We start from the raw sequence: 115,343 nt of genomic DNA on the forward strand, positions 1-115,343 counted from the left end.
GGCGATGCAATCGCCGACGGTCTCTGCCTTGCGCACGCAGTATGCGACACTGAAGTCGCAGGCGGACGCCCAGTCGATGATTTACGGCCCCCGGCATCCGCGCGCGTCGTCGCAGCAGATCGAGTTGCGCGCCCTGCAGCAGGAAATCGACGCCGAGACGAAACGCATCGTGCTTGCCGCCAAGAACGACCTCGATCAGGCGCAATCCAATGCCTCGTCGCTCGAAGCCGAGGCTGCCCGGGCAGGCTCCGGCGTGTTTTCTGACAACGACGCTCAGGTGCGGCTGCGCGAGCTTACGCGGGAAGCGGCGGCTAAAACCGCCATCTACGAGGCCTTCCTTGTCCGCGCGCGCGAAGTCACCGAGCGCCAGCAGCTGGACACGACCAACATCCGCATCATCTCGCCGCCGGTGGAACCCAGGTCCCGCAGCTGGCCGCCTCCAACCATGCAACTGGGTGCCTTCGGCGCGCTGGTCGGGATGGTGCTTGGCATCCTCGGCGTTCTCGGCAGGGGCATCGCCATCGATATGAAGGGGCCGCGCCGGCCGCCATCCATGCCTGTGGATTCCACGCGCCGTTCTCCGGCCCAGGCCCGCTTGCACGAACTGCTGCGGACCTCGCCGTCGCATGCTGCCGTTCGCGCGCCGGCTCACGCCCGTTCGCTGCTCGATCCATGGTATGCAAGTGCGCAGGAGCCTGCTGCATCCCAACGACATGATCCTCGGACGTATCGCGCCGCGCCCGCCTATCGTCGATAGGAAGATTTCCGTGGCGGCATCCCAGCCGCCTCGCTTTCGCCCTGCACGAATCATCGGCCGAGGCAGCGACATGGCGTAACTTGCCGACCGATGGCGGCCTGGAACCGGTCAAGGATTTTTGCACGGCTAAATGGACGTCGATGGGATCGCGGACGACTTCGTCGCCTTGCTCAAGGCGACGACATGAACTTGTGCCGGTTCGCGCGCCAGCGCTGCCCTGATCTGCAATAGCCGCTATTGATGGAAACTGGTACGCTCAAGGGGAATCCAACCCCTGTTACCGCCGTGGAAAGGGGCAAAGAAAAGGCCGATCGGATGGCACTACCAGCCTTCGGTACCTACACTTGGCTATGGCTGGCTGTTTGATTCCCGCAATTTTGATGACCTTCGGTGCCGCCATCGGTGCGATTGTCGGCAGTGACGGTGGGAGCGTCTACGGCGCGTTCATCGGCCTTGCGGTCGGCATGCTCGCTATGGTGGTCATGGTCTTCCTGATGTCTATGGCGAAGCGATAGCCGTAGCATGAGCAATCTCAGCACCCTGGTCGCCAAGGTAACGGTTCGGCAGGAGATCAAAAAGAGCCGTTTTCTCGCGGTCGCCGGGCCAGTTCCCGATGAAGCTGCGGCAAAGGCTTTCATAGAGGCGAATTCGGATCAGACAGCGAACCATAACTGCTGGGCCTGGCGGATCGGACAAGCCTACCGGTTCAACGATGACGGCGAGCCAGGCGGAACGGCCGGCAAGCCGATCTTGCAGGCTATCGATGGGCAGTCGTTGGATCGTGTCGCCGTTGTCGTCACGCGTTGGTTTGGCGGTGTCTTGCTCGGGAGCGGCGGCCTGATCCGGGCATACGGTGGCTCGGCCGCCATGTGTTTGTGGGAGGCTGAAAAGGTGCTGCTTGTCGATACTGTCGCGGCGACGGTGAAATGCGCCTTCGGTGATCTGGCGCTTGTGCAGGCTCGGCTTGAGGCACTTCCCGGAGCGCAGGTCCGCGTTCAGTCATTCACAGGTACCGGGGCGGAACTGATCGTCTCGGTGCCGGAGGACCTGGCAGACGGCATGGCGCGTATGGTCGCTGATCTGACGAGCGGCCGGGCGGTAATCAAATTCAGCGAATAGCCGTCCCAACCGCGAGCATACATAGATCTTACAGAGCAGCGGGGACGAATTGCCCGGCCTGAAGGATTCGCGTCTCGTTTCCAGGCGAATTTCAGAGATTCGTTTGCCACCGTTGACAGCCGTGCAAGAGCGTGAACGGTTCAGCTTTACGTTCGTGGAGCATATTTCGATTGCTCATTTCTCTACGGATTCGTATTTTAAAATAAAAATAAATCTTTATATATTATAATCACTAAAATTATTAAATATTATTCTATGTGCCATGATATGATGAATAGATAGTTTTTCTTACTATAATATATTAAATTCTATATTGTTGTCAACAAATCATTGGAAATTCATCTTATTTCTTTCCTCGTCCGTCAAATTGCGAAGAAAAGCGAAAAAAATTAACGTAAGGGTAGGTTACTCCCATGGCGCCGCGAGTTTTAGCATGATATAAAGTGACATTCCGTATCTTGCCAGGGGGGTTGAGATGCTGCGTCCATTCGCTGTGGGTTCGTCATCATTGCGGGAGGCGGCGCAAGAGCCGGGAACTGCTGGAAGGAGCGTGTGGGCGCGGTTGCTCGGCTGGGGCAGGAAGCGCAAGGCGAGCCGGAAACCGCACTCCGCCACCAGTCATCTGCCCGGTCTCAGGCTCGAGCCGCTGGAGCCGCGGTTTCTGCTCTCGGCGGACATCATTCCCTTCCGGATCGACATGACGGGCGACGCCAGCGGCGCTCATTATTCCCTGAAGTACGACAATCTTATTCAGACGGTTCAGGTTTTCGACGACCGGACCGGTACGCTGATCGACAGCCGCAGCGCGCAGGACATCAATTTCATCCAGGTGGTCGGCACGGCCGCGAACGATCGGCTGACGGTGGACTTCGCCAAGGAGTTCCTGCAAGGGATCGAAATCGACTTCGAAGGCGGCGACGGCGACGATGTACTGGCGCTGTCGGGCGGCGACGTCACGGACGTCACCGTGACGATGACCGGCGACGGTGCCGGGGCCGTCACGGTCAACGGCGCGGCCGGGGCGCAGACGATCGGCTTCACCGGCGTCGGCACGGTCTCGGACACGAATGCGGCCGGCAACCGCATCTTCCGGGATGCGACAGGGCAGGGCCAGACGCTCAGGATCGGCGACAACGGCACGGTGGGAGACGGCGTCTCGAGCATCGACGCGATCGGCGCCGGCGGCGCGCTCACCTACAATTTCCTGCATCCGGACGTCACGCTGACCGTCGATGCCGGCGCGGGTGACGACACCTTCGTCCATGGCGGCTTCGAGACGGCGCTCGCCGGCAAGATACTGCTGAGCGGCGGCGCAGGCGGCGATGCGGTGACCGGTCCGCCCGCAAACACCACCTGGAGCATAACCGGACAGGATTCGGGCAGTGTTTCAGGGGTGTCCTTCGTTGAGGTCGAGAACCTTCGGGGTTCGGCCGACAACGAGGACACCTTTGTCGTTTCCGCGGGCGGCGCCATAAGCGGCGTCATCGACGGTGGCGCTGGCGGCTTCGACAGCCTGGCGCTGGAAGGTAATTCCGACACGGTTGTCTACAAGGCCTTTGACGCAAATTCCGGCACCATCACGCGCGATGGCAAGGTGCTGACATATGCCGGCCTGGAGCCGGTCGATCTCGGTAACGCGGCGAATGTGACCGTGGATCTCAGCGGCAATTCCGACGATGCCCTGGTAACGATGAACGGCTCGACCGTGACGGTTGCATCGCAAAGCGTCGTCTCGACCTTCGAGCAGGCCACCTTCGCAATTCCGACCACTTCCGTCACGATCAGGCTTGGCAACGATCAGGGCCTGTTTCCACTTCTCAACGAATATGTCGGCCAGACGGATGTGGCGCTTGGCCTCATCAATTTCATCCAGGGTGATGCGATCACCTTCCAGGGCACCATCGATCTCGGCGGCGCAAGTCTGACGGTCGACGGCGAGGACGGGCTCGACAACATCATCGTGGCCGGCTCCCTGACCGCGGGAGCGATCCATTTCAAGGCCGAGGAAATCAACGTAGACGCTGGCGCGTCTGTTTCCGGCACCTCCGTCAACTTCGAGGCCGCCGGCGATGGCAACGGCCTGATTCCGACGGAACTCACCGAAGGCGTCTATCTGGCCGCGCCGCACGCCACCATAAACGTCAAGGGCGATGTGTCCGCAACGGCGGGCGACGTGGTGATGAGCGCGACCGCGACCTCCTCGCTCACGCCCAGCCAGGGCCAGATCGGAAGCATCGGCGGCGCTATCGTGCTTGGGCTGCCCAAGGCGACGATCACCTTCGGCGTTGCCGGTGATGGCGCATCCGGTGCCCATGTCTCGGCCACCGGCAAGATCGATCTCGGCACGGCGGTCAACGTCACCGTCGCGGCGGCCGATGCCGCGGATTCGAGCGACACCGAGGCCAAGGTGGACGCTGCGATCGCGGTGACGACGCTGATTTCCAAGTCCGAAATCGGCATCTACGGGATCAGCACGATCAATGCAGCCGGCGCGGTCAGCGCCGATGCCGCTTCGACTTTCGAGATTGAGAACGTCGCCGACGGAACGCAGGGCGGAGCTGGCGCGACGGTTGCCGCGACGGTGGTCGTCGCGGCCACTGGCGTGAAGCTCGGCGATGCCGCCTCGATCGGCGCCACCACCACACCGACTTCCGTCGCGCTCACCGCGACCACCACCAGCACCATCACGACCTCGGCGATCTCGACCAAGGGTGGCGGCGACGAGAGCGCCGACGGCACCAACGAATCCGAGCAGCAACTCGCCAGCAACGATGCGAAGACGGCCGAGGGCTCCGTCAAATTTGCGGGCGCGGTCGCTGTGACGGTCTATAAGCCAGTCACGGAAATCTCCAGCAACACGTCGGGCTCGATCGCGAGTTCCGGCGACGTCACGCTGACGGCGACGACCTCCGACACGATCACGTCCAGCGCCGACGGGTCCAACACCGGCGAAGCCCAGGACCCGCCGCCCGCGGGCGGCACCGGCGTCGGTGTCGCCGTGGCGATCAGCTATATCACGCCCGAAACGCGGGTTTCGCTCGGCGGCACCGGCAGTTTCACCACCCCGAACGTGATCCTGACCGCGACCCTCGATGCCGGCAGCGTCTATAAGACCGAAGCCACGTCCGGCGTCGGCGACGGCGGCAAGACCGGCTTTGCCGGCTCGCTCGCCATCGGCATCGTCACCGCCACCACCGAGGCGCTGATCGAGAGCGGCGCGAACATCACCCTGAACGGCGCCAACCTGACGGTTTCGGCGCAGGCCTCCACCGCCATCGAGACCTCCGCCAAGGCCTCCGTCGACGGTGCGGGCAACTCGACCGGCATCGGCGCCTCCGTGGCGATCGGTGTCGGCGACAACGATACGCTCGCCCGCATTTCAGGCGCGGTCACCGGTGCGGTCGACGTCACCGTTTCGGCGAAGGGGGAGCATGCGGTTATTTCCACGGCCGAAGGCGGCACGACGGGCGGCACGGCCGTCACTCCGGTCGTTGCGACCACGGTCGCGCTCAACGACACGAGCGCCGACATTCTGGCCGGGCCGGCACTTACGGTTACCGGTGACCTGACCGTCACCGCCGAACACGACAATGAGGCGGCCTCCATCGCCACCGGTGCGGCCAAGGGTAGCAAAGCGGCGGTCGGCGCAAGCCTTGCGCTGACGATCGTGCAGGGCAGTTTGCTCGCCGATCTGGCGCGCAGCGTCACGGCGGGCGGGGCGGTCCTCGTCTCGGCGACCAGCCGGGCGGCCAGCCGCGCCGATTCCAAGGCCAGCGCCACCGGCGCCAAGCAGGAGGGCGACAACGGCAGCAGCACCACCCAGAGCCAGACCGACACCCAGGTCGCGGGCGCCAACAACGCCAGCGGCTCGAACGCAACGGCGCCGGGCACCAGCACGTCGTCCGGTCCGCTCAGCGTGGCGGCGGCCATCGGCATCAATATCGCGCAGGATACGTCCTCGCGTGCGGTCATCGGCGGCACCGTTGGCACGCCGATCACCGTTGCCGCACAAGGTGGCGTCACCGTCAAGAGTCTCGCTAATCACGATGCCGCGGCGACCGCCGACGGCAAGTCGGTGACCACTTCGAACGCCACCGCCATCGGTGCGGCCGTTGCGGTCAACGCCTCGGACAGCCAGAACCATGCCCTGATCGAACATGCCGCCGTGACCGGCGACGGCGTCACCGTCGAGGCAGGGATGGCCGAACGCGAGATCGAGGCGCTTTCGACCATCGATCTCGACGCCGACACCATCTTCGTCGGCGAGCAGCCCGGTCTCGAGACTGGCGAGAAAGTCACCTATTCCAACGGTGGCGGCGGCAGCATCGGCGGACTGACCAGCGGTACTGAATATTACGTCATCAAGGGCGAGAAAGGTCTGATCCAACTCGCCGAAACCGCGCAGAAGGCCGACGACGGCGAGGCAATCGACCTGACCAGCCTCGGCTCCGGCAATTCACACAAGCTCCAGCGCACCGAGACCGCCGAAGACGATGACATCACCTTCGACCCCGATGCGGCGCGGTTTGCGTCTCCCGGCGTGGTGACCGGCGACGAGGTCGTCTATTCCAACGGTGGCGGCGGCAATACCGACATTGGCGGCCTGACCAACGGCACCACCTATTTCGCCATCGTCGACGGCGACGGAAACATCAAGCTCGCCGAAGATCGCGCCAAGGCCCTGAAGGGCGAGGCGATCGACATCACCTCGTCCGGCACCGGGGACGGCCATAAGCTGACCGAAACCAGCCATTCGGCCGACGCGACCGCGAAATCGGGCGCCAGCAAGGGCAAGATCGGCGTGGCGGGTTCGGTGGCGATCAACGTCGCCGAGGGCGAAACCAGCGCTATTTTCGGCGACGGCGCGGCCATCACCGCTCGGGACGGCGACGATGCCGATACGGATATCGGCGCATCGGCCGTCAAGGCCGCGACAACGGCCTATACGCTCACGCGGGCGTTTCCGGCGACCGCGGCGACCGGCGCGACCACCGGCGTCGGCCTCTCTTTCGCCGTCGGCTATGCCGGCTACGACACGCTAGCCGAAATCAACGGCTCGGCCACGGTAACGGCGAACGACCTTGCGGTCAGCGCCAGCGCCGGCCACGGTTTGATCACGCTGGCGACCGCCGGCGCGGGCGCTGGCCAGGGCGGCACCTCGGCCGGCGGCGCCATCGCGCTCGGAGTTTCCGACAACCACACCGATGCGCGGGTGCTGGCGGGTCTTGGGGCGCTCGAAATCGAGGGCGACCTGACGATCACGGCGGACAATGTGGTCAGCCAGACGACCGAAGCCAATGCCGAAGTGACCGGTTCTGGCGGTACGGGCGTCGGCGCGGCCATCGCGCTCGGCTGGACCGAGGACGATGTCGGCGCGCGGCTCGAGCGCAGCGTCTCGACAGGCACGGCGGTTGCCGACGACGTGAAGGTCGAAGCCAAGGGCACGATCACCTCGACGGTGCTCGCGACGGGCAGCGCCGAGGGCGAAAAGAACGCCAACAGCGGTGGCCAGACCGCGCAGAACCAGACGGGCTCGCAGACCAGCTTCCTGAACGCCAGGACGAATTCCAGCCTGACCGAGCCGACCCCGCAGACCCAGGTGGCGAGCGCCAACCAGACATCGCAGAACCAGACGACGAATCCCGGCGGGCAGGGCAACGCCAACGCCAATCAGGCGGGCACGCAGACATCCGGCGGCGTGCTGCGGATTGCGGCGTCGATCGGCGGCACGGTGATCGTGTCCAAGGTCGCGGCGGAGATCGCGGACGATGTGACGATCGATGCCAGCGGCGACCTGTCGGTCAAGGCGATCAGCGACGCCGACGCGCAGGCGGAGGCGGTGAGCGTCGCCTTCACCAAGGGCTCGTCCGCATCCAACAATGTGAGCGCCGCGGTGGCGTTCAACGTCGCGCTGATGGACACCACGGCCCGGCTCGGCGACGGCACCACGACGGCAGGATCGGTGGCCGTCGAGGCCGGCACCAGCGCCGGCGAGACGAACACGTTCAAGGCGCTGGCTCTTTCGGGAGCCGGCTCGCAGCAGAGCAGCGGCGGCGGTTCCACCCAGGGTGGCCTCGGCGGCGGCCAGGGAAGCGGCGGCGACAAATCGAGCCTCGGCATCGCCGGCGCGGTCGCCTTCAGCGTGCTCGGTTCACCGGCAACTAGCGACCCGAACACGGTGAGCGCCAGCATCGCGGACGGTGCGACCGTCACCGCGCTGACGGGCGACGTCACGGTTACCGCGCGCCAAGATATCGGTATGCAGAACATCGCCGGCGGCGGCGCGCTGAGGATCGCCGGCGGCAATGGCGGCGGCGGTTCCGACACGACGGTTGGCGCAGCGGTCACCATCGGCGTTCTCGATGTCGAGACGCTGGCCACGATCGGCAGCGACGCCACGGTTACGGCGGATGGCGGCAATATCGGCGTAAGCGCCGCGACCACGTTCAAGCCGCTCGAGATCGTCTCGCCCTTCGTCAAGGCGGTGGACACGGGCGTCGACGTCACCAATCTGGCGATCGGCGCGGCCATCGGCACGGGCGGCGATACAGGCGCGGGCTCGGCGGTCATCAACGTCTTCGACGTGACCACCCGGTCGAGCATAGGTTCCGGCGCGACGGTCACAGCCACGGCAGGCGACGTCTCGGTGACGGCGTCGAGCGACGTGAGCGTCATCGATTTCGCGGGCAGCATCGCGGTAACCATCGGCACTGGGCAAAAGAGCGGCAGCGGCGTCGGCATCGGCCTCGACGTCACCGTGCTGACCGAAACGACCGAGGCGCTGGTCGAGACGCGGAACGGTGCGGCGACCACGGTCGCCGCCGGCGGCAATGTCGTCGTCGACGCCACCTCGTCGGAGGACTTTTTCCAGCTCACCGTCAATGCCGGGGCAGGCAACAGCACTTCGGGCGCCGGCGGGCTCAATGTGCTCGTCAACGATACCACGACACGGGCGCTGGTCGGACGCGACCCGGAGGATGCTGCGTCCACCACCGGCACAACCGCGATCGATGCCGACGGTTCGGTCGTCGTCGCGGCAGACAGCAAGACGGTGATCGAAAGCTATGCGGGTACGCTCGGCCTCTCGCTGAGCGGATCGGCGGTCGGCGTTTCCATCGGCATCCTGGTCGATCTCGACCAGACCACCGCGACGGTGGGCGCAGGGTCCACGATTACCGCGCTCGGAGGCAAGACCGCCTCGGTGAACGACGGTCTCTTCGACGCCGACGGCAATCAGGGCACGGAATCCGTCCGCGGCCTTGCCGTTACCGCGACCAGCTACGGAGACGTGTTCCTGCTGGCCATCGCGGCGTCCGGTTCGCTGGGCAGCGACAATAGCGGCCAGGGCGGCGGCTCCGGCGGCAGCAGCAGTTCCGGCGGCGGCACCAAGGTGGGGATCGCGGCCTCGGTCGGCGTCGCGGTCCTGAAGGGCGAGACCAAGGCCACCATCGGCAATGGCGTCGCGGTCAATCCGGCCAACACCGGGGCCAACGCGGCACAGGGAATCCTGCTGCGTGGCGCCGGCGAAACCAACCTGACCAACGTCACGGGCGGCCTGGCGATTACCCTCGGTGGCGGCGACGCCGGCATCACCGGCTCGGTCACCGTCAACGAGGTCGACAATTTCGTGTGGGCGAGCGCGCTCGGCGGCAACACGCTGAACGCGGCCGGGGGCGGAGTCGGTCTGGATTCCCACTCCAATGTCGACATCGACGCGGTGACGATCGCGGTCGCCGGGGTGATCGGCACCAGTTCGTCCAGCTCCGGCAAGAAGAGTTCCGTCAACTTCTCCGGCGCCGGCGCGGTGACCGTGAACATGGTGGAGACGGAAGCGCGGGCCGATATCGGCGCGGGCAGCAGCGTCTCGACCACCGGCGACCTGACGCTTGACGCAAGCGACGATTCGGCGATCACCGCGGATTCCGGCGGGGTCGCCATTACGATCTCGACCAACAACGGCACGACGGCGGGCTCAGTGGGTGCGTCGGTCGCGGTCAACGACATCACGCAGACGATTTCGGCGACGGCGACGGACACCTCCATCTCGGCCGCCAACGTGTCAGCCACGGCCGACAACAGTGCCGTCATCGATGCACTGACCATCGCGGGCTCGGCCGCGGCGTCGACGAGCGGCGGCAGCGCGTTCGGCGGCGCCGGTTCCGGCTCAGGCAACTATGTGAAGGCTGACACCGTCGCCGAAATTATCGGCGGCAGCGTGACAGCGACCGGCGACGTGACGCTCACGGCGACAAATTCCGCAAGCGTGACGGCCGATGCCGGCTCGGGCGCGCTGGCCGTGTCCCTGAAGGGCGGCAATCTTGGCGCCATCGCCGTTGGCGCGGCCGCTGCGGTCAACGAAATCACGGCGGTCACCAGCGCAGCCTTGCGTGGCGCCAGCATCACCCAGTCCGATAATGTTTCGCTGACCTCCGAGTTCACCGGAACGATCACCACCACGACCTTCGCCGTTTCCGGCTCCGTGTCTTCCAACAGCGGTCCGCTGGCGCTTGCAGGCGCCGGGTCCGGTTCGGGGAACTTCATCGCCGGCAAGACGGAAGCCGTCATCGGTACGCGTCTCGTCGACGGATCGACGGTTGCCGGCACGGTCACGACCGGCGGCAGCGTCACGCTGATCGCGAAAGACACAAGCACGATCACCTCGACCGCCGGTTCCGGATCGGCGTCGATCACGGTCGGCGGCAGCGGTTCCAATGTCGGTGTCGGCCTCGGCCTTTCGATCACCGAAAACGACATCGCCATGCGCACGGCAGCGCAGATCCTGTCCACGGAGGTGACCGCCGGCGGCGGCCTGACGATCTCGGCCGAAAGCTCGGCAACGATCAAGGCCCTTGCCGTCGGAGCCTCGCTGACGGTTTCGTCCTCCTCCAGCGGCAGTTCGGTCAGCGCACAGGCGACGGGCGCGGTCGCGATCAACGACATCGATAACGACGCCATCGCGGAGGTCGCCGATCCCGACGGGCTGACCCCGACCGTCAGCCTGGGCGGGCCGGTCAGCATCACGGCCCAGAACGGGTCGCTCACCAATGACGCCACCATCGAAGCGACGGCCATCGCCGCCAAGCTGAGCGTCTCGAACGCGTCCAGCGGGACATCGATCAACGGCTCGCTCGGCGCGGCCGTTGCGGTCAACAAGATCGGCCTCGGCGCCGAAACCATCATCCTTGGAGAGGACGACGCCTCCAATCCGGGCGCGGACGATCCCGAGGATATCGTGGTCGGCGATGCCGACGCGTCGAGCATCACCCGCGCCGCGATCTCGGGGGTCGATGTATCCTCCAGCGCCGGTGCGGCAACGCTCTCGGCTACGTCGCGGGCCGATATCGATGCCGTCACGGTGATGGCCGGCGTCTCCGTTTCGAATTCGTCGAGCGGCACGTCTGTCAACGTCTCGGTCGACGCCTCGGTGGCCGTGAACCTGACCGCCAGCACCGTCGAGGCCGTCATCGAAAATGGCGCCCTTACGGTTCCGGGCGCGGTGACGCTCACCGCGCGCGACGAATCCACGATCAAGGCGGACATCGTCTCCGCAACCATCAGCGCGACGATTTCGTCGGGCAACAGCCCGTCCGTCGGCGTCAATGTGACGGCGTCCGTCGCGGTGAACGAAATCAACAACACCACCCGCGCCGTGGTCGACAACGCCACCGTTTCCGGCGCCAGCTTCACGGCGGGCGCAAGCTCCACCGCCGAGATCGACGTGGTGGCGGTCGCAGCCTCGGTCTCCGTTTCCGTGGGCGGCAGCTTCACGCTCGGCGGGCAGGGCACCGGTGCGCTTGCCTTCAACACCATTGGCAACGTCATCGAGGCCGGCGCGATCAACGGTTCCGTCGTCACCACCACCGGTTCCGCCAATATTGCGGCCACCAACGCCGCGACGGTCGATGCGAAGGTGATCGCGGCCTCGGCCAACATCGCCGCCTCCACGGGGTCCGGCGCCGCCGTCACCCTGGACGTGGTCCTGTCCATCGCGGACAATACCGTGACGACCGAAACATCGGCCCTCATCGAGAACAGCAAGCTGGCGGCGGGTGGCGATCTGTCGCTGATGGCCACGGCATCGGGCTCGGTGAACGTGGTCGCCGTCGCGGCAAGCATTTCCGTCGCCGCATCGGGCAGCGGTGTGTCGGCCGGCCTGTCGGTCCTGGTCGCCCAGGCCACGAGCACGGTCGCCGGCTCCGTCGAAGCCGTGATCCGCGACAGTCTCGACAATGCTCTTCCGTCGCTCGACAAGGGCGTCTCGGCGAACAACGTGACCGTCAAGGCCTCGAACCTGACCGTGGTCGATGCCCTGAATATTTCCGCCTCCATCAGCATCTCCGCGAGCGGCGGCAGCTTCACCATGACCGCGAGCGCGGCGACCGCCATTGCGCGCAACGACGTGAGCACCGACGTCACGGGCGGCATCGTTCGCGGCGATCTGACGGCTGGCGGTTTCGTCGATATCGACGCGGTTTCCGGCACCAGCATCATCGTCAAGACCATCGCCGCAAGCGTGGCCGTGGCGGCCGGCAGCGGCACCTCCTTCTCCTTCACCGGAGCGGGCGCCAACGCCAAGAACATCTACAGCGGCGTGGTCCAGGCCCTGGCCGAGGATTCGTCGATCGATGCCGCGGGCATCGTCAGCATCGACGCCGTCGAACAGGACGGCACCGGCAGCTACCTGGCGACACGCGTGACCGAGGAGATCGTCGACGTCGACGCGAACACGATCTTCGTGGGCGACGCCTCGGGCTTCGAGGTGGGCGACAGGGTGGTCTATTCCAACGGCAACGCCGACCCGCGCAAGGGCACGAATATCGGCGGGCTGGTCGACACCGTTACGGTCACGGACGATAACGGCACGCCGTCGCTGCTTGAGGACGACGACATCGAGGATACGGCCGACATTTACTGGGTCGTCTCCAAGGTCGACGGGAAGATCCAGCTTTCCGCGACCAATGGCGGCCCGGTGATCGACCTGACGACGAACAGCCACGGCGGCGCGCAGACGCTGTCGGCCTATGAATCCGGCGAGGCCAAGACCGGCACCGCCGTGCGGATCGGCGACCCGGGCGGCGAAGGCCGCCAGTTCGCCATCGTCGACACCGGCGACGACAGCATCTATGTGGGCGACGCCGCAGGGCTGACGACCGGCGACCAGGTCGTCTACTCAAGCAATGACCGGCCGGCCATCGGCGGCCTGCAGGACGGCGAAACCTATTTCGTCATCGCTGCCGAGGACGGGCGCATCCGTCTTGCGGCGACGCTTTCCGACGCCAGTAACGGCGATGCCATCGATCTCACGAGCGCCGGCCTCGACGGCGGTCATACGCTGACGAAAGGCGCGCAGCTCATCGATCTGTTTGCGCCGCTCGAGGTTTCCGGGACCAAGATGCAGGCGACCGTGGTCGCGGCCTCGGTGGGCGTCGCGGCAGGCAGCGGCGGCGCCTCGGCGGCCGTGACCGTCTCGGTGACCGAAGCCATGAACGAGAGCACCGGCGTGACGGAAGCGCTGGTCGCCGGTTCGCATGTGAGCGGCTCCAACGTTTCGGTGTCGGCGGACGCTTCGGGCGAGATTTCGGTCGTGGGCGTCGCGGCGAGCATCTCGGCGGGCGTCTCGTCGAGCGTCGCGGTGAGCGTCACCGTGAGCGCGGTGGTCATCGACAACGCCATGAACAACACCGTCTCGGCCCATGTGCTTGGCGGCGACATCACCAGCGGCACGGGCGTCTCGGTGACCGCCGAAGACAGTTCCAGTATCGACGCGGTGGGCGTTGCCGCTTCGGTCGCGATTTCGGTCGGGTCTTCGGCTTCGATCGCCGCGGGTGCGGCGATCTCGATCGTGGACAACGAAGTCAACACCGATCTGAAGGCGATTCTGGACTCGGATTCCGTAGCTGCCGGCGGTCCCGTCCTCGTGACGGCGACCAACGAGGCCGAGATCAACTCGGTCGCGGTCGCTGCGGCGGTAAGCGTTGCGGGCGGCGGCAGCGTGGCGGTGGGCGCCGCCGGTTCGGGCGTCGAAGTCACGACCACGATGGGCAATTCCGTCTCGGCGATCCTCGGCGCCGGCACGGTCACCGACCTCGGCACCGTGACGGTGACCGCGAGCGACCGGGCCGACATCGACACGGTGGGCGTCGCAGCCTCCATCAGCGCGGCTGTCGGGTCGAGCGCGGGCGTCGCGCTCGGCATCTCGGTGGTCAAATCCACCCTCGATATGACGACGGCTGTGCTTGCATCGATCCTGGCGGCGAACCTGGCGTCGCCGGGCACGGTCGCGGTGACGGCGCGCAGCGATACCGAGATCGATACCGTGGTGGTCGCGGCCTCGATCAGCATCGGCGGCGGCTCGACGGTGGGCGTGGCGGCGGCGGGCTCGGTGGTCCTGGCCGACGCGACCGTGGGCGGCACCACCGCGGCGAACATCACCGGCTCGACGATCACGGATGGCGGCATCGTGCGGGTCAACGCCTATGGCACGATGGATGTCTCGACGGTCGCGGTGGCGGCGGCGATCGCCGGTTCCTTCGGCGGCACCGGAGGCGTGTCGGTCGCGGTCTCCGTCGTCACGGCGGATGTCTCGGTCGAGAACGCGGTCAGCGCGAGCATCGCAAATTCGACGATAACCACAGGCGACCTCGTTGAAGTGAAGGCGCAGAGCGTCGAGGGCGCCGACCGGCTGAACGTCGACACGATCGGCGTCGCAGCCTCGATTTCGGTTGCCGTGGGCGGCACCTTCGCGGTGGGCGGCGCGGGCGCGGGCGTGAATGCCACGGCCTCGCTCACCAACCAGACCACGGCGGAGATCGACGGTGGCACGATCACTGCCGACCGGGTGACGGTGACGGCTCTCGACCGGGCGGACCTGGAGACGGTCACGGTTGCGGTTGCAGCCTCGATCGCGGCCTCTGGCACGGCTTCCGTGGGCCTTTCCGGCGCGGCGGCGCTGGCGGATATCGATTACGATTCGGCGACGCGGGCGAAGATCAGCGGCGCGACGGTCACCCAGACCGGCAATCTCGACACGCTCGTGACCGCGACGTCGGACGGCGACGTCGTGACCACGTCGGTCGCGGCGGCTGTATCGATCGCGCTTTCCGGAACGGCGGCGGTGACCGCCTCGGTGGGCGTGGCGACGGCGAGCACCTATGTCGGGACCACCACCGAAGCGCTGATCCTGGGCGGCAGCACGGTGAAAACGCCCGGCAACCTGATCGTCGCGGCGAACGATACGTCCGTCACCGACACCTTCGTTCTGAGCGCCGCACTTGCCGTTTCCGGATCGGCATATGCCTCGCTGAGCCTCTCGGTGGCGCTTACCTTCGCCGACAACACCTATGACGGCACCGTGCGTGCTAAGATCGACGACAGCACGATCGATGTCGAGGGCGACCTGTCTGTCCTGGCCACGTCGAGCGCCAATATCGAAGTCGACGGGATTGGTGTGTCCGTTTCGATCTCGGCTTCGGCTGGAGGCTCGATCGCCGGCGCGGCCGGCGCGGCGGTCACCTCCAACACGGTGACGAGCGTCGTCGAAGCGGCGATCACCAATGCCGACACGGCCTCGGGCCAATCGGTCACGGCCGACAACGTTACGGTGGACGCGACCGAATCGCTTACCGTCGATGCCGACGCGCTTGCCGCGTCGGTTGCGGTTGCTGCCGGCATCGGCGGCGGCTCGCTCTCCATTTCGGCCGCCCTTGCGGAGAACACCAGTAAGAGCACCGTGCGCGCCGTGATCTCGAACAGCAAGGTGACGGCCGAGACCGGGTCCGTCCTGGTCGACGCGGACACGAAGACGACGCTGACCACCAAGCCAACGGCCGTATCGGTCGCGGTCACGGCGGCGATCGGCATCGCCGCCGCCGGCGCCGGCGCGGTGGCGCGCAACACCTCCGCCTCGACCGTCACCGCCAAGATCGACGAGGACTCGACCGTCACGGCCGACGGGGCGCTGACCGTCAGGGCGACCGACACGTCGGACGCCCATGCCGAACTGCTGTCGCTCGCCATTTCCGGCGGCCTCCTCGGCCTCTCGATCGGCGTCGGCATCGCCCAGAACGACATTCACAATGCGGTGCTTGCGTCGGTGCTGGACAGCAGCGCGATCGCGGGCGGGGCGAACGACCTCTCGATCATCGCCAGCGCGACCCAGGACGTCGAGGCAAAGGCCGACGTCGTCTCCATTTCGATCTCGCTCGGCGGCGCCGGGGCCGGCGCGGTCACCCGCACCAACCTCGACAGCAATATCGAGGCCTATGCCCGCAACGCCAACCTGACGGCCAGCGGCAACAAGGTCGTGATCGATGCCCACAGCACGCATACAGCGCGCGCGAACTCCCTCGGCACGGCGGCCGCCGGCGGCGTCGGCGCCTCGGTGGTCATCGCCGAGGCCAGCATCGGCGGCGCGACCCGCGCCTATGCCGATGGCGCGACCTCCATCAACGCCACCGCCATGGACGTGCTTGCCAAGTCGACCACCAATGCGCTGCCCGACGGCGTCTCGGTCGCGCTGGCCTTCGGCGGCGCAGGCAATGCCGTGATCATGAGCGGTTCCGTCGACCGGGTGACGGAGGCCTATGTCGGCGACCGCGCGCAGCAGCAGCGCGACAGGGTCGAGCCGGTGTCGAACTCGATCTATATCGGAAACACGGGCTTCCAGACCGGCGACCTCGTCACCTACAATTCGGGCGGCGGCGACGACATCGGTGGCCTCGAGAGCGGCAAGACCTATCTTGTCATCAACGACGGCGACGGCACGATCCGCCTCGCCGAATATGTGGAGGATGAGGACACAGGCGACGCCATCTACCAGCATGATGTCTTCCTGCAGTCGCAGGGCACCGGCGCAAACCACAGCCTGACGCGGGTGAGCGGCGCGCCGCTGGTCTTCAACTTCAATCCAAAGGGCAATGTCGATCTCGCCAACGCCAATCCGGCGACGGATGCGACGACGATCACGCTGACCGGCGGCGAACTGACGATCAAGGCGCAGTCCGATCATACAGCCACTGCGACGCCGACGAGTTTCGGCTTCGCGGCCGGCCTGTCGGTCAACGTCGCGCTGACCGATGCGACCATCGCGGCCCAGACGCTGGCTTATGTGGGCGAGCGCGCCACGGTGAACGCCGGCGATCTCGACATCGACGCGATCTCGGACGAGACGGTGAACTCCGTCAACACCACAGTTGCGCTCGGCGGCGGCGTTTCGGTCAATGTCTCGATGGCCACGGCCACGATAGACAGCCAGACCGAGGCCTTTGTCGGCGCCCGCGCCGGGCACGCGCCGTCGCCGGGCGGCGCCGTCAACATCACGCTCCACGATACCGACACATCCGCCGGCATCGCCGATATTTTCGCCCAGGGCGACAGCAGCGCGACGGCGAAGGCCGACGGCGGCACAGGCTCCTTCGGCATCGCCGCCACGGTCTTCATGCCGACGGCGGAAAACAGCGCGACGATCTTCGCCTATGTCGGCGAAGGCACGACGCTGACCGCGGACGATCTGACGGTGAAGGCCGCGACCGGGCCGTCCGGGCCGATGAAGGCCTACGCCGACAGCGTCGCCGGGACGATTTCCGGCATCGCCTCGATCAATGCGCTGATCGCAACGTCGCGCGTCACCGGCCAGGTCGAAGCCTTCGTCGGCGCACAGGAGGCGAATGTCTCCTCGAGCACCGCGAGCCCGGTTCTGATCATCGCCGGCACCGACGCCGGCGACGGCGATGTCGATGTGATCGCGGACGCCTCGATGCAGGCGGACGCTGAAATCCACGGGGTTTCCGGCTCCTTCGGTCTCGACATCTCCTATGTCCGGCCGACGGCGGAAATCGCCGGCGCGACGCGGGCCTATGTCCGCGACGGCGTCGACATAAGCGCCGAGCGGTTGAAAGTGCAGGCGGGCTCTTCGAATTCCGACCGCATCGACTACACCGCCAACGCAACGACCTTCACTGCCGGCTTCTCCGGCGTCGCGGGCATCAGCCTCGGCGATGCGGAGGCGATTGCCGGCGGCACCGTCGAGGCCTTTGTCGGCGCACCGGTCGGCCGTGCGGTGGGTGGCTCGGACGACGGCGTGATCGACATCGGCGAGCCGGTCACGATCAACGCCTGGTCGGACCTCAACGCCAACGCTCTCCTTTCCAAGCTCAATGCGTCCTTGTCCGTCACCGTGAACGACCTGACGACCAACGCCAGGGTCACGGGCATGACCCGGGCGTTCTTCGGGCAGGGCGGCGACCTTCTGGCGCCGGGTCTCACCATTATGGCCGACGGCGACTACGACGCGGTCGGCGAGACCAATGTGGTCAGCATCGCCGGCATCGTCGGCGTGTCGGACCTGACCGCGAACGCCACCGTCTCGGGCACCGTCGACGCCCATGCGGGCGCTGGCGCAAGGACCACGCCGTCGGACGATATCGGCAAGATCGACCTGGGCGGCGGCACGCTTTCGATCACCGCCAACGGTAACATGCTGGCGAAGCCAGATCTGCTCGACGTCGGCATCTCCGGCCTCGCCGATGTCGGCATCGTCGGGATGAACGCGACCGTCAATGGCGCCGTGCGCGGCTATATCGGCGAGGGCATGGATGTCGATGCCGGCAACGTCAACGTCACCGCGACCGCGCCGCAGATGGAGGCGAAGTCCGACCTGTTCTCGTTCAGCCTGGCGGGTGCGGCGTCGGTCAGCAGCGTCACGTCGTCCGCCACGTCGAGCGGCGTGGTCGAAGCCTATATCGGCGCCAACGCGGCCGATGCCGCGCATAATGTGACGACGGATGTCGACGTCGGCACGACGGGCACGATCAACGTCTTCACCGACGCTTTCATGAAAGCCGACGCGAATGTCGACGGCGGCGGGTTCGGAGGGCTCCTCGAACTCTCGCTCTACGAAGTCACGGCGACCGTTTCGGGCCGCGTGTCGTCCTATGTGCGCGACGGCGTCGATCTCGACGCGGGGACCCTCAACGTGAAGGCGGGCGTCGACGGAAGCGACCGCGTGACGATGCTCGCGACCGCGCACTCGACCGCCGGCAATGTGAGCCTGGGCGCGGCGGTGCAGGACATCGCCCCGACGGCAAATGTGACGGGAATCGTCGAGGCCTTCATCGGCGCTCCGGCGGAAATCGACGCCGGCGGCTCGGCTGACGCCGATATCACCGTCTCCAATTCGCCGCTCAACGTGCTGGCCTATTCCGACATCGACGCCACCGCGAGCGTCGAGGGCGGCAGCGGCTCGCTCGCCGTCTCGGTCAACGCCTACAGGCCGACCGCGAATGCGGGCGGCACGACGCGCGCCTTTGCCGGTGACGGCACGAAAGTGTCCGCCGGCACGCTCAAGCTCTTCGCCGACGGCGACGCGCGGGCCGATGCCGACCTGTTCTCGCTCACGCTTTCGGGCTTGGCCGCAGTGAGTGTGCTGAGGCCGGAGGCGAACGTCACCAACAATGTCGAAGCCTATATCGGACGAAACCTCGACGAGGCGACGGGCGACGGGGCCGAGATCACGCTCTCGGGCGCGGCGGATGTCGACGCAATCGGGCGCAGCATCGCCGAGGCGACGGGAACCGGCGTCGCGGTGGCCCTTGCCGTGGGCGTAAGCGACGTGAACGCGCTGGCGACGCTGGCCGGCAAGACGCGGGCCTATATCGGCAAGAACACCACGCTTGGCGCGACCACGGTGGACCTGCGGGCCGAGGAAGCCTCGGCCAAGGCCAGGGCTTACATCGAATCCGGCTCGGGCGGGCTGATCGCGGCCGTGACCTCCCTCGAACCCGTCGCGATCGGAAGCCGTGAAACCGGCGCGCTGGTCGGCGATGGGGCCCATGTGACCCTGAGCGGCAGCTTCACGGCCACCGCGCGCACCGAAACCGGCCAGCCGCTGGCCGACGCTTCGGTTTCCGGCGGCTCGGGCTCGGGCGGTGTGGCGGTCAACGTGCTGAAGGCGACCGCTGTCGTGGGCGACGGAGACGTGAACGGCGACGGCATCAACGACGATCCCGATATCGTCGGCTTCACCCTGTCGCCTTCCTCGACCCGCGCGGCGATCGGCAATGACGCCAGCATCTCGGCCACGTCCATTACGCTCGACGCGAAGGCCAACACCGACGCCGCCGCCAACGTGACCGCGGGCAGCGGAGCGGGGATCGCGGCCGGCAACGTAACCACCATCAACGCCAATTCGGGCCACGACACCGTGGCCAGCATCGGCGACCGGTCCACCGTGACGGCGACGAACGGCGCTGTGACGCTGCTGGCCAACGGCACCACGACGGCCAGCCCGTCGTCCGACACGGGCGGCGGTGCGCTCGGCATCAACTTCAACGTCGCGACGCTGAAGACCGTGGTGTCCTCCAACACCACGGCGGCCATCGGTGGCGGCGGCACGTTGACCGCGCAGAGCCTCCGGCTCGACGCCCAGGCCAGCCATACCGCGACCGGCGTCGCCACTTCGGGCGGCGGCGCGGGCATCGCCGATATCGCCAGCCTCGACAGCCGGGCCGAGGACCATGGCTCGGCCAACGTCGCCATCGGCAAGGCGGGCGATGCGACGGGCGCGACCATCACCACCTCCGGAGCGGCGGGCATCGACGCCGACGCCAGGCTGACGTCGAACGTGCGCTCGGCGGCCAGCGGCGTGGGCTTCGCCCTGATCGCGGGCGTCCAGTCCGTCAAGACGACGGCGCTGAACGAGAGCGCGGCGACCGGCTATATCGGTGACAATGTCCACATCACCGTCAATGGCGGCGGCGACTTCGACCTCAAGGCCGACCTCGACGGCTATGCCGTCGGCAAGGCTTCCTCGGTGGGCGGCGCCGCGGTGGAGGTCAAGGACTCCACCACCGATGTCGACTTCAAGGCGAAGACCGCAATAAGCAATGGCAGCGGCGGCAGCATCTTCGCCGACGGCAACGTCAATATCACGGGCGAACTCAACTTCGACGAAACCGCCGGGCCTGGCGGCAAGTTCCGCACCACGGCTCAGGGCTATGGCGCCATCGGCGATGCCGACAATGCCGGCGGCGGCTTGGCGTCGGTGCAAGGCGGCACCGTGGACGTCGACGCCAACTCGACGCTGAACGTGTCGATCGGCAACGGCCTGTCGCTCACTTCGGATGGCGGCGACATCAACATTTCGGGCAGGCATTCCAATCAGGCCTATGGCACGCTCCAGAACGCGGGCGGCGGCCTGGTGGCGGTTTCCACCGGAACGGTGACGGCCGATGCCACGGGTTCGACCACGGTCGGGTTCACCGGCGATGTCGATCGCGGCGTGGCCAACAGCGCGAACAATCTGAACGTGCTCGCCGAAACTGCCTCGATCTCGAATACGAACATGAGCGCCTCCAGCGGCGGCGCGATCAACGTGCAGGCGGATTCCGGATCGATCACCGCGACGACGAACACCACCCAGACGGTGAATTTCGCCGGCGACGGCAGCGTGATGCGCCTGGGCGGAAACATCCACGTCACCGCCAACCTCACCACCGACGCGGATTCTTCGACCCAGTCGGCAGGCGGCGGAATTGTCGCGGTCCAGACCCTCAATCCGACGGCGCATTCGACCGGCACCGTGACTTTCAACGTCGGCAGCTCCGAGAACGTGACCGCCGGCAAGGAACTGAAGCTCAGCGCCAGCCATGGTGGGGACGCGCAGCCGGTGTCCGACGGCACCATCCAGAGCGCGAACGGCAGCACGGAAACCATCGACTTCGGCCTGCCGCACCTTCTGGCGACGGGCGCGCAGGTTTCCTTCAACGGCGCAAATGGCAATGGACTGACGAGCGGCCGCGAATACAACGTCATCGTTCGCGGCCCCAACGCCATCAGCCTCGGCGAGGTGTTTGGTTCCGGCGCGGTCAACACGGAATTCGACACGATCACCGTTGAAGGGCACAAGTTCAACAGCGGCTGGGACGAGGCCGGATGGAACCAGGCCAACGCCGACGTGGTCGTCTACCAGTCGGGCGGCGCCGACACGATCAACGGGCTTACCAACGGAACGGCCTATCGCGTCCTGGTGATCGATGAGAACACGATCAAGTTGCAGGCGATCGGCCAGAACCTCGTCACCGATACGGTCTCGCGCTCTGCGATAAGCAGCGCCAACGACACGATTACCTACGCGAACCACAACTTCGCCGATGGCACGGCGATCACCTACCGCGTCAACCCCGCCAAGGCGTTTGCGGGCAACTTCATCGACGCCACGGTCACCATTCCCAATTCGGGCGGCGCCCCCTCCGTCGCCTTCGACGCGCTCAATCGGATATTCATCAAGAGCCACGGCTTCATCGCGGGCCAGGAACTGGTCTATCACGGGCCGGGCATCTCCTATGGCGGAGGTGTTTACTTCAACGGCACCACCCAGGTGGCCCTGCCGGCCGGCACCATTGTCGAAGGCCAGCATGTCTTCGTCGCCAGCAGCGGTCTGTCGACCGACTATTTCCGTCTGGCGCTCACCTCTCAGGATGCCCTCGGCTATACCGACACGAAGGGCACGGCGGATCCGGATGACGACGTGGCTCGTGGCCCGAACCCGCTTAATCTTTTCCAGGGCAGCGCGACATCGGAGCACTCAATACGAGCTGCGGCGGATGAGCCGCTTGAACTGTCCGGCGGCGGCAAGCTGGTCGACGGGCGCACCTACTACGTCCGCGACGCGACGACGAACACCTTCAAGCTCGCCGAGACATCGGGCGGCACGGCCCTCAATTTCGCACTCGGCGCGACCAGCGGCGGCACCCATAAGTTTGCCATCGAGGGCCTCGATCTTGGCGACGGCGGCCCGTCTTCGGGCCAGGAACTGCTCTTTGACATTTCGAGCGGCCTTTCCGGCAGTTTCGACGGCATCGGCGGCGCGCTCGGCTTCGCGACTCCCTCCGGTGGGGACGGCACGGCCAGCGCGTCCTCGACCGGCGGCTCGGGCGGCGGCGTCAATGTGCAGGACTCGACCGCTATCGCGACGTCCACCGTCTCCACCAACCTCACGGTCGCCGACGGTGCGCACCTCAAGGGCGAGACCGTTGTCATCGAGACCAACAGCCGCATGGGCGTGAGCGCCACGGCCGACGGCGCCGGCGGCGGCGGCATCCAGGTCGGTGTCGCCGGGGCCGAGGCCAGCGGCAGCAACACCTCGACGATCACCATCGGCAACGCCACCATCGAAGCGATCGCCGACCTGACCATACAGACGAAGCTGGACAGCGACGTCACCAGCCAGGCCTCGTCGGACGGCGGCGGCGGCATTGCCGTGCTTCTTGCCGACGCCAGCTCCGATCTCGATTTCGGAACGCTGATCAGCGTCAACGGCAAGCTGACGGCAGGCGGTGCCGTCAATGTCCAGACCAATGTCGACAATTTCGCCGACAGCCAGGTCACCGCCTATGGCGGCGGCTTCGGCGCGGGGACGGATATCAACGCCGACTCGTTCATTGACAACGAAACGGGCTTCAAGGGCAGCGAGATCCACCTTCTCGGCAATGCCGACGTGACCGGCAACACCGTGGCCATCAAGTCGGAGATCACCCGCCAGAAGAACCGGGCCTATACCGACACCGTCGCCGGCGGCGTCGGCGGCGCGGCGCTGGCGTCTTCGGACGCGCGCGTTTCCAGCGACAACACCGTCATCCTCGACCACGGCTCGTTCATCGTCGGCAATTCGCAGGTCCTCATCCAGGCGAAGTATGACGGAACGGACAACAACGCCCGGTCCAAGGCACGCTTCTATGCCTTCGCCGGCTACTCGCGCGCTCGCGGCACGGCGGACCTGACGGAAAACGGCAAGATCGAGGGTCATTGGGAAGCGATCATCAAGACCGCGGATCTCGATGTGAACGTGCTCAACAGCTTCGTGGCGGCCAATCATCGCGCGAGCGGCGACGCGGGCGGCGTCTATATCGGCCCGGCGGACGACGAGCCCAACCGGAACGACCCCGTGCTCAAGCGGGAAATCTTCTGGGAGGCTCACGTCATCCTTCTGGGCGAGCCCAATCCCTATCTGCACATCGACAAGGACGGCTACATCCGCTCGCTGTCGAACATCAAGTTCCTCGGCATCAACGAGGGCAAGAAGATCAACGACCAGCTCGAAGCCTTCGATCCGGGCAACAAGCAGGTCGTGCTGGACGATATCGTCTTCGACCGTGCCGGCGACGCGACCTTCTTCGCCAGCGCCATTTCCGGTGAGGAAGACGGCGTCATCTGGGGCAATGAGGGGCTTATCGAGAGCCAGCGGAGCTGGGATTCCGTCACCATCATCAACGAATCCGAATGGGATCTGGTCATCAACCATATCGACACCATCGACGGTGGCGCGGTGGTCAAGGTGCAGGTGGACGACATCCCGTATGACGGCGGCGATTCCAGCAACAACACTTCGAACACGGCCGGCACGGTCGGCAATACGTTCGAGTTCCGCCTGAACCTGCTCTACCCGCAAACCGCGGTGCGCATCCTCAACATGGATCACGCGCTGGAGCACCCCATCGATCCGCTTTCGGCGCCGGTCTTCGGCACCACGGCCCTGAACGAGCCCCACAGCGACATTATCCTGCTGGGCGGGATCGAGAACACCTTCGGCCACACCCAGATCGTCAACGAACGCGGCAATATACGGGCCGACGAGCGCGACCAGGTGGTGAACGACACCACGGCCGGTAAGCCTTCGGTCTTCAAGACGCCGATCTTCGACGAGGCGCTGATCCGCACCAACACGATCGAACTCGAGGCAAGCGGCGACATCGGCGACCAGACCGCGGCGTCCTTCGGTTCGGGTGACAGCACCCGCGCCCGCAAGGCGCTGGAAGTCGAGCTGATGCGCATCAACCATGCCGTCGGAAGCGCGGACGATGTCGAGCTCAAGGAAATCTCGCTGACGGCCGAAGCCGGCGGCGACGCCGTGCTCGACATCACGCTGCATGACCGCACGACCAATAGCGGGCCGCTGACCGTCGAGATCGAGAAGATCACGGCGGGCGACGATGTCGATGTGGTGGTCAACGACAGCAAGGCCGGCAATGCGCCCTCGACGCTGACGGGCGTGACTGTGCAGACCTACGACCCGCCAGATCTGACGACGACGAAAGACCGGACCGGCCCCTACTTCCGCTATTGGAGCCCGGACGAGGACGGCGGCGCGGCCTATTACGATTTCATCGCCCGCACGCTCAACACCACGGCGACCGAGGTGGATTCGACCTATATCTTTGCCGAAGTCCGCGCCGGCGACGACATCGACATCGGCCATGTCTCGACCAGCGACGTCTATCCGAACAACCTGCCCGGCGAGGAAAACCGGAGCTATCGGACCACGGACATCTCCTACGGCACCATGGATCCGGTCCTGAAGACCACGCCAATCACGGTGACGCCGGCGACGTCGTCCACGACGGTGAACTTCATCGTCTTCGGCGACGTGGACTGGACTGCCGGCGCTCCGGTCGACGAGGAAGGCGGCGGCGAACAGATATTCCTGACCACCGACGGCTTCATCAAGGCGCAGGAACTGGCCGGCGACATGCTGGTCGGTCACATCCATTCGACCGAGGACGATGTGACGCTTTGGTCCGGCGCCAAGATCCTCGATGCTGACGGAACCGCGACGGTGGACGTCACGGGCGTCAACATCACGATGTATTCAGGCGTTGCGACCGGCGCTTCCAATGATGCCGTCCTCGACGAGATCTTCGGCGTGCACGGCCTGAACAAGACGCCGGGCGGCCTGTCCGTCCCGACCGGCGTTCAGAACCCGTCCACCGGCGGCATCGGACTGGCGGGCGACTTCCTGGAAATCAATGTCGACCGCAACAACGGGTCCGGCGTCCTCAACGCCTTCGACAACAACGCGTCGATCACGTCCCATGGCGGCATCTTCCTCGACGAGCTGACCGGCCCGATGGAGGTCGATACCGTCTGGTCGATCGACAATGTCAGCCTGCGCACCGTCGACGGCTCGATCCGCGACGCACGCAACAACGGCCTCGGCGACAACCTTGCCAACGTGCTCGGCCAGACCGTCGATCTCGACGCCAACGGCGCCGGAGCAAGCATCGGCTCGTCGGGCAACGATCTCGAGATCGACAGTTCGCGTGGTTCGCCCGCGCTCACCCTCGACGCGGCTGGCGACGATGTCGCCATGGAGGCGACGGACAACATCTACGTGACGGAGACGGACGGGCTGCTCAGGCTCGTGCTCGCCCACACCTATACCGGCGACATCCGCATCACCGTGCATGAAACGGCCGAGACGGACGAACATCTGCACCTGGTCGACAGCGGTTCGGCGCGCTTTGCCGAAAGCACGTTCCGCAACGCCCAGCCCGACGCGCCGCGTCTCATCCCGCACGGCCAGATTTTCGCCGAGAACGGCAAGGTCACGCTGCTGGTCGGCGACAATGTCTCGCTCGACTCCAACAGCGAGATCCTGGCTCGCGAAAGCATCGACATCTTCGGTGACGTGTCCGCGACCAACGGCACTATTGCCGCTCTCGCCAATCTCGACCTGGGATTCGGCACGATCATGCTGCTGCGCGGCCGCATCATCGCGAATGCCGTGGTGGTGGCGGGCAGCCAGTCCGGCGGCACGCCGGTCGGCACGGCCACCCGTCGCACGACGGCGCCCGCCTTCCTCACCCAGATCTACGGCAACACGGATGTCGACACGATCCAGTTCGGCGACGGCAGCGGTGCCGCCGGCGGCACCAGCCAGGGCGATGACGGCTACATCTTCCTCGGTTCCAAGACGCGCGCCTATGGTTCGCAGAACATCCCCGTCTACGACGCGGCGACCGGCAAATTCGTGTCCGCCGGCGATGACGGCGAGGACAGATTCATCGTCTACTACCTGCAGGACACCGCCAGCCAGACCGGCCCGAATATGGTCACCAGCGCCGAGCACACGCTGACGCTCGACGGCCAGGCGGACACCGACACCTATCTGGTCTACACGCTGGGCTCGCAGGGCAACGCGCGCAACTACGTCATCAACGTGCTCGACACGGGCAGGGAAGACGACGGCGTGGACGAACTCTCGATCTTCGGTTTCGACAGCGCCAAGAACGGCGCCAGCTTCCAGACCGACGACATCTTCCTGCTGCGCGCGGCGGCCTACCTGCCGAACGAGACGGCCGACCGGCCGGGCTATGTGGCCCTGCTGCACGGCACGCTCGGCCCGTACCAGGACGTCGTGCAGGGCAACGAGGATTCGAACGAGGTCCAGCGGATCAACTACGACAGCGGCCTGAACGGACGGCTTACCGTCGAAGGCCGCGGCGGAAACGACGCCTTCTTTACCGACGATACCACCGTCATCACCACGCTCGACGGCGGCGCGGGCGATGATACGTTCCAGATCGGCCAGATATTCGGCGCGCAGCGCGACACGGCCGATGGCGGCCTGCTGCCGCAGGACGTCTTTCCGAACCTCGTGGCCACAACCCGTGGCTGGCTGTCGGCCGGCTCCTCGTCGCCCACGGTCGCTCAGGGCGGCACGGGCAACGACACCTTCCGCGTCTATTCCAACCAGGCTGAACTGCGCCTGGAGGGCGACGACGACAACGACCTGTTCATCGTCCGCGCCTTCGCGCTCGCAGCCACGACCGATTTCGACTGGAACGGCGACGGAACGATCAACAAGGCCGACCTCGATGCCGGTGTTGCGATCCTGAAGGGCCTCGACAACGGCTCGATCACCTTCGGCAGCCTGTCGAATGGCGCGGCGCTGCAGTCCAGGATCGGCAATGTCTTCGACATCAATGGCGACGGCGGCATCAACTATCTCGACCTTCTGATCACCGACGATCCGACCGACGACGTCATCGTGCTCGACAATGAAGGCGTGGCGACGCCCCAGATCGGGCTTGGCTTCTCTGTCGCCCAGGCGCCCGACATCCGGGCCGGCGGCGGCCAGGACGAGGTCCGCTACAACATCAACGCGCCGGTCTCGGTCGACGGCGGCGCCGGCTTCGACAAGCTGGTCATCCTCGGCACCGAGTTCGCCGACGACATCGTCATCACGGCGAAGGGCATATTCGGCGCCGGCCTCAACGTGCGCTACTCGACCGTCGAGGTCGTCGAGGTCGACGGCCTTGAGGGCGACGACGAGTTCTTCGTGCAGTCGACCGCCTTCGGCGTCGCCTACCGGGTGATCGGCGGGCTCGGCTCCGACACGATCAACGTGACGGGAGACGTCACCGAGGACATCATAACCCGCGAGCTGGAAGGCGTTTCCGGCGCCGTCGATCACCTCGTCACCTCGAACGACCCGCTCTATAACGGCGTCGTCGTCGACGGCTTCGATTACAACGTCTCGACCGCGAACGAAGGCCTCGTCGTCATCAACGAGGAGGCCGCCGGCGATACCAGCTCGGGACGCACCGTCGTGCGCGAGGAGGATCAGGCTCATCAGTTCACCGACTTCTACACGGTTCGGCTCTCGCAACAGCTGACGGCCGGCCAAGTGGTCTACGTCACGGTCTCCGCGGCGCGCTCGCCGCAGGAGGAACGTACGATCAACCCTGCAACGGGTCTTCCCTACGACCTCAATCCGTCGTTCCTGACCGATGCGCTCGGCGACTCGATCTGGCTCTCGACCGATCCGCTTTGGGGCAATCACACCAATACGTATGACGGCCAGCTGGCGACGACGGCCGACGATGGCTTCATGCACAAGGTCACGATCGACGGCCACGATATGTGGATTCCCGATCGCGCCGTCGTCCTCAAATTCGATGCCAGCAACTGGAACCAGGAACAGAAGGTTTTCGTCTTCGCGCCCGACGACCAGCGCTCGGAGGGCGACCGTGTGGTCGTGGTCCAGCATTCGGTCATCTCGAATGTCGACGCCTATGACGGCGCGGATGTACGCAACGTCGAGGTTCAGGTTCTGGATAACGACACCCCCGGCGTCTATGTCCGCGAGATCGACGCGGCGGGCAATCTCGACGACCGCACCATCGTGATCGAGGGAACCGACACCACCAAGCTGACCGACCAGATCGAGCTTCGTCTGGCCAAGGCGCCCGCCGGCACGGTCGTGGTCGACATCGTGCTCAACGACTTCGCCGACAAGGCGATGAAATTCTTCAACACGAATGCGGACAGCCGCCTGACGTTGTTCGCCGATCCGACCTACGACGCGGTCAACGATCGCATGGTGGTCGGGCAGGTGACCTTTAACGCCGGCGACTGGAACGATCCGATCGCGCTCGGCGTCGAGGCGCGCGACGACTATGTCCGCGAGGATGTCCAGACGGCCGTGGTCGAGTTCGTGCGCAACGACGCACTGACCACCGATACGAACTACGTGTTCCCCAACCTGCGCTCGGGCCTGCAACTCCTCGACGTGGAAGTGCACGACAACGAGACCTCGGGTGCGGTCATCATCGAGAGCGGCACCGGCACGCAGCTGATCAAGAACGTTCCGGCCGGCAGCGGCAGGAACGACACCTATCAGATCCGCCTGACCCGCGAGCCGGACGCGACGGTTCGGGTCGCCGTCCTCACGGACGGCCTCGCCGACGTGGTCAAGATCGGTTCCACGGTCATCTCGCCGGAAGACTATGCGGTGATCGGCGGGCTGCAGGCCACGCAGATGTTCACCGGCAATCTGGTGTTCGGCACCGAGGGCGGGTTCCTGACCATCAAGCGTGGCGCTGGCTCCGATCTCGGCAGCTTCATCGATCAGGGTTTCTTCGGTGCTTCCGAGGCCGCTCATCAGGTCTTCAGCGGCAGCCTGACCTTCACCACCAGCGGCGGCAAGCTGGCGCTGAATGGTGCCGGCCTCAACACGCTGGGCTTCGCCGCGGGCGACAAGATCCGCGTCAGCGCCCCCTCGGCGAACGGCTTCGACGTCAACAATGACGACTATCAGGTGCTGAGCGTCAGCGCCACGCAGATCGTCCTGACGAAGACCGGCGTGTGGGACAAGGCGGGCGCTTCCAGCCAGCCCGTCATTCTCAGCGAGTTCGTGCCGGTGGAAGGCCAGCGGATCCGCATTGGCGGCAGCGCGGTGGCACAGCAATTGCTGAGCGGCAGCCTGACCTTCGGCACCAATGGCGCCAATCTGGCGATCACCCGCGCCGGGCTCGGCGCTCTGGGCCTTGCTGTCGGCGACCGGATCCGCATCGACGCCACCGGCGCGTTCTCCGGTAACGACGGCGATTATGTGATCCAGTCGATCGGCGCCAGCGAGATCGTCTTCACGGCGCTTGCGGCGGCCGACCCATGGGCGGCCACGGGCGCCTCGCCAACCGCCGTGTCGGTGAGCAAGCTCGTCAGCAATGACGGCGACTACCAGATCGCGTCGATCTCGGAGGACGGCAAGACCATCACCCTGACCCAGGCGGGCACCTGGAACGCCGCCGGCCAGACGGCCGATCCGGCCGTGCTCAGCGACCTTGCCAAACTGTTCTTCTTCGAAGGAACCGTGAATTACGGCCAGGAAACCAACCCGCAATCCTTCCCCGGTCAGTTCCTCGACAGGGGGCTGACCGGCGAGCAGGCTGGATGGCTCTCCGAAGGCTTCCTCGAAGGCATGTGGGTGCGCATATCGGACCTCAACGGCGTCAATCCCGACATCGAGGCCAAGATCCAGCTCATCCGCGGCGACAACGCCGGCAAGGATGCGAAGCTCCAGCTGATCCATGTCATGATCGACGGCGTGGAACAGACGCTGAGTTCGACCTGGCTGGGCGACGCCACGGCGGACAACGTGCGCGTCGCACGCATCGCGCCGGAAGCGGTGTTCAGCGGCGGCGACGCTTCGGCGCCCGATGCCTGGCATCAGTTGCAGACCGTCGAACTGGCGGCCGACGTGGATTACATCGTCCCGCCGACCCGCGACGGCGTGAAGATCTTCCCGGTCTCGACCCATCTCCTGTCCAAGCTGCGCGGCCCGCTGGCCGTGGAGGGCGGCCCGGCCGGTGCCGACCGTTCGCTGACCGCCGGCGTCAAGCTGCCGGGCGAGAAGGACGCCTTCCTGATCGCCATCGGCGCGCAGCCACCGGAAAGCCAGCAGATCGACGTCCTGAACATCTTCGACGACTCCAGCCAGGCGGACGGCAACGGGGTCATGGACCAGACGACGCTGCGCGGCTTCGGCATGGCGGGCGACCTCGTCTTCAAGGGGTTGAGCGGCCCGCTCTTCGGTGAAGCTGCGGCAGGTTCCACGCAGATCGTGGTTCCCGGCGGCATCAGCTTCGGCAAGGTGAACTACGGTTCGGCCAGCGTCGGCACCGACGGCCACCAGAGCACCATCGAAGTGTTCAACCTGATGCTCGGGCAGGGCAACGACCGCCTCGACATCGGCGGCACGCTCGACCCTGCGCCGTTCGTTTCGGCCCAGAATGTGTTCGATTACAACAATGTGGGCCATGACCCGGAATATCCGGCCAATGTCACCATCCGCAGGGACGGCTTCGACTGGAAGGCACAGGGCTTCCTGCCCGGCCAGACGGTCACCATCGAAGGTGTCGCCGGCAGCTGGACCGTGCTCTCGGTCGAGGATGCGTTCTATCTCGACGGCAACGGCCAGAAAGTTTCCGACGGGCACGGCGGATATCTGCGCGATCCCAACGACAACTCGATCCTGGTGCTGAGCGGGCCGGCCTTGCCGGCGGGCCTGACGGGCGAACGCAAGATCGTCGCGGTCGATCCGCTGGTGCTGGAGAGGGTTGCCTATGACGTGGCCTATACGGCGACGGGCGGCATCCTGACGCGCAGGGACGGCCAGAGCTGGGAGGACCATGGCTTCCTCAAGGGCCACCTGATCAACATCGGCGGCGAGAACGGCAGCTTCGATCAAGCCAGGCAGTATCGCGTCCTGTCGATCGACGGCGACGTCATGGAGTTGCTGGGCGAGCCGATCGCCAGCGCCACCAACGCCAGCGCGAACATCTGGGTCCAGGGCCCGCATGGCGGGCTGACCATGGTGCATGGCGGCGGCAATTTGCCGGTCCAGACGACAGGCTCGTATCAGACCGAGACCCGCGGCGGCCAGAACATCCTGACCCGGCTCGACGGCCGCAACTGGCAGGCCGACCGCTATGTGGTCGGCCAGTTCATCCAAGTCGGCAACGAGGGCGAGACCCGCCAGATCCTCGGCTTCGGCAATGCCGCCGATTACGGGGTCGCGCGCCCCGCCGGCGAGTTCGCCACATGGGGTACGGGTTCCGTGCTGATCCTTTCCGGCCCGGATTTCGGCACGGCGGCGACCATAAGCGACGTCGACCTGCATCGTTCGATCCCGCAGCGCGTGGAAGTGCAGATCGAGGCGACACTGGTCGTCGACACGCTGACGCGTGCCAGCGGCAACTGGCTCGACGACGGCTTCGCGGCGGGGCAGGTGATCTATATCGAAGGCCTGCCGGGCGGCTTCACCATCAAGTCCGTCACTGCGACGGAACTGGTGCTGGACGGCGCTGCGATCCACGACTGCGTCATCGAGGAAGGCAGCTCGATCACCGTCTACCGGATCGACCTGCGGCAGGATTCCGGTCCCGAGGTGGGCGGCGATCACTTCGTCATCGCACCGGCCACGCCGGACAGCGTGCTCGCCGGCCCGAACAGCCCGCTCGTCGTCTATGGCGACACGAGCCAGGACGGAACTTGGTATTCGGGCCGGTCCTTCGACCGGCTGGGCCAGGAATTCGGCCAGAAGCCCTTCGATCCGTTCCCGCAACTGCCGGATGAGGAAAACGAGGATAATGAGTGGGTCTTCCCGCTCGCCAACCGTTTCGTCTATTTCGGAAACGACATTATCGACGCCAGCGCGTTGTTCGCCAATCTGTACGACCAGAACGGCAACCTGACAGGCAACCTGCCGAGCGTGGGCTTCACCGCCTATGGCGGGGCCGGCAACGACCTCATCATCGGCAGCCAGGCGGGCGACCATCTGGCGGGCGGCTCGGGCGACGACACCATCTACGGCCAGGGCGGCAGCGACCACATTTACGGCGACAGCGGCTTCAACGTGAACATCCTGACCCGCGCGCTCGATGTGGCCACTTCCGACGCCAGCCCGGCGCCGACCATCGATCCGCGGCTTGGCGCCAGCGACCAGACCTTCAAGCCGGTCAAGGTCCAGACGCCGATGCGCGACGATATGGCCGCCGGCAACGACTTCCTGGATGGCAACGGCTCCATCAACAAGGACATCCCGAATATCATCTTCGGCGACCACGGTGTCGTGAAGCAATTTGTGGACGATCCCAACCTGCCTCCGGTCCTGCTGCAGAAGATTCAGACGACGGACCTGTCGACCGTGATCGAGATCAGCACGGCCGAGCCGCAGAACGGCGGCGACGACATCCTCTACGGCAGCGATATCCCCGATATCCTGATCGGCGGCAGTGGCAACGACATGCTCGACGGCCGTGAGGACGACGACCTGATCTTCGGCGACAACGTCAAGCTGACCCGCAGGGGTGGCGACGACGCCAACCTGCTGGACGACATCCAGAACCTGCGCTTCCAGACGCTCGCCGGCACGTTGCTTTATTCACGCACCGACCGGCCGGTTCCGGCCGGCGTGGATCCCCGCTATGCCTATGATGCGACAGGCGCCAATTCGCTGACCGAATACACCTCGGGCAGGCTGCTGACCGATGGCATCGCGCGCAACTACCGCGACCCGACCGGTCCGGAATGGTGGGCGGAATACGCGATCGACTATGCCCAGTACCACACCTTCGCCATCAACAATGGCGAGGCCGGTATCGGCTCGTTCGGCAACGACTATATCGCCGGCGGCGCGGGCAACGACGAAATCTTCGGCCAGCTCGGCCATGACGTGATCCAGGGCGACGGTTCGATCGACGCAGCAGTCATGGGCACCGCCCATGTCGGGGCCGCTCGCAAACCGATTCGGCTGAGCGATCTCGACGGCCACGGCATCGATGATCCGGCAGGCGCGCTTTTCGTGGTGCCGAGCTTCGAGGCGGCTGGCGACGGACAGGACTATATCGAGGGCGGCGGCGGCCGGGATGTCATCTTCGGCGGCCTCGGCCAGGACGACCTGGTGGGCGGCTCCTCGGACTTCTTCAGCCTGACGACTGCCGAAAACCGTCCCGACGACATGGACTGGATCTTCGGTGGCGCCGGACTTCGGATCGATCGCAACGATGGCTTCGATCCAACATTGGGCCAGGTTCCGGGTGCCACCAGCTACGGCGCGGACGTCGTCACCATCGAGGACGGCACGCCGTTCGCAAGCAAGCACGGCCGCGATTCCGATGCGATCGTGGGCGACAATGGCGACATCATCCGCATTGTCGGCATCAACCACACCGACGTGAACCCGCATCCGGAAACCAATCCGTTCGGGCAGAACTACGTCACCTTCAACTACGACAATTACGGCGGCGAGAGGATCGTCGTGCGCGGTATCCGGCTGCTCGACTACACGCCGGGCGGTCCGGACTTCAAGCCGGAGGACTTCTCTCTGGTCGACCCCGCCACGACCGCGACGACCGCCGACGACGACATGCGGCCGATGTTCTCGCTTTGCTGCTGTGATCCCCATACCGGCATATGGGCCCGTTTCGACATCGGCGGTAACGACGAGATTCACGGTGAAACCGGTGATGACTTCATCTACGCAGGCGGTGGCGGGGATGTCGTCTTCGGCGATGCCGATGACGACGACATCATCGGCGGCTGGGGTTCCGACTGGATTTCCGGCGGCACCGGCGCCGACGGCGTACTTGGCGACGACGGTCGCATCTTCACAAGCCGCAACACTGCGAGCCAGTCCCTTGCCGAAAGCCTCTACGGCGTCCTGCCGCTGCGCGCCACGGATCCCGACACCAGGACCAGCCAGGGCGACGTGTTGAACGAGTTGATCCATACGCCGGGCAACGTCCAGGTCGAGTTGATCAACGTGGCGGGTGCGCTCACGAAGTCGGTCGACCTCACACCGTTCAACCTGACGGACGTGGAACTGGGCGCAGCCAATCCGTTCCTGTCCGATCAGCAGTTCGCGGACGACGTCATCTTCGGTGGCCTGGGTCAGGATTTCCTGCACGGCGGCTCCGGCGACGATGCCATCAGCGGTGCGGAGGCGCTCGGGGAATCCTATGCTCCGCGCTTCGACAGCCTCGGTAATTTCGTCGGGCTGATCCGGACCGATTTCAGCCGGCCTTACAACCCTGGCGATATACTGCACTTCGGCTCCGGCGATCCGCACTGGAACGAACCCAAGCCCGTGCAGAGCCGTACCGGCGAATTCTTCCTCTACAACGAGTACGATCCGCGCCGGGTCATTCTGTTCAACGGTGACGCGGGGCAGGTCTGGAATGGACCGACGGCCGCGAATGGAGGCTTGCCAGCCATCAGCCAGGACGGCATCACCGGCGGAACGGAGCTTCTGCAGTACTTCCTCAACTGGCGCAGCGACGAGGGCGTCAGCGTGCTCGGCTATGTTGCGTTCAAGCCCGACGGCCAGACGCCTGATCCGACCGTGCCGCAGCAATACCGTCAAAGCGATGGGGACGACCGCATCTTCGGCGATCTGGGTAACGACTGGATCGTCGGCGGTACCGGTCGCGATCACATCTACGGCGGCTTCGGCAACGACCTGATGAACGCCGACGACTATCTGGGCACGATCAATCCGAATCCGCCCCATGCCAATCCGGGCCAGTTGCCCTTGCACGGCACCGACGAAAGCCCGGACACGCACTGGAGCTATGAGGACCGGGTGTTCGGTGGCGCGGGTCTCGACATCCTGATCGGCAACACCAAGGGCGATCGCCTGATTGACTGGGTGGGCGAGTTCAACAGCTACATCGTGCCATTCGCGCCCTTCGGCATCGCGACGGTCAGCCGGCAGGTGCCGCCGCATCTGTACGACTTCCTCTATGCCCAGGCGTTCTCGGACGGCGTGGATATCACCCGCTACACCGATACCGGCACGTCGAACCACAACCAGAAATACTCGAACGTCACCACCATGCAGGGCGGTATCGACGGCGAGATGGGGCTGGTGACCCAGCAGGATCACGGCTACTGGCAGAACCAGACCGGCGGGCCGACCGATCCGCAGGCAGGCAATGTTCCGGGTGGACGGCGCGACGTGCTGCGCACGGCGGCCTTCAACGACGGCACGCTCGACGTGTTCGCGGCCGACCAGGGTAAATTCGCGGTGTCCAGCGCCGCGATGTCGGTGCAGTCCGACAGCCCGACCGACCAGGCCGCGGCGGTGTTCTACGCCGACCAGTACCTGCCGGTCTATTTCGAGATCACCGCCAAGATCACTGCGGAGAAGCCGACCGGCGGCTGGAAAGCCAATTCCTACATTATCTTCGACTATCAGTCGCCGACCGACTTCAAATATGCCGGCATCAACATATCGAACGACCAGATCGAAATGGGCTATCGCGATGCGAGCGGCTGGCACCAGGTCGTCAAGTCGAACAAGCCGGTGCAACTGAAGCCGGGTACGGCCTATGACGTGCTTGTCGCCGTCAACGGCACCAATGTCACGGTGAGTGTCGCCGGGGTGAACTGGTTCAGCTACACCTTCGCGCCGCGCATCGAGGACGGCGAGCCGCAAGGGCTGAACAAGGGGATGATCGGCGTCGGCAACCAGGGCTCCAAGTCTGCGGTCGACAATTTCACGCTGCAGATCCTGCCGCCCGAACTGACGCTGGACTACACCGATCAGTTCGACAACGCGCAGGGACGCTTCCCGCTCGCCGCGACCACAGGCTGGACGTTCAGCAACGGCAGGCTGATAGCCAATGGCGGGGCCGCTCCAAACACGTTCAAGCTCGGCACATCGCTGGAAGCGGACTCCTATCTGGAAGTCGAAACCAAGCTGTCGACTGTTTCGACCGGCGGCATCGTTTTCGACCGCTATGCGGCGAACGACTACAAGTTCATCACGCTTGATGTCGTCAACGACAAGGTGCTGGTCGGCCATGTCAGCCCGAAAGGCGGCCTGACGATCGACGCGAGCTTCAGCAAGGTTCTCGACGCGAATGTCGATTACTCGCTCAGGCTCATCTTCAAAGGCGCGTCGGCCAGCATCCAGGTCAACGGCGGCCTCGTCGGCACTTATGGCTACAACTCGGTGCTGGTCGATGGCGAGATCGGTCTGATGACCGGCAGCGGCGCGACCTCGTTCGACCGCTTCCAGGTGCGCACGACCGACCCGTTCTTCGACACCTCCTCCAGCCTGATGGCCGCCTCGTCCGGAACGGCCGGAAATGCGGCCAGTCTGACGGACGGGGCGCCTATGGAAGCCCTGTTCGACCAGGCAGTCGCGGTGTGGAAGGCGAGCGGACGCTTCGACGAGCAGCAGATTGCGGCGCTGTCCGATGTCACCATCGACATTGTCCAACTCGATGGCCGCACTCTTGGGCGTTACGAGAACGGTACGGTGTTCCTGGATGCCGATGCCGCCGACAACGGCTGGTTCGTAGACCTGACGCCGGCTACCGCCGAGGAGTTCACCTGGCGCGACGGCAAGCTGGTGGCTGTCGGTGGCGGGGCGGCCGAGGGCCGCGTCGACCTTCTGTCCGTGCTGATCCATGAACTTGGCCATGGCCTTGGCCTCACCCACGAGGACGGCGCCTCCGGTGGTTTCGGTACGGTGATGGGCGAAGTGCTCGCAATCGGCGAGCGGCGTCTGCCTGCCACCACCCACGATGCTGGCCTGAGCGTTACCGCCTTCTTCGACGAAGGACTTGGCGCTTTCGTCGGTGGCTCGGCCGTCGGGCGCGAGCAGGGGGCGGCGAGCATCGAACTGCCGCTTCCTGTCATGGGCCCGCAAGCCGACAAGGCCACTCCGGCAAACGGCGGCAAGTCGTCCGGCGGTAGCACGACGGGTTTCTTCGACGAAGGGCTTGGCGGTTTCGTCAGTGGCTCGGCCGGCGGGCGCGAGCAGGGGGCGGCGAGCATCGAAGTGCCGCTTCCTGTCATGGGTCCGCAAGCCGGCAAGGCGACTCCGGCAAACGGTGGCAAGGCGTCCGGCGGTAGCACGACGGGCTTCTTCGACGAACAGAGCGGTGTGTTTGTTGAAGCATCGGAGTTCAAGCTGATGCGTCTCGCCAACGTCAATGGTGATGGCGCTGAGGATGCCTATCTGGTCGTTGAAGCAACCAGCGACGGCCATCGCAACGCCACCCCGGCACCGTCCGACGACAGCGGTGCGGACATCGAAGACCTCAGCGGCATGATCGAGTGGGAGGCCCGCACCGGCCTTCTGCAAAGATTGGCCGGGCTGTTCGGCAGGTCATAAGGCGCGAGTAAAACGAGGTATGCCCGGCGTATGAATGAATTGCTGAGGGGCCCGGCGCCGGGCCAGACGGATCCAGCATCAGGAACGGTGAGCTTCGCCGTTCTTGACCAGGCCCTGTGGCAGAAGTTCCGCAACGCCGCAGGGCCGGAGGAATTCGTAGAAGCGTGGCTGGCGCTTCTTTGCCGGCAGATTCCGGGCGTGATGGCTGGTCTGGCCGTTCTCGGTGAGCCGGATATCGGCCCATTTACTCCGGTGGCATGGTGGCCCGACAAGGAAATCGTCGGTGTCGGCCTTTCCGCCATCGCAGAGAAGTCGCTCGCCCAGCGTCAGGGTGCCATTACCAGCGGCACGGGACCGGACGGAGCGCAAACGGTTCGGCAGATCGCCCAGCCGCTCATCGTCGATGGGCGGGTCTATGGTGTGTGCGCGGTTTCCTCCACCGGGGATGAGATCGGCGCCAGCGAGACCTTGCGTCGCATGCAGTGGGCGGCAGGCTGGATGGAAGTCCTGTTGCGGCGCCAGATGCAGGCCGAGGACCAGGAAGCGCGCGAGCGCAGCCGCATCGCTTTTGACATGCTCGCGACCGTGCTCGACAACAGTGGTATTACCGCAGCGAGTACGGCCCTGGTCACGGAGCTTGCACTACGGCTCAACTGCGATCCGGTCAGCGTCGGCTTCGTCAGGCATCGCCGGTGTTCGGTGGTAGCGGTTTCGCATGCTGCCGATTTCTCAAAGAAAATCAATCTTGTAAAAGATATTGCCGCAGCGATGGACGAGGCCGTTGACCAACGCGCCATCGTGCTGCATCCAGCGCGGGAAAGCTGGGAATATCGGGTCAGCCGCGAACATGAGGAACTTGCCCGGGAGCACAAGACTGGCGGCGTGCTTACCGTGCCGCTACAGTCCGATCACAACTCCATCGGCGCGATCACCTTCATCAAGCCGGCAGGCCGAGAGTTCGATGAGACCGAGGTCGATCTGTGCGACGCGGTGGCGGCCGTCGTCGGACCGGTGCTCGAGGAAAAGCGCCGCAACGATCGCAACATCTTCGTCAAGATCTGGGAAGCATTCGCCAGACAGGTCCAGCGGCTGCTCGGACCCCGCTACTTCGGTCGCAAACTCGCTACACTCTGTTTCGTCGCTGTCGTGGCCTGGCTTAGCGTGGCCACAACCGACCACACCGTCACGTCGCCGGCCATTGTCAGGGGCACGATTCAGCGGACGATCGTGGCGCCCTTCAACGGCTACGTAGCCAGCGAGAACGTGCGTGCCGGCGAAACGGTCCGGAAGGGCGACACGCTGGCGCAACTCGACGACCAGGATCTTTCTTTCGAGCGCTTGAGGCTCTCCACTTCGCGCCAGCAGCGGATCACCGAATACGACCGAGCGCTCGCCAAGTACGATCGCGCCGAGGCGGCGATCATCAAGACCCAGATCGAGCAGGCGGACGCGCAACTGAAGCTTATCGACGAACAACTGAGGCGCACCCGTCTCGTCGCGCCGTTCGATGGTTTTGTGGTCCAGGGCGACCTGAGCCAGTCGATCGGAGCTGCCGTCGAAAGGGGCCAGGAGTTGTTCCGGATTGCGCCCCTCGATACGTACCGGGTCGTCATGGAAGTCGACGAAAGCGACATCGACGACATTGCGATTAACCAAACCGGCGTGCTGCGCGTGGCCTCCCTGCCGCAGGAGCCCATGAGCTACCGCATCGAGCAGATTACCGCGCTTTCCATGCAGAAGGACGGTCGGAACTTCTTCCAGGTGGAAGCCGCCCTGGACCATCCGAGTGCTCGGCTCAGACCGGGCATGGAGGGTATCGCAAAAACGGCGATCGACCGGCGTCTTCTTGTTATGAGCTATGCCGGCAAGATGCTGGATTGGGCCTACCTCGTCCTGTGGCGTTGGCTGCCTTAGGCCGAACCGATGGAACAGTCCTATTTCAGCTCGTCCTGGTATCGGGTCTCTGGCCTGAAGCTCAGGCTGCGCAGTCACGCCCGCATCCACAGAGCCATCTTCCGCGGACAGCTCTGGTATGTGCTGCAGGACAGGACGTCCGGCCGCTTCCACCGGTTCACGCCCGAAACCTGGTTCATCATAAGCTTGCTCGACGGCACGCGGACGATCCAGGAAATCTGGGACATGGCCTGCGCGCAACTCGAGGACAAGGTGATGACCCAGGACGAGGTCATCCAGCTTCTCGGACAGTTGCACACGGCCGACGTGCTGTTCGGCGACGTGCCGCCCGACATCGGAGAACTCGCCGACAGGGGCAAGAAACAGCGCGACCGCAAGCTCATCATGAGCTTCATGAATCCGCTGGCCTTGCGCTTCGGCCTGATCGACCCCGACAAATTTCTGCAAGCGACCCTGCCGCTGATAAGACCGCTCTTCTCCTGGGTGGGCGCACTCGGTTTCTGCCTGCTTTTGGGCTACGCCATTGTGCTCGCGGGGGTGCACTGGAGTGCGCTTGCCAAAGACGTCACGGATCGCGTGCTGTCGGCGGAGAACCTGATCCTGTTGCTCATCGCCTTTCCGATGATCAAGGCGGTGCACGAACTCGGCCATGCCTATGCGGTAAAGCGGTGGGGCGGCACTGTCCACGAAATCGGTCTGATGCTGCTCGTCTTCATGCCTGTGCCTTACGTTGATGCATCCGATAGCCTCGCCTTCCAGAACAAATGGCACAGGGCGCTGGTCGGCGGCGCGGGAATACTGGTCGAGATCGTGCTCGCCGCGCTGGCGTTGATTGTCTGGATCAACGCGGAACCCGGGCTGGTGCGGGCCTTCGCCTTCAATGTGATGCTGATCGGCGGCGTGTCGACGCTTGTCTTCAATGGCAATCCGCTGCTCAAGTTCGACGGCTATTACGTGCTCTCCGACATTCTTGAGATCCCGAACCTCGCCAGTCGTGCCAACGCCTATCTCGGTTACCTGGTTCAGCGCTATGCGTTCCGGATACGCTCGGCCACTTCCCCCGTCACGGCGCCGGGGGAGGCGGGCTGGCTCTTCTTCTACGGGCTCGCTGCCTTCTTTTATCGGCTTACCATCACGGCGGCGATCGTCACTTTCGTCAGTCGGCAGTTTTTCATCGTGGGGACGCTTATCGCAGTGTGGGCGGTCATACTGATGCTTGGCGTGCCGGCCGCGAAGGGAATGTGGTTCCTGCTGACCAGCCCGGTACTCCGGCATAATCGCGGACGGGCCTTCGGCGTGCTTTCAGGCACGATCGCCGCGCTTGCGGTGGTACTGTTCCTGGTCCCGTTACCGCATTCGACGATCGCACAGGGAATAGTCTGGTTACCCGGCAACGGCATCGTCAATGTCGGGGCCGATGGCGTCGTGAAGGAGGTTCTGGCCGCTCCGGACAGCGAAGTGGCGCCTGGGATGCCCTTGGTCAGGCTGGAGGACCCGCTGCTTTCGGCCAAGGTCGAGCTACTGACGATACGCGTCCGGGAACTGCGGGTGAGGCTGGGCAAGCAGGATATAGCGGATGAAGCCAATTCGCTCATCATCAAGGAGGAGCTTCGGCTGGCGGAGGCCGATCTTGCCCTGGCCACGGACCGGCAAAAATCGCTCACCGTGCGCAGTCAGGCTGCCGGAACTTTCATCCTGCCAGGGGCGACCGACCTTGTCGGACGCTTCCTGCACCGCGGCGAGACGGTGGGTTACGTCGCCGAGTTCGACCATCCGCTGATCCGGGTCGTCGTGCCCGAAGATGAAGCGGATCTGGTACGCAGCCGCACCCGTGATGTCAGCGTGAGACTGGTTGGCGATATGTGGCGGGCCGTTCCCGCCAGCGTTATCCGGGAAGTGCCGGCGCTGAGCGACTCTCTGCCGAGTGCCGCCTTGAGCACCGCCGGCGGCGGCGCGATCTCGCTTGATCCGACCGACCCAAAGCAGCGCCGTGTGGTTGCCAATCTTCTCCATCTCGATTTGCGCCTGGACAAGGATCGAACCATTCCGCGTATCGGCAGTCGCGTCTATGTGCGCTTTTCATATGGGACAGAGCCGCTTGTAGGACGTCTCTATCGAGGTTTTAGACAGGTATTCCTGCGTGTTTTCCAAATATGACTTAACGAATATTATTGATAAAATAATGTATTGTTAGATTAGAAGATATTATCTATGATAAAATTTTGGGAACAAAGTTGATAACTTTGATATTATATCGTAGTTTTAATCGACGGGTAAGTCTCTCTGTTCGATTCGACGGTTATCTTGGTGTTAACGATTCTTTGCAGCCTTTTGGAATCTGACTGGACAGCGAAGCCATGAACGTGTTCCATTGCTATCCGGGGGAGCCAGGCGGCGAAAATAAGTAAATATCATTTCAGCCTGCAGATGGCGTCGGGATTCTCCTTGGATTAACGAGGGAGTGTTTCATGTCCACACAACTGCTTTTCTATCAAAATGCAACGCCAGTCAGTGCCGAGCGCCACAGGGACCTCGCCGTCAAGGCGGGTGTCAGCTACCGTTTTGCAAGCAGCGTCAACTCCGTACCGCTCACGGCGGTCGAGTTTGCCCAGGCGGCGGCTGAATATCCGATCGTCTTCGCCGGTACCGACGATGCGGTCATGCCAGTCGTGGTGCTCGGTGCCCAGCAAACCGAGAACCTGTTCATCAATGACGAGGGCGCCTGGCAGGGCAAATACATACCGGCCTTTGTCCGCCGCTATCCTTTCGTCTTCTCCACCGACAAGTCAGGCAAGACCTTCATCCTGCACATCGACGAGAGCTTCGAGGGTTGCAACCGGGAAGGGCGCGGCGAGCGACTGTTCGACAATGACGGACAGCAGACGCAGTATCTGAAGGGCGTCCTGAGCTTCCTTCAGGATTATCAGGGGCGCTTCCAGCGAACCAAGGAGTATTGCGACAGGCTGAAAGCGCTCGACCTTCTGCAACCCATGCAGGCACAGTTCAACCTCAACAGCGGCGAGCGTCGGTCGCTTTCGGGTTTCATGACGGTCAATCGGGACAAGTTGAAGGCGTTGCCCGATGCCGATCTGCTCGCCATGTTCCGCAACGACGAACTCGAGTGCACGTACCTGCATCTGCATTCGCTCCGCCATTTCGGCGACATGATCGAGCGCATCGCCACGAGGGGAACTGCGTCCGAAAGCGCGGCCGAACCCATCGAAATCGGCAAGGAAGCATCACGGCACACATCCAAGACGGCTGGCCGCAGTGCCAAGGCCGAGGAAGTCTCGGCATAGCTTACTGCCGTGCGAAGACAGACAGATATTAGGATCCCCGGGGGCCGAGGTGCAGACACCATCCCCAGGGCAGTACTCTGCCTGCGGGGTGAAGTCAGGTGAGCGAGCAAGCGCAAGGGCGGCCGCTGCCCGCCCTTGAACGGTATGCTGAGCGGGCTGACCCGCGACAGCATTGGCTGGATCCGATCGAGGCAGCCGTCACAGCGGCGCCAAGTGCGTTTCTTAGGCGGCTGTGGCGATCGCGGATCGGCGGGCTGGTCGGCGACGTTGCCGCGCTCGAACCGGAGCTCAAGCAGGCGTCGGATGCTTATCTGGCGCGACGTGCTCGCGAGGTGCGAGCTGCGATGCGCCGTGACGGACTGGACGACCGGCTTGTTGTTGGCCTCTTTGCGCTGGTGAGGGAGGTTTCCCGCAGAACCGTCGGGCTGCGGCATCACGACGTCCAGGTTCTCGCGGGTCTTTCAATGATCGGGGGAGCCGTCGTCGAGATGGACACAGGCGAAGGCAAAACGCTCACCGTTGCCTTGCCGGCCGCGGCCGCTGCCTTTGCCGGGATGCCCGTGCATGTTGTGACGGTGAACGACTATCTCGCGGCGCGTGATCACGGCGCGTTGTCGCCCGTCTTCGATTTTCTGGGCCTTTCCACCGGTGTCGTCACCAACGGGCTGTCGCCAACGGAGAAGGCTGCGATCTATTCCCGCGATATCGTCTATGCCAGCAACAAGGATATTGCGTTTGATTATCTGCGCGATCGCATTGCGCTCGGCATCCGCCCGAATTTCCTCCGCACGAGGCTCAGAGAGTTCGCTCGTGACGCCAGCGTCGGCCAGCGAGTGGTGATGCGCGGGTTGCATTTCGCCATCGTCGACGAGGCCGACAGCGTGCTTGTCGACGAGGCGCGAACGCCGCTGATCATCTCAAAGGAAACCGACGCAGGCGAAGAACGGGAGTGGGCGCAACAGGCCTTCCGGCTGATCGAGGATATGGAGCCTGACCTCCACTACCGGATGCGGCCCGAAGAGCGACGGATCGAGCTCACCGATGCCGGACGAACGTACCTTGAGCACAGGGCCGAGGCCATGGGCGGCATCTGGCTGAATCGTATCCGGCGCGAGGAGGGGGGCCGCCAGGCGCTGTCGGCCATACATCTCTTCCGCAAGGGCGAACATTATCTCGTCCAGGACGGCAAGGTGCAGATCGTCGATGAGTACACCGGCAGGATCATGCCGGACCGCTCCTGGAGTGACGGGCTGCACCAACTAATCGAATTCAAGGAAGCATGCGAGACGACGAGCAGGAAGCTGCCGATGGCCCGTATGACCTATCAGCGCTTCTTTCGACGCTATCTTACGCTGTGCGGCATGACCGGGACCGCGCGCGAAGTGTCGAATGAACTGTGGTCGGTCTATCGACTCGGCGTCGTTCGCATTCCGCCGAACGTACCATCAAAGCGTCGGGATCTCGGCGTCACCATCTGCGCCAGCCAGGACGAGAAGTGGCGCTGCATCGTCGAGCGCGTGAGGACGTTACATTCCAGTGGCCGGCCGGTGCTGATCGGCACGCGCTCGGTGCTCGCCTCCAACCAACTCAGCCGGTCCTTGATGGAGGCCGGGCTCGAACACGAAGTGCTCAATGCTGAGAACGTCGCGCGCGAGGCCGGGATAATCGCCGAGGCGGGACGCCGCGGCCGCATTACCGTGGCCACCAATATGGCTGGCCGCGGCGTCGATATCGCTGTCGACCCCGATCTTCTCGATCATGGCGGCCTTCATGTCATATTGAGCGAATTGCACGACGCGGGGCGTATAGACCGTCAGATGCAAGGGCGAACCGCAAGGCGCGGCGAGCCGGGCACGACCGAGGCGGTGCTTTCCATGGAGGATCCGCTGCTCGAACTTTTGTCGGCGCGCCTGCCGCGCCCGCCGCATTTCGGCCGGATGCTTTTTCATCTGGCTCAGCGCCGGGCCGAGCGCGCCCACAGGCGGGATCGCAAGAATCTGCTCGCACAGGACGGGCGGCTGGGTGTGCTCCTGGCATTCTCGGGAGGAAAAGAGTGATGTCGGCAAGGTCTTCGGCCCGGCGAATAAGGTTTACTGCGGCGCAGGATCTTCGCTCTCGGCAACCTCCCGACAGAGGAAAGGCGGTCGTCCGCAGGGACGAGAAAGTCGGCTATCGCAGATTGGCTCGGGCGGTGGCGTCACGGTTGGCGGCAGGATTGGTTTTCATGGCTTCGGCGGCTACCTCGGCACCGGCCGAATCGTTCGACTGCGTCATCGATCCTGCAATCGTCGTCAAGGTCGGCAGCCAGGTCCCCGGTCTGCTCGATTCCGTCCTCATTAACCGCGGCGACAAGGTCACCGCCGGAGAAGCGATCGCGACGCTCTCATCGAAAGTCGAGTCGGCGACAGTGGCGCTGATGACTGTGCAGGCTGGGAGCACAAGCGAGATTGAAGCACAAAAAGCGCGCCTGGACCTTGCGCAGAACAAATTGTTGCGCATCGAGGAACTGGTAAAGCGCAACATATCGGCGAAGAGCGACCTTGATGCCGCGATTGCGGAGGCGGAGGTTGTGAAACGGGAGTTGGCACTCGCGGAAATGCGTAAGCGTGCTGCGGAACTGGAACTTGCCCGGGCGCAAGCCGTGCTCGACCAGAAGACCATCCGCAGCCCTATTACCGGTGTCGTGATCCAGCGGTCTCTCTCCAAAGGAGAGTATCTCGATCAGGACGGACAACTCGCTACGATCGCCCAACTCGATCCCCTGTTTGTCGAGTCTTTCCTTCCAGTGAGCAAGTTCGGCAGCATCAAGTTGGGCATGCCGGCAATCGTCACGCCCAATGAACCGATCACGGGCACTTATGAAGGCACCGTCAAGGTTGTTGATTCTGTGTTCGACGCCGCCTCCAGCACATTCGGCGTGCGTGTGGAGCTTTCCAATGCCGGCCAAAAGCTACCCGCCGGCCATCGCTGCAGGGTTTCGTTCGATGGCACGACGGATTAACGGAAAGAACGAAAAGGAGGTAACCTCAGGAAAAGAAGATTGGTACGCCATCAGACGCGAGTGCATGAATAATCTATGGCATTGAAATGGTGTGATAATCGATCAATGTTCAATGTGACTCGCCGCATGACTCAACGATAATAATGTCTGTTTGGGAAGAACGATACTTGCTTCCCGCCGATTGGCAGCGCGGAAAAGCGCATCGAAACTTGCGGGGGCATCGATGTTTATCCCGGCTACACGGACATCCAGCGCGAGCGGTTTGCCACTCGGCGCAAAATAGACTTCAGACACCTTTTCCCGGATACGTTGGCAAATCCCTGTAGCCTCGACCTCGGTCACGTTCTGCAACAGGACGCCGAATTGTCCATCACCTATACGACCGACCAAGTCCCCGGCGCGAACTGATGATTGTATAGTTGCGGCGACCAGTTGCTGGGCTTCCTCGCCACATGATGCTCCGTGTTCGACCATGAGTTGTCTCAAGAGTTGCAGGTCGACCGTGACGAAGACGCAATCATCCCGCTGGGACGACTTCACCCGCCTTTCGACTAGTGTCGAAAAGGTCGAGGCGTTCAGGCATGCCGTTATACGGTCGAAGCTGGAAAGACGGATCAGTTCGCGTTCCGCTTGTCTGTGTTGTGTCCAGGCGCGGGAAAGCAGAAAAGACAAGGGCGCGCCGACTAGGATCGGAACCGCGAACGCGGTCAGGAGGCTTCGATCGAAGGGTGTGAGTGCGTCGTTGAACAACAGCAGATAGTTGACCAAAAGCGAGACGGCGAGGGCGGATGCGGTACCGAAAACCGTTAGCTTGATAGCTTCCGCCCAATCGGCCTGATAATTGCGCCGCCTGCTTTCCATGGCCTCGCTGTCTCCGAAGTTTCTGGCTCCGGAATAAGGGGGATGCATTTAGCTTGCGTTTCACGGTCCCCTAAAACTATAATCATCGTACCTGAATAGCCGCTCGAAGCCTATTGGCGCGTCAGCTCCCGGCGCAAAGCACGGCGGAGAGCAACAGTCTAGCGGGTTAGTATCCCGTCACCGAATCCGCGATTTTTTTCGGTGTACCCCTGTCGATCCGATATAAGGGCATGGAGCGTTCGCTCGCGCCGTCGGCAAGGAAATGGAACACGCCGGTCGACCCGCGGAAGCCGTTTTTGTTCTCGAGCACCTGGCGCGTGAAACCTTTGGCGCCGAGTGCGTTGGCGATTCCTGCCGTCAGTGCCACGCTGTCATAGGCATAAGCCACATCCACATCGGCCGCGTAGCCGTAGGCAGCCTTGAACCGGTCTGCGATCGGGCCGGTTTCGTTTCTGTCCAGGGCCGCTACATAGGCTCCCTGATAGGCGGGGTCGGCCAGCGAATGTTCCAGCCAACGATCGGTGCCGATTATGGAAACCTTGCTTGCCGTGATGTTGCGGGCCTTGAGCGCCTGCAGGAGCGGCAGGGGGCTGGCGTCGCCGGTGGCGATGACCACGCCTTCGGGCGCTGTCACCACAGCCGTCATGTCGGATGCCGCCTTCTCGGCCTCTCTGCCGGGATCTAACGGCACGGTTAGCGCCAGCGAGGCTCCGGTAATGCTGAGCCCGTTGGCAACGCGTTTCTCGATTGCACCGGCCGAGGGCCCGCGCGTGACGAACAGGACGAATTTGCGCTTGCCTTTTTGCGCGATCGCGGCGGCACCCGCAGCAGCACTGTCTGCCTCGTTCAGTGCCATGGCGTAAATGCCGGGAACTCCCGAAAAATTTTCCGCCAGGGCCAACACCGGTGGCCGCTTGGGGCCGGAGATGGCGCTGAGGCGCTGGGTTGCGTCGAGTTCGACCGGACCGATGATGATGCTGGCGCCTGAACTCATGGCCTTGACGACCAGATCCTTGGCATTGGTGCTGTCACCGCGCGTATCCTGGATCGATAATGTAAGCAGGTCGTTGCCCATGTCGGCCATGGCGAGCTTGGCCGCATCGAACATCTTGCGGCCTTTCTCGCCCAGAGTGCCGGGAGCGGAGAGGGGCAGCAGCATGGTGGCCCTGGTCGCGCCCTTGCCGAGTGTCTGTGCTGAAGGCGCAGTATTCTGCGGCGCGGGCTGACTGGTGGCGGGTGCAGAGCCGCCGTTGGCAGGGTCAAGGACGCCACTGGCATTGTTGGACTGGCATGCGGCCAACAGCAATGCCGCTGGCAGTACCTTTAACAGGCCGCGCCAACTTGCGGCGGGAAACGAAGAAGGGCTCTCGGACAACGTCGCCACGGCTGGCGTTTGCTGAACGCCGAGGCTCTAGTTCATGTACTCGACCATGCGGTTGTGGAAACACTCGCACTTGTTGAGCGTATCCTCGTCGCGATAGTTGGTCTTCAGGTAGCCGTATGCCATGCCGCACGCCACTTTGGCCTCGGAAGCCCAGACGAAAGCCGGACGCAAGGAGTTGACCCATTGCAGGTCCTTGGCCACGGCAACCGATTCGTCCATCAGCCGCACCACCTGGGTCTTCAGCGTGCCGATGTTGTCCTCAAGGACCAGGTTTGAAGTGCCGGCGACGCTGCAATATTCGATGGCCGGGCCACCGATGATGTCTGCGGCCTGCCCAACCGAACCGGCAAGCAGCAGAACGGCGGCGGTAGCCGTCAGTTTGGCAAGATGCCTCATGGTGAATTCCCCTCCGTACCCCTGGCAACCCGTCCGCCAAAGCATAGCACGGCCGAGTGGCCGTGCATAAGTGCTAAATGGTGGTTTGCAGGTGCGCGTGTGTCGCGTCATCGTAAAGTATGGTGATCGTACCGGAAGCGGGCGCGTTCTGGAGCACCGCGACGTCCACGAAGCCGGCACCGCCGCCGGCTGCGCCGTTGGCGTCGACCTTCAACGTATGGGTCGTGCTGTCGTACTGGACGTAGTCGCTGATGTCGCTGCCCGCTGCCGTGGTGAACAGGGCCGTCAGGTCGATCTTGTCGCCTTGCCCACCCGCATCGCTGCCGCTGTAGTCGGTTATGAGGTCCTTGATGTCGAGGCTGTCGAGCCTGAACGTATCGGCGTCGCCGCCGCCGGTCAGCGTATCCTGACCAGGGCCGCCGATGAGAGTATCGTTGCCGGCTCCACCGATCAGCTTGTCGTCGCCACCCAATCCGGCGAGAACATTGTTGCCGCCGTCACCGGTCAGAATATCGGCGAACTGCGAGCCGATGAGGTTCTCTATAGCGGTCAGGTTGTCGCCACTGGCGTCACCGCCGGAGATTTGAGCGGTTCCAACCAGATTCAGGTCGACCGTCACGCCGGCAAGCGAGCTTTCGTAACTGGCGGTATCGGTGCCAGAGCCACCGTTGAGCGTGTCTGAGTCGGCGCCGCCGACAAGCGTGTCGTTACCATCGTTGCCGGCAAGCGTGTCGGTGCCATTCAGTCCCAGAAGAACGTTGTTGTTGTTGTCTCCGGTGAGAATGTCGGTGGAATTGGAACCGATGACATTTTCGATGCCGATCAGCTTGTCGCCGCTGGCGTCTCCCACCGACGTTTGAGCCGTCGTCGTGCCGTCGAGCGTCAGGTTCACCGTCACGCCCAGGGCCGAATTCTGGTAGCTGGCCGTATCGGTGCCGAGACCGCCGTCGAGCGTATCCGCGCCGATGCCGCCGATGAGCGTATCGTTGCCATCCTTGCCGTGGAGAGTTTGACCGGCGATACCGGCAACGAGGAGGTCGTCAGCTGTAGTTCCGTCGATCACGGAATTGAACGGAACCGTCGTGACAGCGATCGAGCCGGCCGCGGTATCGCCATCGGCATCGGTCGCGGTCACATTGAACGACAAGTCGAGATTGTGCCCGGCTTCAGACTGTACAAAACCGACGTTTCCGACAGAAAATTTGTTTTGTCCGGCATATCCGACCTCGATCCGGTTGTACCCGTCATCCGTAAAGACCGACAGGGTGTCGCCGCCCGTCGCATGAACGACGTATGCGCCGTTGATCACCGTCACCTGGCTGTTGTCATTGAGATCGACCAGCACGCCGTTCTTGTAGATTTGTGTGATCGCCTCCTTGCTTGCGCTATCGTTCACCAGGCTCGCATAGGTGTTGGGGGAATTGTCGTCAGCTTGGTAGACGGTCACCGAGACATCCGAACTGCCAGATCCATCCACCTTGAACGTGAATCCATTCGAATTGTAATGGGCGGCGTCTGTGTAGCCGTTTCCACTTCCGCCGCCTGTCATCGCAACACTATGGGAGAAGTCGAACCGCAGGACGTCTCCAGTGTTGGTCAAAAAGGGGTTTCCGGCGCCAAAGGCTATCATTCCGGAATTGCTGCCGTTAACCGTGGTTTGTCCAGAGCTGCTGGATGCAGAAATCAGAATATCCTTGTCCGCTGACGTCGGATCATTGACCATCTTGAAGTTTCTGGCGCTGGTTTCGCTCAGATTCGAACTGGTGATGAAGGTTGTAGCGCCGTCATCCAGCGTTCTGAAGAACTGAACCGTATAGATGTCATTCGGTTCGCTTGTCGCGTTTGGCGACAGTTTGACCGTGAAGACGGTCGTCTCCTTGCTGCCGTTGCCGTCGAGGTCAATCATTCCGGTCAGCGTGTCGGTGCCGTAGCCGTAGAGGAACACCTCCTTGCCGCCGGAGGTTACGGTCGTCGCGCCATCCGTGAGCTTCGTGACGCCGTCGGTGCCGCCACTGAACGCTACCTTGCCGCCATCCGCACCGATGCTTTCGTAGAAGTTCAATGCACCGCTGCCGATCGCGTTGGCGCCATTCTCGATAGTCATCGATTGCGCCGTGAAATTCACTGGCGAGTCGTCGTCGAACGTGACGGCCAGCGTACCAAGGCCGGTATCGCCGGCACTGGTGTCGGCATCGCTGTCGCTGACGCTGTATTGGAGATTTAGCGTGATGTCGCCATTTTCAGCGTTATTGGCGTTGTCGTGCAACACCGGCTTGATGAGGTTGACCTGATAGGCGCCGCTCGACGGATCGAGGTCCACGGTGAACAGCACCTGGCCGACCCGGCCCGCGGTGCTGGTGCTGATCGTGGCCACCAGTTGATGGTTACTGTTGTCCCAGGTGAAATCGACCTTCTCCTGGCCGATCGTCACGCCGGTGGCGCCATTGAGATTGGCAAAGCTGTAAGACAACGCGCCGTCGCCGCCCGAGCCCGTCAATGTTCCGGTAGCGAAGGCGGAATTGGTCGCTGCATCTCCCGTTCCGCCAAAGATACCGTGCGGCAATCCCTCATCGTCCACGATCGCGCTGGCCGAACCGCCGACCGGCACGCTGTTGACGTTCTTGACCGTGATATCAAGCGTCGTCGTCGACGTGTCGCCGTCCTTGTCGGTGACCGTGTAGACGAAGTGATCGACCTGGTCGCCGTTTACGGCATTCGCGGTGTAGGTGTAGGTGCCGTTCGCGTTCAGCACCAGGGTGCCGCAAGTGCCCTGGATGCCAATGCCACCTAGATTCCCGCTCACGGCGTGCGATGTATCCGAGCCGGTCGCAACGCCAGTTACCCGCCCGTCGGTGCCGACCACGCCGTGGTCCGCGCCGAGGTCGTCATTGACCAGCACGTTGCCGCCGACCACCGCGCCGTTCTCGCTCGCGCCGCCGGCATCGTTGGCGGCATGCGGAACGTCGTCGGTGATGTTGAGCGTCAGCGTCACCTGCTTGGTCGAGTTGTCGCTGTCGGTGAGCGTCACCGTCACCTTGCCCTGGTCGCTCGTCGCGCCGAGGTCATGCTGGTAGGCCGCCGTCTGCGTAAACGTGTAGGCGCCGTTCGTCTCGTCGATGGTCAGCGTCCACGCCGCCGACGTGATCGTCGTCACCCCGCCGACCGAGGTCTGCGACAGCGCCGCACCCAGCCCGCCGTCATAGCTCGCCGTGAACGGCGATACCGTCGCCGGACCGTCGCCGCCGAAGTCGAACGCCAGCGTGCCCGTATCAACCTGCGCCACGAACCCGTCCGCGTTCGAGCCCGCGACATGGTTGTCGCCGGCAACGTCGCTCGTCGTCGCCGCCGCGCTCACCGCCGTCGGCGCAAACGCGTCGCCCGAGAAGGTGATCGTCAGTTCCGCATGCGCCGTGTCCCCGTCCTTGTCGATCACCGTATAGGTGAACACGTCCGTCGTGCCCGCAGGAACCGACGCATTCGCCGTCGGCGTGTAGCTGTAGGAACCGTCCGCGCCAAGCACCAGGGTGCCGTGCGCCCCGGCGATGCCGCCAAGCCCCGCGCCGTTCGTCACTTCCGCCCCGCCGGCGCCCGACACAACGCCCGACACCCGCCCGTCGGTGCCGACCACGCCGTGGTCCGCGCCGAGGTCGTCATTGACCAGCACGTTGCCGCCGACCACCGCGCCGTTCTCGCTCGCGCCGCCGGCATCGTTGGCGGCATGCGGAACGTCGTCGGTGATGTTGAGCGTCAGCGTCACCTGCTTGGTCGAGTTGTCGCTGTCGGTGAGCGTCACCGTCACCTTGCCCTGGTCGCTCGTCGCGCCGAGGTCATGCTGGTAGGCCGCCGTCTGCGTAAACGTGTAGGCGCCGTTCGTCTCGTCGATGGTCAGCGTCCACGCCGCCGACGTGATCGTCGTCACCCCGCCGACCGAGGTCTGCGACAGCGCCGCACCCAGCCCGCCGTCATAGCTCGCCGTGAACGGCGATACCGTCGCCGGACCGTCGCCGCCGAAGTCGAACGCCAGCGTGCCCGTATCAACCTGCGCCACGAACCCGTCCGCGTTCGAGCCCGCGACATGGTTGTCGCCGGCAACGTCGCTCGTCGTCGCCGCCGCGCTCACCGCCGTCGGCGCAAACGCGTCGCCCGAGAAGGTGATCGTCAGTTCCGCATGCGCCGTGTCCCCGTCCTTGTCGATCACCGTATAGGTGAACACGTCCGTCGTGCCCGCAGGAACCGACGCATTCGCCGTCGGCGTGTAGCTGTAGGAACCGTCCGCGCCAAGCACCAGGGTGCCGTGCGCCCCGGCGATGCCGCCAAGCCCCGCGCCGTTCGTCACTTCCGCCCCGCCGGCGCCCGACACAACGCCCGACACCCGCCCGTCGGTGCCGACCACGCCGTGGTCCGCGCCGAGGTCGTCATTGACCAGCACGTTGCCGCCGACCACCGCGCCGTTCTCGCTCGCGCCGCCGGCATCGTTGGCGGCATGCGGAACGTCGTCGGTGATGTTGAGCGTCAGCGTCACCTGCTTGGTCGAGTTGTCGCTGTCGGTGAGCGTCACCGTCACCTTGCCCTGGTCGCTCGTCGCGCCGAGGTCATGCTGGTAGGCCGCCGTCTGCGTAAACGTGTAGGCGCCGTTCGTCTCGTCGATGGTCAGCGTCCACGCCGCCGACGTGATCGTCGTCACCCCGCCGACCGAGGTCTGCGACAGCGCCGCACCCAGCCCGCCGTCATAGCTCGCCGTGAACGGCGATACCGTCGCCGGACCGTCGCCGCCGAAGTCGAACGCCAGCGTGCCCGTATCAACCTGCGCCACGAACCCGTCCGCGTTCGAGCCCGCGACATGGTTGTCGCCGGCAACGTCGCTCGTCGTCGCCGCCGCGCTCACCGCCGTCGGCGCAAACGCGTCGCCCGAGAAGGTGATCGTCAGTTCCGCATGCGCCGTGTCCCCGTCCTTGTCGATCACCGTATAGGTGAACACGTCCGTCGTGCCCGCAGGAACCGACGCATTCGCCGTCGGCGTGTAGCTGTAGGAACCGTCCGCGCCAAGCACCAGGGTGCCGTGCGCCCCGGCGATGCCGCCAAGCCCCGCGCCGTTCGTCACTTCCGCCCCGCCGGCGCCCGACACAACGCCCGACACCCGCCCGTCGGTGCCGACCACGCCGTGGTCCGCGCCGAGGTCGTCATTGACCAGCACGTTGCCGCCGACCACCGCGCCGTTCTCGCTCGCGCCGCCGGCATCGTTGGCGGCATGCGGAACGTCGTCGGTGATGTTGAGCGTCAGCGTCACCTGCTTGGTCGAGTTGTCGCTGTCGGTGAGCGTCACCGTCACCTTGCCCTGGTCGCTCGTCGCGCCGAGGTCATGCTGGTAGGCCGCCGTCTGCGTAAACGTGTAGGCGCCGTTCGTCTCGTCGATGGTCAGCGTCCACGCCGCCGACGTGATCGTCGTCACCCCGCCGACCGAGGTCTGCGACAGCGCCGCACCCAGCCCGCCGTCATAGCTCGCCGTGAACGGCGATACCGTCGCCGGACCGTCGCCGCCGAAGTCGAACGCCAGCGTGCCCGTATCAACCTGCGCCACGAACCCGTCCGCGTTCGAGCCCGCGACATGGTTGTCGCCGGCAACGTCGCTCGTCGTCGCCGCCGCGCTCACCGCCGTCGGCGCAAACGCGTCGCCCGAGAAGGTGATCGTCAGTTCCGCATGCGCCGTGTCCCCGTCCTTGTCGATCACCGTATAGGTGAACACGTCCGTCGTGCCCGCAGGAACCGACGCATTCGCCGTCGGCGTGTAGCTGTAGGAACCGTCCGCGCCAAGCACCAGGGTGCCGTGCGCCCCGGCGATGCCGCCAAGCCCCGCGCCGTTCGTCACTTCCGCCCCGCCGGCGCCCGACACAACGCCCGACACCCGCCCGTCGGTGCCGACCACGCCGTGGTCCGCGCCGAGGTCGTCATTGACCAGCACGTTGCCGCCGACCACCGCGCCGTTCTCGCTCGCGCCGCCGGCATCGTTGGCGGCATGCGGAACGTCGTCGGTGATGTTGAGCGTCAGCGTCACCTGCTTGGTCGAGTTGTCGCTGTCGGTGAGCGTCACCGTCACCTTGCCCTGGTCGCTCGTCGCGCCGAGGTCATGCTGGTAGGCCGCCGTCTGCGTAAACGTGTAGGCGCCGTTCGTCTCGTCGATGGTCAGCGTCCACGCCGCCGACGTGATCGTCGTCACCCCGCCGACCGAGGTCTGCGACAGCGCCGCACCCAGCCCGCCGTCATAGCTCGCCGTGAACGGCGATACCGTCGCCGGACCGTCGCCGCCGAAGTCGAACGCCAGCGTGCCCGTATCAACCTGCGCCACGAACCCGTCCGCGTTCGAGCCCGCGACATGGTTGTCGCCGGCAACGTCGCTCGTCGTCGCCGCCGCGCTCACCGCCGTCGGCGCAAACGCGTCGCCCGAGAAGGTGATCGTCAGTTCCGCATGCGCCGTGTCCCCGTCCTTGTCGATCACCGTATAGGTGAACACGTCCGTCGTGCCCGCAGGAACCGACGCATTCGCCGTCGGCGTGTAGCTGTAGGAACCGTCCGCGCCAAGCACCAGGGTGCCGTGCGCCCCGGCGATGCCGCCAAGCCCCGCGCCGTTCGTCACTTCCGCCCCGCCGGCGCCCGACACAACGCCCGACACCCGCCCGTCGGTGCCGACCACGCCGTGGTCCGCGCCGAGGTCGTCATTGACCAGCACGTTGCCGCCGACCACCGCGCCGTTCTCGCTCGCGCCGCCGGCATCGTTGGCGGCATGCGGAACGTCGTCGAGCACGGTGACCTCGACCGTGGCGGCCGGCGCCGAGACGGTGCCGTCGCTGTCGACGGCCTCGACCCTGATGCCCTTGATGGTCAGCGTGTCGGCGTCGGGATTGTCCTGGTGCGGGAACGGCGCCAGAAGCGTGGCGGTGACCGTCGGCACCGCCTGGCCGCCGGCCGCGGCCGTCTGCGTGCCCGTCAGGTCCAGCCTGATGACGGCGACGTTGTTGATGGTGCCGGTCAGCGTGTCCGTGCCCTGGCCGCTCCAGCTGATCTGCGCGGCAACCGCGTCGTCGAGGCCGCTGATCTGGATGGCCGGCTGGCCGGCGGCAAAGTGCACGTCGGCGATCGCGTCCGAGCCGGCCGTGAACACCAGCCCGCCGGTGTTGATGGCGACCGTGTCGGGATCGCCGCCGTTGGCGCCGCCATGCGTGGTGCCGGTGGCAAGGTCGGCCTCGTCGACGACCAGCGCAACCGGCGTCTGCGTCGCCGTCGGCCCGGCGCCGTCGGTGATCGTGACGTCCTGCGCCGCCGTCGAGGTGTCGCCGTCGCCGTCGGTGATGGTGTAGGTGAAGCCGGCATCGACGCCGGCGCCGTTGTTGGCCAGGTTCGGGCTCGGGTCGAACGTCCACGTCCCGTCCGCCTGGAAGGTGTAGACGCCGTTCGCCGTCGTCAGCGTCGTCACGCCCGCCGCCGCGATCGCATGCGGGCCGGCGCCGTCGTTGAAGTCGACGCCGGTCAGCGTCGCCCCGTCGGCGCCCTTGACGTCGTTGGCCAGAAGGTTCGTTCCGGCCGTCGCCCCAGCCGTCTCAACAACCGACAGATCAGGACCGGCATGCGCCGTGGGAACGTCGTCGACGATATTCACTATAAGCTGTGCGGGCGCGGAAGTCGTGCTGCCGTCCGAGACGCTGATCTCGAACCTGTCGGTTTCGGGGCCAGCCCGATCGTCCGTCCTCTCGGTCAGCTGATACTGATACTTCGCGATCCCGGTCTGCTCGTTATAGGAAAGAATGGTCAAGGTTCCATGCTGTCCGGCAAAAACGCTGCCGGCCAACTGGCCGATCTGGACGGTCTGACCGTCGATCGTAAGCGACTTCAGGTCGCTCAGGCCGTCAGGGTCGCTCAGCTTGAATATACCGGTCGAATATTCCGAATTCTCGTTCGGCGCGGATCCGAAGGGGAGGCCCTGCTCGGCGACGCTGGCGGAGGCCCCGGTGGGGACCGCGAGGCCGTTGGCATTGGGGGTGATGTCGATACCCGGCTCGCGGTTGGCGACGGCTGGATAGAGTTCGTGCCGGTCGAGCCCGCCGAAGCGCAATTCGGTCGGCGGCAGCAGGGCGCTGAGATCGAAGCCATTGCCGATGCCGCCGGGAGGCTGCTGGAAATTGCCGCCAGCGCTTTCATGCTGTGCGGCGGCGGAGCCTGCGGAAATAGACCCGTCGGCACCGAAGGCGACGTTGACGCCGCTCGATTCGAGCGCCGCAAGCAGAGCGACGCGCGGAACCTCGACATCGCCGACGATGAAGGAGGGGACATTGATGGCGCCATCCTTGATGACGATCACAGATCCATCGGCCTGCTGCAGCACGAGGTTCGAACCATCGACTCGGATGTTGTCGATCGACGCATTCGCCGGAAGATGGACGACGTTGTCTGCTCCCGCGACATATTCATGTCCAGCGGGGGCAGGGGGCGTGGCGGACGCTATGGGCACGTGCTGGCCCGCCTGTGCGGCGGGGGTGCCGACATCGACCGGCACTGGTTCGGATGGGGTTACGGCAGGTGATGCGGAATTCGGTGCCGGTTCATTTGTAGCCAGTTGATTCGGGGCGGCAGCCTGCGCCAGCTCCAGCGCCGGCGGCTGGTTGTCATGTGCGCCCCGATTTTCCTGCTGATCCCAGGATACGGAATTGTTCTCAAACTCAAAACTGGTCGCCATAGCCCAAACCCCTTGCCCAAGATTCTGGAACAAACAAGGATGCGAAATGTTTTGCAACTCTTGTAAAATCCATTTAATATATCCAATTATGCTTTTAGTGGCATATTTTACGTTTAGTAAACGGCTTTTGCATATTATAATATATATAACCGCCGCAATCATTTGTTTATCGTGCGCTTTTGCAGCGAAAGTACGGCTTTGAATAAAATTTTATGAAAACAAGAGCAAATCCATTACTTGATAATTGAACATCATTCTTTCCTGTTATTTCAGATGATGACGCTAGCATCCACGTCAAATGGTGGGTGCTATGAAAACAGTATTTCGGTTCCAGAAAAAGAAACACTTGCAGATACTTCTGCTGGCGGCACTTCTGGCTCCCGCCTCGCTTGCGCAAGCCGCCCTGGACCGGCACGCGCTCGCAGGGGGGGCTCCCCAGGCCGGGCCATATTTCACCGGCGATTTCCTGGGCGGCGTCGCCGTGCCGCAGCCCGGTCCGGCCGTCGGGCATCAGGTCTACCGCATCGCGGTGACGGGCGCCTACGGGCCTGCGGCGGGCGAAGTCGTCCTGCAGGACGATGCCGAGCCGGCGCTGGATCCGATCAAGACCGCGTCCATCATTCCGGGCGTTTTCGGATCGGTTGCCATATCGATGCACAATTTCCCCGCGTCTTCGCGCTGGGCGTCGGTCTATCGGGCGATACGCGCATGCGGAACTGCGTGCGACCGGGCCAGTTCCGGTTTCTCGTTCATCATTGATGCGGTGAAGAACAAGAGCTTCAGCGACAAGCTTGCTTTCGTCAACAGCGGCGTCAATCAGCTTATCGCCTACCGCAAAGACAGCACGACGTACGGCAAGGCCGACTATTGGGCCGAGCCGGAAGAAATACTGGCGCGCCGAGCTGGTGATTGCGAGGATTTCGCCATCCTCAAGATGGCCGCGCTTTTGCAATCCGGCATCCCGGCGTCGAGCATGTCGCTGGTCGTGCTGCAAGACAGCAAAAGGGGCGTTTTCCACGCCGTCCTGTCCGTGAGCACTTCGAGCGGAACATTCGTGCTCGACAATCTCGACAATAGGGTGGTCAAGGACACGGCCCTTCCCAACTATGTGCCGCTCTATTCCTTTAGCACGGACCGTGCCTGGGTGCACGGCGCCAAGACGGGCGAGAGTCGCGTCGCTTCGCTGAGGGGTGGGCTTGCCGCCATCGCCCCTGGCGAAGGCCCCACCGACTAAAGATGTCGCCCGGAAGCGGGAACCTGTTTCGGGCTACATGCTTCAGGACAGAGACCTCAAGCGCATCGCATGATTGCGATTGGACGCAACGCGCTTTTGTGCCTTCGAACGCCGGTCAGCCGTTGACGACGAAGGCCAACAGCAATTCGGGCGCGGCCACGGGTGCGCGGACGGCATTGATCTGTCCTCGATAGCGGCGCTCATCGACGCCGAGCACAAAGCCCGTTGCAACCGGTTGATTGCCGTTGGCACGGAGCCGTTCGAAGATGTCGGCAACATTGAGATCCAGCGCAAGCTTGAGATCCCTGCGGGCGTCGTCATGAAGCCCGGCCGGCAGTTGGCGCCGAACCAGGTTCTGAAAGGGAGGGTTGAAACCCAGGATCTTGCGCGTGCTTTCGAGCGCGAAAGCGGGGGCCGGGCACGCGGACAGGATGGCGTTGACCATGTCCGTCGAAGTCAGCCGCCGCAACGCAGCGCTTTCCCGGTTGGCATCGCGCAGACAGGCAACGCGCAGCGCCGACGCCAGATTGCCGTTCTCGCCCACGGTCGCCGCGACCTGGTCGACAAGGGCGCCAAGCGTGAGCTTGTCTTTCCCGGCCATCTGCTTCAAGGCGTCCCAGAAACCGCGCTCCAGGCGAATGCCGCGCCGCTGGCCGTTGCGAGCGACGACGCGAAATTCGGGCTCCAGGTCTTGCGATGCCGGGGGTTCAGGTAGCCGCTCGCCGGAAGCGGGCAGCGCGGCTTTATCGCTCACGCATGGCCTCCTCCCTGGCCTTGTTGATCGGCTTCAACAGATAATTGAGGATGGTTTTGCGGCCGGTCTTGATATCTACCGAGCAGATCATGCCGGGGATGATGGAATAGGTCTTGCCGTCGCGCTGCAAGGTCGATTTGTCGGTGGTGACACGGACCTGATAGTAGGGTTCGCCGGTTTTCTCGTCGACAAGGCTGTCGGCGGTAACGTTGGCGACCTTGCCTTCTATGCCGCCGAAGATCGAAAAGTCGTAGGCGGTGATCTTGATGAGGGCTTCCTGGTCGGCGCGGACGAATGCGACGTCGCGCGGCGAGATGCGCGCCTCCACCAGCAAGGTTTCCGATGTTGGAACGATATCGGCGACCACCGCCCCAGGTTGCACGAACGCGCCCAGCGTGTTGACGTTGAGGGTGTTGACGATGCCATCGACCGGCGAACGAATATCGGTGCGGGCGACGCGGTCTGTCGCGCCCCGGATGGTTTCTTCCACAACCGACAGATCGGCCAGCGCCTGCGTCAGATCGTTGAGTGCTTCCTGCCGCAGTTCAAGGCCGACTTCGTTGACCTGCAGTTGCGCCTCGTCGATGGCGGCTTTGCTGCGCTCGATCGTTTCGGAGGCGAGCTTGATCTGCCCGTTCAGTTCCGTCTGCTCGCGCTCAACGCGAATCTGTTCTGTTTGGGCAATCAGACCTTTCTTGGCCATCGAGTTAACCAGCTTGGACTCGCGATCGCTAACCGTGAGATTTTCATTGAGGCGATTGAGATTGGCGTTCGCCTCGTCCAGTTCCTTTTGTCGCTGTTCCAGCCGCGACTTCAGTACCGAAAGCTTGTTGGCAAAGTTTTCCTGCCTGGCGACGAGGAGTCTTTCCTCGTTGTAGCAGATTTGCGGTGCGCTTTTTTGAATCTCCGCGGGACAAACGAACGCCCCACTGACCTGCCCGCTCTGCTCCTGCTTCAGACGGGCGATCCGTGCGCGCAGAGCCCTGGCCTTCGCTTCCTGCTCACCCAGGCTCGACGAGTTCAGTGTGTTGTCGAGGCGGATCAACAGGTCGTCCTTGTTGACCCTTTGGCCGATCTTGACTGCGATTTCCTGGACGACACCGGCCTCACTAGCCTGGATGATCTGGGTCTTTGAGGCCGGAATAACCTTGCCTTCGCCGCGTGCAATCTCATCGACCTCGGCAAAGGAGGACCAGGAGACGAAAGCCGCCAGCAGGAGCCCTATCAGCACTGTAGTGGCCGACGCAAACAGCGGCGGCCGATCGTCCTTCGTCAGCATTAGCCCCGTGCCCTACCGACCTGTTGCTTCAAGACCCGCCACCCGGCTTTTGAAGCGCCTGTATGACCTGTTCCTTAGGTCCGTCCGCTACGATCCTACCTTGTTCGACAACAATAAGGCGATCCACCAGTTCCAGCATGCTGAACCGATGAGTCGACACGATAAGCGTCGTGGTCGGATCGAAGGCCATTTTCAACTGGCGGATCAACAGGCGCTCAGACGAAAGATCCATCGAACCCGAGGGTTCGTCGAGAAAAACAATCTTCGGCTTGGTCAACAAAAGGCGCGCAATGGCGACGGCTTGCCGCTGGCCGCCCGACAGGTTTGTGCCGCGCTCGCCGACACTCATGTCGTAGCCGCGTGGATGGCGCGAAACAAAATCGTCGACGCCAGCGGCCTTCGCGGCCTCTATGATCTCCTCGTCTGTTGCGTCGGGACGGGCCATCAAGAGATTCTCCTTGATTGTCCCGGAGAACAGGTCGCCTGCCTGTGCCACCACCCCGACGGCCGTGCGGACCTCCGAGGGATGATATTGCCGCACGTCGATGCCGTCGAGATAGAGTTCACCCGATGTGGGCAGGAAGAGCCGGCCTATCAAACGGCCCAGCGTCGTCTTGCCTGAACCGATGCGGCCGATGATGCCGACCCGCTCGCCGGGCTTCACGCTGAACGTAAGCCCGGTCAACACTTCGTTTTCGGTGCCTGGATATACGAAGCCCACATTCCTGAATGCCAGTGCACCGGTGCGGATTGGCCGGTTGACGAAGCCAACCGTCTCCGGCCGATCCTCGGGCTGGCTCATGATGCCGTTGACGATCCTGAGCGACAGGAGGGCCTGCCGCAGCCGGGCAAGCGTGATCGCGATCTGGCCCATCGGCGCCACGGCTCGCCCCGCCAGCATGACGACGGCGATGATGGCACCCGTGGTCATGTGGCCTGCCGCAAAGGAATAGGCGCCTCCGACAATGAGAGCCACCGTAACCAGTTGCTGCAGGGCGTAGGTGACGTTGCCGGCAGCGGCCGACAATTCCTTGATTTTCTCCGACGTGTTGGCCGTGTTCTTGGAGTGCTCGTTCCACTTGCGTAGCAGATAGGCCTCGGCCCGCAGCGACTTAATCGTCTCCAGCGTGGAGATCGATTCCACCAGCAGCGCCTGGCGTTGCGAAGCCTCATTCATCGAGGCGGTCACGCATTTGCCGATGCGGTGCTGGGCAATCAAGCCGACGCAGACGGAGATCACCACCGCAATGAGTGGAATGATCGCGATCCAGCCACCGATGACGTAAATAACGACAAGGAAAATGAAGACAAAAATAGAATCGATGAACACGCTGATGGTGTTGGAGGTAAAGAACTCGCGCACGAATTCGTATTGTGTCACACGGCTTGCGTATTCGCCCGTGGACTGAGGGCGGGCCGCCAGGGAAGAGTTCAGGATCTTGTCGAAAAGCATATAGGAAATGCGGATGTCGGCCCTGTGGCCGGCATAGTCGATCAAGGCGGCGCGAGCCGTTTTCAACAGCAGGTCGAAGAGCACCACCAGCCCGATGCCAAATGCCAGCACCCATAAGGTCGACACCGCCTTGTTGGGTAAAACGCGGTCGTACACATTCATGGTGAAGATGGGCGAAGCCAAAGCTAGGAGGTTAATGAACGTCGCTGCCAGGATGACCTTGGCATAAGAGCGCCAGAAAGCGACCAGCGTGCCGCCGAGCCAGTGTCGCCGTTCGATCCTCGAAGCGATGCCGACATTCAACTCTTCCGCGGCATTGGTATAGGTGATGGAAAACGATGCTCCGCCGGCTATGGCGTCTCGCTGCAGCTCAGCCGCGGTTATGGTTGTGCGACCATCCTCCTGCGGAGCTGTCGCATAGCCATCGGGCTCCTCAAAAAGCAAGGCGATCGGCAGCCGGTCGACCCGAAACACGATAGCGGGAAGGTCCACTCGGCCAGCACGGAAGTCACGGTTGTCGAACGCCTTGGCCTCAAGGCCGATACGCTCCGCCAGATGGCGAATCTCATCGATGTTGATGCGTGTATCCGACAGTGGCACGCCGGCAAACAGCACAGTCTCCGCGCTCGGCCGCCCGAGAAAGGCGGCAATCGCGGAGAAGCAGGCTTTGAAGGCGCCGCCTGGCGACTGGAGTTGAGGATGCTGATTCACGACACGCTCAACTGGGCCTCACCGCCCGCGCCGCGGAACATTATTTTTTCTTGCGCAGGGGCGCCAGGATATCCAACGGCAAGTCGTTGGTCTGTTCCGAGGGCGTGCGCGCAAACGTCTCGACGTCCGCCGTTTCCGGCACGGCGAACTCGGTTCGCGCATAGGCCGCGGCCTGTTTGGGAGGATTGATCCCTTCTGTGCGCAAAAGCTGGCCGGTCGCCGCGAGCAGGCGGTATTCGGCAAAAAGCGAAGCATAGATCGCAGTGTCGGCCAGCGTCGCTGTGTTAAAGCGAGTATTTTGGGCGTCGAGCACGTCGAGGAGGGAACGCTGCCCTACCTTGAACTGCTCGCGATACGACGCCACCAAGCGCTCATTGGTCGCCGCCTGCTGGCGGAGTGTCTTAGCGAGATCCGCCTGCTTGAAGCGGCGATCCCATGAGGTACGAACCGCTTCTTCGATTTCGCGATAGACTTGGTGCAGGGCCAGTCGCTGCTCGCTGGCGCGCCGGATCTGTTCTTGCTCGTTGGCCTTGTCGATACCGCCTCGATAGAGGTTCCATCGCAATACCAGTCGCGCCTGGAGGTCGTCGGTATGACCATCGTCACCGTCGACGTCGTCCCCAGTACGGGCAGCGCCTTCGGCAACGAGCTCGGGGCCATATTTGGAGCGTGCTGCGTCCACCAATGCGGTTGCAGCGTCAATATCGCTGTTGGCCATGTGGATGCGTGGATTGTTCTGCCTGGCCAGGCCGATGGCCTCGTCCAGGGAGCGCGGCAAAGCGCCCGCGACAGACGGGGGCTTGGTCGGATTGGCGAGCGGCTTGCCGACCGTCTTGAAGAAGCGGATCTTCGCGGCTTCCAACTCTTCCGAAGCCTCCTGCAGGCGTGCCTTCGCAGCGAAGACGCGCTCTTCCGCCTGCTGGCGGTCGGCATCGGTCAATGCGCCTCCGGCGACGCTTTCGCGGATATCGCCCAGGATAGATTGATGGAACCCCAGGTTCTTCTTGGCTTCACCTACGATGGAAGCCTGGAGCATGTATTCGAGATAATCCTGGACAACCGAGAGCGCAATAAATTCGGAGCGCTCCAGCACCCGGAAGGAAGCCCCGTCAACGCGCGAGGCCTGACGATCGACCTCAGCGCGTCGGGCACCGCTGTCGAACAACTTCTGCGTTATGGTGAGACCGGCCTCGGAAGGATAGAGGGTATCGTTTTCTACCGAAAGCGCCCGGCGCGAAGAATTGTCCAGTCTGCGCACGCCGGTTGACGCCTCAAGATCGACGCTCGGTAGGTAAAGGCCCTTCGCTTGACGAAGCTCGAATTCTATCGCCTCGCGATTCTCTATCGCTTGACCTACCTCAGGATTCGATTCAACTGCAACCGCAATGGCTTCCTTCAAGGAAAGCGCATTTGAATGCACGACCGACAAGAAAGTTGCGGTCAACAGAACTGCTGTGTGCTTGGCTATACAAGCCAAACGACCCGAAAACATGCCCATGTGCCCCTCAACCCGTAGCCACCCTGGCCACTTACAATTCATCTATTACCATGAAACAGCCCACGCCCGGCAAGGGGGACGGGCTCCCGTTGCCGTGAATTGTATCGATCTGACTGGATTCGTGGCAGAATCGTCACATTTTCGTGGCGCAATTCCTAGAAATCAGACCGGAGGGCGCCGAAATACGGTTCAACGCGAAAATGTAGAACCGGTCCTATCTTGAACTGAACCGGCTCCTTGCTTGCAAAGCAAAGACTTGTTGCTGGGCTTCACCGCTTCTTCAAACGTCGCTCGTCTAGGGGGGCAGGCCAGTCCGTTCTGCGCCACCGGCGTTTAATATGAATTATCTATTTGTTTTTATTAGATAAATTGTCATGATCGATTATGTGAAACATATAATCGGAGTCCTGACATGGCTACCTCTGATATCTTGCTGTAGAAGAAGGTCGAATCGCCGCCTCCTTCATCGGCGACAATTTCTTGCGAGCGGCGAAAGCGCTGCGGAAACTCCAGGATGATGATCCTGAAATATTCCTCAAAGTTGCCGAGAGCCTCGGAATCAGCCGTCGCAAGGCTTATGCCCTGGCACGCATCGACCGACAATTCACCGAACTGAGGGTAGACGAGAATCGCCTCTACTTCATAGGGCTGGTCGAAACTGCAGATCGTCGGCCGCTATCTGACAGACGAGAACGCGGAATTTCTGTTGGAATTGGCAGAGCAGAACACCTCTCATGACCTGGAGGTTTTGCTGCGTGGCGAAACACCGGTCGAAGATGCGCTGGTCGTCCAGCTTTATCTTACATTGAAGGACCACAAGCGACTGAGGGCAGCGCTGGTGAAATATGGCGCGGTGGTCAGCGGCAACGGTCTTTCGAAGACGGAGGCCGCGCTGATGGCATTGGTCGACAAGGCTATTTCCACCACGTAAGCACGGTGCTTGTCGGCGAGCGCACTATCCCGCGTGGCCAGGTGTATTCGGTCGCGACGGGGAGTGTTCGGTAGCGTAAAGCGGCTAGACTTCACCGTCGAACATCATGCGTCTTCGCTGTTGAGGGTTCGCAACATCGTCTCGATCGCCGAAACGAACGCATCATGATGCCGAGGCAGCAATTGCTCTATTCTCGGTGCCTCTTTGCCACCGATGCCGACGTAAGTGCCAAAACCAGAGGCCAACCGAACGGTCCCGCCGACGAGGTCGGCTAGCGTTTCGAGATAAGGACGCCGCGCTCGCTCAGGAACACATAGCGGGGTGCGAGAGGTTCGAATGCTTTCGTGAAGCGGCGGATGGCGTTCGGTAGTGCAGGATTGCGCTCGGCCATCTTCTCCCAGAAATCCGCCGAACTGATCGATTACGGGCCCGACTGAAGCGTTGCAGGAACAGGGCGGACGACCGGCTCGCCGTTCTCGACGCAGACAATGCCCCGTTCGATCATCACAGTTTTCGCCAGAGTGTCGGGAACGACCAAGATGTCGCCTGAAGGCGTCGTCCATGCCGCGAGTTCAACGAGCGCGAAAGTGAAACGCGACCCTGCGTGGCTTTGAAGCAGATTGCCCAGGATTTCCGTTTCGGCCCGTATCAGTTGAGCCACCACCTCACGCCGCATTTGGGGGTTACGCCAAAGCCTGGTTTCGATGACGACAATGTCGCCGGATGCCGTGACACAGAGATTGTCGATGAACCCGTGTCTGCATGGCACTTCACGCGCCACGGCGATCAGGTTGCCGAATCCCGATTCGATCTCCGAGATCGGCAGAGTGGACGGATGGTTGTGGATCAGTTCCTGAGCCAGTCTTCATCGAACAGCCGATGTGTTCGAGATGACTGCGTCGATTGTCGTTGCCAACCAGAACCGGAGTTGCGCGAGATCTGCCCATGTCGCCCATTTGTGCGATCTGGATCGGCAAGTCCAGAAAAACGAGTCTTATAAGTCGTGGGCGGATCAGTCGCATCAGCTGATCGTGCCGCGTGATGGACATCCGCGATCGCATCGGCTGGAATTTGCGACGCCTGCGCAAGGAGCGAAACTTCACACAGGAGGAGTTCGCGACGGACAGCGGGTTTGGCCGAGGTTATGTTAGCGGTGTCGAGCGCGGCCTGCGCAATCCGTCTATTCTGGCCCTTGCCAGGTTAGCCAAAGCTCTGGACGTGGATGTGGTCGAATTGTTCGATCCTGTGAAGGCCCAACAGTTCGCAAAAAGCTCGCGCGCTCAAACATCTTGATAGACTGTCGTCAGGCGATCAAAGAACGGCATACGAAAACCAGCTTTTTCGGAATGCCGGCTGAGATCGGGCATCGTCTCCTGCACTTAACCGGAAGCTGTTGCGGGCTAGCATAGCGTCAATGAGTAGGGCCCGCCTATGTCTTCAAGCGACAAGCGACGGTGCCTCAGCAAGCTGGCGATCTTTGGGGTGATCTGCACCGCAGAGTAAGGCAGCTATTATGGCTGGCCACCGCATCCTGTGCGGTGACGTTCGTCCTCTTCGTCAAGGTGATGTTTTTTTCGCCCTGAATTCGCGATTCGGCGAGTCTCGAGAGCGGCCGGTGGACTAAGGGATTTGCCGTATTCGAGGTCACCCGCAGTGACCAAGCCGGTTGCCGGGGCGTACCATTTTCAAATTGGCTTGTTCCCTTTTCTGATTTCCTGATGATTGTTGTTGATCGCCCGCGCCAACGGCTGCGCATGATGGGTGATCCAACCGCCTCTTGGTGATTGACGATCCTCTGTCTGTGCAACCCGCCGGGCCCGCATAAACAGGAGAACGGCAATGCTCATCAAGCTTCCCAGGAAATCACCGGCTGATGCCGCGACCGCGGCTGACAATGAGCTGGTCTCGAGCCCAACCAAACTGCTGACGGTCAAGGAGGCCGCAGCGTTTGCCGTGGTTTCCCCGCTTACCGTGCGCCGCTGGCTCAAGGCTGGGTTCCTGCGCACCTATCGTGCCGGCCACCAGATTCGGATCGATAAGGCGGAACTCATCAAATCTCTGTCTCAGTAATTATCAATGGTTATCATTGTTAATACCTAAAATTACTTCAAGAATGGTAATATTGACAGGGATATTAACAAAAAATAACATCTGGCCAGGGACGAATAACAGTGATGACGACAAGTGCCTGAAAATCACGAAAGAAATCTCGACCCTGCGTGATCTCCATGCGTTCATTGGCGACTGCGAGCTTCCCGCAACGAGGAAGGCAGAGATCAGGTCGGCGATCAAGCGGGTCGATGGTCTCGTCGGGCGCGGCATGCTCGACCTCACGGCCAACCCTGCCAAACTCCTTACCGCCATCGAGCGGTATTCCCCGGCGATGGCAGGCCTGTCGGTCGGCGGCTTTGCCAATCTCAAATCGCGCTTGCGCGCCGCCTTCAAGCTCGCTAACCCTCACCTGATCTCGACCCGGACGGTTCGTCTGGAGGGGGAATGGCTGAAGCTGCATGAGCGGCTTGCGGCCGGAGAGCAGCGAGACCTCTCACGGTTTCTGCGTTTTGCCTTCGCCGCCGGATGGAAGCTCTCCGAGGTCGGCAACGATCATGTCGAACGCTTCGCCACGTATCTCCACGACGAAACAATGGTCGCGGTCTGGGATGAGGTCGTGCGCAAAACGATCCGCGTATGAAACCGCATCGTTTCCCGGATTCCGCATCCCGCCCTCCAGTCTCTGACATCTCCTGCGCCGAAAAGGACATCGTACTGGATCGATCCGGCCACATTGCCTGAGAGCATGCAGGCCGACATCAGGGCATTTCTGGCCCATCTGTCCGAGCCTTCCATCTTCGCCAGCCAATCCCGCCAGCGCCTCAAGCCAGCCACCGTCGCACAATATCGCCACGGCATCGTGATGCTGATCTCGGCGCTGGTCGAAACCGGCGAGGATGTGGCGTCGATGACTTCCCTCCGTGAAGTGGTCACTGCCGGGAAAGTCGAGAAGGCGCTGTTCTACCTTCACAAGCGCTTCAACCAGCGGATCACCACCGGCATGACTTTGATGGCGGCGCAGGCGCGAAAGATTGCGGCCGGGGCCGACCTGCCTGAGGCCGAGTTCGCGGAACTCGACAAGCTGGTCGAACTTCTGGAGGAGGCGGCAGATCGCGAAAAGGGTCTGCTCGCGTTGGTGGAGAAAAGTCTGATGGACCCGGACGACCCGAACCTGCGGGAGCGCTTGGTTGGTCTGGAACTCCAGCGTGACGAATTGACGGCCGAGATCGCTGGTCTGAGCAAACGCGCCAGCAGCGGCGATGCATCGATAACCCCGGAGAAGATTGACAGGTTGTCGAACCTTCAGCGGGATAAACTGTACAACGGCTCACCCGAGCTGAAGCAAGTCTATGCTCGCCTTGTCGTCCAGCAGGTTACCGTAAGGGGAAGGAAATCCGCATTAGGGGCTCGAAAGCCGCTCTGGCGCGTGCTGCATCGAACGGAGCCGGCAACAATCCCCCGGCAGTTCTCGCTTTTGTTGGAGGTTGGTACGCCCAAGGGGAATCGAACCCCTGTTACCGCCGTGAAAGGGCGGTGTCCTGACCGCTAGACGATGGGCGCAGCCAAGCGCGCTTATAGTTGCGTTGAACGCGGCGGGCAACCCCGTGCAGCGCGCTTATGACGAACTTTTTCGCTGTTATTTGCGCCGGCGGCAGCGCCAGTTCCAGTCGCGTTCCGGGCCGACGTCGACATGCACGGATTCGGTGTGGCAATAGGTACCGACCCCGCCGCGGCCGGGCATCGAACGTACGTAGTTCGCCAGATCCCATTTGCTGACGCCGGGAATCTGGATGTCGGCCGCCGCGCAGTACATATGCAGCGAATTCTTGGCGCCGCGTGCCCGGCGGTTGCGATTCGGATCGCGATAGCCGGAAGTGACGATCATCTTGCGTCCGTAATGCCCCTCGATGGTCTTCAGCACCCGGACCAGCGAGGGTTTCAGGCAGGCGACGTCGACGCCTTCGGTCTGCTTGAGCAGGCCATTGGGCGCGAGCCGCGCCATGCCGGCGGCGGACGCGACCTGGTAGGGGCCGCCTTCGTCTTCGTTGAGATCGACGTCGCTGTCGTCGTCGATGCCCGACCGGCGCCGGATCTCGAACAGCGCCGTCTGGCGCACGCCGGGCAGGGCGTTCTCGGAACCGAGCGAGACGAGCGGCTTGGTATCCCCGCCGGTGGAGGCGAGCTGGACGATCGGCGTCACCGCCTGGCGCGCGGCGTCTGGCTCGATGATCGGCTGCGGCTGGCGTGCCGGCGCCGGAACGATCGGTGTCGGTGTCGGCTTTGCCTTCGCCGGCGACGAGCCAAAGAACGCGGCGAGGAAGGTTTTCTTCGGTTTCACCGGCTCTGCGGCCGGCATCTCGCCGGCCGTCACGTAAACCGCGTTGTCGGTAGCCGTTTCAGCCGGGGCGGTCGCCTGCTCGGCCCGTTTTGTCGCCGATGCTTCGATGTCGCCGGCGGCAACCTTCTGCGCCCCGGCGGTGGTCTCTTCGGCGCTTTGCGCCGGCGGCACCAGCGGCTGCGGCGTGGTGCCGGCGATGGATTGCGCCTCGACCGGCGCGGGAATGGCGAGCTCGGCCGGCGTGCCGGGTTTCTGCGTCGGGAAATAGGCGATCTGCTCGGGCAGGGCGGTGTCGCCTTCGGCGCTCATCAGCGCCTGCGGGCCACTGGACGCCGTCGATTCGCCCGCTTCCGGCTGGGCTGATGCGGCCGCGATATCGCCGGCTGTCGCATTGTAGCCCGGCATGCCCACCGACAGCGACGGGTCGTTGACGGCGGTACAGGAAGCGGCGAGCACGGATAAAAGAGCCGCCAAGACAGCGCGGCGTCCTTCTCGTGCGAGACGCGATCCCGTTGAATTCAATGCGTTTCCCCCTCGCTATCCGCCTCGGATGACCAGCAGCGCGCCGTTTGCATGGCGGCTTCCGCATGGTCGTGTTTCCGCGATCGGAAACGAGATATGTATCAAATCCGCCAGCCTCGACGAAAAACGTCAGCAGCAAGCAGATAGAGTCAATTTCATGCTTGACCGTGACCATTTCGCCCGCTTTACGGACGCCGTCAACTCACCACACATTACAGCGTGTTACACGCGCACCTTGACATAGCTGCCGGGTGCGTCGCCCAGCGTCTTGGCGCCGGGCTGGCGTGCCGGCACACGCGTGGCGTCCTGATCCTCGATCCAGCGCTGCCAATGCGGCCACCAGGAGCCGGCATGTTCATGGGCAGCGGATAGCCAGTCTGCCAGCGAGCCGACAGCCTTGCCGCCGGTCCAGTACTGGTATTTCTTCAGCGAAGGCGGGTTGACGACGCCGGCGATGTGGCCGGAGCCGGAAAGGACGTATTCGACCTCGCCGCCGAAATAGCGGCTGCCCTCGAAGGCCGATTTGGCCGGTGCGATGTGGTCTTCCTTGGTGGCGAGATTGTAGACGGGGATGGTGATGTCGGAGAGCGACAACGTGCGGCCCGCCAGTTCCATGCGCCCGGCCGACAGGTTGTTCTCCAGATAGCAGTTGCGCAGGTAGAAGGAGTGGTTGGCGGCCGCCATGCGGGTGGAATCGGCGTTCCAATAGAGCAGGTCGAAGGGCAGGGGCTCCTTGCCGCGCATATAGTTGTTGACGACGTAGGGCCAGATCAGGTCGCCCGAGCGCAGCATGTTGAAGGCGGTCGCCATCTTGGTGCCTTCGAGGTAGCCGCGCTCGTTCATCGCCAGTTCGAGGGCGGCGATCTGTTCCTCGTCGACGAACACCTTGAGGTCGCCCGCATAGGTGAAATCGACCTGGGTGGCGAAGAAGGTGACGGAGCGGATGCGGTCGTCGCCTTCCTGCGCCAGGAGGGCGAGTGCCGCGGCGAGCAGCGTGCCGCCGACGCAGTAGCCGATGGCATTCACCTCACGCTCGCCGGTGGCCTTCTCGATCATGTCCAGCCCGAACTGGATGCCTTCGCGCGTATAGGCTTCCCAGGTCTTGCCGCCGTGCCGTTCGTCCGGATTGACCCAGGAGATGACGAACACGCTGTGGCCCTGCTCGACGGCCCAGCGAATGAAGGATTTCTCCGGGTTGAGGTCGAGGATGTAGAACTTGTTGATCCACGGCGGGCAGATCAGCAGCGGTCGCTTCAGCACCGTTTCGGTGGTCGGCGTGTACTGGATGATCTCGGCGATGTCGCTGCGGCCGATCACCTTGCCGGGTGAGACGGCGATGTTCTTGCCGATCTCGAAGCGCGTGTTGTCGGCCTGCCTGAGTTTCAGGTCGCCTTTGCCGGCGGTGATGTCCTCGGCCAGCATCTTCATGCCGCGCACAAGGTTCTCGCCGTTCGAGGCGATTGTCTCGCGGAACAGTTCGGGGTTGGTCAGGACGAAGTTGGACGGCGAGATCGCGTTGGTGACCTGCTTGACGTAGAAGGTCGCCTTGTGGCGGGTGTGCTCGTCCATTTCATCGGCATGTTCGGCGAGATCGGCCGCCCAGCGCGCGGTGACCAGATAGGCCTGCTTGAGGAAGTCGAAGAAGGCGTTCTTGCCCCATTCGGGGTCGAGGAATCGCTTGTCGCCCTTTTCGGGTTTCACCACGTCTTCGACCTCGGCGCCGCCGCTGACGCGGTCGATGGCGTTGGCCCAAACCTGCATATAGCCGGAAAACAGCCGCGTCTGCGCCTCCAGCGCGCGCGAGGGGTCGGACAGCCAGTATTCGGTCAGCTTGGAAAAGGTCCGCACCATGTCGGCGGCTGGCTCGGCGACATGGTCGCTGCGTTCGCCCTTCTCGCGCGGCTCGGCCCAGGCAGAGGCGGCCTTGCCGGCCTGTTCGATCATGCGCGCGATGTTGAGCGCGAACCGCTCCGGATCCTTGACCAGATATTGCTCGACGGATGGGGTGTCCGGAGCCTCGGTCTTGCCGGCGTCTTTGCCGGATCCGGCTGTGCTTGGCATGATGGACGCGGCTCCTCCCTGAAGCGTTTTCTTGACACATTATCATGAGACGTCGGATACGGTCCAATGCCGATCAACAGCGGCCAGTCCGACTTTCGGGGCAAGACAATGAGAAATCGCGCCGGCCAGCCTGCCATCTTCGTCCTTGGATCGTTTTGCCGCAGCCTTGCCGCGGTCGCCCTGCTTGCGGCAGCGGCCGGCTGCACCAGTACCGGCATCGAGGACGCGGCCCCCCAGTCGGCGACGGTAACCGGGCCGAAGGACACCGGCAGTTACCCCAATCTCAACATTCCTCCCCAGCAGGCGGCCGAGCAGTTCACCGACGCCGACAAGAACGCCAAGCTGGCGGCGCTGCAGGCGGATCAGGCCGCGGCCAACGCAGCCGCGGGCAGCACGGCCGGCACGCCCGATTCGGCCGAGCTCGACAGGCTGGCCAAAACGCACGCCTCGGACACGTTGAAGCAGATCGAAGGCAAGTGCGACCCCGCCCTCGACCCTACCTGCAAATAAGTGTATATCGCGCGCCCAATCCCTCCTTCGACCGGAAACTGACATGGAAGAGTTTCACAAGGTCCGCCGGCTGCCGCCTTACGTCTTCGAGCAGGTCAACCGGCTGAAGGCCAGCGCGCGCTCGCGCGGCGCCGACATCATCGACCTCGGCATGGGCAATCCCGACCTGCCGACGCCGAAGGCGATCGTCGATAAGCTGGTCGAGGTGGTGCGCGATCCGCGCACGCATCGCTATTCCTCCTCGCGCGGCATTCCGGGCCTGCGCCGCGCCCAGGCCGCCTATTACGCTCGCCGTTTCGGCGTGAAGCTCGATCCCGATACGCAGGTGGTCGCCACGCTTGGCTCGAAGGAAGGCTTCGCCAACATGGCGCAGGCGATCACCGCGCCCGGCGATGTGGTGCTGTGCCCCAATCCGACCTATCCGATCCACGCCTTCGGCTTCATCATGTCGGGCGGCGTCATCCGCTCGATGAAGGTCGAGCCGGACGACGGCTTCATCCCGGCGCTGGAGCACGGGGTGCGGCATTCCATCCCGAAGCCGCTGGCGCTCATCCTGAACTATCCGTCCAACCCGACGGCGCTTGTCGCCTCGCTGGATTTCTACAAGGACGTCGTCGCTTTCGCCCGCAAGAACGACATCATAATCCTGTCGGACCTCGCTTATTCCGAGATCTATTTCGACGGGAATCCGCCGCCTTCGGTGCTGCAGGTGCCGGGCGCGATGGATGTGACCGTCGAGTTCACCTCGATGTCGAAGACCTTTTCCATGCCCGGCTGGCGCATGGGCTTCGCGGTCGGCAACGAGCGGCTTATCTCGGCGCTGACGCGCGTGAAATCCTATCTCGATTACGGCGCCTTCACGCCGATCCAGGTTGCCGCGACCGCCGCGTTGAACGGCGACGGTGCCGACATCGCCGAAGTGCGCGACATCTACCACAAGCGCCGCGACGTGATGGTGGACGCGTTCGGCCGTGCCGGCTGGACGATACCTGCGCCGGCGGCCTCTATGTTCGCCTGGGCGCCGATCCCCGAACAGTTCCGGCATCTGGGTTCGCTGGAATTCTCCAAGCTGTTGATCGAGCATGCCGACGTGGCGGTGGCGCCCGGCGTGGGCTTCGGCGAGCACGGCGACGATTATGTGCGCGTCGCCCTGGTCGAGAACGAGCACCGGATCCGCCAGGCCGCGCGCAACATCAAGAAGTTCCTGGCATCCAGTGCCAAGCAGCCGAACAATGTTGTTCCGCTCGCGGCGCATCGCTGACTAATTTCAAAATAAGGGCCACATGTTTGCCAGAGCTGCGGCTAGCGGTATTGTTTGGCGTTATGATTCGCGGAGCCTGCCATGAACCCTAAGGTTCCTCGCTTTGAGCCTGAAGTGATCGCCGCAGCGTCTAGAAGGTGGCATGGCGACGATGAGAAAGTTGCCACTACCTCCATAAAGTGCCTTGACGTTGATGGCGTGCAAGTCAGCAGTCGCTACGGCAAGGCCGCCGAATATGATATCATGGCGGCCATGGTTCTTGGTGTGGAGGCGGGACTACGAACCCTTATCGAAACGATATGGTGTGATAGCAAGGCTTGTGCTTGTTACTCTGTAACGCTTAGATCATGTACGGCAGCGCAGGCCAAGGATATTTCTTATCAATTAGAAGAAGCCTGCATATCTCTGTCCGGCGGCCACAATGGCATCGACATTAGCGGAGAACGCGGAGGCTACATCGTACTGGACCCTAATTGGGGTTGGGGCGACGTGGAGAGCTAATTAGCCGCTTATAGCATAAAATTTGTTGGACAGTTTGCATGACAGAAGCTTTGCGTATTGGGATCGCGGGCCTTGGCACCGTCGGCGCCTCGGTGGCGCGGGTGCTGGTGGAAAAGGCGGCCGAACTCACCCGGCAGTGCGGCCGTCCGATCACCGTGACCGCGGTTTCGGCGCGCGACCGCGGCAAGGATCGCGGCGTCGATCTTGGCGATATCGCCTGGTTCGACGATCCGGTCGAACTCGCCCGCTCGAACGGCATCGACGTGTTCGTCGAGTTGATGGGCGGCGATGAGGGCGCGCCGCGCGAGGCGGTCAAGGCGGCGCTGGAAGCCGGTCGTCATGTCGTCACCGCCAACAAGGCGCTGCTGGCAAAGCACGGCGTGGCGCTGGCCGAAATCGCCGAGAAGAAGGGCGTCCTGCTGAACTACGAGGCGGCAGTGGCCGGCGGCATCCCGGTCATCAAGACCATGCGCGAAGCGATGGCGGGCAATTCCGTGTCGCGCGTCTTTGGCATCCTCAACGGCACCTGCAACTATATCCTCACCCGCATGGAGGCCGAGGGCCTGACCTTCGAGGCCTGCCTGAAGGACGCGCAGCGGCTGGGCTATGCCGAAGCCGACCCGACCTTCGACATCGAGGGCAACGACACGGCTCACAAGCTTTCCATCCTGACCAGCCTTGCTTTCGGCACCAGGATCGCCGCCAACGACATCTATCTGGAAGGCATTTCCAACATCACCCAGGCCGATATCCGCGCGGCGAGCGATCTCGGCTACCGGATAAAACTGCTGGGCGTGGCGCAGCGCACGGAAAGCGGCATCGAGCAGCGCGTCCACCCGACCATGGTGCCGACCGCCTCGGTGATCGCGCAGGTGCACGGCGTCACCAACGCCGTTGCCATCGAGACCGACATTCTTGGCGAACTGCTGCTGTCCGGCCCCGGCGCCGGCGGCAACGCCACGGCGTCCGCCGTCGTCGGCGACATCGCCGATATCGCCAAGAGCCGCCCCGGCTTCCAGCACGGCCCGGTGTTCGGCCGCCCGGCGAAGGAGCTGAAGCCCTACAAGAAAGCGCAGATGCGCAGCCATGCCGGCGGTTACTTCATCCGCCTTACCGTGCACGACCGCGTCGGCGTCTTCGCCGCCGTCGCGCGGCGCATGGCCGACAACGACATCTCGCTGGAATCGATCGTCCAGCACGCCGCCGGCGCAAACGGCGACGACAAGAAGACCGTCATCCTCGTCACCCACGAGACGACCGAGGCGGCCGTGCGCAAGGCGGTCGACGGCGTCACCAAGGACGGCCATCTGGTCGACAAGCCGCAGGTGATCCGCATCGAGCGTGCGGGCTAAGCCGATCGCCTTTCAATCGATTGATATTCCTGCGTTTTCGAAAAAGCGCGGGATTGGTCTTGCCGTTGTCGCACGGCTTTGACAAAAGGCGCCCACATCAGGCCGGAAGCCAGAGGATATTGCCCATGACCATCGCCCAGACCCTTTCCACCGGCCTCGACCGCGTGCTGACCATGGAACTGGTGCGCGTCACCGAGCGCGCGGCGGTGGCTGCCGCGCGGCTGCGCGGGCGCGGCGACGAGAAGGCCGCCGACCAGGTCGCCGTCGACGCCATGCGCCAGGAACTCAACCGGTTGGCGATCCGCGGCACGGTGGTGATCGGCGAGGGCGAACGCGACGAGGCGCCGATGCTCTACATCGGCGAGGAGGTCGGCACCGGCAAGGGACCGGCCGTCGATATCGCACTCGACCCGCTGGAAGGCACGACGATCTGCGCCAAGAACCTGCCGAACGCGCTGGCGGTTGTCGCCTTGGCCGAGAAGGGCAGCCTGCTCAACGCGCCTGACGTCTACATGGACAAGATCGCCGTCGGCCCGGGTTACGCGGCCGGCGTCATCGACATCGATGCGCCGCCGGCAGACAACATCGCCGCCGTCGCCAAGGCCAAGGGCGTGCCGGTGGGTGAGGTCACCGCCTGCATCCTCGACCGGCCGCGCCACGCCAAGCTGATCGAGGCGGTGCGCGCCACGGGCGCCGCGATCCGCCTGATCGGCGACGGCGACGTCGCCGGCGTCATCCACACCACCGATCCGGACGAGACCGGCATCGACATCTATCTCGGCACCGGCGGCGCGCCTGAGGGCGTGCTGGCGGCCGCCGCACTGCGCTGCACCGGCGGGCAGATGCAGGGGCGACTGATCCTCGACACGCCGGAGAAGGTCGAGCGCGCGGCGCGCATGGGCGTGGACGATCCGCGCCGCATCTACCGCGCCGAGGACATGGCGCGCGGCGACGTGCTGTTTGCCGCCACCGGCGTCACCGACGGCAACATGCTGGCCGGCGTCAAGTTCGGCCGCACCTTCATCACCACCCACACCATCGTGCTGCGCTCGTCGTCGCGCACGGTGCGCGAGATCAAGGCCCGGCACCAGGATCTGGAAAAGTTTTGATTTCGCTCGGCCGAACGGCGCATAGTGCCCCGCACGCAGGATAGGCGTGCGGCAGCTGTAATGGCGGGTGAAAAGCGTTTCTTTCTCGATGTTCGGTGTTCTGCGACCGGCTTGGCCTGGGCGCATCGGCTGAGCGAGCGCCAGGACATGGCGGCATTGGCCATCGCGCAGGGGCAGGGCGTGCCCGATATCGTGGCGCGCGTGCTTGCCGGCCGCGATGTGCTGGCGCACGAGGCAGCCCGCTTCCTCGATCCGACGATCCGCGACCTGCTGCCCGATCCGGCCTCGCTGACCGATATGGAAAAGGCCGCCGCCCGCCTCGCCGAGGCCGTCATGGCCCGGGAAAAGGTCGCGATCTTCGGCGATTACGACGTGGACGGCGCTTCGTCCTCGGCGCTGCTCAAGCGATTTCTTGGGCATTTCGACGTAGCCTCCGAAATCTACATTCCGGACCGAATTTTCGAGGGCTACGGGCCGAATCCCGATGCGATGCGCGAACTGGTCTCGCGCGGCGCAAGCCTGATCGTCACCGTCGATTGCGGCACCAACAGCGCCGCCTCCATCGACGCAGCGAAGCAGGCCGGCGCCGATGTCGTCGTCCTCGACCATCATCAGGTCGGCGGCGCGCTGCCGGCTTCCGCCGTCGCCGTAGTGAACCCGAACCGGCAGGACGACCTGTCGGGGCAGGGGCATCTCTGTGCCGCCGGCGTCGTCTTCCTGGCGCTGGTGCAGACAGCGAAGGTGCTGCGGTCCCGCATGCCCGGCACGCCGTCGCCGGACCTGCTCTCGCTGCTCGATCTGGTGGCGCTGGGCACTGTCTGCGACGTCGTTCCGCTGACGGGCGTCAACCGGGCCTTCGTGGTCAAAGGCTTGCAGGTGATGCGCCAGCAGTCCAACCCCGGCCTTGCCGCGCTGGCCAATGTCGCGCGCATCGGCGAGCCGCTCGGCGCTTTCCATCTCTCCTTCATGATCGGCCCGCGCATCAATGCCGGTGGCCGCATCGGCGACGCTGCGCTCGGCAGCCGGCTGCTTGCGACAGACGATCCTGTCGAGGCGCGCGCGATCGCCGAAACGCTCGACCGGCTGAACCAGGAACGGCAGGCGATGGAGCAGGAGATGCTGGCCGAGGCGCGCGCCGAAGCGGATGCCGAACTCGCCGGCGGGCCGGGGCCGGCGGTGATCGTGACGGCGAGCACCAACTGGCATCCCGGCATCGTCGGGCTGATCGCCTCGCGCCTGAAGGACTATGCCCGCCGTCCCGCTTTCGCCATCGCCTTCAATGCCAACGGCGTCGGCACCGGTTCTGGCCGTTCCGTTGCCGGCTTCGATCTCGGACGGCTGGTGCGCGAGGCTACGGAGGCCGGGTTGATCGTCAAGGGCGGCGGCCATGCCATGGCGGCCGGCATCACCGTGGAGCGTTCCAAGCTCGGCGCCCTGCGCGCCTTCTTCGAGGAACGCGCCGCGGCCGACGTTTTCCGTCTCCAGGATGAAGAAAGCCTGCTGGTCGACGCGGCACTCGCCGCCGAGGGTGCGACGCTCGATCTGGCGGACGCGCTGGAGAAGGCGGGGCCGTTCGGCGCCGGCCATATCGCACCGCTGTTCGTCCTGCCGCGCCACCGGCTGGCGGATGTGCGGCCGGTCGGAACCAATCATGTGCGGGTCGATCTGTCGTCCGAGGCGGGGGGCCGGTTGCAGGGCATCGCCTTCCGGGCCGCCGGCACGCCGCTCGGCGAATTCCTGCTCCGTAACAGGGGCGGCATCGTGCATGTCGCCGGTTCGTTGTCGGTGAACCACTGGAACGGCAGCCGCAACGTGCAATTCCGCATCGTCGACGCGGCTGCCCAGGCCTGACTATCTCTTTGTTTTCCGCAATTCAGGACGGAAAACCGCTTCACACTTTTCCTGGAATTGCTCTACACCAGCGCCGTCTGCAGGCGCTCCAGTTCGCCGATACGCGCCGTCGCTGCCTCATAGCCCATGCGGATGGCTTCGTCGGCGCGGTGGAACTCGGTCATGCCGACATGGCCGAGCTTCGGTTGCAGCGCGAGGTCGGGCGGGTCTCCGGCAAGCCGGGCGCGCGAGATGCGGTCCTGGATGATGTTGAAGGCTTCCACCATGACGCCGGTAATGCCGAGCTTGGTTTCGCGCGCCTGGTGCTCCAGGTCCGTGCCTTCCGGCGGCGGTGCATCCTTCTCGGCAACGAACTCGCCGGCATTGTGCCGGATCACCGCGGCGCGGCCGAAATTGTCGTTGTTGAGATTGACCGCGACCACCAGCGGCTGCTCGTAGGCGCGGCAGACCGACACCGGGACCGGATTGACCAGCGCGCCGTCGACCAGCAGGCGGCCATTGCAATTGACCGGCTCGAACACGCCGGGCAGGGCGTAGGAAGCGCGCATGGCCGCGATCAGCGAGCCGGCGGTCAGCCAGATCTCGTGGCCAGTGCGGATTTCTGAAGCGACGCAGACGAACGGCTTGAGCAGGTCCTCGAGGCGCACGCCTTCCAGATGCTGGCGCAGCCGGGCGTCGAGCCGCATGCCGCCGAGCAGGCCGCTGCCGCCGAGCCGGAAGTCGAGCAGGCCGAACATGCGCCGACGGGTCAGGCCGCGGGCGAATTCCTCCAGTTCGTCGAGCTTGCCCGCGAGATAGCAGCCGCCGACAAGAGCGCCGATCGAGGTGCCGGCGATCATCGAAATCTCGATCCCGGCCTCGTCCAGGGCACGTAGCACCCCGATATGGGCCCAGCCGCGCGCGCAGCCGCCGCCAAGCGCCAATGCGATCCCGGCCTTCTTCTGAAGCCGGAAGCCGGCGAGGCTGCCGGAGGAGAAGCCATCGGCTTCCCGAACGTCCGGTCTGCTACGGAATGACGCCCATTCGAGCATCATTTTCTCCCTTGTCCCACGGTTAGCCTACAGGCGGGCCGTATCGAAATGGTGAATCTATGGCGGGAACTGGGCAAAGGGATTCACGAAGGATTTCGATACGTTTCTTCCGCATCGAACAGCGGCGCGCTGCCGTCGCTGGCAAGGGTTGCCTTGCCGTCCTTCAGCCCCACCGTCCGATAGAAACAAGAACGCCTGCCGGTATGACAGGTTGCATCGTGGCCCAACACATTCACGCGCAGCCAGACGGCATCCTGGTCACAATCCGTGAGCACGGCGACCACCTTCTGCACGTTGCCGGACGTCTCGCCCTTTTTCCACAGCGCCTTGCGCGAACGCGACCAGTAGTGCGCGATGCCGGTCTCCAGCGTCAGCGCCAGCGCCTCGGCGTTCATGTGCGCAACCATCAGGAGCTTGCCGTCGCTAGCGTCGGTGACGACGGCGGTGACCAGCCCGTTCGCGTCGAAACGCGGCGTGAAGACCTCGCCGTCTTCGAGCGTCTTCTTGTCGGAGGAGGGAGGATCGAACTCAAAGGCCGACATGCTTGACTGCCGACCTCGGCCGGCTCCTTTCCTGTGACGACGACCCGGCCGCTTAGCCGATGCCGCCGCCGCGCACCATGGTGACGAAGCGCAGCTGCTCTTCCGGATGGTCGCGGAAGACGCCGGTGAAGGTCGAGGTCAGGGTGGTCGAGCCCTGCTTGCGGATGCCGCGCATAGCCATGCACATATGCTCGGCCTCGATCATGACGGCGACGCCGCGCGGGTTGAGCACATCCTGGATGACGCCGGCAATCTGCGCCGTCATCGCTTCCTGCGTCTGCAGACGGTGCGCGAAGATGTCCACCACGCGGGCGATCTTCGACAGGCCGACGACCTTGCCATCGGGCAGGTAGCCGACATGCGCCTTGCCGATGATCGGCACCATGTGGTGCTCGCAATGCGAGTGGAACTGGATGTCCTTGACCAGCACGAGATCGTCGTAGCCGGCGACTTCCTCGAAGGTCCGGCCGAGCTCGTCGGCCGGGCACATGTCGTAGCCGCCGAACATCTCCCGATAGGCTTTGGCGACTCGCTTCGGCGTATCGACCAGGCCCTCCCGGTCAGGATCGTCGCCCGTCCAGCGGATCAGGGTGCGAACGGCGGCTTCAACCTCGGCCTGGGTCGGCCGATCGGTCACCGGCTTGTCGAGGTAAACAGAGGGCGGCATGATTTTCTTGGCAACGGCGTCCATCAAAGGCGTCTCCCGTAGTCCCTTGCGCGAAGGGACGAGTTGAACGGACCACAGCCTTCCACGGAGCGGCTGCCCCGAAAGCGGCGTGACATGGTTCCGGGTCTTGGATGCGTGGATCGCCTTGCCGTTCCCGGATTGCAACCATTATATATGGTGGTGCCGAGCGAATGAAAGGCTGGCCAGCGGCAAAGCTTGTTCGCGGCGCGGCGATGGACCGGAAAATCATGATCGACGACGTCTACAACGCGAAAATTCTCGGTTTTGCCGGAAACATCGCCCGTATCGGTCATCTCGATCATCCCGACGCGACCGCCAAGGCGCACTCCAAGCTGTGCGGCTCGACCGTCACCGTCGACCTGAAGATGCAGGACGGCGTCGTCACCGATTTCGCTCATGAAGTGAAGGCCTGCGCGCTCGGCCAAGCCTCGTCGTCCATCATGGCACGACACGTCGTCGGCGCAACGGCCGAGGAACTGCGCTCGTTGCGCGAAACGATGCTGAAGATGCTGAAGGAAGGCGGCCCGCCGCCGGCAGGCCGTTTCGAGGAACTGAAATATCTGGAGCCTGTGCGCGACTACAAGGCGCGCCACGCCTCGACAATGCTGACCTTCGACGCCGTGGTCGATTGCATCGGCCAGATCGAAGCCCGGCACGCCGGCGAGGCGGCCTGACATTCACAACTTTCTTGGGAGTCGCACGTCGCCGGCCGGCTGACGTTCGGATAGGAACGGGTGGTTATCCCTCGTTCCTCCCGGAGGCTCCATGTTCTTCAAAACGCTTGGCCTGGGCGTTCTCGCCCTGGCCGCTCCCGCTGTTGCGATGGCACAGCCGATCGCTCCGAAGGTGATGGTCATCACCATGTTCGGAGCGGAAACCAAGCCGTGGCTCGACAATCTTCAACTCTCCGAAAAGGTCGCGGTGCCGGGCCTGGCTGCAGACGCGCCCGAAGTCTCCTGCAACGGTGACCTGTGCGTGATGACGACGACCATGGGCTTTGCCGATGCCGCGACCTCGACCGCGGCGGTCGCCCTGTCGGACAAGTTCGACCTGTCGAAGACCTATTTCATCGTTGCTGGCATCGCCGGTATCGACCCCTCCAAGGGCACGCTCGGTTCGGCTGCCTGGGCCGACTATGTGGTCGACGGCGGGCTCTTCCATCGTATCGGCAAGGCCGACATCCCCGCTGGCTGGACCTCGACTGTGGTCGAGCTGGGCGCGAAAGCCCCCGGCGAAAAGCAAGGCTGGGGCGCCGGGACCGAAGTGTATGAGATGAACAAGGCGGTTCTGGATGCCGCCGTCGCCGCGAGCAAGTACACCGAACTTGCCGACAGCGATGATGCCGCCGCCTATCGCGCGCTTTATACGCAAGAGGCTGCCAGGGCCAAGCCGGGCGTGACGGTCTGCACGACCATATCGGCGGACACCTATTGGCACGGCGCCGAGATCGCGACGGAAATGGCGGCCCACGCGAAGACCCTGACCGACGGCAAGGCCGACTACTGCACCAGCCAGATGGAGGACAATGCGACGCTGACGGCGCTGAAGCGCGCGGCGAGTGCCGGAAAGCTGGATTTCAACCGCGTCGCGGTGTTGCGCACGGCTTCCAATTTCGACCGACCCCATGACGGCCAGGGCGCGGCCGAATCGCTTGCCGCCAAATCCGGTGGGTTCGGCCCGGCGACCGAGAACGCCTTCCGCGTCGGCAATGCCTTCGCACAGGACATCGTAAAGAACTGGGACCGTTACGAAGCTGGCCTCAAATAGCCGGCGACTGGCATAGAAAAAGGGCCGGCAGCATGCCGGCCCTTTTTTGTTTGCAATTGTTCGCAGGCAAGCTGTCAGGCGGCCTTGTCCTTCTCCGCCAGCATGTCGCGCACCATCGGGATCACCTTGGTGCCGTAGAGTTCGATGCTTTTCATCATCTTTTCGTGGCTGGTGGTGCCGGCCGAATATTTCAGGTCGAAGCGGTCGTTGCCGAGCGCCTTGATCGTGGCGGCGATCTTCTTCGCCACGGTTTCAGGCGAGCCGGCATAGGTCGAGCCGAGTTCGATCTCGCGGATGAAGCTATCCTTGGTCGTCTCCGGCCAGCCGCGCTCCCGGCCGATGCGGTCGTGCATGGCCTTGTAGCCGGGCCAGAGCTCCTCGCGCGCCTGCTCGTCCGTCTCGGCAACGTAACCCGGCGAATGAACGCCGAGCGGCATAGCCTCCGCGCCCATCTGCTGCTGGGCGCGCTTGTAAAGATCGACGAATGGCAGGAACCGCTTCGGGTCGCCGCCGATGATGGCGAGCGTCATCGGGATCCGGTAGTGCACGGAACGCACGACCGATTCCGGCGAACCGCCGACGCCGATCCAGGCGCTGAGCTTGCCGCTTTCGATTCGCGGATAGACGGTGACGTCCTTGAGCGGCGGCCGGAGTTCGCCATCCCAGCTGACCGGACCGTTGGCGAGCAGCGCCGCGAACAGGTCGAGTTTCTGCTCGAACAGGACTTCGTAGTCGCTCAGCTTATAACCGAACAGCGGAAAGGATTCCGTGAAGGAGCCACGACCGAGGATCACCTCGGCGCGCCCGTTCGACAGCGCGTTGACGGTCGAGAAACGCTCGAAGACGCGGATCGGGTCGTCGGACGATAGAACGGTGACGGCTGACCCCAGCTTGATGCGCTTGGTGCGGGTGGCGATGCCGGCCAGCACGACTTCCGGCGCCGAGACGGCGCTTGACCGAGAGTTCGGACGATGCGCCAGGTTGTTTGCAGGGCAAGATAGGGGGCGTTCCGGCGTTATTCAAATTGAACGGACAGCACTCACTGTTCACTCCTGCTTGACGACCGCCTCTTGACGGAAGAACGCGCCTCGCGCCACGACGGCGAAGCGCCTATCTTGAGCCCATGCACGACCATCCTCACGCAAAGCCGGCCGCGAACCGCTCCCGCAACTGGGCCGGGCCGTGGCCGCGCACGCCGGCGCGCCTCGCCGGCACCGGATTGGTGCGGCTTTATCAACTCACTCTGTCCGGCTTCATTGGCAACACCTGCCGCCACATGCCGACCTGCTCGGAATACGCTTATGAGGCGATCGCCCGGCATGGCCTGTGGGCAGGTGGCTGGCTGGGCCTCTTCCGGGTGCTGCGCTGCGGGCCGGGCGGCACGCACGGCATCGACAACGTGCCGGAGCGGCTGACCGACGATCTCGCCTGGTGGGCACCCTGGCGCTACTGGCGGGTGGGTAAGAAGCGCAGCGATGCCGCCGGATGAGCGGTGTTCGCCACACCGCTGGCCGCAATCGTTAATCTTCGCTTCATGATTTGTTAGCGTGCCCTTAGCACAGTCCAGCCGGAAGGCCGCCGGTCCGCATCACGATGCGTGCCCCGCTGGCCGTTGTTGCTTTGGGGAGAGGGGACCAATGCGGGTCTTTACCGAACGGCGTGTCCGGCATGTCTTTGCGGTCCTGTTCATGGCCGCAGCCGTGAGCCTCGGTGCCGGTGCCGCAATGGCTACGTCCTGGGCGGTGCTCGATGCCGACAGCGGCGTCTTTCTGGGTGAGGATGGCGGCAACCATGTCCAGCCGCCGGCTTCCCTGGCCAAGATGATGACGCTCTACCTGACGTTCGAAGCCTTGCACGATGGCCGCCTGCACTGGAACGACCGCATTACCGTTTCGCGCAAAGCCTCGGCCAAGATCCCGATGAAGCTCTGGATCAAACCGGGCAGCACGATCAGCGTGCGCGAGGCCGTGGACGGCATGATCGTCATTTCCGCCAACGATGCCGCCGCCGCGATCGGCGAGCATCTGGCGGGATCGGAAGCCGCCTTCGGCCGCCTGATGACGAAGCGCGGCCGGCAACTCGGCCTTAAGAACACGATCTTCACCAATCCGTCCGGCCTGTCCGACGGGCACCGGCAAACGACGACGGCGCGCGACATGGCACGGCTGGGCCGCGCCTTGCAGCGTGATTTTCCCAGAGAATACAAGCGGTTTTCTCAAGCCTCCTTCGTCTATCGCGGCAAGCGGCTGAGGGGCCATAACAACCTGATGTACCGCTACGACGGGGTGGACGGCATCAAGACCGGCTTCACCAATCTGGCCGGCTACAATATCGTCAGTTCGCTTAACAGCGGCGGGCGCCACCTCATCGGCGTGGTGCTGGGCGGCAGGACCGCGCGCAAGCGCGACGACCGGATGGCGGCGCTCCTGACCCGCTTCGGCAGCAAGAGCGCCGCCCAGCCGCAAATCGCCATGCGCGTGCCGTTGCCGACCCCGCGGCCGTTGGAGGAGGTCGCCATGGACGATTCCCTCATCGAGCAAGGCGACGGCGGCGTGGTGCCGGCGATCTCCGCATGGAAGATCCAGATCGCAGCGCTTCCCAGCGCCGGGGCAGCCCGTGCGTTGCTCGACAAGGTCTCGGCGCTGGCAGGTTTCGCGCGGGCCGGGCTGACGACGAGTGTCGAGCCGGTCGTCGCCGGCGGCAAGAAGCTCTACCGCGCCCGCTTCGATGGCTTCGAGGATCACGCCGCTGCCGGAAAGGCATGCGCCGCGCTCAAGCAGCGCAAGTTCGACTGCATCACCGTCGAGGCACCCTGAGAGGCTGGACCCGGCGGCCTGAGAAACCGGCGGCTGCCGCTTTACGACCTCCGATCCGCTGACTAAAAGACACGGCGCTGCCGGACCTTATCCGGCGATCAACCACCCGCGCTCGTTTGCGGGACTGGATAGGAGTGAAGAATGTCCCAGGTTTCCCTCACATTTCCCGATGGCTCCGTTCGCGAATACGACGCGGCGACCACCGGCGCGCAACTGGCCGAATCCATCTCCAAATCGCTGTCGAAGAAGGCTGTCGCCTATACATTCGACGGCACGCTGCGCGATCTCGCCGATCCGCTGGGCGCTTCCGGCGCGGTCGAGATCGTCACCCGCGAAGACCCGCGCGCGCTGGAATTGATCCGCCACGACGCCGCGCACGTTCTGGCCGAGGCCGTGCAGGAACTGTGGCCGGGAACCCAGGTGACCATCGGCCCGGTGATCGAGAACGGCTTCTATTACGACTTCGCCCGCAATGAGCCGTTCTCGCTGGAGGATTTCCCGGTCATCGAGAAGAAGATGCGCGAGATCATCGCGCGCAACAAGCCGTTCACCAAGGAGGTCTGGTCGCGCGACAAGGCCAAGCAGGTTTTCCGCGACAAGGGCGAGGCCTACAAGGTCGAGCTGATCGACGCCATTCCCGCCGATCAGGACGTCAAGATCTACCATCAGGGCGACTGGTTCGACCTTTGCCGCGGCCCGCACATGGCCTCGACCGGGCAGATCGGCTCCGCCTTCAAGCTGATGAAGGTGGCCGGCGCTTATTGGCGCGGCGACAGCAACAACCCCATGCTGACGCGCATCTACGGCACCGCATGGGCCGACCAGGTGCAGCTAGACGCCTATCTGACAATGCTGGAGGAGGCCGAGAAGCGCGACCACCGCAAGCTCGGCCGCGAGATGGACCTGTTCCATTTCCAGGAGGAGGGGCCGGGCGTCGTCTTCTGGCACGCCAAGGGCTGGCGGGTCTTCCAGAACCTGATCTCCTACATGCGCCGCCGCATCGACGACGACTATCAGGAAGTCAACGCGCCGCAGGTGCTCGACAAGTCGCTGTGGGAGACGTCCGGTCACTGGGGCTGGTATCAGGAGAACATGTTCGCGGTGAAGTCTGCGCATGCCTTCACCCATCCCGACGATCCGGATGCCGACCAGCGCGTCTTCGCCCTGAAGCCGATGAACTGCCCCGGCCATGTGCAGATCTTCAAGCATGGCTTGAAGTCCTACCGCGATCTGCCGATCCGGCTTGCCGAATTCGGCAATGTCCATCGTTACGAGGCGTCCGGCGCCTTGCACGGGCTGATGCGCGTGCGCGGCTTCACCCAGGACGACGCGCACATCTTCTGCACGGAAGAACAGCTTGAAGCGGAAATCCTCAAGATCAACGACCTGATGATGTCGGTTTATGAGGATTTCGGCTTCGACGAGGTTGAGGTCAAGCTCGCCACGCGCCCGGAAAAACGGGTCGGCACCGACGCCATGTGGGACCATGCCGAGGATATTTTGCGGCGGGCGCTGGCGAAGATGGCGCGCGAGGACAACCGCATCAAGACCGGCATCAACGAAGGCGAGGGCACCTTCTACGGCCCGAAGTTCGAATACACGCTGAAGGACGCCATCGGCCGCGAATGGCAGTGCGGCACCACGCAGGTGGACTTCAATCTGCCGGAGCGATTCGGCGCCTTCTACATCGGCTCGGATTCGGAAAAGAAGCAGCCCGTCATGGTGCATCGCGCCATCGCCGGCTCGCTGGAACGATTCCTCGGCATCCTGATCGAGAACTTTTCCGGCCATTTCCCGCTCTGGTTCGCGCCGGTGCAGGTGGTGGTGGCGACGATCACCTCGGATGCCGACGACTACGCAGCCAGGGTTGTCGCGCGCCTGAAGGCCGCCGGCCTGACCGCCGAGGCCGACCTGCGCAACGAGAAGATCAACTACAAGGTGCGCGAGCACAGCCTTGCCAAGGTGCCGGTCATCCTGGTGTGCGGCCGGCGCGAGGCGGAGGGCACCGTCAACCTGCGCCGCCTCGGCTCGCGCGCCCAGCAGGCGATGACGCTGGACGAGGCAGTCTCCGCTCTGGTCGAAGAGGCGGTGCCGCCGGACCTGCGCCGCAAGCGCGCCCTGGCCTGATGAGGTCGCCCCTGACGGGAACGGCCTGAAAAGGTGGCGGTGGAGCATTCCACCGCCATTTTCATATGCCTGTCATCGCTGGCGGCTATCCAGTCTTCATGCCAGTCCTGAAGACGCGACCGCGACCGTTTCCCGAGCTTTCCTACGCCAATGACGGGCAACCCCCTCTTGCGCGGTGGTTCATCCGGTCGATCGAAGGCCTGTCCGGACGCGACCGCTTTGCTGCCCTGTACGATTTCTGGCGCCGCGACGTCGCCACCACCGGCCATCTCATCTTCGGCCGCATGCTTGAGCTGATCGACGTCACCATATGCAATGCCGACAACTGGCCGCCGGCGGTCCTGCCCGATACGCCGCTCGTCATCGTCGCCAACCATCCTTTCGGCATCGGCGACGGCATTGCCATCCTGTCCCTGGCCGAACGGCTCGGCCGCCCTTTCCGTGTGATGATCCACAAGGATCTGCTACGGGTGCGCGAAATGGAGCCGTATGCGCTGCCGGTCGATTTCTCGGAAACCAAGGAAGCGTTGAAGAACAACATGGCCGTGCGCCATGAGGCCGTGCGCCTCCTGAAGGAAGGCGTGACGATCGTCGTCTTCCCCGCCGGCGGGGTCGCCACCGCGCCGAAAGGCTTCGGGCGGGCAAGGGACCTGCCGTGGAAGATGTTTCCGGCACGCCTCGTCCAGGACGCAAAGGCGTCCGTGATCCCGGTCCATTTCTCCGGCCAGAACGGCCGGTTGTTCCATATCGTCAGCGGACCGATGAAACTGGCGGAGCGGCAAGGGCGCCTCGCCAGGTTTATCGGCAGGGCGTCGCTGACCTTGCGCATTTCCCTGCTGATTCGCGAATTCGCGCGCCTGTCCGGCAGCGTGATCGAAATGCGGGTCGGTGCGGTATTGCCATGGAACGAGCTTGAAAGCCTGCGCGACCGAAAGGCGCTGTTGGGCAGGCTGCATCGCGCGGTATTCGATCTGGAGCCGAAGCGTCCGGGGAGGCGTTTCGGCCCGCTGCCGCTCTGGCGTCGGAGTGCCTTCGCTCAGTCCGCGCCTTCTTCCGGATCGATGGCCGAGGCTTCCGAGGCGATCACCTCGACTTCCGTGTTCTTGCCGGCCTCGACGGCGAAATCTTTCTGATAGATGCGGTCGCGGTTCTTGGCGATGACCGTGTACTGGCCCTCGGCCAGAACCATCGGGGCATAGGCGCCGACGGCTTCCTTGACCGGGTCGCCAGCCCCGTTGAGCACCGACCATGAGGTGTCGGCGATCGCCTCGCCGCCGTCTTCGCGGACCAGCTTCATGGTGACTTCGGCGGCATGGTGTTCGACCGTTGCTTCGGTCAATTTGCCGGCCTCGACGCGGATGTCGGAGCGCACCACCGCATTGGTCGCGCCATAGGTCGAAACGACATGGTAGGTGCCCGCATTGAGCCGGACGACCGTGTTGGGCTTGACGTTCGGGACGATCAGCGCCCGTTCGCCGCCGGCCTCGGCCTTGCCCTCGTAGATCGAGAAGCGCAGCTTGCCGGGCGGAATGCGCTGGCCGCCGGCAAGCACGGCATCCAGTTCGAGGCCGCCGGCGTCGAGCACCAGGCTTTCGCGCTTCGGCTCGCGGCCGACGGTGATTCGCTTGGTGGCTCCGGCACGCCCGTAGGAGGCATGGACCAGGTAGCTGCCGGGCTCCAGCGTGAAGGCGGCCGTGCCGCCATGCGCCGACGCCACCATCGGCAGCTTGCCGTCGGCGCCCGGTTCCGGCTTGAAGACGCGCCAGACGATACCGCGGGTGATATCGGCGCCCTTGTCCATGAGCTGGGCGCTCAGTGTCACGTCGCCATGTGTGCCTGAGGCGAGGGACTTGTCGCCATGGGGCGGCGCATAGCTGGAGATGTCGGGAAGGTTGAGGTTCTTCAGGACGTCCTTTTCCTGTGCCGTTGCAGGTCCGCTGACGGCGGCCAGCAGCGCTACCGCACAGGCAGGCGACAAAAGGTGGAAACCCCTCGAGATCATGCCTTGCGTTGAAGCCCAATGTGGTGGCAATTTCAAGGCCTGCCGGCGCTCTCGCGCCACGCCCGAGCCGCCGATTCTTTCCCAAAGGGCGCGCTTCAGCCAAATCCCGTTCAGGAGAACCGCGCCATGTCGTCGCCTATCATCGATTTCCTGCTGACCCGCAGTTCGGCTCCCATCTCGGAGTTGCTCGAACCAGGGCCGAGCGACGCCGAGATCGCCACCATCATCGCGGCGGCTGCGCGCGTGCCCGATCATGGCCGGCTGGTGCCGTGGCGCTTCATCCTCTATCGGGGCGAGGCCCGCGTCGAGATCGGCGAGAAGCTGGCCGAACTGGCCGAAAGCCGTGAAGGGCCGCTGGCGGAAAATCGCCGCAACCAGGAGCTGGCGCGATTCTCGCGCGCGCCGCTGGTCATCGGGGTCGTCTCCAGCCCGAAGGAAAGCCCGAAGATCCCGCAATGGGAGATGTTCCTGTCGGGCGGCATGGCGGCGATGAACCTCGCGCTCGCGGCCAACGCGCTCGGCTATCGCACCAACATGATCACCAACTGGTATTCGTACGTGCCGGAGGGCAGGGCGATCCTCGGCCTCGCGCCGCATGAGCGTGTCGTCGGCTTCGTCCACATCGGCACCTTCTCCGGCGCGGCGCCGGAGCGGCCGCGTCCGGATCCGGCGACGCTCGTTACCGATTATTCGGGTCCTTGGACGGAATAGACGCCAGCCGCTTTCGCCCGTGCTAGCAGCCGTTCGGCGAGCCTGAGATGCGGCCGGTCGAACATCTTGCCGTCGATCGAGACGACGCCCGGATCGCCGGCGGCCGCGAAGGCGGCCACCACGGCCGCCGAGCGCTCGACCGCCTCGCGCGACGGCGTGAAGGCCGCGTTGATGACCGGCACCTGGTCGGGATGGATCGCCATCTTGGCGTTGAAGCCGTCGCGCTCGGCCTCGGCGCATTCCGCCGCGAAACCGGCGGCGTCGCGGAAATCCGGATAGACCGTGTCGACGGCTGTGACGTCGGCCGACGACGCCGCGAGCAGGGTGAGCGCCCGCGCCAGCCGGAACACATCGGTGTAGCGTCCGCTGCCATCGCGGGCGGCCTGCGCACCGATCGCCGCCGAAAGGTCCTCCGCGCCCCAGGTCAGGCCGGCGAGCCGGGCGCTTGCGCCGGCGTAGCTCGCGGCGGCAAGGACGGCGCCGGCGGTCTCGGTAACAATCGGCAGGATCTTTATCCCACCGTCCGGCAGGCCGGCTTCGGCCTCATGCACCCTGAGTTTGGCCGAAAGCTGCTGCACGTCCTGCCCACCGCCGGACTTCGGCAGCATGACGCCGTCCAGCCGAACCGGCACGAGTGCTGCGAGATCCTCGTCGGTCAGGCCGCTCTGAAGGTCGTTGACGCGGACATAGATGGCCGCCTGCGTATCCCTCCTGTGCGCGGCGATGAAATCGGCCGCGATGCGACGCGCCGCCTGCTTGTTGGCGAGAGCCACGGAGTCTTCCAGATCGACGATCACCACGTCCGCCGCAGAAGCGAAACCCTTTTCCAGCTTGCGCTCCGAATCGCCGGGTACGAACAGCAGCGAGCGCATCAGGCAGGCTTTTTCCACATCATCGCCTGACGCACGCAGCGTGCCACCAGCACGTCGTTCTGGTTGTAGGCGCGATGCTCGAATTCGACGATGCCGCGATCCGGCTTCGACTTCGAATCGCGCGCCGAGACCACGGTCGTCTCCACGCGGATCGTATCGCCGTGGAACACCGGATTCGGAAAGACCGTCTCCTTCATGCCGAGATTGGCGACGGTGGTGCCGACCGTGATGTCGTTGACCGAGATGCCGATCATCAGGCCAAGCGTGAACAGCGAGTTGACCAGCGGCTTGCCCCACTCGGTCTTGGCGGCGAAGTCGAAGTCGATGTGCAGCGGCTGCGGGTTCAGCGTCATCACCGAAAACAGCACGTTGTCGCTTTCGGTCACGGTCTTGCGCAGGGAGTGCCTGAAGACGTGACCGATGGTGAATTCCTCAAGATAAAGTCCGGGCATGATGTCCTCCGTTAACGGTTGATAAGACGCCCGGTCGCGGCCTTCAAGCCGGTTAAGGAACATGGTGAACCCTTCGTAAACCAATTCCCGTCTAACGTCGCCGTGGGTTAACGGGCGGGCAGGGGCATGGCGGCAGGAATGGTCGTTTCGCATTTCCTTCATTGGATCGACACCGCAAGGGTGGCCGAACGCGCCGCTGCCGCCACGGCGCTCGCCAGGGCCTATGTCAACGCCGAGCTGCCGTTCGAGGATCGCTGCGCTGCCGAGGCGGCGCTGACGCTGCTGCTGGACGATGCCTCCTCCAAGGTGCGGCAGGCGCTGGCCGAGGTGCTGTCGACCAGCCACCACGCTCCGGTGCAGATCGTGGCGGCACTTGCCGCCGACCAGCCGGAAGTGGCCGGTCCGGTTCTGGCACGCTCGCCGTTGCTGACTGATTCCGACCTCATCGACCGCGTGGCAGGCGGCGCGCCGGCGACGCACAGGCTGATCGCCGATCGGCCGATGCTGTCCATGGCCGTCTCCGCAGCGCTTGCCGAAATCGCCGGCCCGGAGGCCTGCGTCATCCTGGTTGCCAATTCCGGCGCCGAGATCGCCTCGCTGAGCTTCCGGCGCATGGCGGAGCGCCACGGTCATGTGGCGCTGCTGCGCGAAGCCCTGATCGGTGATCCGCGCCTGCCGGCCAATTGCCGCCACATGCTTTTGACCAAGCTCGGCGAAGCGCTGACGGGCTCGCCGCTGGTGCTGGCGCTGATGGGTCGGGCGCGGGCCGACCGGGTCATGCGCGACGCCTGCGTGAAGGCATCCGTCACCCTGATCGAGAACACGCGCGCCGGCGAGCATCCGGCCCTCATCGAACATCTTCGCCTGCGCGGCGACCTCACGGCCTCTTTCCTCATCCGCACGGTGGCGCACGGCAAGATCGATTTCTTCGGTTCTGCGCTGATGGCGCTGACCGGCCATTCCGGCGAGCGGGTGCGTTCGCTGCTAGCCGGCGGCCACGACACGGCGCTGCTTGCGCTATTCGGCGCCGCCGGGCTCGCCAGGGCCACGCACGCCATCATCCTGCGCGCACTGAAGGTGTGGCGCGAGGTGGCCAACGGCAAGCGTGTCGCCGGCGTGCAGGAGGTGAGCTGGCTGATGCTGAAGGAACTCGGCGGGCAGGCCGCCGAAGGCGACCTCGCTATGCTGGTCAAGTCGATCCATCTAGACGCATTGAGGCAGAACGCCCGCGGCCACGCACTGGCGATTGCCGCCGCCTGAGGCTTTATTTTGCCCGGAAGAAGGCCGGGTGGTCCTCTATAGCTGCCGCGATGACACGTAGCGAGGCGCCCGCGTGAAGCGATGTCGCCTGGCCATCGGTCGCGATGGCGTCGGCCCTTGTCCGCATATCGTCCGCCGTCACCGAAGGCTTGCCGGCTCCGGGCCGCACCAGTAATTCGCGCGCGAAGAGTTTTAGGAAATCGCCGATTGCGCCTTCCGCTTCCCGCGTCAGGCTATGGGCCGGCAGCAGCGCGCGCAGCCTGAGCAGTTCCAGACCGACGGCGACGGCCGCGATGCTGCCCCCGAACAGCGCCTCGCCTTTCCGGCCGGCCCGGGCGGCCAGCGGCAGGAGTTGGTTGATGCGGTCGTAGGCGAGGCTCTCGAACGCCGAGCGGCGCGGCACGCGTTCGTGCAGGCACAGCCGCACCAGATCCTCGCGCATCGCCTGAACGATCCGGCCGACAGCGGCGGCGGGGTCCACCGGCAGCACGACGAGATAGACGCCGATGGCCAGCAGTTCGCCGATGAGGATCGACAGCGAGCCGGCGCCGAAGACGACGGGGTTGTAGGCCATCGTCTGATGCGGGCTGAGGAAGGCGAGGAAGTTGATGGCGAAGGCGGTGGCGACGCCGACGGTGCGCGGGTTGGCCATCGCCAGCGCCGCCGGAATGAGGATCGGCACGACGAAGACCATGAACCAGCCGAAGCCGGGCAGGGCAGGCAGGACGAGCTGGCCGACGACGAAGGCGAAGGGAAGCGCGTAGAGCGTACCCTTGAAGAAGCCCCAGGCGACCTGCACCGGATCTGGGCGCGGCGCGAACAGGCTGGACACCACGGCGATGATGATGACGACGCCTTCCAGTTCGGACCAGCGCGTCGCGATCCAGAAGGCTGCGACCAGCATGGTGGCGATGGTGGCGCGAACGGCGTTGCGCCAGGCGCCGTGATGGTCGCGGTGGATGACCAGTGCCGGCTGTCGGCGATCGCGGGCGCGCCGTGACGGCGGCCGGCGCAGCGCATCGAGCCCCAGCAGAACCTCGCGCAGCGCTTCGGCGAATTCACCGGCGATGGTGAGCCGCGAGACGGTGCCGATGCGGTCGGCGCCTTCCGCGCCGCCGGCCGCTGGCACCTTGCGCGCCTCGTCGGCGATCGCCGTCAGCCGCTCGATCCACGGGCGGGTATCGTCCAGCGGGCTGACCGCCAGTTCGACCAGCAATGCCCGAAGGCGCTCGCGCACCGGCATCAACGCCACGTTTCCGGGCGCCGAATGGGCGCGCAGCATGCGCGCCGCCGACAGGGCGGACAGAAGGTGTCCGATGGTGCGCCGGACCGGATGAGCCCGCGTCGCCTGGCTTGGCGCCTCCAGCCGCGCATAGGCTCGCATTTCGCCGAGCGCCCCGGCATCGGCGACCAGCTTGCGGTAAAGCGCTTCCAGCTTCGCCTCATCGCCCGCGCCGAAGGCGTTGGCGCCGTAGGTTGCGAGGTCGTTGACGCAGCGCTTGAGCCGCGCGCCCATGGCGTCGCCGGCAAGCTGCGGCAGGATCAGCCGGCTGGTCACCGCCGCGCAGACGATGCCGATGACGATTTCAGCGCAGCGGGCGGTGGCGAGCTCGGTCAGCAGATGCGTTTCGCCGAAGGCCGGCAGGGCGATGATCGTGGCGGTGTAGCCGGCAAGGGCCGCGCCATAGGCTTCCGGATTGCGCAGCAGCGAGGAGACGAAGGTGCAGACGCCGATCCAGAGCGACAGCACCGCCACGAACAGCCACGGGTTGGCGCCGAACAGCCAGGTCAGCGCGATCGCGGCGGCGGCGCCGGCGAGCGTCCCGGCCAGCCGGTAGAACCCCTTGGCCAGCACCATGCCGGCGACAGGCTGGGCGACGATGAAGACCGTCATCATCGCCCATTGCGGCTCGCCGATGTTCAGCGCGTAGGCGATAAGCAGCGCGATCAGCCCGGCGGAGACGGTGCGCAGCGCGAAAATCCAGTCCGAGCGGGTGGGGCGCGGCACGCGACCGAGCCAATCGCCGATGACGCCTGCCGGCCGCGCACTCACCACTCCACCTCCGCGTTCGGCAGGCAGGCTGGACGCACCGGGCTCAGATGTCCAGAACCTCGGCCTCGGCGAATTCGGCGCGCTCCTGGATGAAGCGGAAGCGCGCTTCCGGCTTGGTGCCCATCAGCGCGTCGACGGCGTCCTTGGTGGCGCTTTCCTCGTCCAACACCTCGACCCTGAGCAGCGTGCGCTTCTTCGGGTCCATCGTGGTTTCCTTGAGCTGGCCGGCCATCATCTCGCCCAGACCCTTGAAGCGGCCGATCTCGATCTTGCCGCGTCCGGTGAATTCGGTGCGCAGCAGTTCGTCCTTGTGCGCGTCGTCGCGCGCATAGGCGACCTTGCCGCCCTGGCGGATCGAATAGAGCGGCGGTACCGCCATGTAGAGATGGCCGTCGCGGATGAGCTGCGGCATCTCCTGGTAGAAGAAGGTGATGAGCAGCGAGGCGATGTGGGCGCCGTCGACGTCGGCGTCGGTCATGATGATGACGCGGTCGTAGCGCAGGTCAGAATCGCGGTATTTCGAGCGCGTGCCGCAGCCGAGCGCCTGGATCAGGTCGGAAATCGTCTGGTTGGCGGCGAGTTTGTCGTTGCCGGCCGAGGCGACGTTGAGGATCTTGCCGCGCAGCGGCAGCACCGCCTGCATGGCGCGGTCGCGCGCCTGCTTGGCCGAGCCGCCGGCCGAGTCGCCCTCGACGATGAAAAGCTCGGCACCGGCGGCTGCGTTCTGCGTGCAGTCGGCGAGCTTGCCGGGCAGGCGCAGCTTGCGCACCGCGCTCTTGCGCGAAATCTCTTTCTCTTGCCGGCGGCGCACCCGCTCGTCGGCGCGCGCGATAACCCAGTCAAGCAGCTTGGTCGCTTCCTGCGGATTGTCGGCCAGCCAGTGGTCGAACGGATCGCGGATGGCGTTCTCGACGATGCGGATCGCCTCGACGGTGGCCAGCCGGTCCTTGGTCTGGCCAACGAATTCCGGCTCGCGGATGAACACCGAAAGCATGCCGGCGGCCGAGATCATCACGTCTTCGGAATTGACGATCGAGGCGCGCTTGTTGCCGGTCAGTTCGGCATAGGCTTTCAGGCCGCGCGTCAGGATGTTGCGGAAACCGGCCTCGTGCGTGCCGCCTTCATGGGTCGGGATGGTGTTGCAGTAGGAATGGACGAAGCCGTCGCCGCCGTACCAGGTGACGGCCCATTCGATCGACCCGTGCCCGCCCTGCTTTTCGCTTTTCCCTGCAAAGACTTCGCGGGTGACCTGGAAGTCGCCGTTGAGGGAAGCGGCGAGATAGTCTTTCAGGCCGCCGGGGAAATGGAAGTCGGCCTTGGGCGGCGTGTCGTCCTTCTCCTTCAGCAGGGCCGGATCGCACGACCAGCGGATGTTGACACCGCCGAACAGGTAGGCCTTCGAGCGTGCCATGCTGAAGACGCGCGCCGGCTCGAAGGCCGCACCCTTGCCGAAGATTTCGGGGTCGGGATGGAAACGGGTGCGCGTGCCGCGGCGATTGTGCACCTCGCCGAGCTTCTCCAGCGGCCCCTGCGGAATGCCGCGCGAAAAGCGCTGGCGGTAGAGCTGGCGCCCGCGCGCGACCTCGACCTCACAGGAATCGGACAGCGCGTTGACCACCGACACGCCGACGCCGTGCAGGCCGCCGGACGTCTCATAGACCTTGGAATCGAATTTGCCGCCGGCGTGCAGCGTCGTCATGATGACTTCCAGCGCCGACTTGTCCTTGAATTTCGGGTGCGGATCGACCGGGATACCGCGGCCGTTGTCGGTGACGGTGAGGAAACCGTCGGCCGAAAGCTCGACCTCGATGAAGGTGGCGTGGCCGGCCACCGCCTCGTCCATCGAATTGTCGATGACCTCGGCGAACAGATGATGCAGCGCCTTGTCGTCGGTGCCGCCGATATACATGCCCGGCCGCCGGCGCACCGGCTCCAGTCCTTCCAGCACCTCGATGTCGGCCGCGCTGTAGCCCTCCGACCCATCGCGCGGCGCGGCGGCCTTCTTCGCGGCAGCTGCCTGCACCAGCGGATCGGCTGGGCGCGAAGGCGGGCGTACGGCTTGCGGCTGTTTGTCCGAAGTGCCGAAGAGGTCGTTCATGTCGTCCATGCGGGAGGCGAGGTCCGATGTTGCGAATCACAGCGTGATATTGCCACGCTTTCTGCGTGGAGGCACGGAAGTTCGCGTTCCGTTCGCGCGATCCATCCTGCAATGCCGATGCTTCGCCGCAGGTATGGAACTGCAATATCCTGCGGGAAAATGCAAATTTGAACGAAGTGCGGTAATCGTCTGCAAAGCATTCTCCTGTAGGGCTGACGCTGATCAGCGCGGGGGAGGTCGAAACTGCCGGATTTCACATCGATGCTGCTGGCCGTCGGCTTCTCGGGCGTTTGCCTGAGCGCGACCCTGCTCGGAGTCTGGACCTCGACACGCCGGGACAGCTTCCTGCTGACCTGGGCCTTCGGCGTCCTGCTGCTGGTCGGCCATGTGCTCGTCTACTGGAATTACGTGCAGGCCCCGTCGCTTCCGCTGCTGGCGGGCTTCATGGCCTTCCTGGCCGCCGGCCTTGCCTTGCTCTACGGAGCCGCCCGGCAGTTCTGCGCGGGGCTGTCGCCGTTGCGCCCGTCGCTGTTGGCCGGCCTCACCGTCTTCGTTCTCGAAGTTCCCTTGCTGTTCACCGGTTATGACGGCGCGGCCATGATGGTGGAGAATTTCGGTGCGCTTACCGTGCTGGGCCTGACCGCGTGGATTTATTTCAGGCATCGGTCCGATGCACCGATCCCCATGGTCGCGCTCGCGGCGATGTACATGGCCTGCGCCGTTTCGTTCGGATTGTGCGGGCTGATGCTTGTGCTGAATGGTCAGTGGACCATCGGCCATGCGCCGCAGAACTGGGCCGAGGACCTGAGCATAATGGTCGCGGTGGCCAGCATGACCGGCATCGGTGCGCTCTCGCTGGCGCTCAACCAGGCACGCAACGCCGCGCGCCACCGCGCCGCGTCGCTGCGCGATCCGCTGACGGGCGCGATGAACCGCAGGGCGCTTTTCTCCCGCCACGGCGAGCGGTCCTTTGGCGCCTATATGGCGATCGCCATGTTCGACCTCGATCACTTCAAGCGCATCAACGACAACCATGGCCATGCCACGGGCGACCGGGTGCTGTTCAGCTTTGCCGAGGCCGCGCGGCGCCATGTGAGGGCGAACGACGATCTGGTCAGGCTCGGCGGCGAGGAGTTCGCGCTGGTCATGCCGCGCATCACGGAAGAACAGGCGCAGGCGCTGGTGCGCCTTATCTGCGAGGACTTCGCGGCCTCTGCGATGACGACCGATCTCGGACCGCTGTCCTGCACGGTCAGCGCCGGCATCGGCTTCGGCCACGCCGAAGGGGCGAGGCTGGAGGAAGTGCTGCACAAGGCCGACGCCGCGCTCTATGCGGCCAAGCGCAACGGCCGCAACCGCATCGAATACAAGAACTGGCGCCTCGTCGGCTGAGCCGGTTGCAACGATCCCGCAAAAGTATCAGGCCGGCGTCGCCGTCGGCCTGATGTGGAAATCACTCCGCTGCGTCGGAATATTCCGACAACGGCGGGCAGGAGCAGACGAGGTTGCGGTCGCCGGCGACGTTGTCGATGCGCGACACCGGCGGCCAGTATTTGACCAGCGTGTCGGCATTGCCGGCAGGATAGGCCGCTTCCATGCGCGAATAGGGATGCGTCCATTCGCCGGCCAGCGCTTCGGAAGCCGTGTGCGGGGCGTTGACCAGCGGGTTGTCGTCCGCCGGCCATTCGCCCTTTTCCACCTTGGCCGCCTCGTCGGCGATGGCGATCAGCGCTTCGCACAGCCGATCCACCTCGGCCTTCGGCTCGGATTCGGTCGGCTCCACCATCAGCGTGCCAGCGACCGGGAACGACATGGTCGGCGCATGGAAGCCGTAGTCGATCAGGCGCTTGGCGATGTCGTCCACGGTGATGCCTGAGCGGTCCTTGAGCACGCGCGTGTCGAGGATGCACTCATGCGCCACGCGCCCGCCGCGGCCGCGGTAGAGCACCGAATAGTGGTTGCCCAGCCTGGCCACCAGATAGTTGGCCGACAGGATGGCGATCTCGGTTGCCTTCTTCAGCCCGTCCGGCCCCATCATGCGGATATACATCCAGGTGATCGGCAGGATCGAGGCGCTGCCGAAGGGGGCAGCCGACACCGCATGCTCCGACCCTTCTGCGACGTGGCCCGGCAGGTGCGGCGCCAGATGCGCCTTGACGCCGATCGGGCCGACGCCCGGCCCGCCGCCGCCATGCGGGATGCAGAAGGTCTTGTGCAGGTTCATGTGGCAGACGTCGGCGCCGATATCGCCCGGCCGGGCGAGGCCGACCAGTGCGTTGAGGTTGGCGCCGTCGAAATAGACCTGGCCGCCGTGCGAATGCACGATGGCGCAGATGTCCTTCGCGCCTTCCTCGAACACGCCGTGCGTGGACGGATAGGTGAACATCAGCGCGGCGAGGTTGGCGCCGTGCTCGGCGGCCTTCGCCTTGAGGTCGTCGATGTCGATGTTGCCGTCGTCGGTGCAGCGCACCACCACCACGCTCATGCCGGCCATCGCGGCACTGGCCGGATTGGTGCCGTGCGCGGAGGAGGGGATGAGGCAGATATTGCGATGCCCTTCGCCGCGCGCCTTGTGGTAGCCGCGTATGGCGAGCAGGCCGGCATATTCGCCCTGGCTGCCGGCGTTCGGCTGCAAGGTCACCGCATCGAAGCCGGTGATTTCGGCAAGCCACCCTTCGAGTTCATCGATCATGGCGCGGAAGCCGGCCGAATGCGCCTTGGGCGCGAACGGATGCAGGTTGGCGACGCTTGGCCAGGAGACCGGAATCATCTCGGCTGCGGCGTTGAGCTTCATGGTGCAGGAGCCGAGCGGGATCATGGCGCGGTCGAGCGCCAGGTCCTTGTCGGCCAGCCGGCGCAGGAAGCGCATCATGTCGGTTTCCGAGCGGTTCTCGTGGAATACCGGCTGGGTCAGGAATTCCTTGCCACGCGGTTTGCTCGGCAGGCTGGTCGCCGTCGCCGGCTTCGCCTTGGCGCCGAACAGGGCAGCGATGGCCGCGAGGTCTTCGGCGGTCGAGGTCTCGTCGAAGGCGACGCTGACATGGTCGGCATCGATGACGCGCAGCAGCCGGCCGCCCTTTTCAGCCTCGGTTGCGATGGCTTGCGCCTTTCCCTTTACCTCGACTGTCACGGTATCGAAGCGGCTGGTACCGAGCACCTTGACGCCGGCAGCCGTCAGGCCCTCGGCCAGCCCGGCGGCCAGTGCGTGGATGCGCGAGGCGATGCCTTGCAGACCGGCCGGGCCGTGCCAGATGGCGTAGGCCGTCGCCATATTGGCGAGTAGCGCCTGCGCGGTGCAGATGTTGGAGGTCGCCTTGTCGCGGCGGATATGCTGCTCGCGCGTCTGGAGTGCGAGCCGGAAGCCGGGTCGACCCTTGGTGTCGACCGACTGGCCGACGAGGCGGCCGGGCATCAGGCGGGTCAGCTTGTCGGACACGGCGCAATAGGCGGCGTGCGGGCCGCCGAAGCCCATCGGCACGCCGAAGCGCTGCATGGAGCCGACCGCGATGTCGGCGCCGAGGCTGGCCGGGGTGGCGGTGACGGCGAGGGAGAGCGGATCGGAAATGAAGACGACGACGGCTCCAGTTGCCTTCGCCTTCTCGATCGCCGCCTTGTGGTCGCCATAGACGCCGTTGGCGTCCGGCCACGAAACGATCAGCGCGGCGGTGTTGTCGTCGATGGTGTCGCCGTCGATCTCGATGCCGAGCGGTTCGGCGCGCGTGTTGAGCACGTCGAGCGTCTGCGGCAGCGGCGCGCCGGCAAGTGCTATCTTGTGGCGCTTGTCGCGATGATGGCGCACGGCGATGCCGACCGCTTCGGCGGCGGCCGTCGCCTCGTCCAGCAGCGAGGCCGACGCCACCGGCAGGCCGGTCAGTTCGGTCACCAGCGTCTGGAAATTGAACAGCATCTCCAGCCGGCCCTGGCTGATCTCGGCCTGGTAGGGCGTGTAGGCCGTGTACCAGGCCGGGTTCTCGAACATGTTGCGCAGGATGACCGGAGGCACCACGACGCCATGGTAGCCGGCGCCGATGAAGCTCTTCATCACCGTGTTCTTCGCCATCGTCGCCGAAAGCTCGGCGAGCGCCTCGGCCTCGCTGGCAGGCGCCGGCAGGCCGAGCGGCCGGTCGAGCCGGATCGACTTCGGAACCGCCTGATCGATCAGCGTCTCCACCGAGGGGACGCCGATTCGGGCGAGCATGGCGCGGATGTCGTCGTCGCCGGGGCCGATATGGCGATCCGAGAAAGCGTAAGGTGCCGTGGTCATATCATCCACCTGTCAGCCGATATGGGCCTGATAGCCGGCCTCGTCCAGAAGCCCGGCGAGCTGGCTTTCGTCGGCCAGCTTCATCTTCCAGAGCCAACCGTCGCCGGTTGGCGCGGAATTGACCAGCGCCGGGTCGGCCGACAGCGCCTCGTTGGCCGCGGTGATCTCGCCGTCGACCGGCGCGTAGACGTCCGAGGCCGCCTTGACGGACTCGACAACCACTGCGGTGTCGCCCTTGGCGAGCGTCTTGCCGACTTCCGGCAGCTCGACGAAGACGAGGTCGCCGAGCTGCTCCTGCGCGTAGTCGGTAATGCCGACGGTGGCGACGCCGCCCTCCACGCTCAGCCATTCGTGATCGGTGGTGAAATAGGTCTTGGCCATCGGAATCATCCTTTGTGGTAGCGATGGGGTGAAAAGGGCAGGGCGGCGACGTCGACGGGAACCTTCGTCCCGCGCACGTCGGCGAACAGTTTGGTGCCGGCCTTGGCCAGCGGGGTCGAGACATAGCCCATGGCGACCGGGTAGCCGACCGAGGGACCGAAGCCGCCGGAGGTCACCTCGCCGGCGGGGTTGCCGTCGGCGTCGGTGAGTTTCGTGCCGGCGCGCACCGGCTGGCGGCCTTCCGGCTTGAGGCCGACACGCTTTGTCGCCGGGCCTTTTTCGAGGATGGCGCGCAGCGCGTCCGCGCCGACGAAAGTGCCGGACGCGCGAAGCTCCTTCGGGATCGCCCACATCAGCGCAGCACTGGCCGGATCGGTCTCCGGCGAAAGGTCCTGTCCGTGCAGGCAGAGGCCAGCTTCCAGCCGCAGGCTGTCGCGCGCGGCAAGGCCAATCCACTGGACGCGCTCGTCGCCGGTGAGTTTTGCCAGAAGCTCGCGCGCGTCCTTTTCCGGCAGGCCGATCTCGAAACCGTCCTCGCCGGTATAGCCAGACCGGCTCATGAACCAGTTCGCGCGCGGCTCGACGCCGTGCATGAAGGTCAGCGCATCGACGTCGAGGCCGGCGGCGCGCAGCACCTCTGCCGCTTCAGGCCCCTGTACTGCCAGGAAAACCCGGTCGAGCGGTTCCACTTCGGCATCGAAATCCTTGGCGAGGCTCTTGAGATGCGCTTCGTCGGCCGCGGCATTGCCGGCATTGGCCACGACCATGAAGCGCTCATCGCCCAGCCGCGTGACGATCAGGTCGTCGCGGATGCCCGCTTGGTCGTTGAGGAAGAAAGTCAGCTTCGATTGCGACTGTTCGAGCGCGCCGGCATCGATCGGGCAGGCACGGTCGATCAGCGCGGCGGCTCCCGGTCCCGTCACCAGGAACAGCTTCATGTGCGAGATGTCGAACAGGCCGACATGCTCGCGGCAATGCTGGTGCTCCTTCATGACGCCGGCCGGATAGGTCAGCGGCATCGACCAGCCGGCGAAGCCTCCGAACCTGGCGCCGGCGGCCTTGTGCACATCTTCGAGAGGAAGGGTCTTTAAGTGTTCATCGCCCGCCATGAGGCCTCCAGATCAGAACAGCACGCATCGACCGCTTGCGCGGCTCGTTCGTGCCCCTCTGTCTGAAGCCTGAGAGACTCGGCGCCCCGGAACTCTGTCGGGGAGCCTTACACCTTCGGCGCGGGGCGGAACCCCCGACTTTCCAGAGCGTCTTTCCCGTCTACGGTTCTTTTGCCTGAGAGATTTCGGGCGATTTCCCCTTCGGCGGCAGCTTTCGCTGCTCTCTCCCGCAAACGGTAGGAGCCCAAAAGGCCCCGGACGAGTCATCCATAGCCCATGGGCGACACATTGTCACCTCTCGGCGACACGGGAAAATTCCGGGCCGACAGGCGGCTTATTCGGCCGGAGATTGGGCGAGCCTGTCGAGCCGGCCTTCGATGCGGCCGATGAGCAGGCCGGTTTCCGCATGCAACTGTTTCAGCTTGGCCAGTTGCTCGCCGACCAGCTTCATGGCCGATTCTTCTTCGGGATCAGCGGGCGCCGTTCCCACGCCGTGCAGCAGCCAGGAAAGGCTGACGCTCAGGATGCCCGATAATTTGTCCATGCGCAGCGCGCTGGGCTGGGAGCGGTCGCATTCCCATGCGTTGATCGTCGAGGATTTCACCCCCAACCGCCAGGCGACATCCTTGGCGGAAAGGCCGGTGGCCGCGCGTGCCCGCGAAAGCCTGCCGCCGAACGTGTCGAAATCCTGTTCCTGTTCAAAAATAGTCGTGGTGTCGGACACCCGAAACACCTCCTTGTTTGTTGGTTGAGGGAAAATGCCGGCCCTCGTGACCGACCCACAAAGCATGACCATGCAGCCGGCAATCGCAAGGCGTGATTGCCGATTTGTTCATAAACTATTGAAAACAAACGAAACTAATTGTGCTGAAAGCAACAGGTCAGATACCGCCGTACCAGTCGTAGCCGTAATCTTCCCAATAGCCGCCGCGGCCTCCGCCCATGGCGGCGAAGGAAGACACCAGCTCGATCTTCGACAGGTATTTCGGCATCTTGTAGCCGAGCTGGCGTTCGACCCGGGCGCGCAGGGGCGCGCCGTTTTCCACCGGCAGCGGCTTGCCGTTCAGCCCGTAGGCGAGGATGGTCTGCGGATGGCGGGCGTCGACCAGGTCGATGGAGCCGTAATATTTGACGTCGCCCGACTGGTTGTGGTCGATGGTGTCGAGGCAGTGGAACACGACGTAGCGCGCCTGCGGTTTCACCACCGCCTGATCCAGCACCAGCGACAACGGCGTGCCGGTCCATTTGGCGATGCAGCTCCAGCCTTCGACGCAGTCGTGGCGGGTGATCTGCGTGCGCGACGGCATCGCGTGAAGCTGGTCGAGGCTGAGCGACAGTGGCTTTTCCACCAGGCCCGTAACCTCCAGCCGCCAGTCGGCGAAATTGTTGGAGAGCAGGGCTTTGTAGGTGGCGTCGTCGGGCGCGGAAACGCCGTTCGGCCGCATCGGCTGGCGAATGTCGGCCTCGGAAAACTCTGGCGCCAGCGCGTCGCGCGTCAGCAGCCGCTGGGCGCGGTGGGTGAGGTCATTCGCCCCTTCGAGGAAGGAGCGCAACCCGTCGCCCATGCCGAGATGGCCGTCGAAAGCGTCGCAGCCGCTGAGCAGCAGGCCGGAGGTGCCGAGGCTCGCGGCGGTGAGGAACTTGCGGCGGTTGAGCTGGAATTTCGCCATGTCACGCGCTCCTTTCGCCGTCGTCACTACGGTCTGTTCCGGGCGGGTCGGTGCGATACCAGCCGGTGACGATCGAGCGCAGTTCGTTGATCGGCCCGGCGGCGAGGATCATCAGCATGTGGACGATGAAGAACAGCACCAGAAGCACCATGATGCTGAAATGGATGGTGCGCGCCGTCTGTCGTCCGCCCAGAACCTCGTTCAGCCACGGCAGGAACGCGTCCATTGATGGAGACATGGCGAGCCCCGTCACGATCATCAGCGGCAGCAGGATGAAGAGGACGCCGCCGTAGGCCAGCTTTTGCAGCGTGTTGTACTCGCGCGCATGATGGAATTTCAGCCGCAGATGGGCGGCGATATCGCCGGGCAGGCGCCTGAAATCTCGTATGCGCGGCCGTAGGTCCCGCGCGATATGCCCGTTGAGCAGGCCGGCGACCAGCCAGACCAGCAGGGTCGCGCTCAACACCCAGGCGAAAAAGAAGTGGATCACCCGCGCCGTGCCGAGATCGTAGTAGGACGGGATGGTCGCCCAGGAAGGAAAGGCGCGGGCGCGCTCCTGTCCCGGTGGACCGGACCAGCCGAGCACGCCGGTGGTGTCGAAGGTGTGGCCGAAAATCCGCGTGAAGCCGCGCGGACCGTTTTCGGTGTTCATCGCACCGATCTGGAAAACGGTATTGTCGTAGCCGAAGCCGGATTCCTGGCCGATATAGAGCTGCGGCCGGGCGTTGAAGATCTGCAGGCCGGACAGGAGCATGAAGAACAGCGCGAACGCCCATACCCAATGCGTCAGCCGCGTCCAGCGGGACTGGCGATAGACCAGGGGTCCCTTCGATGGAGCCTGCTCCACCTGCGGCGATCGATCGTGGACGGCGGCATCCATGTCGCGAGCCCTTCTGCCGCTCCCATGCGGCGCATGTTTTTCATCTACCCCAATACGAGGCGGCCGAAGCCGATGTTTCGCCTCTTCACGAATTGTTGTTGCGGCCGCTCAGCTGCCGAGGCTGACGGCGAGATTGACGGCGGCCGCGACGATCACCGTGTTGAAGAAGAAGGATACGACGGAGTGCAGAAGCACGATACGGCGCATCTGCGTGGTCGAAACCTCCGTGTCGGAGGTCTGCGAGGTCATGCCGACGGTGGTCGAAAAATAAAGAAAATCCCAGCCTTCCGGCCGTTCCTTGCCGGCAAAGATGAGCCCGCCGACAGGCTTTTTCTTCTTCGAAGAGCTGTCGGTTTCGTTGTCGTCGATCCAGTAGACATGCGCGTAATGCAGGGCCGTCATGGCATGGATGGTGAACCAGCCGAGCGGAATGGAAAGCAGCGCGAGGGCGAGTTCCAGTGGATGAAAGCTGCCTTTGCTGTTGATGATCTGGAACAGCGACAAAAGGGCGGCGGCAACGACGCCTGCGGTGAGGGCGAAGATCAGCAATACCGGCAGGTCGGCGGCGCGCGCTCTTTTGCTCAGGTAGTCCGCTGTCAGTCTCGGCATTTCGCGCAGCACCAGCGCGCAATAGACGGCGAAGGCGACATCGGCACCGGCAGGAAAGGCGAGGCGCAGGCTGAAGAAACCCGCCACCGCCGCAGCGGCGACACCGCAAACCGCAGCCACCACGAACTGAAGGTGGCGTGCGAGGAAGGTGCTTTCGGAACCGGACATGCCGTCAACCCGCCACTCTGAGCGCCCGCCGCAGGATGCGGTCCAGTTCGCCGAGGAAGCGCGAACGGTCCTCGCGCGTGAAGCCGGCGTTGTAGCCCTTGCTTTCGCCGGTCTCGCGCAGATGCTGTTTAAGGTCGCGCATCGCCACCGCCATGCCGATCGTCTCCGGCGTGAACGGCCGTCCGGTCGGGCCGAGCACATGTGCGCCCAGCGCCACGGCGCGTGCCGCCAGCGGGATGTCGGCCGTCACCACGATGTCGTTGGCCTTGGCGTTTTCCACGATCCAGTCGTCCGCCGCGTCGGCCTTTTCCTTCGGCACCACGACATTGCGGATCATCGGGTCGCGCGAAGGCCGCACCCCGCCGTTGGAAACGAAGGTGACGGGCAGGCCATGCCGCTCCGCCACCCTCACCACTTCGTCCTTCACGGGACAGGCGTCGGCGTCGACGAGGATCTGCGGTCCGCTCAAGCCGGCAGCGCGCCCGACTTCTTGGCTGTCCATTCGGCGATATAGTCCATCAGGCCCGGCGACAGGCAGTCGTAGGGCGCCAGACCCGCCTTCGCCAGGCGGTTGCGGATGCCCTTCATCTTCGCAGGCTGCACGCCGGCCTCGATGATGGAGGACACGAAGGCGGCGAATCCGGGCGGCGCCCAGCCGCTTTCCTGGAAGCGCTCGGGATGGATGAAGGACAGGCCCTGGAAGGGATGCTCGCGCTCCACCGGCCCGTACATATGGACGCCGCAGGCGCGGCAGGCATGGCGCTGGATGAGCGCCTTCTTGTCCACCACCTTGAGCTTCGACTTGTTGGCGGTGACCTTGACATTGTCGGTCGGCACGACGGCGACCACTGAGAACAGCGCGCCGTCCGGCTTCCAGCACTTGGTGCAGCCGCAGGCGTGGTTGTGCAGGACCTGCCCGGTGATCTCGACTTCCACCGGATTGTTGACGCACTGGCAGACCAGCGTGCCGCCCTTGAAGCGCGCGCTCTTCTTCGGCAGGCCCTTGTCGATACTCGGATGCAGTTTCTCAGCCATTCTCAGTCCTCCCTGTTGGCCGTTCAACGCGAAGTCGCTGGCCTGTGCGGTCGGCGGCTTTTCTCCCTTTCTGAAATCAGTAGACCACGACGCTGCGGATCGATTTGCCCTCGTGCATCAGGTCGAAGCCCTTGTTGATGTCCTCAAGCTTCAGCGTGTGGGTGATCATCGGGTCGATCTGGATCTTGCCGTCCATGTACCAGTCGACGATCTTCGGCACATCGGTGCGGCCGCGCGCGCCGCCGAAGGCGGTGCCTCTCCAACTGCGGCCGGTGACAAGCTGGAACGGCCGCGTCGAAATCTCCTGGCCGGCTCCTGCCACGCCGATGACGATCGACTGGCCCCAGCCGCGATGCGAGCATTCCAGCGCCTGGCGCATGACGGTGACGTTGCCGGTGCAGTCGAAGGTGTAGTCGGCACCGCCGATCTGGTCGGCGCCGCGCTTGGTCATGTTGACGATCTCGGTGACGACGTTGTCGACCTTCTTCGGGTTGACGAAATGCGTCATGCCGAAGCGCTCGCCCCATGCCTTCTTGTCGTCGTTGAGATCGACGCCGATGATCATGTCGGCGCCGGCGAGCTTAAGGCCCTGGATGACGTTGAGGCCGATGCCGCCGAGGCCGAACACCGCAGCTGTCGCCCCTTCCTCGACCTTCGCCGTGTTGATGACCGCGCCGATGCCGGTCGTCACGCCGCAGCCGATGTAACAGATCTTGTCGAAAGGGGCGGCGGGATCGACCTTGGCCACCGCGATCTCCGGCAGCACGGTGAAGTTGGAGAAGGTCGAACAACCCATGTAGTGGAAGATCTTGTCCTTGCCGATGGAGAAGCGGCTGGTGCCGTCCGGCATCAGGCCTTGCCCCTGCGTGGCTCGGATGGCGGTGCACAGATTGGTCTTGCGCGACAGGCAGGACGGGCACTGGCGGCATTCCGGCGTATAGAGCGGAATGACATGGTCGCCCTTCTTGACCGACGTCACGCCCTTGCCGACGTCGACCACCACGCCGGCGCCCTCATGGCCGAGGATGGCCGGGAAGATGCCTTCCGGATCGGCACCCGACAGCGTGAACTCGTCCGTGTGGCAGATGCCGGTCGCCTTGATCTCGACCAGCACCTCGCCCTCGCGCGGCCCGTCGAGGTCGACCTCCATGATCTCGAGCGGCTTTCCAGCTCCAACAGCCACGGCGGCGCGGGTTTTCATGGCATTCTCCTGCAAGGATTCGTCAGCGGCACGCTATCAGCCGGCTGCCCGCGGGGAAAGGGCGCAAGGGGCCCAATGGCGGGCGAAACCATGCACAGCCGTCTAGACCGTTCGTCGGCTTGAGCACACCTGCGGAACGTCATAAAGAAAAACCCCAGCCGGAGGACGATGCGCGCATGTTCAAGAAGATCCTGATCGCCAACCGTGGCGAGATCGCCTGCCGTGTCATCAGGACGGCGAAGAAGATGGGCATTGCCACGGTCGCGGTCTACTCCGACGCCGATCGAGACGCCGTGCATGTCGAGATGGCAGACGAGGCGGTCCATATCGGCCCGCCGGCTGCGGCGGAAAGCTATCTGGTCGCCGACAGGATCATCCAGGCCTGCAAGGACACTGGCGCCGAGGCCGTGCATCCCGGCTACGGCTTCCTCTCCGAGCGGGCTTCCTTCTGCGCGGCGCTGGAGAAAGAGGGCATCGTCTTCATCGGCCCGAAGGTGAAGGCCATCGAGGCAATGGGCGACAAGATCGAATCGAAGAAGTTCGCCAACGCTGCCAAGGTCTCCACCGTGCCGGGCTATCTCGGCGTCATCGAGAACGCCGACCATGCCGAAAAGATCGCCGACGAGATCGGCTATCCGGTGATGATCAAGGCGTCTGCCGGCGGCGGCGGCAAGGGCATGCGCATCGCCTGGGACAGGGCGGAAGTGCGCGACGGCTTCGACCGCGCCCGCTCGGAAGCGAAAAGCTCCTTCGGCGACGACCGCGTCTTCATCGAGAAATTCGTGGTCGAGCCGCGCCACATCGAGATCCAGGTTCTGGCCGACAGCCACGGCAACGCCATCTATCTCGGCGAGCGCGAATGCTCGATCCAGCGTCGTAACCAGAAGGTCGTGGAAGAGGCGCCGTCGCCGTTCCTCGACGAGAAGACGCGGGCCGCCATGGGCGAGCAGGCGGTGGCACTGGCCAGGGCGGTGGACTATCAGAGCGCCGGCACGGTCGAGTTCATTGTCGACAAGAACAAGAACTTCTACTTCCTTGAAATGAATACGCGTTTGCAGGTTGAACACCCGGTGACGGAGTTGATCACCGGGGTCGATCTGGTCGAACAGATGATCCGCGTGGCGGCGGGCGAGAAGCTTGCCATAGTGCAAAAGGACGTGACGCTGAACGGCTGGGCGGTGGAAAGCCGTCTCTATGCCGAAGACCCGTACCGCAATTTCCTGCCTTCCATCGGCCGGCTGACGCGCTACCGGCCGCCGGAAGAAGGAAAGTTCGGCGACGTGATCGTGCGCAACGACACCGGCGTCACCGAGGGCTCGGAAATCTCGATGTTCTACGATCCGATGATCGCCAAGCTGTGCACCTGGGCGCCGACCCGTGCGGAGGCGATCGACGCCATGTCGGAAGCGCTGGACGAGTTCGTCGTTGACGGCATCGAGCACAACATCCCGTTCCTGTCGGCCCTGATGCAGCATCCGCGCTGGCGTGAGGGGCGGCTTTCCACAGGCTTCATCGCCGAGGAATATCCCGACGGTTTCGCGCCGATCGAGCCGAGCGCCGACGACAAGGCGGTGCTGGCTGCCATCGCCACGGCCGTCGAGATCCTGCGCCGCGACAGGCTCGACCGGCTGACTGGGCGGCTGGCGCCGCATTCGGGTGCGCTGAAGACGGAATGGGTGGTCAAGATCGACGGCGACTATCTCGCCGTCTCCATCCGCGACGGCATGGTTTCGATTCCCATGGAGATCGACCTGTCGGTCGAGGGCGGCAAGCCTTTCACCGTGACATCCGAATGGCGGCCCGGCGAGGCGGTGTGGCGCGGCACGGTCGGCGGCCGCTCGATCGCAGCCCAGCTTCGGCCGCTGCCGAACGGCCTGCGCATTGCTTGGAAAGGCATGTCGGTCAATGCTTTGACGATGCTGCCGCGCACGGCTGAGCTGGAACGGCTGATGCCGGTGAAGCTGCCGCCCGACACGTCGAAGCTGCTCCTGTGTCCGATGCCGGGCCTTGTCGTTTCCATCTCCGTCGCCGAAGGGCAGGAGGTCAAGGCAGGCGAGACGCTGGCCGTGGTCGAGGCGATGAAGATGGAAAACGTGCTGCGAGCCGAGCGTGACCTGACCGTCGCCAAGTTGAACGCCAAGCCCGGCGACAGCCTTGCGGTCGATGCCGTCATCATGGAGTTCGCTTAGGCTTGCGCTGTGAACTGGGGAATGTTCGGCTGGCATCGCCGGGCCGGGCCTAATACATTCGAGGCCTGATCCCCGAGTCCTTGCAAGCTGCGCGACCCCATGTCGGATGAAAGACTTCCCCGCGATCCCCTGAAGCGCGAGGCGCTTGTGCAGGCGGCCAAGCCGGAAAGGCCGATCCGTCCCTTTATCCATCTGCGCGTGCATTCCGCCTATTCGCTGCTGGAAGGGGCCCTGCAGCTCGGCAAGATCGTCGGCCATGCCTTGAAGGACGAGGCGCCGGCCATCGCCGTCACCGACACCAACAATCTGTTCGGCGCGCTGGAATTCGCCCAGAAGGCGGTGAAGGACGGCGTCCAGCCCATCGTCGGCTGCCAGCTCGACCTGGCGTTCTCGGGCGAGCCCGCCGACGGCCAGCGCGACCGGCGCCGGTCCGGTCCCGACTTGCGCCCTGTGGTGCTGATCGCGGCGAGCCAGGCCGGCTACGCCAATCTCGTGCGGCTGGTCAGCCGCGTCTATCTCGACACGCCCTCGGGCGAGGCGCTGCATATCTCCACCGATATGCTGGAGGCGCTTGCCGAGGGCATCATATGCCTGACCGGCGGGCCGCGCGGGCCGATCGGCAAGGCGCTGCGCGACGGCCACACCGAACTGGCCGAGAGCCGCCTTCTGGCGCTCAAGAGCCTGTTCGGCGACCGGCTCTATGTCGAGCTGGAACGCATGGGGGATTATGACCGGGCGATCGAGAAGGCCACGCTGGAACTGGCCTATCGGCACGAACTGCCGCTGGTCGCCACCAACGAGGCGTTCTTTCAGGCGCGCGAGGACTATGAGGCGCATGACGCGCTGATCGCCATCGCCGAGGGCGCGGTGGTCGCGGCCGACGACCGGCGCCGCCTGTCGCCCAACAACCACCTGAAGTCTCAGGCCGAGATGGCGGCCTTGTTCGCCGACCTGCCGGAAGCGATCGACAACACCGTCGAGATCGCCCTGCGCTGCTCCTATTATCCGGTGAACCGCAAGCCGATCCTGCCGCGTTTCGCCGGCGCGGGCGTCGCCGACCCGGAGGCCGCCGAAAGGGCGGAAGCGGAGGAATTGAAACGTCAGGCGCGCGAAGGGCTTGTGAAGCGGCTGGCCGCACACGGCCCCACAGTCGGCCATACGCAAGAGGACTACGACAAGCGGCTGGAATACGAGCTGGGCATCATCGAGAAGATGAAGTTCCCCGGCTACTTCCTGATCGTCTCGGACTTCATCAAATGGGCGAAGGCGCAGGACATTCCCGTCGGGCCGGGGCGCGGCTCCGGCGCCGGCAGCCTCGTCGCCTACGCCCTCACCATCACCGACATCGACCCGTTGCGTTTCTCGCTACTGTTCGAGCGCTTCCTCAACCCCGACCGCGTGTCGATGCCCGACTTCGACATCGACTTCTGCCAGGACCGGCGTGAGGAGGTCATCCACTACGTGCAGGGCAAATACGGCCGCGACCAGGTCGGCCAGATCATCACCTTCGGAACCTTGCAGGCGAGGGCGGTGCTGCGCGACGTCGGCCGCGTGCTGCAGATGCCCTATGGCCAGGTGGACCGCCTGACCAAGATGGTGCCGCAGAACCCGGCCAATCCGGTCAAGCTGGCCGACGCCATCGCCAACGAGCCACGCTTCGCCGAGGAGGCGGAGAAGGAGCCGGTCGTCCAGACGTTGCTTGCCATGGCGCAGAAGCTGGAAGGGCTTTATCGCCATGCCTCCACGCACGCCGCCGGCATCGTCATCGGCGACAGGCCGCTGTCCGAGCTGGTGCCGATGTACCGCGATCCGCGCTCGGACATGCCGGTCACCCAGTTCAACATGAAATATGTCGAGCAGGCGGGACTGGTGAAGTTCGACTTCCTCGGCCTGAAGACGCTGACGGTGCTCGACATCGCCGTCAAGCTGATCCGCCGGCGGGGCGTGGACATCGATCTGGCGCATATCCCGCTCGATGACGAGAAGACCTATTCCATGCTGTCGCGCGGCGAGGTTGTCGGCGTGTTCCAGGTGGAAAGCGCGGGCATGCGCAAGGCGCTGATCGGCATGAAGCCGGATCGCATCGAGGACCTGATCGCGCTGGTGGCGCTCTATCGCCCCGGTCCGATGGAGAACATCCCGACCTACAATGCGAGAAAGCACGGCGAGGAGGAGACCGCCTCCATCCATCCCAAGATCGACCATCTGGTGAAGGAGACGCAAGGCGTCATCGTCTACCAGGAGCAGGTCATGCAGATCGCGCAGGAACTGGCCGGCTATTCGCTCGGCGAAGCCGATCTGTTGCGCCGCGCCATGGGCAAGAAGATCCGCGCCGAGATGGACAAGCAGCGCGAGCGCTTCGTTTCCGGCGCCGTCGAGCGCGGCGTTTCCAAGCCGCAGGCCGACTTCATTTTCGACCTTCTGGCCAAGTTCGCCGACTACGGCTTCAACAAGTCGCACGCCGCCGCCTATGCGGTCGTGTCCTACCAGACGGCCTACCTGAAGGCGCATTATCCGGTCGAGTTCCTCGCGGCCTCGATGACGCTCGACATGGCCAACACCGACAAGCTGGCCGACTTCCGGCAGGACGCGATGCGTCTCGGCATCGAGGTGGTTGCGCCCTCGGTGCAGACCTCGTTCCGCGACTTCGAGGTAGCGGAAAACCGCATCTTCTATTCGCTGGCTGCCATCAAGGGTGTCGGCGACGCCGCCGTCCATCACATCGTCGAAAGGCGCGGCGACAAGCCGTTCAAGAGCCTCGCCGACTTCTGCGAGCGGATCGACCCCAAGATCGTGGGAAAACGCGTTTTCGAAAGCCTGACCATGGCCGGCGCGCTGGATTGCTTCGGCCACGACCGCGCCGCCATGATGGCCGGCGTCGATCGCATGATGGGGTTGGCCGCGCTTGCGCACGAGAACGCCGTGCTCGGCCAGGCCGATATTTTCGGTGCTTCGCTGGGGGCGCAATCGCAGGCGCTGGCGTTGCCGGCCGCCGAGCCGTGGCTGCCGGCGGACAGGCTGCACCGCGAATTCCAGGTCGTCGGCTTCTACCTGTCGGCGCATCCGCTCGACGAGTACAAGACGGTGATGGAAAAGCTGCGCGTGCAGAACTGGGCGGAGTTTTCAGCCGCCGTCAAGCGCGGCGCCACGGCCGGCCGACTGGCGGGCACGGTGACCTCGAAGCAGGAGCGCAAGACCCGGACCGGCAACAAGATGGGCGTCGTCAACTTCTCCGACATGACCGGCCAGTACGAGGCCGTGATGTTTTCGGAGACGCTGGTGCAGTATCGCGACATGCTGGAACCCGGCAAATCCGTGGTCATCACCGTCTCGGCGGAAGATCGGCCGGAAGGCATCAACATGCGCATCCAGACTGTCCAGTCGCTGGACGATATGGCCGGCCAGGTGCAGAAATCGCTGCGCATTTTCCTGCGCGATGCCAGCCCCGTCGGCACGCTGGCCAGCCAGCTCGGCGTGAAGGGCGAAGGGCAGGTGAGCTTCGTCATCATCAAGGGCGAGGCCCAGGGCGAGGTCGAGGTCGCGCTGCCGGACCGCTATCGCATCGGCCCGCGCGAGGCGTCCGCCCTGCGCGCCGTTCCCGGTGTGGTCGAAGTGGAACTGGTGTGACAGGCGCCGAGGCAAAGGAGCAGGAGCGACTGACGGGCCTGCCGTGGCTGCGCGATATCTTGCGCAAGCTCTACCACGGCACGTCGCCGGCCGCGTTTCGCTTCCAGTTCGCGGCCATCATCGTCGATCTGGCGATCATCGCCTTCTTCATAGCGACGCCGGTGCTGCAGGAATCGCGGTCGTTCCTGTGGCTGGACTATACGGTAGCGGCGCTCGTTGCCGCCGATCTCGGTGCCCGCCTGCTCGCCTCCACCGATCCGCTCAGGCTGATGAAGCAGCCCGCCTCGTGGGTGGACGTTTTCATCCTCGTCACGCTGCTTTTCCCGACTGCGCTCGCCAATCTCGGCTTCCTGCGCATCCTGCGCCTGTGGTCGCTGTCGCGCGGCGGCGCGATCTGGCGCCATTTCAGGCGCGGTAAGGTGCGCGAATGGCGCGATGCCAGCCAGGCCGTGGTCAACCTGGTGACGTTCCTGCTGGTGGTTACAGGCTTCGTCTACACCTTTTTCTTTCGCACCGGCGCCGGCATCGCTGGCTATGTCGACGCGATGTATTTCACGGTCGCGACGATAACCACGACCGGCTTCGGCGATCTCGTACTGCCGGGCGTGGCGGGCAAGCTCACCGCCATCGTCACCATGCTCATCGGTATCTCGCTGTTCGTGCGATTGGCACAG

At 64.3% G+C, this 115,343-nt stretch carries 62 protein-coding genes, 1 tRNA gene, 1 pseudogene and 1 riboswitch (2 of these 65 running past the window's edge); of the genes and pseudogenes, 32 read left to right on the top strand and 32 right to left on the bottom strand.

The window, feature by feature from the left end:
* The 9 genes from FGU64_RS02000 to FGU64_RS02035 form a co-directional block, all read left to right on the top strand.
* Nucleotides 1-757: the end of a GumC family protein gene (locus FGU64_RS02000; protein WP_139950671.1), read on the top strand. It extends 863 nt beyond the left edge of the window; the window shows 757 of its 1,620 coding nt (coding positions 864-1,620); the start codon falls outside the window, past its left edge; the stop codon is at nucleotides 755-757.
* Between the two features lie 380 nt (nucleotides 758-1,137).
* The gene (locus FGU64_RS23675; protein ID WP_281405285.1) at nucleotides 1,138-1,272 is read left to right on the top strand and encodes a hypothetical protein; all 135 of its coding nucleotides are present in this window, start codon (nucleotides 1,138-1,140) and stop codon (nucleotides 1,270-1,272) included.
* Nucleotides 1,273-1,279: 7 nt separating this feature from the next.
* Nucleotides 1,280-1,876: a YigZ family protein gene (locus FGU64_RS02005; protein ID WP_139950672.1), complete on the top strand. Its 597-nt coding sequence runs from the start codon at nucleotides 1,280-1,282 to the stop codon at nucleotides 1,874-1,876.
* Nucleotides 1,877-2,426: 550 nt separating this feature from the next.
* On the top strand, nucleotides 2,427-38,120 hold the full coding sequence (locus FGU64_RS02010) for an LEPR-XLL domain-containing protein (protein WP_180375611.1): 35,694 nt from the start codon (nucleotides 2,427-2,429) through the stop codon (nucleotides 38,118-38,120).
* Between the two features lie 87 nt (nucleotides 38,121-38,207).
* A complete protein-coding gene (locus FGU64_RS02015; protein WP_180375612.1) occupies nucleotides 38,208-40,034 on the top strand; it encodes an efflux RND transporter periplasmic adaptor subunit in 1,827 nt (608 codons plus the stop codon).
* A gap of 9 nt (nucleotides 40,035-40,043) precedes the next feature.
* Nucleotides 40,044-42,191, top strand: coding sequence for a peptidase M50 (locus FGU64_RS02020; RefSeq protein ID WP_139950675.1), 2,148 nt, complete (start codon nucleotides 40,044-40,046; stop codon nucleotides 42,189-42,191).
* Nucleotides 42,192-42,502: 311 nt separating this feature from the next.
* Nucleotides 42,503-43,333 (top strand): SapC family protein, encoded by an 831-nt coding sequence (locus tag FGU64_RS02025; protein WP_136355585.1) that lies wholly within the window; start codon nucleotides 42,503-42,505, stop codon nucleotides 43,331-43,333.
* A 98-nt stretch (nucleotides 43,334-43,431) separates the two neighbouring features.
* Entirely contained in the window at nucleotides 43,432-45,390 is a 1,959-nt protein-coding gene (locus FGU64_RS02030) for a prepilin peptidase (protein ID WP_246671213.1), read from the top strand.
* A gap of 167 nt (nucleotides 45,391-45,557) precedes the next feature.
* Nucleotides 45,558-46,334 (top strand): efflux RND transporter periplasmic adaptor subunit, encoded by a 777-nt coding sequence (locus FGU64_RS02035; RefSeq protein ID WP_168734473.1) that lies wholly within the window; start codon nucleotides 45,558-45,560, stop codon nucleotides 46,332-46,334.
* A gap of 102 nt (nucleotides 46,335-46,436) precedes the next feature.
* Here the strand turns inward: FGU64_RS02035 and FGU64_RS02040 are convergent, their stop codons facing one another.
* From FGU64_RS02040 to FGU64_RS02055, 4 genes are all read right to left on the bottom strand, one after another.
* A complete protein-coding gene (locus tag FGU64_RS02040; RefSeq protein ID WP_180375613.1) occupies nucleotides 46,437-47,195 on the bottom strand; it encodes a GGDEF domain-containing protein in 759 nt (252 codons plus the stop codon).
* Between the two features lie 166 nt (nucleotides 47,196-47,361).
* A complete protein-coding gene (locus FGU64_RS02045) occupies nucleotides 47,362-48,579 on the bottom strand; it encodes an ABC transporter substrate-binding protein (RefSeq protein WP_246671214.1) in 1,218 nt (405 codons plus the stop codon).
* Between the two features lie 27 nt (nucleotides 48,580-48,606).
* Nucleotides 48,607-48,975, bottom strand: coding sequence for a hypothetical protein (locus FGU64_RS02050; RefSeq protein WP_139950678.1), 369 nt, complete (start codon nucleotides 48,973-48,975; stop codon nucleotides 48,607-48,609).
* Nucleotides 48,976-49,048: 73 nt separating this feature from the next.
* Nucleotides 49,049-57,862 carry a tandem-95 repeat protein gene (locus FGU64_RS02055; RefSeq protein ID WP_139950679.1) on the bottom strand — a complete coding sequence of 2,938 codons (8,814 nt, stop codon included), beginning with the start codon at nucleotides 57,860-57,862 and terminating at the stop codon, nucleotides 49,049-49,051.
* A 136-nt stretch (nucleotides 57,863-57,998) separates the two neighbouring features.
* Between FGU64_RS02055 and FGU64_RS02060 the strand changes: the two genes are divergently transcribed.
* The gene (locus tag FGU64_RS02060; protein ID WP_246671215.1) at nucleotides 57,999-58,934 is read left to right on the top strand and encodes a transglutaminase-like cysteine peptidase; all 936 of its coding nucleotides are present in this window, start codon (nucleotides 57,999-58,001) and stop codon (nucleotides 58,932-58,934) included.
* A gap of 115 nt (nucleotides 58,935-59,049) precedes the next feature.
* Here FGU64_RS02060 and FGU64_RS02065 read toward each other — a convergent pair whose 3' ends face one another.
* From FGU64_RS02065 to FGU64_RS02080, 4 genes are read right to left on the bottom strand one after another with little or no spacing between them, the layout of a single operon-like run.
* Entirely contained in the window at nucleotides 59,050-59,688 is a 639-nt protein-coding gene (locus FGU64_RS02065) for a ribbon-helix-helix domain-containing protein (RefSeq protein WP_139950680.1), read from the bottom strand.
* Nucleotides 59,678-60,967 (bottom strand): HlyD family type I secretion periplasmic adaptor subunit, encoded by a 1,290-nt coding sequence (locus FGU64_RS02070; RefSeq protein WP_139950681.1) that lies wholly within the window; start codon nucleotides 60,965-60,967, stop codon nucleotides 59,678-59,680. The genes FGU64_RS02065 and FGU64_RS02070 overlap by 11 nt, the downstream gene beginning before the upstream one ends.
* 28 nt (nucleotides 60,968-60,995) lie before the next feature.
* The gene (locus tag FGU64_RS02075; protein WP_139950682.1) at nucleotides 60,996-63,131 is read right to left on the bottom strand and encodes a type I secretion system permease/ATPase; all 2,136 of its coding nucleotides are present in this window, start codon (nucleotides 63,129-63,131) and stop codon (nucleotides 60,996-60,998) included.
* Between the two features lie 40 nt (nucleotides 63,132-63,171).
* Nucleotides 63,172-64,623: a TolC family outer membrane protein gene (locus FGU64_RS02080; protein WP_139955231.1), complete on the bottom strand. Its 1,452-nt coding sequence runs from the start codon at nucleotides 64,621-64,623 to the stop codon at nucleotides 63,172-63,174.
* A 712-nt stretch (nucleotides 64,624-65,335) separates the two neighbouring features.
* On the opposite strand from FGU64_RS02080, the gene FGU64_RS02085 reads away from it, so the two are divergent.
* On the top strand, nucleotides 65,336-65,560 hold the full coding sequence (locus FGU64_RS02085; protein ID WP_139950683.1) for a hypothetical protein: 225 nt from the start codon (nucleotides 65,336-65,338) through the stop codon (nucleotides 65,558-65,560).
* A gap of 421 nt (nucleotides 65,561-65,981) precedes the next feature.
* On the opposite strand, the gene FGU64_RS02090 is transcribed toward FGU64_RS02085, so the two are convergent.
* On the bottom strand, nucleotides 65,982-66,341 hold the full coding sequence (locus FGU64_RS02090) for a hypothetical protein (RefSeq protein WP_139950684.1): 360 nt from the start codon (nucleotides 66,339-66,341) through the stop codon (nucleotides 65,982-65,984).
* Between the two features lie 260 nt (nucleotides 66,342-66,601).
* Here FGU64_RS02090 and FGU64_RS02095 point away from each other — a divergent pair, with 260 nt between their 5' ends.
* Entirely contained in the window at nucleotides 66,602-66,853 is a 252-nt protein-coding gene (locus tag FGU64_RS02095; RefSeq protein WP_139955232.1) for a helix-turn-helix transcriptional regulator, read from the top strand.
* 392 nt (nucleotides 66,854-67,245) lie between these two features.
* Here FGU64_RS02095 and FGU64_RS23180 read toward each other — a convergent pair whose 3' ends face one another.
* On the bottom strand, nucleotides 67,246-67,407 hold the full coding sequence (locus FGU64_RS23180; RefSeq protein WP_180375614.1) for a hypothetical protein: 162 nt from the start codon (nucleotides 67,405-67,407) through the stop codon (nucleotides 67,246-67,248).
* Between FGU64_RS23180 and FGU64_RS02100 the strand changes: the two genes are divergently transcribed.
* Nucleotides 67,400-67,630, top strand: a complete 231-nt coding sequence (locus FGU64_RS02100; protein ID WP_139950685.1) for a helix-turn-helix domain-containing protein — start codon at nucleotides 67,400-67,402, stop codon at nucleotides 67,628-67,630. The two genes, FGU64_RS23180 and FGU64_RS02100, sit on opposite strands and share 8 nt — an antisense overlap.
* Before the next feature lie 43 nt (nucleotides 67,631-67,673).
* Nucleotides 67,674-68,252: a hypothetical protein gene (locus FGU64_RS02105; protein ID WP_139950686.1), complete on the top strand. Its 579-nt coding sequence runs from the start codon at nucleotides 67,674-67,676 to the stop codon at nucleotides 68,250-68,252.
* A gap of 845 nt (nucleotides 68,253-69,097) precedes the next feature.
* Here the strand turns inward: FGU64_RS02105 and FGU64_RS02110 are convergent.
* The 3 genes from FGU64_RS02110 to phaC form a co-directional block, all read right to left on the bottom strand.
* Nucleotides 69,098-69,172 (bottom strand) — tRNA-Glu (locus FGU64_RS02110).
* Nucleotides 69,173-69,248: 76 nt separating this feature from the next.
* Complete coding sequence (locus FGU64_RS02115; RefSeq protein WP_246671216.1) at nucleotides 69,249-70,424, bottom strand: YcbK family protein; 1,176 nt, start codon at nucleotides 70,422-70,424, stop codon at nucleotides 69,249-69,251.
* Nucleotides 70,425-70,694: 270 nt separating this feature from the next.
* Nucleotides 70,695-72,533: a class I poly(R)-hydroxyalkanoic acid synthase gene (phaC, locus tag FGU64_RS02120; RefSeq protein ID WP_136355591.1), complete on the bottom strand. Its 1,839-nt coding sequence runs from the start codon at nucleotides 72,531-72,533 to the stop codon at nucleotides 70,695-70,697.
* Between the two features lie 66 nt (nucleotides 72,534-72,599).
* On the opposite strand from phaC, the gene FGU64_RS02125 reads away from it, so the two are divergent.
* The 6 genes from FGU64_RS02125 to recJ all read left to right on the top strand — a co-directional run bounded on the left by FGU64_RS02125 (nucleotide 72,600) and on the right by recJ (nucleotide 79,117).
* On the top strand, nucleotides 72,600-73,043 hold the full coding sequence (locus tag FGU64_RS02125; protein WP_246671217.1) for a hypothetical protein: 444 nt from the start codon (nucleotides 72,600-72,602) through the stop codon (nucleotides 73,041-73,043).
* Between the two features lie 43 nt (nucleotides 73,044-73,086).
* Nucleotides 73,087-74,304 carry an LL-diaminopimelate aminotransferase gene (locus FGU64_RS02130; protein WP_139950687.1) on the top strand — a complete coding sequence of 406 codons (1,218 nt, stop codon included), beginning with the start codon at nucleotides 73,087-73,089 and terminating at the stop codon, nucleotides 74,302-74,304.
* Nucleotides 74,305-74,385: 81 nt separating this feature from the next.
* Entirely contained in the window at nucleotides 74,386-74,805 is a 420-nt protein-coding gene (locus FGU64_RS02135; RefSeq protein WP_139950688.1) for a hypothetical protein, read from the top strand.
* A gap of 38 nt (nucleotides 74,806-74,843) precedes the next feature.
* Nucleotides 74,844-76,157 (top strand): homoserine dehydrogenase, encoded by a 1,314-nt coding sequence (locus FGU64_RS02140; RefSeq protein ID WP_139950689.1) that lies wholly within the window; start codon nucleotides 74,844-74,846, stop codon nucleotides 76,155-76,157.
* Nucleotides 76,158-76,282: 125 nt separating this feature from the next.
* Nucleotides 76,283-77,266, top strand: coding sequence for a class II fructose-bisphosphatase (gene glpX, locus FGU64_RS02145; protein ID WP_139950690.1), 984 nt, complete (start codon nucleotides 76,283-76,285; stop codon nucleotides 77,264-77,266).
* Nucleotides 77,267-77,326: 60 nt separating this feature from the next.
* On the top strand, nucleotides 77,327-79,117 hold the full coding sequence (recJ, locus tag FGU64_RS02150) for a single-stranded-DNA-specific exonuclease RecJ (protein WP_139950691.1): 1,791 nt from the start codon (nucleotides 77,327-77,329) through the stop codon (nucleotides 79,115-79,117).
* Between the two features lie 62 nt (nucleotides 79,118-79,179).
* On the opposite strand, the gene FGU64_RS02155 is transcribed toward recJ, so the two are convergent.
* The 3 genes from FGU64_RS02155 to folE form a co-directional block, all read right to left on the bottom strand.
* Nucleotides 79,180-80,148: a patatin-like phospholipase family protein gene (locus FGU64_RS02155; protein WP_139955235.1), complete on the bottom strand. Its 969-nt coding sequence runs from the start codon at nucleotides 80,146-80,148 to the stop codon at nucleotides 79,180-79,182.
* 83 nt (nucleotides 80,149-80,231) lie between these two features.
* Nucleotides 80,232-80,690: a phosphoribosyl-AMP cyclohydrolase gene (gene hisI, locus FGU64_RS02160; RefSeq protein WP_139950692.1), complete on the bottom strand. Its 459-nt coding sequence runs from the start codon at nucleotides 80,688-80,690 to the stop codon at nucleotides 80,232-80,234.
* Between the two features lie 52 nt (nucleotides 80,691-80,742).
* Nucleotides 80,743-81,381 (bottom strand): GTP cyclohydrolase I FolE, encoded by a 639-nt coding sequence (gene folE / locus FGU64_RS02165; protein WP_139950693.1) that lies wholly within the window; start codon nucleotides 81,379-81,381, stop codon nucleotides 80,743-80,745.
* Nucleotides 81,382-81,605: 224 nt separating this feature from the next.
* Here folE and FGU64_RS02170 point away from each other — a divergent pair, with 224 nt between their 5' ends.
* Together FGU64_RS02170 and FGU64_RS02175 are read left to right on the top strand one after the other, a co-directional pair.
* The gene (locus tag FGU64_RS02170; protein WP_136355606.1) at nucleotides 81,606-82,052 is read left to right on the top strand and encodes an iron-sulfur cluster assembly scaffold protein; all 447 of its coding nucleotides are present in this window, start codon (nucleotides 81,606-81,608) and stop codon (nucleotides 82,050-82,052) included.
* Nucleotides 82,053-82,143: 91 nt separating this feature from the next.
* Nucleotides 82,144-83,145 carry a purine nucleoside permease gene (locus tag FGU64_RS02175; RefSeq protein WP_139950694.1) on the top strand — a complete coding sequence of 334 codons (1,002 nt, stop codon included), beginning with the start codon at nucleotides 82,144-82,146 and terminating at the stop codon, nucleotides 83,143-83,145.
* A 74-nt stretch (nucleotides 83,146-83,219) separates the two neighbouring features.
* On the opposite strand, the pseudogene FGU64_RS02180 reads toward FGU64_RS02175, so the two are convergent.
* A pseudogene (locus tag FGU64_RS02180) lies at nucleotides 83,220-84,095 on the bottom strand (LLM class flavin-dependent oxidoreductase); the annotation flags it as partial.
* Nucleotides 84,096-84,268: 173 nt separating this feature from the next.
* On the opposite strand from FGU64_RS02180, the gene yidD reads away from it, so the two are divergent.
* From yidD to FGU64_RS02200, 4 genes are all read left to right on the top strand, one after another.
* Entirely contained in the window at nucleotides 84,269-84,634 is a 366-nt protein-coding gene (gene yidD, locus FGU64_RS02185) for a membrane protein insertion efficiency factor YidD (protein WP_139950696.1), read from the top strand.
* A 148-nt stretch (nucleotides 84,635-84,782) separates the two neighbouring features.
* Nucleotides 84,783-85,961: a D-alanyl-D-alanine carboxypeptidase family protein gene (locus tag FGU64_RS02190; RefSeq protein ID WP_246671218.1), complete on the top strand. Its 1,179-nt coding sequence runs from the start codon at nucleotides 84,783-84,785 to the stop codon at nucleotides 85,959-85,961.
* Nucleotides 85,962-86,102: 141 nt separating this feature from the next.
* On the top strand, nucleotides 86,103-88,088 hold the full coding sequence (thrS, locus tag FGU64_RS02195) for a threonine--tRNA ligase (protein ID WP_139950697.1): 1,986 nt from the start codon (nucleotides 86,103-86,105) through the stop codon (nucleotides 88,086-88,088).
* Between the two features lie 98 nt (nucleotides 88,089-88,186).
* Nucleotides 88,187-89,221 carry a lysophospholipid acyltransferase family protein gene (locus FGU64_RS02200; protein WP_139950698.1) on the top strand — a complete coding sequence of 345 codons (1,035 nt, stop codon included), beginning with the start codon at nucleotides 88,187-88,189 and terminating at the stop codon, nucleotides 89,219-89,221.
* Here FGU64_RS02200 and FGU64_RS02205 read toward each other — a convergent pair.
* Complete coding sequence (locus tag FGU64_RS02205; protein ID WP_246671219.1) at nucleotides 89,125-90,090, bottom strand: hypothetical protein; 966 nt, start codon at nucleotides 90,088-90,090, stop codon at nucleotides 89,125-89,127. The two genes, FGU64_RS02200 and FGU64_RS02205, sit on opposite strands and share 97 nt — an antisense overlap.
* A gap of 126 nt (nucleotides 90,091-90,216) precedes the next feature.
* On the opposite strand from FGU64_RS02205, the gene FGU64_RS02210 reads away from it, so the two are divergent.
* Nucleotides 90,217-90,801, top strand: a complete 585-nt coding sequence (locus tag FGU64_RS02210) for a nitroreductase family protein (RefSeq protein ID WP_139950699.1) — start codon at nucleotides 90,217-90,219, stop codon at nucleotides 90,799-90,801.
* Here FGU64_RS02210 and FGU64_RS02215 read toward each other — a convergent pair.
* Both FGU64_RS02215 and FGU64_RS02220 read right to left on the bottom strand, forming a co-directional pair.
* Complete coding sequence (locus FGU64_RS02215) at nucleotides 90,777-91,673, bottom strand: CoA ester lyase (protein ID WP_139955238.1); 897 nt, start codon at nucleotides 91,671-91,673, stop codon at nucleotides 90,777-90,779. The two genes, FGU64_RS02210 and FGU64_RS02215, sit on opposite strands and share 25 nt — an antisense overlap.
* Nucleotides 91,673-92,125 carry a MaoC family dehydratase gene (locus FGU64_RS02220; protein ID WP_139950700.1) on the bottom strand — a complete coding sequence of 151 codons (453 nt, stop codon included), beginning with the start codon at nucleotides 92,123-92,125 and terminating at the stop codon, nucleotides 91,673-91,675. Before FGU64_RS02220 ends, FGU64_RS02215 begins: the two co-directional genes overlap by 1 nt.
* A 138-nt stretch (nucleotides 92,126-92,263) precedes the next feature.
* Here FGU64_RS02220 and FGU64_RS02225 point away from each other — a divergent pair, with 138 nt between their 5' ends.
* Nucleotides 92,264-93,385 carry a DUF2336 domain-containing protein gene (locus tag FGU64_RS02225; protein ID WP_139955239.1) on the top strand — a complete coding sequence of 374 codons (1,122 nt, stop codon included), beginning with the start codon at nucleotides 92,264-92,266 and terminating at the stop codon, nucleotides 93,383-93,385.
* A 4-nt stretch (nucleotides 93,386-93,389) separates the two neighbouring features.
* Here FGU64_RS02225 and FGU64_RS02230 read toward each other — a convergent pair whose 3' ends face one another.
* Both FGU64_RS02230 and parE read right to left on the bottom strand, forming a co-directional pair.
* Entirely contained in the window at nucleotides 93,390-95,438 is a 2,049-nt protein-coding gene (locus FGU64_RS02230; protein WP_246671220.1) for an FUSC family protein, read from the bottom strand.
* Nucleotides 95,439-95,481: 43 nt separating this feature from the next.
* On the bottom strand, nucleotides 95,482-97,545 hold the full coding sequence (parE, locus tag FGU64_RS02235; RefSeq protein ID WP_139950702.1) for a DNA topoisomerase IV subunit B: 2,064 nt from the start codon (nucleotides 97,543-97,545) through the stop codon (nucleotides 95,482-95,484).
* Nucleotides 97,546-97,797: 252 nt separating this feature from the next.
* On the opposite strand from parE, the gene FGU64_RS02240 reads away from it, so the two are divergent.
* Nucleotides 97,798-98,928, top strand: a complete 1,131-nt coding sequence (locus FGU64_RS02240) for a GGDEF domain-containing protein (protein WP_139950703.1) — start codon at nucleotides 97,798-97,800, stop codon at nucleotides 98,926-98,928.
* A gap of 61 nt (nucleotides 98,929-98,989) precedes the next feature.
* Here the strand turns inward: FGU64_RS02240 and gcvP are convergent, their stop codons facing one another.
* The 10 genes from gcvP to FGU64_RS02290 all read right to left on the bottom strand — a co-directional run bounded on the left by gcvP (nucleotide 98,990) and on the right by FGU64_RS02290 (nucleotide 108,853).
* Nucleotides 98,990-101,800, bottom strand: coding sequence for an aminomethyl-transferring glycine dehydrogenase (gene gcvP / locus FGU64_RS02245; protein WP_139950704.1), 2,811 nt, complete (start codon nucleotides 101,798-101,800; stop codon nucleotides 98,990-98,992).
* A 12-nt stretch (nucleotides 101,801-101,812) separates the two neighbouring features.
* Nucleotides 101,813-102,181 (bottom strand): glycine cleavage system protein GcvH, encoded by a 369-nt coding sequence (gene gcvH / locus FGU64_RS02250; RefSeq protein WP_139950705.1) that lies wholly within the window; start codon nucleotides 102,179-102,181, stop codon nucleotides 101,813-101,815.
* A gap of 5 nt (nucleotides 102,182-102,186) precedes the next feature.
* Entirely contained in the window at nucleotides 102,187-103,290 is a 1,104-nt protein-coding gene (gcvT, locus tag FGU64_RS02255) for a glycine cleavage system aminomethyltransferase GcvT (RefSeq protein ID WP_139950706.1), read from the bottom strand.
* A gap of 153 nt (nucleotides 103,291-103,443) precedes the next feature.
* A riboswitch (glycine riboswitch) is annotated at nucleotides 103,444-103,530 on the bottom strand.
* 94 nt (nucleotides 103,531-103,624) lie between these two features.
* Nucleotides 103,625-104,086: a helix-turn-helix transcriptional regulator gene (locus FGU64_RS02260; RefSeq protein WP_246671221.1), complete on the bottom strand. Its 462-nt coding sequence runs from the start codon at nucleotides 104,084-104,086 to the stop codon at nucleotides 103,625-103,627.
* A gap of 85 nt (nucleotides 104,087-104,171) precedes the next feature.
* Nucleotides 104,172-104,960 (bottom strand): molybdopterin-binding protein, encoded by a 789-nt coding sequence (locus FGU64_RS02265; protein ID WP_139950707.1) that lies wholly within the window; start codon nucleotides 104,958-104,960, stop codon nucleotides 104,172-104,174.
* 1 nt (nucleotide 104,961) lies between these two features.
* Nucleotides 104,962-105,840: a cytochrome b/b6 domain-containing protein gene (locus FGU64_RS02270; protein ID WP_139950708.1), complete on the bottom strand. Its 879-nt coding sequence runs from the start codon at nucleotides 105,838-105,840 to the stop codon at nucleotides 104,962-104,964.
* Nucleotides 105,841-105,948: 108 nt separating this feature from the next.
* Nucleotides 105,949-106,617 carry a DUF1345 domain-containing protein gene (locus FGU64_RS02275; protein ID WP_139950709.1) on the bottom strand — a complete coding sequence of 223 codons (669 nt, stop codon included), beginning with the start codon at nucleotides 106,615-106,617 and terminating at the stop codon, nucleotides 105,949-105,951.
* Between the two features lie 4 nt (nucleotides 106,618-106,621).
* On the bottom strand, nucleotides 106,622-107,086 hold the full coding sequence (locus FGU64_RS02280; RefSeq protein ID WP_139955241.1) for a YaiI/YqxD family protein: 465 nt from the start codon (nucleotides 107,084-107,086) through the stop codon (nucleotides 106,622-106,624).
* Nucleotides 107,083-107,652: an S-(hydroxymethyl)glutathione synthase gene (gfa, locus tag FGU64_RS02285; RefSeq protein ID WP_139950710.1), complete on the bottom strand. Its 570-nt coding sequence runs from the start codon at nucleotides 107,650-107,652 to the stop codon at nucleotides 107,083-107,085. Before gfa ends, FGU64_RS02280 begins: the two co-directional genes overlap by 4 nt.
* Before the next feature lie 76 nt (nucleotides 107,653-107,728).
* Nucleotides 107,729-108,853 (bottom strand): S-(hydroxymethyl)glutathione dehydrogenase/class III alcohol dehydrogenase, encoded by a 1,125-nt coding sequence (locus FGU64_RS02290; protein WP_139950711.1) that lies wholly within the window; start codon nucleotides 108,851-108,853, stop codon nucleotides 107,729-107,731.
* 176 nt (nucleotides 108,854-109,029) lie between these two features.
* Between FGU64_RS02290 and FGU64_RS02295 the strand changes: the two genes are divergently transcribed.
* The 3 genes from FGU64_RS02295 to FGU64_RS02305 form a co-directional block, all read left to right on the top strand.
* Nucleotides 109,030-111,042, top strand: a complete 2,013-nt coding sequence (locus FGU64_RS02295; RefSeq protein WP_139950712.1) for an acetyl/propionyl/methylcrotonyl-CoA carboxylase subunit alpha — start codon at nucleotides 109,030-109,032, stop codon at nucleotides 111,040-111,042.
* Between the two features lie 99 nt (nucleotides 111,043-111,141).
* Nucleotides 111,142-114,669: a DNA polymerase III subunit alpha gene (gene dnaE, locus FGU64_RS02300; RefSeq protein ID WP_139950713.1), complete on the top strand. Its 3,528-nt coding sequence runs from the start codon at nucleotides 111,142-111,144 to the stop codon at nucleotides 114,667-114,669.
* Nucleotides 114,666-115,343, top strand: partial view of a potassium channel family protein gene (locus FGU64_RS02305; protein ID WP_139950714.1) — the 5' portion only. 126 nt of this gene lie beyond the right edge of the window; 678 of the gene's 804 nt are visible here — the first part of the coding sequence; it begins with the start codon at nucleotides 114,666-114,668; its stop codon lies beyond the right edge, outside the window. The genes dnaE and FGU64_RS02305 overlap by 4 nt, the downstream gene beginning before the upstream one ends.

Source organism: Mesorhizobium sp. 8 (genome assembly GCF_006351905.1).
Lineage (GTDB): Bacteria > Pseudomonadota > Alphaproteobacteria > Rhizobiales > Rhizobiaceae > Mesorhizobium > Mesorhizobium composti.

Excerpts from the sequence above, each read along its gene's own strand:
- FGU64_RS02215 (WP_139955238.1), bottom strand. The coding sequence starts at position 91,673 with ATGCGCTCGCTGCTGTTCGTACCCGGCGATTCGGAGCGCAAGCTGGAA.
- FGU64_RS02175 (WP_139950694.1), top strand. The coding sequence starts at position 82,144 with ATGTTCTTCAAAACGCTTGGCCTGGGCGTTCTCGCCCTGGCCGCTCCC.
- yidD (WP_139950696.1), top strand. The coding sequence starts at position 84,269 with ATGCACGACCATCCTCACGCAAAGCCGGCCGCGAACCGCTCCCGCAAC.
- gcvT (WP_139950706.1), bottom strand. The coding sequence starts at position 103,290 with ATGGCGGGCGATGAACACTTAAAGACCCTTCCTCTCGAAGATGTGCAC.
- gcvH (WP_139950705.1), bottom strand. The coding sequence starts at position 102,181 with ATGGCCAAGACCTATTTCACCACCGATCACGAATGGCTGAGCGTGGAG.
- FGU64_RS02200 (WP_139950698.1), top strand. The coding sequence starts at position 88,187 with ATGCCAGTCCTGAAGACGCGACCGCGACCGTTTCCCGAGCTTTCCTAC.
- FGU64_RS02080 (WP_139955231.1), bottom strand. The coding sequence starts at position 64,623 with ATGTTTTCGGGTCGTTTGGCTTGTATAGCCAAGCACACAGCAGTTCTG.
- dnaE (WP_139950713.1), top strand. The coding sequence starts at position 111,142 with ATGTCGGATGAAAGACTTCCCCGCGATCCCCTGAAGCGCGAGGCGCTT.
- FGU64_RS02025 (WP_136355585.1), top strand. The coding sequence starts at position 42,503 with ATGTCCACACAACTGCTTTTCTATCAAAATGCAACGCCAGTCAGTGCC.
- hisI (WP_139950692.1), bottom strand. The coding sequence starts at position 80,690 with ATGTCGGCCTTTGAGTTCGATCCTCCCTCCTCCGACAAGAAGACGCTC.
- FGU64_RS02070 (WP_139950681.1), bottom strand. The coding sequence starts at position 60,967 with ATGCTGACGAAGGACGATCGGCCGCCGCTGTTTGCGTCGGCCACTACA.
- FGU64_RS02170 (WP_136355606.1), top strand. The coding sequence starts at position 81,606 with ATGATCGACGACGTCTACAACGCGAAAATTCTCGGTTTTGCCGGAAAC.
- FGU64_RS02060 (WP_246671215.1), top strand. The coding sequence starts at position 57,999 with ATGGTGGGTGCTATGAAAACAGTATTTCGGTTCCAGAAAAAGAAACAC.
- FGU64_RS02265 (WP_139950707.1), bottom strand. The coding sequence starts at position 104,960 with ATGGCGAAATTCCAGCTCAACCGCCGCAAGTTCCTCACCGCCGCGAGC.
- FGU64_RS02270 (WP_139950708.1), bottom strand. The coding sequence starts at position 105,840 with ATGGATGCCGCCGTCCACGATCGATCGCCGCAGGTGGAGCAGGCTCCA.
- FGU64_RS02130 (WP_139950687.1), top strand. The coding sequence starts at position 73,087 with ATGGAAGAGTTTCACAAGGTCCGCCGGCTGCCGCCTTACGTCTTCGAG.
- phaC (WP_136355591.1), bottom strand. The coding sequence starts at position 72,533 with ATGCCAAGCACAGCCGGATCCGGCAAAGACGCCGGCAAGACCGAGGCT.
- FGU64_RS02020 (WP_139950675.1), top strand. The coding sequence starts at position 40,044 with ATGGAACAGTCCTATTTCAGCTCGTCCTGGTATCGGGTCTCTGGCCTG.
- FGU64_RS02135 (WP_139950688.1), top strand. The coding sequence starts at position 74,386 with ATGAACCCTAAGGTTCCTCGCTTTGAGCCTGAAGTGATCGCCGCAGCG.
- FGU64_RS02050 (WP_139950678.1), bottom strand. The coding sequence starts at position 48,975 with ATGAGGCATCTTGCCAAACTGACGGCTACCGCCGCCGTTCTGCTGCTT.
- FGU64_RS02295 (WP_139950712.1), top strand. The coding sequence starts at position 109,030 with ATGTTCAAGAAGATCCTGATCGCCAACCGTGGCGAGATCGCCTGCCGT.
- FGU64_RS02225 (WP_139955239.1), top strand. The coding sequence starts at position 92,264 with ATGGTCGTTTCGCATTTCCTTCATTGGATCGACACCGCAAGGGTGGCC.
- FGU64_RS02140 (WP_139950689.1), top strand. The coding sequence starts at position 74,844 with ATGACAGAAGCTTTGCGTATTGGGATCGCGGGCCTTGGCACCGTCGGC.
- FGU64_RS23675 (WP_281405285.1), top strand. The coding sequence starts at position 1,138 with ATGACCTTCGGTGCCGCCATCGGTGCGATTGTCGGCAGTGACGGTGGG.
- gfa (WP_139950710.1), bottom strand. The coding sequence starts at position 107,652 with ATGGCTGAGAAACTGCATCCGAGTATCGACAAGGGCCTGCCGAAGAAG.
- FGU64_RS02205 (WP_246671219.1), bottom strand. The coding sequence starts at position 90,090 with ATGATCTCGAGGGGTTTCCACCTTTTGTCGCCTGCCTGTGCGGTAGCG.
- FGU64_RS02055 (WP_139950679.1), bottom strand. The coding sequence starts at position 57,862 with ATGATTGCGGCGGTTATATATATTATAATATGCAAAAGCCGTTTACTA.
- FGU64_RS02035 (WP_168734473.1), top strand. The coding sequence starts at position 45,558 with ATGGCTTCGGCGGCTACCTCGGCACCGGCCGAATCGTTCGACTGCGTC.
- folE (WP_139950693.1), bottom strand. The coding sequence starts at position 81,381 with ATGGACGCCGTTGCCAAGAAAATCATGCCGCCCTCTGTTTACCTCGAC.
- glpX (WP_139950690.1), top strand. The coding sequence starts at position 76,283 with ATGACCATCGCCCAGACCCTTTCCACCGGCCTCGACCGCGTGCTGACC.
- FGU64_RS02095 (WP_139955232.1), top strand. The coding sequence starts at position 66,602 with ATGGACATCCGCGATCGCATCGGCTGGAATTTGCGACGCCTGCGCAAG.
- FGU64_RS02240 (WP_139950703.1), top strand. The coding sequence starts at position 97,798 with ATGCTGCTGGCCGTCGGCTTCTCGGGCGTTTGCCTGAGCGCGACCCTG.
- thrS (WP_139950697.1), top strand. The coding sequence starts at position 86,103 with ATGTCCCAGGTTTCCCTCACATTTCCCGATGGCTCCGTTCGCGAATAC.
- FGU64_RS02155 (WP_139955235.1), bottom strand. The coding sequence starts at position 80,148 with ATGCTCGAATGGGCGTCATTCCGTAGCAGACCGGACGTTCGGGAAGCC.
- gcvP (WP_139950704.1), bottom strand. The coding sequence starts at position 101,800 with ATGACCACGGCACCTTACGCTTTCTCGGATCGCCATATCGGCCCCGGC.
- recJ (WP_139950691.1), top strand. The coding sequence starts at position 77,327 with ATGGCGGGTGAAAAGCGTTTCTTTCTCGATGTTCGGTGTTCTGCGACC.
- FGU64_RS02190 (WP_246671218.1), top strand. The coding sequence starts at position 84,783 with ATGCGGGTCTTTACCGAACGGCGTGTCCGGCATGTCTTTGCGGTCCTG.
- FGU64_RS02005 (WP_139950672.1), top strand. The coding sequence starts at position 1,280 with ATGAGCAATCTCAGCACCCTGGTCGCCAAGGTAACGGTTCGGCAGGAG.
- FGU64_RS02290 (WP_139950711.1), bottom strand. The coding sequence starts at position 108,853 with ATGAAAACCCGCGCCGCCGTGGCTGTTGGAGCTGGAAAGCCGCTCGAG.
- parE (WP_139950702.1), bottom strand. The coding sequence starts at position 97,545 with ATGGACGACATGAACGACCTCTTCGGCACTTCGGACAAACAGCCGCAA.
- FGU64_RS02125 (WP_246671217.1), top strand. The coding sequence starts at position 72,600 with ATGCCGATCAACAGCGGCCAGTCCGACTTTCGGGGCAAGACAATGAGA.
- FGU64_RS02220 (WP_139950700.1), bottom strand. The coding sequence starts at position 92,125 with ATGCCCGGACTTTATCTTGAGGAATTCACCATCGGTCACGTCTTCAGG.
- FGU64_RS02040 (WP_180375613.1), bottom strand. The coding sequence starts at position 47,195 with ATGGAAAGCAGGCGGCGCAATTATCAGGCCGATTGGGCGGAAGCTATC.
- FGU64_RS23180 (WP_180375614.1), bottom strand. The coding sequence starts at position 67,407 with ATGAGCATTGCCGTTCTCCTGTTTATGCGGGCCCGGCGGGTTGCACAG.
- FGU64_RS02275 (WP_139950709.1), bottom strand. The coding sequence starts at position 106,617 with ATGTCCGGTTCCGAAAGCACCTTCCTCGCACGCCACCTTCAGTTCGTG.
- FGU64_RS02100 (WP_139950685.1), top strand. The coding sequence starts at position 67,400 with ATGCTCATCAAGCTTCCCAGGAAATCACCGGCTGATGCCGCGACCGCG.
- FGU64_RS02105 (WP_139950686.1), top strand. The coding sequence starts at position 67,674 with ATGGTAATATTGACAGGGATATTAACAAAAAATAACATCTGGCCAGGG.
- FGU64_RS02210 (WP_139950699.1), top strand. The coding sequence starts at position 90,217 with ATGTCGTCGCCTATCATCGATTTCCTGCTGACCCGCAGTTCGGCTCCC.
- FGU64_RS02260 (WP_246671221.1), bottom strand. The coding sequence starts at position 104,086 with ATGGTCATGCTTTGTGGGTCGGTCACGAGGGCCGGCATTTTCCCTCAA.